This is a genomic window from Pseudoduganella rivuli (assembly GCF_009674485.1).
Lineage (GTDB): Bacteria > Pseudomonadota > Gammaproteobacteria > Burkholderiales > Burkholderiaceae_D > Rugamonas > Rugamonas rivuli_B.
Genome location: NZ_WKJJ01000003.1, coordinates 287,396 through 401,225 on the forward strand (window position 1 = coordinate 287,396; position 113,830 = coordinate 401,225).

Annotated in this window: 107 protein-coding genes and 2 tRNA genes (2 of these 109 cut by a window edge); 52 read left to right on the top strand and 57 right to left on the bottom strand. The window is 60.1% G+C overall.

Going from position 1 to position 113,830, the window contains the following annotated elements:
• Positions 1–199: the 3' end of an efflux transporter outer membrane subunit gene (locus tag GJ700_RS06125; RefSeq protein ID WP_154371769.1), read on the top strand. Its footprint begins 1,235 nt before the window's first position; 199 of the gene's 1,434 nt are visible here — the last part of the coding sequence; its start codon lies off the left edge, out of view; its stop codon occupies positions 197–199.
• Positions 200–313: 114 nt separating this feature from the next.
• Entirely contained in the window at positions 314–913 is a 600-nt protein-coding gene (locus GJ700_RS06130; protein WP_154371770.1) for a short chain dehydrogenase, read from the top strand.
• On the opposite strand, the gene GJ700_RS06135 is transcribed toward GJ700_RS06130, so the two are convergent.
• Positions 898–1,815, bottom strand: coding sequence for a LysR family transcriptional regulator (locus tag GJ700_RS06135; protein ID WP_154371771.1), 918 nt, complete (start codon positions 1,813–1,815; stop codon positions 898–900). The genes GJ700_RS06130 and GJ700_RS06135 overlap by 16 nt on opposite strands.
• Before the next feature lie 41 nt (positions 1,816–1,856).
• Between GJ700_RS06135 and GJ700_RS06140 the strand changes: the two genes are divergently transcribed.
• From GJ700_RS06140 to GJ700_RS06160, 5 genes are all read left to right on the top strand, one after another.
• Positions 1,857–2,528: a short chain dehydrogenase gene (locus GJ700_RS06140; protein WP_371867861.1), complete on the top strand. Its 672-nt coding sequence runs from the start codon at positions 1,857–1,859 to the stop codon at positions 2,526–2,528.
• A gap of 58 nt (positions 2,529–2,586) precedes the next feature.
• Positions 2,587–4,284, top strand: a complete 1,698-nt coding sequence (locus tag GJ700_RS06145; RefSeq protein WP_154371773.1) for a dipeptidyl-peptidase 3 family protein — start codon at positions 2,587–2,589, stop codon at positions 4,282–4,284.
• Positions 4,285–4,414: 130 nt separating this feature from the next.
• The gene (locus GJ700_RS06150) at positions 4,415–5,110 is read left to right on the top strand and encodes a hypothetical protein (RefSeq protein ID WP_154371774.1); all 696 of its coding nucleotides are present in this window, start codon (positions 4,415–4,417) and stop codon (positions 5,108–5,110) included.
• Positions 5,111–5,222: 112 nt separating this feature from the next.
• Positions 5,223–5,987: a BON domain-containing protein gene (locus GJ700_RS06155; protein ID WP_229506833.1), complete on the top strand. Its 765-nt coding sequence runs from the start codon at positions 5,223–5,225 to the stop codon at positions 5,985–5,987.
• Between the two features lie 110 nt (positions 5,988–6,097).
• Positions 6,098–7,399, top strand: a complete 1,302-nt coding sequence (locus tag GJ700_RS06160; protein ID WP_154371775.1) for an MFS transporter — start codon at positions 6,098–6,100, stop codon at positions 7,397–7,399.
• Here GJ700_RS06160 and GJ700_RS34930 read toward each other — a convergent pair.
• Complete coding sequence (locus GJ700_RS34930) at positions 7,396–7,680, bottom strand: hypothetical protein (protein ID WP_195763797.1); 285 nt, start codon at positions 7,678–7,680, stop codon at positions 7,396–7,398. The two genes, GJ700_RS06160 and GJ700_RS34930, sit on opposite strands and share 4 nt — an antisense overlap.
• Before the next feature lie 280 nt (positions 7,681–7,960).
• Here GJ700_RS34930 and GJ700_RS06170 point away from each other — a divergent pair, with 280 nt between their 5' ends.
• Positions 7,961–9,016 carry a lysozyme inhibitor LprI family protein gene (locus tag GJ700_RS06170; RefSeq protein ID WP_154371777.1) on the top strand — a complete coding sequence of 352 codons (1,056 nt, stop codon included), beginning with the start codon at positions 7,961–7,963 and terminating at the stop codon, positions 9,014–9,016.
• Between the two features lie 18 nt (positions 9,017–9,034).
• Here the strand turns inward: GJ700_RS06170 and GJ700_RS06175 are convergent, their stop codons facing one another.
• Positions 9,035–11,182, bottom strand: a complete 2,148-nt coding sequence (locus GJ700_RS06175) for an alpha/beta hydrolase family protein (RefSeq protein WP_154371778.1) — start codon at positions 11,180–11,182, stop codon at positions 9,035–9,037.
• Positions 11,183–11,351: 169 nt separating this feature from the next.
• Here GJ700_RS06175 and GJ700_RS06180 point away from each other — a divergent pair, with 169 nt between their 5' ends.
• Together GJ700_RS06180 and GJ700_RS06185 are read left to right on the top strand one after the other, a co-directional pair.
• Positions 11,352–12,128 carry a substrate-binding periplasmic protein gene (locus GJ700_RS06180; protein WP_154371779.1) on the top strand — a complete coding sequence of 259 codons (777 nt, stop codon included), beginning with the start codon at positions 11,352–11,354 and terminating at the stop codon, positions 12,126–12,128.
• Between the two features lie 102 nt (positions 12,129–12,230).
• Positions 12,231–12,536, top strand: a complete 306-nt coding sequence (locus GJ700_RS06185) for a hypothetical protein (RefSeq protein ID WP_154371780.1) — start codon at positions 12,231–12,233, stop codon at positions 12,534–12,536.
• On the opposite strand, the gene GJ700_RS06190 is transcribed toward GJ700_RS06185, so the two are convergent.
• Positions 12,517–13,734 (bottom strand): RNA-guided endonuclease InsQ/TnpB family protein, encoded by a 1,218-nt coding sequence (locus GJ700_RS06190; protein WP_154371781.1) that lies wholly within the window; start codon positions 13,732–13,734, stop codon positions 12,517–12,519. The genes GJ700_RS06185 and GJ700_RS06190 overlap by 20 nt on opposite strands.
• Positions 13,735–14,523: 789 nt before the next feature.
• Between GJ700_RS06190 and GJ700_RS06195 the strand changes: the two genes are divergently transcribed.
• Positions 14,524–15,690, top strand: a complete 1,167-nt coding sequence (locus tag GJ700_RS06195; RefSeq protein WP_195763798.1) for an AlbA family DNA-binding domain-containing protein — start codon at positions 14,524–14,526, stop codon at positions 15,688–15,690.
• 125 nt (positions 15,691–15,815) lie between these two features.
• On the opposite strand, the gene GJ700_RS06200 is transcribed toward GJ700_RS06195, so the two are convergent.
• From GJ700_RS06200 to GJ700_RS06215, 4 genes are all read right to left on the bottom strand, one after another.
• Positions 15,816–15,891, bottom strand: a tRNA-Lys gene (locus GJ700_RS06200).
• 63 nt (positions 15,892–15,954) lie between these two features.
• On the bottom strand, positions 15,955–17,724 hold the full coding sequence (gene tfpB / locus GJ700_RS06205) for a type IV pilus assembly ATPase TfpB (RefSeq protein WP_154371783.1): 1,770 nt from the start codon (positions 17,722–17,724) through the stop codon (positions 15,955–15,957).
• Positions 17,725–17,742: 18 nt separating this feature from the next.
• Positions 17,743–18,567: a spermine/spermidine synthase domain-containing protein gene (locus GJ700_RS06210; RefSeq protein ID WP_154371784.1), complete on the bottom strand. Its 825-nt coding sequence runs from the start codon at positions 18,565–18,567 to the stop codon at positions 17,743–17,745.
• 80 nt (positions 18,568–18,647) lie between these two features.
• On the bottom strand, positions 18,648–19,163 hold the full coding sequence (locus tag GJ700_RS06215; protein ID WP_154371785.1) for a glycine zipper 2TM domain-containing protein: 516 nt from the start codon (positions 19,161–19,163) through the stop codon (positions 18,648–18,650).
• A 280-nt stretch (positions 19,164–19,443) separates the two neighbouring features.
• Between GJ700_RS06215 and GJ700_RS06220 the strand changes: the two genes are divergently transcribed.
• From GJ700_RS06220 to GJ700_RS06245, 6 genes are all read left to right on the top strand, one after another.
• Entirely contained in the window at positions 19,444–19,842 is a 399-nt protein-coding gene (locus GJ700_RS06220) for a barstar family protein (protein ID WP_154371786.1), read from the top strand.
• A gap of 113 nt (positions 19,843–19,955) precedes the next feature.
• A complete protein-coding gene (gene purN / locus GJ700_RS06225; protein ID WP_154371787.1) occupies positions 19,956–20,567 on the top strand; it encodes a phosphoribosylglycinamide formyltransferase in 612 nt (203 codons plus the stop codon).
• A gap of 10 nt (positions 20,568–20,577) precedes the next feature.
• Positions 20,578–21,885 (top strand): RsmB/NOP family class I SAM-dependent RNA methyltransferase, encoded by a 1,308-nt coding sequence (locus tag GJ700_RS06230; protein ID WP_154371788.1) that lies wholly within the window; start codon positions 20,578–20,580, stop codon positions 21,883–21,885.
• A gap of 132 nt (positions 21,886–22,017) precedes the next feature.
• Positions 22,018–23,334 carry a mechanosensitive ion channel family protein gene (locus GJ700_RS06235; RefSeq protein WP_154371789.1) on the top strand — a complete coding sequence of 439 codons (1,317 nt, stop codon included), beginning with the start codon at positions 22,018–22,020 and terminating at the stop codon, positions 23,332–23,334.
• Between the two features lie 151 nt (positions 23,335–23,485).
• The gene (locus GJ700_RS06240; protein ID WP_154371790.1) at positions 23,486–24,685 is read left to right on the top strand and encodes a DesA family fatty acid desaturase; all 1,200 of its coding nucleotides are present in this window, start codon (positions 23,486–23,488) and stop codon (positions 24,683–24,685) included.
• Positions 24,686–24,924: 239 nt separating this feature from the next.
• A complete protein-coding gene (locus GJ700_RS06245; RefSeq protein WP_154371791.1) occupies positions 24,925–25,728 on the top strand; it encodes a prohibitin family protein in 804 nt (267 codons plus the stop codon).
• Between the two features lie 59 nt (positions 25,729–25,787).
• On the opposite strand, the gene rpmG is transcribed toward GJ700_RS06245, so the two are convergent.
• The 4 genes from rpmG to GJ700_RS06265 form a co-directional block, all read right to left on the bottom strand.
• Entirely contained in the window at positions 25,788–25,955 is a 168-nt protein-coding gene (rpmG, locus tag GJ700_RS06250) for a 50S ribosomal protein L33 (RefSeq protein ID WP_154371792.1), read from the bottom strand.
• Between the two features lie 14 nt (positions 25,956–25,969).
• Positions 25,970–26,206: a 50S ribosomal protein L28 gene (rpmB, locus tag GJ700_RS06255; RefSeq protein ID WP_093559101.1), complete on the bottom strand. Its 237-nt coding sequence runs from the start codon at positions 26,204–26,206 to the stop codon at positions 25,970–25,972.
• Between the two features lie 181 nt (positions 26,207–26,387).
• Positions 26,388–27,062 (bottom strand): RadC family protein, encoded by a 675-nt coding sequence (gene radC, locus GJ700_RS06260; protein ID WP_154371793.1) that lies wholly within the window; start codon positions 27,060–27,062, stop codon positions 26,388–26,390.
• A 67-nt stretch (positions 27,063–27,129) separates the two neighbouring features.
• Positions 27,130–28,098 carry a hypothetical protein gene (locus GJ700_RS06265; protein ID WP_154371794.1) on the bottom strand — a complete coding sequence of 323 codons (969 nt, stop codon included), beginning with the start codon at positions 28,096–28,098 and terminating at the stop codon, positions 27,130–27,132.
• Positions 28,099–28,221: 123 nt separating this feature from the next.
• Between GJ700_RS06265 and GJ700_RS06270 the strand changes: the two genes are divergently transcribed.
• From GJ700_RS06270 to GJ700_RS06305, 8 genes are all read left to right on the top strand, one after another.
• Positions 28,222–28,677 carry an FKBP-type peptidyl-prolyl cis-trans isomerase gene (locus GJ700_RS06270; protein ID WP_154371795.1) on the top strand — a complete coding sequence of 152 codons (456 nt, stop codon included), beginning with the start codon at positions 28,222–28,224 and terminating at the stop codon, positions 28,675–28,677.
• Between the two features lie 9 nt (positions 28,678–28,686).
• Complete coding sequence (gene ispH / locus GJ700_RS06275) at positions 28,687–29,646, top strand: 4-hydroxy-3-methylbut-2-enyl diphosphate reductase (protein WP_154371796.1); 960 nt, start codon at positions 28,687–28,689, stop codon at positions 29,644–29,646.
• Between the two features lie 324 nt (positions 29,647–29,970).
• Positions 29,971–30,900, top strand: coding sequence for a branched-chain amino acid ABC transporter permease (locus GJ700_RS06280; protein WP_154371797.1), 930 nt, complete (start codon positions 29,971–29,973; stop codon positions 30,898–30,900).
• Between the two features lie 10 nt (positions 30,901–30,910).
• Positions 30,911–32,128: an ABC transporter permease subunit gene (locus GJ700_RS06285; RefSeq protein ID WP_154371798.1), complete on the top strand. Its 1,218-nt coding sequence runs from the start codon at positions 30,911–30,913 to the stop codon at positions 32,126–32,128.
• A 10-nt stretch (positions 32,129–32,138) separates the two neighbouring features.
• Positions 32,139–32,909: an ABC transporter ATP-binding protein gene (locus GJ700_RS06290; protein WP_154371799.1), complete on the top strand. Its 771-nt coding sequence runs from the start codon at positions 32,139–32,141 to the stop codon at positions 32,907–32,909.
• Positions 32,909–33,631: an ABC transporter ATP-binding protein gene (locus GJ700_RS06295; protein ID WP_154371800.1), complete on the top strand. Its 723-nt coding sequence runs from the start codon at positions 32,909–32,911 to the stop codon at positions 33,629–33,631. The genes GJ700_RS06290 and GJ700_RS06295 overlap by 1 nt, the downstream gene beginning before the upstream one ends.
• A gap of 43 nt (positions 33,632–33,674) precedes the next feature.
• Positions 33,675–34,730, top strand: a complete 1,056-nt coding sequence (locus GJ700_RS06300; protein WP_154371801.1) for a M14 family zinc carboxypeptidase — start codon at positions 33,675–33,677, stop codon at positions 34,728–34,730.
• 50 nt (positions 34,731–34,780) lie between these two features.
• The gene (locus GJ700_RS06305) at positions 34,781–35,644 is read left to right on the top strand and encodes an alpha/beta fold hydrolase (protein WP_154371802.1); all 864 of its coding nucleotides are present in this window, start codon (positions 34,781–34,783) and stop codon (positions 35,642–35,644) included.
• 96 nt (positions 35,645–35,740) lie between these two features.
• Here the strand turns inward: GJ700_RS06305 and GJ700_RS06310 are convergent, their stop codons facing one another.
• Positions 35,741–36,298: a phasin family protein gene (locus GJ700_RS06310; protein ID WP_154371803.1), complete on the bottom strand. Its 558-nt coding sequence runs from the start codon at positions 36,296–36,298 to the stop codon at positions 35,741–35,743.
• 189 nt (positions 36,299–36,487) lie between these two features.
• Complete coding sequence (locus tag GJ700_RS06315; protein WP_154371804.1) at positions 36,488–36,631, bottom strand: hypothetical protein; 144 nt, start codon at positions 36,629–36,631, stop codon at positions 36,488–36,490.
• 66 nt (positions 36,632–36,697) lie between these two features.
• Here GJ700_RS06315 and GJ700_RS06320 point away from each other — a divergent pair, with 66 nt between their 5' ends.
• The 3 genes from GJ700_RS06320 to GJ700_RS06330 all read left to right on the top strand — a co-directional run bounded on the left by GJ700_RS06320 (position 36,698) and on the right by GJ700_RS06330 (position 39,502).
• Entirely contained in the window at positions 36,698–37,567 is an 870-nt protein-coding gene (locus GJ700_RS06320) for a DMT family transporter (protein ID WP_154371805.1), read from the top strand.
• A gap of 5 nt (positions 37,568–37,572) precedes the next feature.
• On the top strand, positions 37,573–38,268 hold the full coding sequence (locus GJ700_RS06325) for a nitroreductase (RefSeq protein ID WP_154371806.1): 696 nt from the start codon (positions 37,573–37,575) through the stop codon (positions 38,266–38,268).
• A gap of 118 nt (positions 38,269–38,386) precedes the next feature.
• The gene (locus GJ700_RS06330; protein WP_154371807.1) at positions 38,387–39,502 is read left to right on the top strand and encodes a serine hydrolase; all 1,116 of its coding nucleotides are present in this window, start codon (positions 38,387–38,389) and stop codon (positions 39,500–39,502) included.
• Between the two features lie 64 nt (positions 39,503–39,566).
• Here the strand turns inward: GJ700_RS06330 and GJ700_RS06335 are convergent, their stop codons facing one another.
• The gene (locus GJ700_RS06335) at positions 39,567–40,346 is read right to left on the bottom strand and encodes an IclR family transcriptional regulator (protein ID WP_154371808.1); all 780 of its coding nucleotides are present in this window, start codon (positions 40,344–40,346) and stop codon (positions 39,567–39,569) included.
• Positions 40,347–40,484: 138 nt separating this feature from the next.
• On the opposite strand from GJ700_RS06335, the gene GJ700_RS06340 reads away from it, so the two are divergent.
• From GJ700_RS06340 to GJ700_RS06380, 9 genes are all read left to right on the top strand, one after another.
• Positions 40,485–40,889 (top strand): diacylglycerol kinase, encoded by a 405-nt coding sequence (locus GJ700_RS06340; RefSeq protein ID WP_154371809.1) that lies wholly within the window; start codon positions 40,485–40,487, stop codon positions 40,887–40,889.
• Positions 40,890–40,998: 109 nt separating this feature from the next.
• Positions 40,999–42,003 (top strand): sulfate ABC transporter substrate-binding protein, encoded by a 1,005-nt coding sequence (locus GJ700_RS06345; RefSeq protein ID WP_154371810.1) that lies wholly within the window; start codon positions 40,999–41,001, stop codon positions 42,001–42,003.
• A 107-nt stretch (positions 42,004–42,110) separates the two neighbouring features.
• Complete coding sequence (locus GJ700_RS06350) at positions 42,111–42,749, top strand: peroxiredoxin (RefSeq protein WP_107980912.1); 639 nt, start codon at positions 42,111–42,113, stop codon at positions 42,747–42,749.
• Positions 42,750–42,904: 155 nt separating this feature from the next.
• Positions 42,905–43,678 carry a sulfite exporter TauE/SafE family protein gene (locus tag GJ700_RS06355; protein WP_154371811.1) on the top strand — a complete coding sequence of 258 codons (774 nt, stop codon included), beginning with the start codon at positions 42,905–42,907 and terminating at the stop codon, positions 43,676–43,678.
• Between the two features lie 319 nt (positions 43,679–43,997).
• Positions 43,998–44,810 (top strand): sulfate ABC transporter permease subunit CysT, encoded by an 813-nt coding sequence (gene cysT / locus GJ700_RS06360; RefSeq protein WP_371867862.1) that lies wholly within the window; start codon positions 43,998–44,000, stop codon positions 44,808–44,810.
• Between the two features lies 1 nt (position 44,811).
• Positions 44,812–45,711 (top strand): sulfate ABC transporter permease subunit CysW, encoded by a 900-nt coding sequence (cysW, locus tag GJ700_RS06365; protein WP_154371813.1) that lies wholly within the window; start codon positions 44,812–44,814, stop codon positions 45,709–45,711.
• 14 nt (positions 45,712–45,725) lie between these two features.
• Positions 45,726–46,799, top strand: a complete 1,074-nt coding sequence (locus GJ700_RS06370) for a sulfate/molybdate ABC transporter ATP-binding protein (protein WP_154371814.1) — start codon at positions 45,726–45,728, stop codon at positions 46,797–46,799.
• Positions 46,796–47,728 carry a CysB family HTH-type transcriptional regulator gene (locus GJ700_RS06375; RefSeq protein WP_154371815.1) on the top strand — a complete coding sequence of 311 codons (933 nt, stop codon included), beginning with the start codon at positions 46,796–46,798 and terminating at the stop codon, positions 47,726–47,728. Before GJ700_RS06370 ends, GJ700_RS06375 begins: the two co-directional genes overlap by 4 nt.
• A gap of 118 nt (positions 47,729–47,846) precedes the next feature.
• The gene (locus GJ700_RS06380) at positions 47,847–49,532 is read left to right on the top strand and encodes a methyl-accepting chemotaxis protein (RefSeq protein ID WP_154371816.1); all 1,686 of its coding nucleotides are present in this window, start codon (positions 47,847–47,849) and stop codon (positions 49,530–49,532) included.
• A 145-nt stretch (positions 49,533–49,677) separates the two neighbouring features.
• On the opposite strand, the gene GJ700_RS06385 is transcribed toward GJ700_RS06380, so the two are convergent.
• From GJ700_RS06385 to GJ700_RS06405, 5 genes are all read right to left on the bottom strand, one after another.
• The gene (locus GJ700_RS06385; protein WP_154371817.1) at positions 49,678–50,724 is read right to left on the bottom strand and encodes an aldo/keto reductase; all 1,047 of its coding nucleotides are present in this window, start codon (positions 50,722–50,724) and stop codon (positions 49,678–49,680) included.
• 2 nt (positions 50,725–50,726) lie between these two features.
• Entirely contained in the window at positions 50,727–51,770 is a 1,044-nt protein-coding gene (locus GJ700_RS06390; RefSeq protein ID WP_154371818.1) for a quinone-dependent dihydroorotate dehydrogenase, read from the bottom strand.
• 71 nt (positions 51,771–51,841) lie between these two features.
• Complete coding sequence (locus GJ700_RS06395) at positions 51,842–52,573, bottom strand: arginyltransferase (RefSeq protein WP_154371819.1); 732 nt, start codon at positions 52,571–52,573, stop codon at positions 51,842–51,844.
• 159 nt (positions 52,574–52,732) lie between these two features.
• The gene (gene aat / locus GJ700_RS06400) at positions 52,733–53,461 is read right to left on the bottom strand and encodes a leucyl/phenylalanyl-tRNA--protein transferase (protein ID WP_154371820.1); all 729 of its coding nucleotides are present in this window, start codon (positions 53,459–53,461) and stop codon (positions 52,733–52,735) included.
• Between the two features lie 4 nt (positions 53,462–53,465).
• On the bottom strand, positions 53,466–54,038 hold the full coding sequence (locus GJ700_RS06405) for an NUDIX hydrolase (RefSeq protein ID WP_154371821.1): 573 nt from the start codon (positions 54,036–54,038) through the stop codon (positions 53,466–53,468).
• A 174-nt stretch (positions 54,039–54,212) separates the two neighbouring features.
• Between GJ700_RS06405 and GJ700_RS06410 the strand changes: the two genes are divergently transcribed.
• The 4 genes from GJ700_RS06410 to GJ700_RS06425 all read left to right on the top strand — a co-directional run bounded on the left by GJ700_RS06410 (position 54,213) and on the right by GJ700_RS06425 (position 58,616).
• A tRNA-Met gene (locus tag GJ700_RS06410) sits at positions 54,213–54,289 on the top strand.
• Between the two features lie 155 nt (positions 54,290–54,444).
• Complete coding sequence (locus GJ700_RS34935; protein WP_195763804.1) at positions 54,445–55,527, top strand: DUF3466 family protein; 1,083 nt, start codon at positions 54,445–54,447, stop codon at positions 55,525–55,527.
• A 75-nt stretch (positions 55,528–55,602) separates the two neighbouring features.
• Positions 55,603–56,361: a hypothetical protein gene (locus GJ700_RS06420; protein ID WP_154371822.1), complete on the top strand. Its 759-nt coding sequence runs from the start codon at positions 55,603–55,605 to the stop codon at positions 56,359–56,361.
• Positions 56,358–58,616 carry a hypothetical protein gene (locus GJ700_RS06425; RefSeq protein WP_154371823.1) on the top strand — a complete coding sequence of 753 codons (2,259 nt, stop codon included), beginning with the start codon at positions 56,358–56,360 and terminating at the stop codon, positions 58,614–58,616. The genes GJ700_RS06420 and GJ700_RS06425 overlap by 4 nt, the downstream gene beginning before the upstream one ends.
• A gap of 16 nt (positions 58,617–58,632) precedes the next feature.
• Here GJ700_RS06425 and GJ700_RS06430 read toward each other — a convergent pair whose 3' ends face one another.
• The 19 genes from GJ700_RS06430 to GJ700_RS06520 form a co-directional block, all read right to left on the bottom strand.
• The gene (locus GJ700_RS06430; RefSeq protein ID WP_154372012.1) at positions 58,633–59,529 is read right to left on the bottom strand and encodes a DNA-3-methyladenine glycosylase family protein; all 897 of its coding nucleotides are present in this window, start codon (positions 59,527–59,529) and stop codon (positions 58,633–58,635) included.
• The gene (locus tag GJ700_RS06435) at positions 59,529–60,419 is read right to left on the bottom strand and encodes a DMT family transporter (RefSeq protein WP_154371824.1); all 891 of its coding nucleotides are present in this window, start codon (positions 60,417–60,419) and stop codon (positions 59,529–59,531) included. The genes GJ700_RS06430 and GJ700_RS06435 overlap by 1 nt, the downstream gene beginning before the upstream one ends.
• Before the next feature lie 88 nt (positions 60,420–60,507).
• The gene (locus GJ700_RS06440; protein WP_154371825.1) at positions 60,508–61,524 is read right to left on the bottom strand and encodes an XdhC family protein; all 1,017 of its coding nucleotides are present in this window, start codon (positions 61,522–61,524) and stop codon (positions 60,508–60,510) included.
• Positions 61,525–61,597: 73 nt separating this feature from the next.
• Entirely contained in the window at positions 61,598–63,577 is a 1,980-nt protein-coding gene (locus tag GJ700_RS36040; RefSeq protein ID WP_154371826.1) for a DUF4214 domain-containing protein, read from the bottom strand.
• Between the two features lie 177 nt (positions 63,578–63,754).
• Positions 63,755–64,177, bottom strand: coding sequence for a surface-adhesin E family protein (locus tag GJ700_RS06450; RefSeq protein ID WP_195763799.1), 423 nt, complete (start codon positions 64,175–64,177; stop codon positions 63,755–63,757).
• Positions 64,177–65,274 carry a M48 family metallopeptidase gene (locus GJ700_RS06455; RefSeq protein ID WP_229506834.1) on the bottom strand — a complete coding sequence of 366 codons (1,098 nt, stop codon included), beginning with the start codon at positions 65,272–65,274 and terminating at the stop codon, positions 64,177–64,179. Before GJ700_RS06455 ends, GJ700_RS06450 begins: the two co-directional genes overlap by 1 nt.
• Positions 65,275–65,289: 15 nt before the next feature.
• Positions 65,290–65,739, bottom strand: a complete 450-nt coding sequence (dut, locus tag GJ700_RS06460; protein ID WP_154371828.1) for a dUTP diphosphatase — start codon at positions 65,737–65,739, stop codon at positions 65,290–65,292.
• Between the two features lie 35 nt (positions 65,740–65,774).
• Positions 65,775–67,004, bottom strand: coding sequence for a bifunctional phosphopantothenoylcysteine decarboxylase/phosphopantothenate--cysteine ligase CoaBC (gene coaBC / locus GJ700_RS06465; protein ID WP_154371829.1), 1,230 nt, complete (start codon positions 67,002–67,004; stop codon positions 65,775–65,777).
• A 10-nt stretch (positions 67,005–67,014) separates the two neighbouring features.
• Positions 67,015–67,530: a signal peptidase II gene (lspA, locus tag GJ700_RS06470; RefSeq protein WP_154371830.1), complete on the bottom strand. Its 516-nt coding sequence runs from the start codon at positions 67,528–67,530 to the stop codon at positions 67,015–67,017.
• 68 nt (positions 67,531–67,598) lie between these two features.
• Positions 67,599–70,457, bottom strand: a complete 2,859-nt coding sequence (gene ileS / locus GJ700_RS06475) for an isoleucine--tRNA ligase (protein ID WP_154371831.1) — start codon at positions 70,455–70,457, stop codon at positions 67,599–67,601.
• 78 nt (positions 70,458–70,535) lie between these two features.
• Positions 70,536–71,507 carry a bifunctional riboflavin kinase/FAD synthetase gene (locus GJ700_RS06480; RefSeq protein ID WP_154371832.1) on the bottom strand — a complete coding sequence of 324 codons (972 nt, stop codon included), beginning with the start codon at positions 71,505–71,507 and terminating at the stop codon, positions 70,536–70,538.
• Between the two features lie 166 nt (positions 71,508–71,673).
• A complete protein-coding gene (locus GJ700_RS06485; protein ID WP_229506835.1) occupies positions 71,674–72,891 on the bottom strand; it encodes a tetratricopeptide repeat protein in 1,218 nt (405 codons plus the stop codon).
• Between the two features lie 65 nt (positions 72,892–72,956).
• On the bottom strand, positions 72,957–73,388 hold the full coding sequence (locus tag GJ700_RS06490) for an ExbD/TolR family protein (protein ID WP_195763800.1): 432 nt from the start codon (positions 73,386–73,388) through the stop codon (positions 72,957–72,959).
• Positions 73,389–73,444: 56 nt separating this feature from the next.
• Entirely contained in the window at positions 73,445–73,873 is a 429-nt protein-coding gene (locus GJ700_RS06495) for an ExbD/TolR family protein (protein ID WP_154371833.1), read from the bottom strand.
• Positions 73,874–73,879: 6 nt separating this feature from the next.
• Complete coding sequence (locus GJ700_RS06500; RefSeq protein WP_195763801.1) at positions 73,880–74,788, bottom strand: MotA/TolQ/ExbB proton channel family protein; 909 nt, start codon at positions 74,786–74,788, stop codon at positions 73,880–73,882.
• Between the two features lie 93 nt (positions 74,789–74,881).
• Positions 74,882–75,544, bottom strand: coding sequence for an energy transducer TonB (locus GJ700_RS06505; protein ID WP_154371834.1), 663 nt, complete (start codon positions 75,542–75,544; stop codon positions 74,882–74,884).
• A 567-nt stretch (positions 75,545–76,111) separates the two neighbouring features.
• Entirely contained in the window at positions 76,112–77,641 is a 1,530-nt protein-coding gene (locus tag GJ700_RS06510) for a SpoVR family protein (RefSeq protein WP_371867851.1), read from the bottom strand.
• A 32-nt stretch (positions 77,642–77,673) separates the two neighbouring features.
• A complete protein-coding gene (locus GJ700_RS06515) occupies positions 77,674–78,942 on the bottom strand; it encodes a YeaH/YhbH family protein (RefSeq protein ID WP_154371836.1) in 1,269 nt (422 codons plus the stop codon).
• A gap of 135 nt (positions 78,943–79,077) precedes the next feature.
• Positions 79,078–81,000 carry a PrkA family serine protein kinase gene (locus GJ700_RS06520; RefSeq protein WP_154371837.1) on the bottom strand — a complete coding sequence of 641 codons (1,923 nt, stop codon included), beginning with the start codon at positions 80,998–81,000 and terminating at the stop codon, positions 79,078–79,080.
• Between the two features lie 476 nt (positions 81,001–81,476).
• Between GJ700_RS06520 and GJ700_RS06525 the strand changes: the two genes are divergently transcribed.
• Both GJ700_RS06525 and GJ700_RS06530 read left to right on the top strand, forming a co-directional pair.
• Positions 81,477–82,490 (top strand): adenosine deaminase, encoded by a 1,014-nt coding sequence (locus GJ700_RS06525; RefSeq protein ID WP_154371838.1) that lies wholly within the window; start codon positions 81,477–81,479, stop codon positions 82,488–82,490.
• A 134-nt stretch (positions 82,491–82,624) separates the two neighbouring features.
• Entirely contained in the window at positions 82,625–85,147 is a 2,523-nt protein-coding gene (locus tag GJ700_RS06530; protein WP_154371839.1) for an ABC transporter permease, read from the top strand.
• A gap of 6 nt (positions 85,148–85,153) precedes the next feature.
• On the opposite strand, the gene GJ700_RS06535 is transcribed toward GJ700_RS06530, so the two are convergent.
• A complete protein-coding gene (locus GJ700_RS06535; protein WP_154371840.1) occupies positions 85,154–85,939 on the bottom strand; it encodes an NAD(P)H-dependent oxidoreductase in 786 nt (261 codons plus the stop codon).
• 101 nt (positions 85,940–86,040) lie between these two features.
• Between GJ700_RS06535 and GJ700_RS06540 the strand changes: the two genes are divergently transcribed.
• Genes GJ700_RS06540 through GJ700_RS06550 form a run of 3 tightly spaced genes read left to right on the top strand, consistent with a single transcriptional unit; the run spans position 86,041 to position 88,659 of the window.
• Positions 86,041–86,934, top strand: coding sequence for a LysR family transcriptional regulator (locus tag GJ700_RS06540; protein ID WP_229506851.1), 894 nt, complete (start codon positions 86,041–86,043; stop codon positions 86,932–86,934).
• 29 nt (positions 86,935–86,963) lie between these two features.
• Positions 86,964–87,350 carry a group II truncated hemoglobin gene (locus tag GJ700_RS06545; protein WP_229506836.1) on the top strand — a complete coding sequence of 129 codons (387 nt, stop codon included), beginning with the start codon at positions 86,964–86,966 and terminating at the stop codon, positions 87,348–87,350.
• 34 nt (positions 87,351–87,384) lie between these two features.
• Positions 87,385–88,659 carry a DNA recombination protein RmuC gene (locus GJ700_RS06550; RefSeq protein WP_154371843.1) on the top strand — a complete coding sequence of 425 codons (1,275 nt, stop codon included), beginning with the start codon at positions 87,385–87,387 and terminating at the stop codon, positions 88,657–88,659.
• Between the two features lie 107 nt (positions 88,660–88,766).
• On the opposite strand, the gene moeA is transcribed toward GJ700_RS06550, so the two are convergent.
• The 3 genes from moeA to GJ700_RS06565 form a co-directional block, all read right to left on the bottom strand.
• Positions 88,767–90,656 (bottom strand): molybdopterin molybdotransferase MoeA, encoded by a 1,890-nt coding sequence (moeA, locus tag GJ700_RS06555; RefSeq protein ID WP_229506837.1) that lies wholly within the window; start codon positions 90,654–90,656, stop codon positions 88,767–88,769.
• Positions 90,657–90,738: 82 nt separating this feature from the next.
• Positions 90,739–91,845, bottom strand: coding sequence for a GTP 3',8-cyclase MoaA (gene moaA / locus GJ700_RS06560; RefSeq protein ID WP_154372022.1), 1,107 nt, complete (start codon positions 91,843–91,845; stop codon positions 90,739–90,741).
• A gap of 152 nt (positions 91,846–91,997) precedes the next feature.
• Positions 91,998–95,246 (bottom strand): Rne/Rng family ribonuclease, encoded by a 3,249-nt coding sequence (locus GJ700_RS06565; protein ID WP_154371844.1) that lies wholly within the window; start codon positions 95,244–95,246, stop codon positions 91,998–92,000.
• Between the two features lie 586 nt (positions 95,247–95,832).
• Between GJ700_RS06565 and GJ700_RS06570 the strand changes: the two genes are divergently transcribed.
• The 4 genes from GJ700_RS06570 to GJ700_RS06585 are packed head-to-tail and all read left to right on the top strand — an operon-like array spanning position 95,833 to position 98,986.
• Positions 95,833–96,864 (top strand): RluA family pseudouridine synthase, encoded by a 1,032-nt coding sequence (locus GJ700_RS06570; RefSeq protein WP_154371845.1) that lies wholly within the window; start codon positions 95,833–95,835, stop codon positions 96,862–96,864.
• Between the two features lie 31 nt (positions 96,865–96,895).
• Positions 96,896–97,555, top strand: a complete 660-nt coding sequence (locus GJ700_RS06575) for an HAD-IIIA family hydrolase (protein WP_154371846.1) — start codon at positions 96,896–96,898, stop codon at positions 97,553–97,555.
• Entirely contained in the window at positions 97,555–97,926 is a 372-nt protein-coding gene (locus tag GJ700_RS06580) for a Rieske (2Fe-2S) protein (RefSeq protein ID WP_154372024.1), read from the top strand. Before GJ700_RS06575 ends, GJ700_RS06580 begins: the two co-directional genes overlap by 1 nt.
• A 10-nt stretch (positions 97,927–97,936) precedes the next feature.
• Positions 97,937–98,986 carry a S49 family peptidase gene (locus GJ700_RS06585; RefSeq protein ID WP_154371847.1) on the top strand — a complete coding sequence of 350 codons (1,050 nt, stop codon included), beginning with the start codon at positions 97,937–97,939 and terminating at the stop codon, positions 98,984–98,986.
• Between the two features lie 186 nt (positions 98,987–99,172).
• Here the strand turns inward: GJ700_RS06585 and GJ700_RS06590 are convergent, their stop codons facing one another.
• Positions 99,173–99,460: a hypothetical protein gene (locus GJ700_RS06590; RefSeq protein WP_154371848.1), complete on the bottom strand. Its 288-nt coding sequence runs from the start codon at positions 99,458–99,460 to the stop codon at positions 99,173–99,175.
• Between the two features lie 127 nt (positions 99,461–99,587).
• On the opposite strand from GJ700_RS06590, the gene GJ700_RS06595 reads away from it, so the two are divergent.
• A complete protein-coding gene (locus tag GJ700_RS06595; protein ID WP_154371849.1) occupies positions 99,588–100,304 on the top strand; it encodes a pseudouridine synthase in 717 nt (238 codons plus the stop codon).
• Between the two features lie 29 nt (positions 100,305–100,333).
• Here GJ700_RS06595 and GJ700_RS06600 read toward each other — a convergent pair whose 3' ends face one another.
• From GJ700_RS06600 to GJ700_RS06610, 3 genes are all read right to left on the bottom strand, one after another.
• Entirely contained in the window at positions 100,334–101,377 is a 1,044-nt protein-coding gene (locus GJ700_RS06600) for a phytanoyl-CoA dioxygenase family protein (protein WP_154371850.1), read from the bottom strand.
• 2 nt (positions 101,378–101,379) lie between these two features.
• The gene (locus tag GJ700_RS06605; RefSeq protein ID WP_154371851.1) at positions 101,380–102,423 is read right to left on the bottom strand and encodes a phytanoyl-CoA dioxygenase family protein; all 1,044 of its coding nucleotides are present in this window, start codon (positions 102,421–102,423) and stop codon (positions 101,380–101,382) included.
• Between the two features lie 80 nt (positions 102,424–102,503).
• Complete coding sequence (locus GJ700_RS06610; protein WP_154371852.1) at positions 102,504–103,880, bottom strand: FAD/NAD(P)-binding protein; 1,377 nt, start codon at positions 103,878–103,880, stop codon at positions 102,504–102,506.
• Positions 103,881–104,026: 146 nt separating this feature from the next.
• On the opposite strand from GJ700_RS06610, the gene cysC reads away from it, so the two are divergent.
• The gene (cysC, locus tag GJ700_RS06615; RefSeq protein WP_229506838.1) at positions 104,027–104,689 is read left to right on the top strand and encodes an adenylyl-sulfate kinase; all 663 of its coding nucleotides are present in this window, start codon (positions 104,027–104,029) and stop codon (positions 104,687–104,689) included.
• Positions 104,690–104,750: 61 nt separating this feature from the next.
• Here the strand turns inward: cysC and GJ700_RS35270 are convergent, their stop codons facing one another.
• The 10 genes from GJ700_RS35270 to GJ700_RS06665 all read right to left on the bottom strand — a co-directional run.
• Positions 104,751–105,296 (bottom strand): cupin domain-containing protein, encoded by a 546-nt coding sequence (locus GJ700_RS35270; RefSeq protein WP_154371853.1) that lies wholly within the window; start codon positions 105,294–105,296, stop codon positions 104,751–104,753.
• Positions 105,297–105,361: 65 nt separating this feature from the next.
• A complete protein-coding gene (locus tag GJ700_RS06625) occupies positions 105,362–106,456 on the bottom strand; it encodes a DegT/DnrJ/EryC1/StrS family aminotransferase (protein WP_154371854.1) in 1,095 nt (364 codons plus the stop codon).
• Positions 106,453–106,869, bottom strand: a complete 417-nt coding sequence (locus tag GJ700_RS06630) for a sugar 3,4-ketoisomerase (RefSeq protein WP_154371855.1) — start codon at positions 106,867–106,869, stop codon at positions 106,453–106,455. The genes GJ700_RS06625 and GJ700_RS06630 overlap by 4 nt, the downstream gene beginning before the upstream one ends.
• Positions 106,856–107,833, bottom strand: coding sequence for a GNAT family N-acetyltransferase (locus tag GJ700_RS06635; RefSeq protein ID WP_154371856.1), 978 nt, complete (start codon positions 107,831–107,833; stop codon positions 106,856–106,858). Before GJ700_RS06635 ends, GJ700_RS06630 begins: the two co-directional genes overlap by 14 nt.
• Entirely contained in the window at positions 107,830–108,756 is a 927-nt protein-coding gene (locus GJ700_RS06640) for a glycoside hydrolase family protein (RefSeq protein WP_154371857.1), read from the bottom strand. Before GJ700_RS06640 ends, GJ700_RS06635 begins: the two co-directional genes overlap by 4 nt.
• Before the next feature lie 5 nt (positions 108,757–108,761).
• Positions 108,762–109,439, bottom strand: a complete 678-nt coding sequence (locus tag GJ700_RS06645) for an acetyltransferase (protein WP_154371858.1) — start codon at positions 109,437–109,439, stop codon at positions 108,762–108,764.
• 2 nt (positions 109,440–109,441) lie between these two features.
• Positions 109,442–110,191 (bottom strand): class I SAM-dependent methyltransferase, encoded by a 750-nt coding sequence (locus tag GJ700_RS06650; protein ID WP_154371859.1) that lies wholly within the window; start codon positions 110,189–110,191, stop codon positions 109,442–109,444.
• 22 nt (positions 110,192–110,213) lie between these two features.
• A complete protein-coding gene (locus tag GJ700_RS06655) occupies positions 110,214–111,575 on the bottom strand; it encodes a GTPase Era family protein (RefSeq protein WP_154371860.1) in 1,362 nt (453 codons plus the stop codon).
• Positions 111,576–111,579: 4 nt separating this feature from the next.
• Positions 111,580–112,497, bottom strand: a complete 918-nt coding sequence (locus GJ700_RS06660; protein ID WP_154371861.1) for a sulfotransferase family protein — start codon at positions 112,495–112,497, stop codon at positions 111,580–111,582.
• Positions 112,498–112,509: 12 nt separating this feature from the next.
• On the bottom strand, positions 112,510–113,830 hold the 3' portion of the coding sequence (locus tag GJ700_RS06665; protein ID WP_154371862.1) for a glycosyltransferase family 61 protein. 602 nt of this gene lie beyond the right edge of the window; only the last 1,321 of its 1,923 coding nucleotides appear in the window; its start codon lies off the right edge, out of view; the stop codon is at positions 112,510–112,512.

A 113,830-nucleotide genomic window follows, 5' to 3' on the forward strand; every position in this document is an offset into this window, starting at 1 on the left:
CCGCGCCTATCTGGTGGCGCGCGCCCGCTATGAGCGCGGCCTGTCGACCTACCTGGACGTGACCGATGCCCAGCGCAGCGCGCTGGCCGCCGACCGCGCCGCCGCGCAAATCACGACGCAGCGCTTGCTGGCCACCGTGGCCGTGGCGCGTGCACTGGGCGCGGGCTGGCAGCCGTCGCCGGCGCTGGCGGCACAATGATTGCTAATTTTTGGTTGGGGATGTAGTTCCTGGCTGTGCATTTATTCCTTTGGTGTGGACGGCGATACTGGCTGCGCATTGCAACCTTATTCACTACGCATCAAAGGAATCCTCATGAAAATCATCGTTATCGGCGCTGCCGGCACCATCGGCACGGCCGTCGTGGAAGAACTGGGCCGCCGCCACGACATCGTCGCCGTAGGTAAGTCTCGCGGCCAATACCAGGCCGACATGACCGATTACGCGCAAGTGCAGGCGCTGTTCGGCAAGGTCGGCAAGGCCGATGCCGTGGTCGTGGCCGCGGGCATCATGGCGCTGGAACCGCTGGCCGGCATGACGCCGGAGCGTTTCCGCGTGGGCCTGAACAGCAAGCTGATGGGGCAGGTTCATGTCGCGCTGGCGGCCCAGCATGCGTTGAACGATGGCGGCTCGATCACGCTGACCAGTGGCATCGACGTGTACCACCCGATCCGTCATGCGGCCAACGCCGTCACGTCGAATGCCGCCGTGGAAGGTTTCGTGCGCGGCGCCGCCATTGAGCTGGCGCGCGGCATCCGCATCAACGCCGTCACGCCGGGATTGCTGACGGAATCGAAGGAAGCCTACGGCCACCTGTTCCCCGGCTTTGAAACCGTGCCGGCGCGCAGGGTGGCGCTGGCGTATGCGCGCAGCGTGGAGGGGGCGCAGACCGGGCAGATTTACAAGGTCTGGTAAGGCAACGGCACCTCCGGCCCGAAGCGCTCCAGCATGAACTCGATAAACGTCGCCAGCTTTGGCGTGGGTTGCCGGTCGCGCGGGTAAATCAGATGCATGGGGCGGGGCACCGGCAGGCAATCGGCCAGCACAGGCACCAACCGTCCGGCCGCGATATCCTGCGCCAGCAATAATTCCGCCTGCATCACGAGGCCGAAGCCATTGAGCGCGGCCATGCGCAATGCCTGGCCGCTGCTGGAGCGGAAGCGGCTTTCACGGGGCCGCGCCGCGCTGCGCTCGCCATTGGCTTCGCGCAGGCGCCAGCGCATTTGCGGCGTCCATTGCATGAAGTCCAGGCATTCGTGTTGCGCCAGGTCGGCCGGCGTACGGGGCACGCCGTGCTGTTCCAGGTACGCGGGCGACGCGCAAATCACCATCGCATAGGGGCGCAACGCCCGCGCCACCATCGCGGAATCCTCCAGGTCGCCGATGCGGATGGCCGCGTCATAGCCTTCGTCGACCAGGTCGACCACGCGGTCGTTCAAATTCAAGTCCAGGCTCACTTCCGGATGCGCGCGCAAATAATCCGTCATGGCGGGACTGACCCATTCGCTGCCGAACGACACGGGCGCCGTGATTTTCAGCTTACCCCGTGGCGCCGCCCGCATGGCTTCCGCGCCGGTTTCCGCCTGCCGGATTTGCGCCAGGATGGCGCGGCACTGGTCCGCGTACTGGCGGCCGATTTCCGTCAGGCTCTGGCGGCGCGTGGTGCGCGTCAGCAGCCGCGCGCCCAGCAGGGATTCCAGCGCCTTGATGTGCTTGCCCACCATGACGGGTGAAATGCGGAATGCTTCCGCCGCCTGCGTAAAACTGCCCGCGTCGACGGCCGCGACAAACACTTCCATGCTGCGCAATTTATCCATGATTACAAATCCATAGTTCGGAATGTTGTAAATCCTAACGCATTTATTCTTTTTGTGACGGAAGCGATACTGGCTGCACTTCACCCACACCTGAACACTTCAAGGAGAACAGCATGAAAGTCATCGTTATCGGCGCCACCGGCACCATCGGCAAAGCCGTCGTGGAACAACTGGGCAAGCGCCATGAAATCGTCACCGTGGGCAGCAACAGCGGCCAGTACCAGGCGGACATCAGCGATATCGGGCAAGTCCGCGCGCTGTTTGAGAAAATCGGCAAGGCCGACGCCGTGGTGGTGACGGCGGGTGCGCTGGCGTTCGCGCCGCTGGCCGACTTCACGCCGGAACAAATGCGGGTGGGGCTGGACAGCAAATTGATGGGCCAGGTCAACGTGGCGCTGGTGGCGCAGCATGCGTTGAACGATGGCGGCTCCATCACGCTGACCAGCGGCAGCGTATCGGAGCTGACGATCCGCAACGGCGCCAGCGCTTCGCTGGTCAATTCCGCGCTGGACGGTTTTGTGCGCGGCGCGGCCATCGAACTGCAGCGCGGCATCCGCATCAATGTCGTCAGCCCGACGCTGCTGACGGAGTCGCTTGAAGCGTATGGCGAATACTTTATCGGCTTTGAAACCGTGCCGGCCAGCCGCGTGGCGTTGGCATATAGCCGCAGTGTGGATGGCGCGCAGACCGGGCAAGCCTATAAGGTCTGGTAAGCGGCTGGACACAATGTCACAATTGGCGCCTTTCCACTTTCCACAAGAAAGGCGTTCAATGAAAAAACTGCTGCCCCTGCTGCTGGCCGCCATCGGTACTGCCGTTACAGCGGCCCCTGCGACTGTCGGCGAATTGCAAGCCATGACCAAACGTTTCGCGCCCGTGGCGCTGAAGGCGGATGCGTCGAAACTGTCGGCCGGCGACAAGAAAGCCATCGCCAAACTGATCGAAGCGGCCAAGGTCATCGACGTGCTGCAACTGCGCCAGCGCTGGGCCGGCAATGAAGCCCTGTGGGCGGCGCTGAAAAAGGACAAGACGCCGCTGGGCAAGGCGCGGCTGGACTACTTCTGGCTCAACAAGGGGCCATGGTCGATCATCGATGGCAACACGTCGTTCCTGCCGCAGCACGTCGGCGGCGTGACGGTGCCGGACAAGAAACCGGAAGGCGCGAATTTCTATCCGGAAGGCAGCACGAAAGAAGCGCTGGAAACGTGGATCAACGGCTTGCCCAAGTCGGACAAGGAACAGGCGCAGTGGTTCTTCACCACCATCCGCGCCGGCGCCGACATGAAGTTCAAGACCGTCAAGTATTCGGATGAATACAAGCCGGAACTGGACAAGCTGGCGAAACTCTTGAAGGAAGCGGCGGCCGCCACCGACAACGCGTCGCTGAAAAAATTCCTGGAATTGCGCGCCGACGCGTTCCTGTCGAACGATTACCTGGCGTCCGACTTTGCGTGGATGGACCTGGATTCGCCGGTCGACGTGACGATCGGCCCGTACGAAACGTATAACGATGAACTGTTCGGCTACAAGGCGGCGTTCGAAGCCTATGTCAGCATCCGTGACCAGAAGGAAACCGACAAGCTGAATTTCTTCGCGCAGCACATGCAGGAACTGGAAGACAACCTGCCGCTCGATGCGCAATACCGCAACCCGAAGGTGGGCGCGCTGGCGCCGATGGTGGTGGTCAACCAGGTGTATGGCGCGGGTGACGGCAACATGGGCGTGCAGACCGCCGCGTATAACCTGCCCAACGATGAGCGGGTGATCAGCCAGCGCGGTTCCAAGCGCGTCATGCTGAAGAACGTGCAGGAAGAAAAATTCAAGGCCACCCTGACGCCGATTTCCAAACTGGTGCTGCGTCCGCATGACCAGAAAGACCTGGACTTCGATTCCTTCTTCACGCACATCCTCGCGCATGAAATCATGCACGGGCTGGGGCCGCATGCCACCACCGTCAATGGTCAGCCGTCGACGCCGCGCCAGGATTTGAAGGAAGCGTATTCCACCATCGAAGAGGCGAAAGCCGACATCACGGGCCTGTATGCGCTGATGCACATGATGGACAAGGGGCAACTGAAAAACTCGCTGGGACAGGGCGAGGAAGCCGAACGCAAGCTGCACACGACGTTCCTGGCGTCGGCGTTCCGCACGCTGCACTTCGGGCTGACGGATTCGCATGCGCGCGGCATGGCGATTCAGGTCAATTACCTGCTGGACAAGGGCGGCTTCGTGTCGCACGGCGATGGCTTGTTCTCCGTGGATTTCAAGAAAATCAAGCAGGCCGTGCTGGACCTCGACCGTGAATTCCTCACCATCGAAGCCACCGGCGACTATGCGCGCGCGAAGGACATGATGACCAAATACGTGGTCATCCGTCCGGAAGTGCAAAAGGCGCTGGACAAGATGAAGACCGTGCCGAACGATATCCGTCCGTCATTCCCCACGGCGGAAGCGTTGTTGAAGCGGTAAGTTTGGGATGTAAGCTGTTGTCGCTTGTTCTATAAAGTATTGATTTTACAAGGAAATATTTTGTAACAGCTGCGGCAATCTGCTTACATCTTAACGATAGGCATGTATAGTTTCTTCGAGGAGAGACATCATGCTGAAACCCGCTACCTTGCTGTTGACTGCGTCATTTGCCTTGCCATCGGTGGCATCGGCCGCCCAATTGACGGACATGGAAACGCGCTGGCTGCAAGCCGGCGCCGCCGTGCTGGCCTATGCCAAGGGACAGTTGAAGTTGCCGGTCGATATCGTGGTGCAGCCGCAGGCGGCGCCCGGCGCGGTGCCGCTGGCCATGGGTTTCGATGGCGGGCGCTGCAAGCTGGTGTTTTCCATGCGCGGCAATGACACGGCAGAAGACGTGTTGAAAGGCGTGCCGGCGGAGCGCCAGGCGCTGATGATCGAAGCCATGACGGCGCATGAGATTGGCCACTGCTGGCGCCATGCGCAGGGCAACTGGCATGCCGTGCCGGCGGGTTTCCAGGAGCGCGCCGCCGAGCCCGCCGCATCGCCGGAAACCGTCCGGATGACGCGGCAATTGCGCGAGACGCGCCGCGAGGAAGGCTATGCCGACCTGGCTGCGCTGGCATGGATACAACAGCGCCGTCCCGCCGATTACCGCATCGTTTACCAATGGCTGCACCAGGTGCGCGAAGCGCAGCCCGACACCCATGTGTCGCACGACACCCAGGCCTGGTTGCAGCTGGCCACCGATGGCCATGTACTGGCTGGAAATTCACCGTTCGAACAGGCAAATTCCTTGTGGAATAAGGCGATGTTGTCCGCCGACTGAATCATTTTTATTGTTGTGCCAACGCTGCCGGACTATGTTGGGTAGCGTACAGAGCGCACTGCTTGTCAGGAGTTTAATGGTTGCGTACACCATCACTGAGGGAGGACGCACCATGAACAAATTTCTGATCCTGGCACTGGCTGGAGCTCTGAGCAATGCGTATGCGGCCGACAACGATAAGGCTGCCTACGATGCCGCGAAGGACAAGGCGACTGCCGATTACAAGGCCGCCAAGGCGCAATGCAAAAGCCTGAAAGGCAACGCTGAAGACATTTGCATCGAGGAAGCCAAAGTTGCCCGCGCCCGTGCCGAGGCCGATGCTGTGGCTCAGCATAAAACCGGCGATGTGAAGGACTTGCGCAAGGCCCGCGAAGACGTCGCGAAAGCTGAGTACGACCTGGCCAAGGAAAAATGCGACGACCAGTCCGGCAACGCGAAAAAGGCTTGCAAGCTTGATGCCAAGGCCGCCAAGGAATCGGCCATCGCCGACGCCAAGCGCGCAGATCCAACCCCGACCATCGGTGAACGCACGGCCGCCGCAGTCGACACCACCCGCGACCGCACCACTACCGCCGTCGACACCACCCGCGACCGCACTGCCACCGCCACCACCACCACTGCCACCGATGCAGCCCGTAACACCACCGCTGCCGCTGGCGACGTGATGAGCGACACCATGATCACCACCAAGGTCAAAGCCGACCTGGCTGCCGATCCAGCCGTGAAAGCCATGGATGTGCACGTGGAAACGGTGAAAGGCGTCGTCATGCTGAGCGGTTTCGTGCCATCGAAATCGGAAGCCGACAAGGCTGTGCAACTGGCGCGCGGCGTGAAAGGCGTGACGGAAGTGAAAAGCTCGATCCAGGTAAAAAAATAACGTGAAGTGATTTGACATTTTGCCCCGCCGCGTGCGGGGCAAAATTTTGGTTGTTTAAATTATGATCGTAATTTAAACTGCTCTGCATTCCCAAATGAATGGAGAGCGCCATGTTGTCTGCTGCCTTATCCGCCCGGCTGGAGCGCCGTGGTATCCACTATGCGTGGGTGATCGTTGCCGTGACGTTTATGACAGGCCTGGCGTCGTCGGCCGCGCTGGGGCTGCCGGGTGCGCTGCTGCAGCCGTTGTCCAAGGAGTTCGGTTGGAGCGTGGATGCGATATCTTCCGCGCTGGCCGTGCGCTTTGCGTTGTTTGGCTTGATGGGGCCGTTCGCGGCCATCCTGATGGAGCGGTTTGGCTTGCGCAACGTGGTGGCCACGGCGCTGGGGCTGATCGCCACCGGTTCGCTGCTGGCCACGCAAATGACGGCGTTCTGGCATCTGGTGGCGCTGTGGGGTGTGATGCTGGGCGTGGCGTCCGGCATGACAGCGCTGGTGCTGTCGGCCGTGGTGTCGAACCGCTGGTTTGAAACGCGGCGCGGCCTGGTGGTGGGCGTGTTGACGGCCAGCGCCGCCACCGGCCAGCTGGCGTTCCTGCCGGTGGGCGCGTGGCTGGTGCAGCAGTACGGCTGGCGCATGGCCGTGTGGCCCGTGTTTGTCGCCTGTGCACTGGTGGCGGTCGCCGCCTGGATGCTGATGCGCGACCGTCCTGCCGACGTGGGGCTGGCGCCATATGGCATGCCGGAGGGAGCGGCGTCCGCCGCGGCGGCGCCAGGGGCGGCGCGCATCACGTTTGGCACGCCGTTTGCCGTGCTCAAGGAAGCGGCCGCGCACCGCGCGTTCTGGCTGTTGTCCGGCACGTTCTTCATTTGCGGCCTCAGCACCAATGGCTTGATCCAGACCCACTTCATTTCACTGTGCGGCGATGCGGGGCTGGCCGCCGTGCCGGCCGCGTCGGTGCTGGCCATGATGGGCGTGTTTGATTTGTTCGGCACCATCCTGTCCGGCTGGCTGTCGGACCGCTATGACAACCGCAAGCTGCTGTTCTGGTACTACAGCTTGCGCGGCTTGTCGCTGCTATGGCTGCCGTATTCGGAATTCACGCTGTATGGCTTGTCGCTGTTCGCCATGTTCTATGGGCTGGACTGGATTGCCACCGTGCCGCCGACCGTGCGGCTGACGGCGGCCACGGTCGGGCGGGAAAAAGCGGGGATGGTGTTTGGCTGGATTTTCGCCAGCCATCAGCTGGGAGCGGCCGTGGCGGCGTTTGGCGCGGGCAAGGTGCGCGCCTTGCTGTTCACGTATGACCCGGCCTTGTTCGCGGCAGGCGCCGCGTGCCTGGTGGCGGCATTGCTGGCGCTGGCGGTACGCCGCACCCAGGTGGCAGCGGTGGCCCAGCGCAAGGCGGCTTAATTGACGCTGACGGCCATTTGCTGAACGGCGGTTTCATCGGGGCGGCGCGACACGGCGCGCGCATTGCCCCCTTTGGCCATCAGGTTTTCCCAGAAATCGCGCTCCACGCGGGCCGACGCGAGGCGGCCATAAGCCTGGCCATTGCTGTAGTGGATCGTTGCAGCCACCCACGCCTCATGCCGGGCTTTGACTTGCTGGTATTCGCGCGACGCGGCCAGCATGTCGTCCACATTCTGTTGTTGCCCCGCCGCAGCGCGGAAACAGGCGCGCCACGCTTTCAACGACTTCTCAACCCGGCGTACACTCTCGGTGGAAGTGGAGCGGGGTGGAAATTCCGGTTGCGGGCATTCCGCGTTTTGCCTGGGGTCGGTCTCAGCGCCCATCGCAAGGGCAGGGCTGCACAGGATGGCAGCGGATAACAAGACAGCAACCTGCTTCATCAGGACTCCCGCAGATAAGTGAGCGGCCATTTTAACTTGTCCGTACGGAAACTAAGTAATTTTTTTGTAACAGTAGCGTTCTTATATACTGTCGTCATTGTGTCGAATGGGGAGCGGCTGGATGAAGCGAGTATGGGTGAGCGCGGCCAGGGCGGCGGCGGTAGGCTGGGTGGCGATGTTGCCGGCAATGGCGCAGCCGCCCGAGTATCCGAACACGTCGGCGATGGGCAGTCTGGGCGACACCAATGCCGTGTGGTACCGCCAGTGCATGGCGGTCCAGCATGTCCAGCCGCCGGCGCGCGACTTGCCGGCCGCCAGCGCACTGCACGGCTTGCGCCATTGCGGCGCGCAAGACCGCTACTACGATACCCGCGAGCGCGTGGCCGCCAGTCCGCTGGCATGGGACCAGGTGCGCCATTGCGCCGTGGCCGAACATGATGCGGCGGTCCTGATGATGCTGTACGCGAATGGTTACGGCGTATCGCGCAACCACGAGCTGGCGCTGAAATATGCGTGCTCGATGCCGGCCGCGCCGGCGGAAATGGATGCGCGCGTGGCGCATTTGAAAGAGCGGACCGACCACCACGACCCGGCCGTTTTCGACCAGTGCGATGACGTCACCAGCAGCCATATGGGCACGTTTTGCGCGGCGATCCAGGAGCGCCTGGACAGCCGCGAACGCAATGGCAAGGTGGTTGCCATCATCAAGGCGTGGCCGCTGGCGCAGCAGGCGGTGGCGGCGAAATTGCAGGCCGCGCTGGATGTGTTCGCGGCCAGCCGCGCCGACCAGGAAACCGACATGAGCGGCGGCTTGCGCGCCGCGCTGGCGATCGAAGCGCGGGGTTTTGAACTGGACCAGTTTGCCCGCGATTTGCAGGAAGCGGAAAAAGGCCATTTGCCGCGCTACACGCCGCAGCAATACCAGCAGCTGGAACGCAAGCTGGGTGACGTATTCGAACGCTTGATGGAGCGCCGGGTAGGTCAACCTGGTTCGCATTTGGTGGGCCACGGCACCGTGACCAAGGATGGCGTGCGCATCACGCAGCAGGCGTGGCAGGCGTACCGCGACGCCTGGGTGGCGCTGGGGGCGGCGCGGTATCCGAACGTGGCGCCCCATGCATGGAAAGCGCTGCTGACGCAGCGCCGGATCGAACAGCTGGCGGAGTTCGAGTCCTGAACTCCGCCGTCGACGCCATCAGCGGCCGTCGTTCAGGTACTTGTTCAGCCAGCCGTGCACTTCGTTGTAGAAGTAGCGGCTGTTCTCACCTTTCAGGATCCAGTGGTTTTCATCGGGGAAGACCACCAGCTTGCTGGGCACATTGAGGCGCTGCTGGGTGGCGAAGTTCATCAGTGCATTGTTGACGGGCACACGGTAATCCAGTTCACCCACCGTGATCAGGATCGGCGTTTTAAAGCCGGTGCCCTTTTCATGGTTCCCCGCCTGCATTACCGGGCTTTGTTCGCGCCACACGGGCAGGTTGCTCCATACCGGGCCGCCCGCATTGACTTCGCGGCCATGGATGCTGTCGCTGGTGCCCCACTGCATGACGAGGTCCATCTCGCCCGCGTGCGACACGATGGCCTTGTAGCGCGTGGTGGTCGCCTGCAGCCAGTTGGCCAGGTGGCCGCCATAGCTGGCGCCGCCCGCGGCCAGTTTATTGGCGTCGATGAAGCTGTACTTCCTGATGGCTTCATCAACGGCCTGGTTGACTTCATCGCCCGGCCCCTTCAGCGGATCGAACTGGATCGAGCGGGCGAATTCCTCGCCATAGCCGGTGGAACCCTTGTAGTCCGTCAGCAGCACCACGTAGCCCGGCTTGGCCAGCAGGTGGTAATTCCAGCGCAGTACGAACTGGTCGCGCCACATGTTGGCGGCGCCGCCGTGGATCACGGCAAACAGCGGATACTTCTTGTTCGGGTCGAAGTTGGCCGGCTTGACCACCATGTTGTGGATCTGGCGGCCATCCGGCGTCTTGAACCAGAAGTGTTCCGGCGCCTGCCAGTCGATGGCGGCGGCCTTGTCCACGTTGAACGACGTCAGGCGCTTCGGACCCTGGGCCGTGAACGCATGCACTTCCGGCGGATTGACCGACGATTCCCAGACGCCAACCAGCGTCTTGCCGCCCACCGACAGCGAGTTGATGCTGCCCGTGGCGTGGTTCGCTTCGGTCTTCACATCGCCGCCCGCGTAATTCATCGAGTACAGCTGTTCCAGGCCCGCGTGCTCATACGTGAACAGAATGCGCTTGCCGTCGGCCGGCAGCACGTAGCGGGAAATCGAGCGGTCCAGCGACGCGGTCAGCACCTTGCGCTGCAGCGACGTGGCCGGCCACGCAAAACTGGCCAGGCGGTCCAGGTCGTACACCTTGCCCGGCGTTTCATCCTGCGTCAGCGCGAACAGCGTCTTGCCGTCCGGCGCGAATTGCAGCGCGCCGTAGCTGTGCGTGTCCTTGGTCAGTTGCAGCGCTTCGCCGCCGGCGGCCGGCGCCACGAAGATTTGCGTGAAAGCGGAGGCGCGCGCCAGTTCGTCGCGGTTGGTCGACGCGGCAAACACGATGGCTTTGCCATCCGGCGCCCAGATCGCGTTCAGCGACTGGCCTTCGTCGCCCTGGCCGCCGCCGAAGCCCGGCATGGCGGCCAGCCTGGAATTGGCCAGGATGTCGCGCGGCACGGCGCCCGGTTCGGCATCCATGACGAACAGGCGCACTTTTTTATCGTCCAGCCACTTGTCGAAGAAGCGGGGCGGGAATGATTCATAGGCGCGTGCGCTGTACTTGCGGTCCTTGCGCTCTTTCGCCGCCTTCTTGATGGCTTCCTCGTCCGTCGCGCCAGGGAAGACGTCGGACACGAACAGCAATTGCTTGCCATCCGGGCTGAAGCGGGGCGAACGGGCGCCCAGGGTCAGCGTGGTCAGGCGCTGCGCTTCGCCGCCGCCCGCGATGTCGATGCGGTAAATCTGGCCCGCGTCGTCGCCGTCGCGCTTGGCGACGAACACCAGCGATTTGCTGTCCGGCGCCCAGTTCACGCCCGATTCGCCGCCTTTCGAAAAGGTCAGGCGGCGCGGCGCGCTGTCATCAAGCAGCGACTTGATCCACAGGTCGGCCCACTGCTCCTTGCTGTCATAGGCCGGGTCCGTGACGGAAAACACGGCCCAGCGGCCATCCGGGCTGACGGAAGGGCCGCCGATGCGCTTCATCAGCCACACGTCTTCGTGGGTGATCGCGTGTTTCGCGATGGTGGCGGCAGCCGTTCCTGCGGCGGCGGGCGCGGTGGCGCCGTTGGCCATGGCGCCCGTGGCTGCGGTCAGCAGCAGGGCGGTGACGGAGAGGGGGATCAGTTTCATGGTGACCTGTGGATAGGATTAAGCGATAAAGCGAAGCGGACTATGGTCAGATAAAACCTTGCTCGATGTCAATCAGCCATATGTTATGCAAATGTATCAGCCGGGCACGACTGTGGAAGTTGTCGCTTGAACCATGATAGGCTCGGGTATTGGTTGATTTTTCTTCATCATGATGCGCGTGTTCCTGCTTTCGCTGTTGCTGGTTGCTACTGCTTTGCCGCGCATGGCGATGGCGGCCGACGTGCCGAAACAGGTGCGCGCCTGCGCCGATACCAATGATTTCCCGCCCTATACGTACCGGTCCCGCAAGGAGGCGAAAGACGTCATGGGCTATAACGCCGATTACCTGCGGCAGTTGCTGGCGCCGCAGGGGCGCACGCTGAGCATTACGCAATTGCCATGGAAGCGCTGCCTGGCCGATACCATGGCGGGGCTGTACGACGTGGTGCTGGACGCGGCGGGCACGCCGGAGCGCCAGCGCCAGTTTCATCTGGCCCGGTCGCATTATGCGGTGACGCCGATTATCCTGTTCGACCGGCGCCGTCCGCCGCCGCCGGTGGCCAATCCGAACGAACTGACCCAACTGACGCGTTGCGAAGTACTGGGCTGGGACTATTCCGGCGCCGGGGTGACGGCGGCCAGTGTCCCGGTTTCCGCGCCGACGACCGCAGCCAGCGCGCTCAACATGCTGCGCGCGGGACGCTGCCAGGTCATGCTGTACGACCTGGAATTGCTGCATGGCTTGCAGCTGGTTGGCGACGATGCGCTGGCGGAGGGGCTGGATTACCGGCCGGTGTCGTGGGTGCCGACTTACCGCATGCACGTGGGTGTCAGCCGCAAGGTGCCTTATGCGTGGGATTTGCTGCGCATGCTGGACCGGGGTGTCGAGCGCATGGAACAAGAGGGCGCCGGCGCGCGCATCCTCGCGCGTCATATTCCACATTGATCCGGGCTTTGTTGCATCGGCGTCATGGCGCCGGGCTTTTGGCTGCACCTTGGCGAGCCCAGGCGTACCATGGACCACTTACTGCCATGAGTGGAGTTGCCGATGCGCGGGATGCTGCCGGGGAAATCCATCGTTGCCGTTGCGCTCGGTGCGGGTGTTGCCGCGACTGGCGCACAAGGCGCCGGACCGCTGGAAGCGGGACCGGCCGCAGCGGCATCCGTGCCGGTCGTGGTGGTGAGCGCACGCAAGCGCGATGAAACCATTATCGACGCGCCGCTGGCCATCACGGTCTTCAGTGAACAGGCGCTGGCCGATTACGGCATCCGCAACTTCGCCGACTATGCCATTGACATCCGCCCCTCCATGAACGCAGGGGATTCCTTCGGCGCTACGCGGTCATTTGCGTAGTCGCTACGGTGGGTTCCTGCTTCATCGAGCAGCCCGACTGCGCCAACTCTCCACAGGCTAAAACGCGATGTCCTCGCGCTAAAACGTTGATCGCGCCGACCACATCGGCGTGATTTTTATAGCCGCAATCGACGCACAGGAATTGCGCCTGCGTCCGCCGATTGTCTGGCGAGACGTGGCCACATGCCGGACACGTCTGGCTGGTGTGGTGCGACGGCACGGCCAGCAGCATGCCACCGTTCCATGCCAGCTTGTAGCCAAGCTGGCGGCGGAGTTCGCCCCAGCCCTGATCCAGGATGGCACGATTCAGGCCGCTTTTCTGGCGCACCTTGCTGCCGGGCTGTTCGACCGTTCCCTTGGCAGACCTGGACATGTTTTTAACCTGCACATCTTCAATACAGACAAGCGCGTGGTTTTTGCTGATCGTCGTTGAGGTTTTGTGCAGGAAATCCTTGCGGGCGTTGGCGATGCGGGTGTGCATCTTCTGGACGCGAGCCTTCGCCTTTTTCCAATTGCTGCTGAACTTGACTTTGCGGCTCATGCGGCGCTGGTAGCGCGCCAGGCGCCGCTGGTGCTTTTTGAAGCTGTTGAGAGGCGCGATGAAAGCGCCATCGCTCATGGTGACGAACCGGGCGATACCAACATCGATGCCGATGGCCGTCGTCACCGTGGGCAACGGCTGTTCGACTTCGCATTGCGTCTGGACCGCCACGTACCATTTTCCGCCCGACCGGCTAACGGTCACGTTGCGCAGTTCGCCTTGTACGCGGCGGCTGTTGCGGTAGCGCAGCCAGCCAAGCTTGGGCAGGAAGATACGGTTGTTCGCTTCGTCAAGCCTGATTTGCTTCGGGTCCGGATAGCGGAAGCTGTCGCCGCAGCCTTTGCGCTTGAAGCATGGGAAGCCGGCCCGCTTCTCGAAGAAGTTTTTGTATGCCTTTTCCAAATCCTTCAAGGCATGTTGTAGTGCCTGGGATGGCGCTGCCTTGAGCCACTTCATGCCAGCTTCGCGCTTCCAGACCGGCAAATTTGCCGCCATCGCCACGTAGCCAATGAACTTGTTGCCTTGGGCGTGGTTGTCCTTCTGCATCGCTAGCGCCTTGTTGTAGACGAATCGGCACGACCCGGCGAAACGGCGCATGTCGCGTGCCTGCTCGCCGGTTGGCATTAGTTCGTATTTGAAGGCTTGGAGGCGAATCATACTGTAATTATATACAGCACTGCGCTCCAAGCAAACATGACGCAACTGGCAATGGGCGGCTGCGCCGTCCGCGCTTACATCACCGGCATGAAGGCCGATGTTTTACGCGCACCGGATAAAGTGCCCGGCCTGTCGTACGGCTAGGCACTCGGACGCTTCCGGTGCCGCCATAATGGAGACGCTCCGAGAAGGCTTTTCAAAAGCAGGCATCGTTAAGGACTGAGGAGTGCGCATATCCCTGCTCGAATCCAAACTCAAGAGGGCGGCACAAACGCAGCTAGGGTAACTTTCGCCCATCTGCATCGCGGCTTTGTGATATCTTTCCACAAGGTAATTCGTAGGGGCTTTTTCAGATGAGCGATTCCCAGGTAATGCAGTCCCCAACTGTCGTTGCCTTTCGTGGCTGGTGTTTGACGCCGGTCACGTCATCGAAGTAGGAACCGGCATGCGGGCGCAGCGTTTTCCCGCCGTATGCAAGAGCGATCTGGTGAGCATGCTGGCCATGTTCGACATCCTTCCGAAAGTGCAGGCCGCAATCGCCGGAGACCCTAACCCATTTGCGCGACCGGGAAAAGTTCTTCGCGGAGCGTCTACCGGCTTTCCAGAAAAAATATTCCACCTTGAGCTCGCTCAGCGTTGGGGCGACCGTCTAGCGCCATTGACGCTTTCTACTGGCAGCCCGTTAGCTCGGGAAGGTAGAGAGCCCCGTTGCATATTCCAATCTGAAAAGCTCAGGCCTCGCTGCGGTGGGTTACGATGCTGTCTTGCCACGACCACAGAAATTGCCCGATGATACCGAATGATTTCCAAGCTATTTCAGAACTGGATCTGCAACGCCTTGTCGATTCGGGGATTCCCGAAAACCTGACACTTGAATACAAGCGAGCGCTCCCATCTGGCCAAGGAGAGGAAAAGTACGACCTCCTAGCTGACTGGACTGCGATGGCTAATACCGAGGGGGGCGACATTCTGTACGGCGTTGCAGAGGACAAAGGCCTGCCTATCGAGTTGGTCGGTTTGGAAATACCTGATCCGGACCAGCTCAAGCAATCCTTGCTGAACAAGATTCGCGACGGGTCCGAGCCGCAGTTGGCCGGTATCCAGATCAGGTCTATCCCGCTGTCGTCAGGCAAGAGCATTCTTCTCGTGAGGATCGCAAGGAGTTGGAACGCACCGCACCGAGTTGTCCTCTCCAAACACGGCCACTTCTACGCGCGCAACGCGGCCGGAAACTATCAGTTGGACGTGGCAGGACTCAAATCCGCATTTGTCGCCTCCGAAAACATCGGGAATCGAGTGGCGGAGTTTGTGGCGGACCGGCTTGCGCGATTGGGGGCGAACCGTGGCCCCGTCCATATGGAGGACATTGGCCTCATGGTGCTGCACCTCGTACCGTTGTCGGCATTTTCGTTGCCAGGGCACGTGCGCTTAGGGCTAACGAAAACGAGCGTCGCGGAGTTCAGGATGTTTGGGACCGTGCTGGGACAGTCCAGATTCAATATTGATGGCGCAGTCGTGTCCGACGGCGCGCCTACCGGGAATTACTCGTACACGCAGGTTTTCCGGCACGGGGCCGTGGAATCCGTCATGGCATGTGTCAGCCCGCCCAATGAGCCAAAGACCTTGTACGGCAAGTACATGGTCAATGAAATCGTCAGCAGCGTCGGGAACTTCAAGAACTGCCTTGCACGGCTCAATGTTCAACCGCCATTCGTTGTATCCCTGGCGTTCCTAAACGTCAAAGGTTACCGCCTTTTGACGGGCTCGATGTATGACGCAATAAATAGAGACGTGCTCCCGGACGATTCCGTGCTGCTGCCGGATATCTTGATCCAAGCAGAGGATTTTGCGGCGCACACGGCTCTGAGACCATTGTTTGACGTGCTGTGGAATACCTTCGGCAAAGAAGCGTGCCCATACTATGCTGCCGACGGCACGCTCAACGCAAACGCTTGAACTTGGAGTGTGTAGGAATGCAGATGTGGAAAATATTACCCAAGTGGGTAATATTTTTCATATGAGGACGCAAAAAAGGGTTTCGCGCCGAAGCGGGAAACCCTGTTCTGTACTGCTAAATTCGGTGGTAGGCCGTGCGGGATTCGAACCTGCGACCAACGGATTAAAAGTCCGCTGCTCTACCAGCTGAGCTAACGACCCGAAAGAGGCCGTATTATATACAGGTCAAAACTGGGTTGCCAAGTGTTTTTTGTCACGTTGCCGTCATATCAGCGACGACGTGACTTTCAGCACTTCATCGGAACTGGTGGCGCCTTCGAGGATCTTGTGGGCGCCCGCGATACGCAGCGGCTTCATGCCGTCGGCGATGCTCTGGCGGCGCAGCGCCCCGATGTCGGTCTCTTCCTGTACCAGTTTGCTGAAGTTTTCCGTCACCGTCAGCAATTCATAAATGCCGGTGCGGCCACGGTAGCCGGTCTGGCGGCACTCGGGGCAGCCGACCGGGCGGTACACGGTGGCGGGCTTGGGCAAGTCCCAGCCGCCGACAATGGCTTGCCACACTTCGTCGCTGATGGCGCCATCGGGCGCCTTGCAGTCGGGGCACAGCGTGCGCACCAGGCGCTGCGCCATGATGCCGATCAGCGTGGCTTCCAGCAGGTAGTACGGCACACCGAGTTCCAGCAGGCGCATGACGGCCGATGGCGCGTCGTTGGTGTGCAGGGTCGACAGCACCAGGTGGCCCGTCAACGCGGCCTGGATCGCCATCTCCGCGGTCGCCAGGTCGCGGATCTCGCCCACCATGATGATGTCCGGGTCTTGCCGCATCAGCGCCCGCACGCCATCGGCAAACGACAGGTCGATGCCGGGCTGCACCTGCATCTGGTTGAACGACGCTTCCACCATCTCGATCGGGTCTTCCACCGTGCACACGTTGACTTCCGACGTGGCCAGCGCCTTCAGCGTGGTGTACAGCGTGGTGGTCTTGCCGGAACCGGTGGGACCCGTGACGAGGATGATGCCGTGCGGCCGCTTGGTCAGCAGGTCCCAGCGCGCCGCATCGTCATCCGGGAAGCCCAGTTCCGGCAGGGTTTTCACGACGACTTCCGGATCGAAGATCCGCATGACGAGCTTTTCGCCAAAGGCGGTCGGCAACGTCGACAGGCGCAATTCGATTTCCTGGCCGCCCGCCGTGCGGGTCTTGATGCGCCCATCCTGCGGGCGCCGTTTTTCAATCACGTCCATACGGCCCAGCAGCTTGATGCGCGCCGTCATGGCGATCATGACGACAGCTGGAACCTGGTACACCTGGTGCAGCACACCGTCGATGCGGAAACGGATGGTGCCCATGTCGCGCTTGGGTTCCAGGTGGATGTCCGAGGCGCGCTGCTCGAACGCGTATTGCCACAGCCAGTCGACGATATTGATGACGTGCTGGTCGTTGGCGTCGACCTGGCGGTTGGCCTTGCCCAGTTCCACCAGCTGTTCGAAATTGTTGCGCAGCGCGAGGTCTTGTCCGGTCGACTTGTTGGCCTTCTTGATGGATTTCGCGAGGCTGAAGAATTGCGACGTGTATTGCGCGATATCGAGCGGATTGGCAATCACGCGGCGAATGATACGCCGTGAAATCTTGGCGATTTCCGCTTCCCACTCGAGAGCAAAAGGATCGGCGGTGGCCACCACCAGCGTGTCCATCGTCATTTCCACCGGCAGGATATTGAAGCGCGCCGCATAGCTGGCGGACATCACGTCGGCCACTCGGGTGAAGTCGATCTTCAGCGGGTCGATCCGGTAGAACGGCAAGTGCACGTGGCCCGCCAGCCATTCCGTCAAATAGTCGAGCGTCAGGTGCTTGTGCGGCGGGGCGGTCGACACCAGCTTGCAGTGCGCGACAGCGCACAGCGGGTGCATGGCGCCGACCGTGTTGCGCAGGATACCTTGCGCCTGCGCGAAGTGGGCTTTGACATGGGCCTTGTCGACCAGGCCGTCCGCCAGCAGCCAGGTGAAAATTTGTTGCAGGTCGAGTGCTTTATTCATCTGGCGCTGGTCTCCTGGTCAGTCTTTTTTCAGGCTTTGCTCTATGCCTTTGACCCACGACTTGGCGGGCAGCTTGGTCTGCGCGACGATTTGCGCGGCACGCACCTTCAGTGCCGCCATGTCCAGCGCGCGCTTTTGCTTGAACGCGATCGCCACCACGTTGCCATCGTGGACCGGCGGCAGGCACAGCACCTGGCCGAATGCGAATTTCATGGCCTTGATGTTTTTCGCATAGCTGGGGTGATCGCCGAACAGGTTGACCGTCATGATGCCGTCATCGGTCAGGCATGCCGCGCACGACTCGTAAAACTCCGGCGTGTCGAGCACGGGGCCGCGCGCGGTGGCGTCATACAAATCCACTTGCAGCACGTCCAGCGATTCATAGTTGGCTTTGTCGTTGACGTAATCCATCGCGTCCATTTCCAGCACGTGCAGGCGCTCGTCGTCGGGCGGCAGCTTGAACATGGACTGGCAGATCGCGATCACGTGCGGGTTCAGTTCCACGGCCGTGACATCGGCTTGCGGAAACTGTTTATAACAAAATTTGGTCAAGGTGGCCGTGCCCAGGCCCAGTTGTGCGATGCGGTGCGGCTCGGCCAGCCACAGCAGCCACGCATTCATTTGCTGCGCATATTCCAGTTCCGGCCAGTCCGGTTTGCGGATGCGCATCGCGCCCTGCACCCATTCGGTACCGAAATGCAGGTAACGCACACCGTCCTGTTCCGACAACGTGACCGGGGCGAATTTCGGCTTGCGGGCTTTCGCCGGCGCCTTGGCGCCTGGTTTCGCCGACGCAGGGCGCGACGATTCGACTTTTTCGATGGATTTGCGTTTGATGAGCATGGGGGACGGCGAACAGGGATGATCGCCGTATTATCCCGCGCCGGCTTGCAGCATGGCAAGCCGACCGGGAAGGAGGCGGGTCAATTCAGGATCGGATCGACTTGCACGCGCAGGCGCACGCGCTGGCCCGGATCGTATGGCATGACGATGTTGTACGTACGGCCTCGGTAATCGTACGACACGTCGTAACCATTAGTACGTTCTTCGACGTGGTCGACCATGCGGCACTGTTTCACGGCCTGCTCGGTCACCCCGCCTGGCTGCACGTTCTGGTTGTCGACCCGGTCGCCCACCACGGCGCCGGCAATCGCGCCGGCGGCGGCGGCCGCCGTGCGGCCATTGCCGCGGCCCACCTGGCTGCCCAGCAGCGCGCCCGCGATACCGCCGACGATGGAACCGCCCGCGCTGCGTTCGGCCTGCTGCTGTACCTGGACATATTCAGTGCGGCACTCCTGGCGCGGGCGGTTGACTTGTTCGATCCGTGGTTGCACCCGCACTACGCGGCCGAAGTCCTCGAAGTCGGGACGTTGCGCCTGCGCCATGGGCAAGGCGCCCAGGCAGAGAAGGGAAGCGACGAGTTTGGTTTGCAGTTTCATGGTGTTACCTCTTGATCAAGTCGGACACGAGTTGTATTGAAGTATGGTAATCCTGCACCCGCTTAATAGTTGCAACTGATAGCAACAAAATGTAACCAAGGGCAGCGTTGATAGCGCCATCATGCGCGCATCCATTCCGAGGAAATGTTCTATTTCTAACAAAACAGCCGTGTGATACCACAATCGTGTTGATTAGAGACATACAACACGTTACCCTAACAAGTGTATGGAATTAGATTGACAGAGAGAAACGTTTACCGCCGCGGGCATCCAAAAATATATGAGTTTGTTGACCACTGTGCCGCCCAATCTTGTGCAGTCGATCCGGGCTTTCCGGGTACCGGAACTGCAAGACGAAGCAGTCCGCCTTGGGCAGCATTTCCTGTATGCCCATTGCAATGCGGGCTTCACCAAGCAGCAAGTGCTCGGCATCATTGCAGAATCCTTCCTCTTTCCCAAACCGTGCGGCAAGAATTTCGAGGCATTGCGGGTGTGCCTGACCGACACCATGCAGCAGGCCGGCCCGCAAACCGGGTTCCTGGCCGTGCTGGAACAATTGCCGAATACACAAAAGTTCGACCGCGAAGCGCGCGAAACCCTGCTGGACGTGTTCCGCGATGCGGCCGATTACTGGGCTGAAAAGAACGTCCCGTTCCGCGTATTTTACTCGTTCGAATAGCGCTTGCCGGCGATGGCGGCGGCCCCGCGGCGGCGGCGTCGTGGTTCGCCGGTGGTCTGATGCGGCCTTAACCGGTACAATAGAGGGTTTTTGATGTCCTCTTTAGTGACCCGATGAAAAACATCGTCATCCTCATTTCCGGCCGCGGCAGCAATATGGAAGCCGTGGTGCGCGCCGCCCAGTCCGAACAATGGCCTGCCCGTATCGCTGCCGTCATCAGCAACCGCGCCGATGCGGGCGGCCTGCAATTTGCCGCCAGCCATGGCATTGCCACCGCCGTGGTGTCGAACAAAGATTACCCGTCGCGTGAAGCCTTCGACGCGGCGCTGCAAGCGGAAATCGACCGGTTCGAACCTGACCTGGTGGTGCTGGCCGGCTTCATGCGCATCCTGACGCCGGGCTTCGTCGCTCACTATGAAGGCCGCATGCTCAACATCCACCCGTCGCTGCTGCCGCTGTTCCCGGGCTTGCATACGCATGAACAGGCACTGGCGTCCGGCGTGAAGGAACATGGCGCCACCGTGCACTTCGTGACGGCGCAACTGGATCACGGCCCGATGGTGGGCCAGGCGAAGGTCGAGGTGCTGGAAGGCGACACCCCCGAAACCCTGGCAGCCCGCGTGCTGGTGCAGGAACATCAGTTATATCCGCGCGCAATCCGCTGGTTTGTGGAAGACCGGCTGACGATTGCCGACGGCAAGGTCTTGATCGACCAGACTCAATAAAGGAACACCTATGCGATTGCCACCAATGGTTCTCGCCAGCACTGAAGAAGTGTTGCGCGAGATTTTGCGCTTTACCGCGCCGGCCGACACGACGTTGTCGCGCTATTTCAAAGACCACCCGCGCCTGGGCGGACGTGAGCGCGGCGCCATCGCCGAGTGCGTCTATGCCGTATTGCGCAACAAAGCCTTCTTCACGGATTTCTCGGCCTCGGGCAGCGGTCCTGACATGCGTCGCCTGGTGTTGCTGGGCATGATGGATGCCGTCGGCGTTGGCGCCCTGCCGAGCCTGACGCCGGAAGAAGCCGCCTGGCTGGAACGCGCAGCCAATATCGACCGCAAGCTGTTGCACAAATCGATGCGTTCGAACATGCCGAAATGGCTGTACGAAAAGCTGGTGGCCCAGTTCGGCGAAGAGGAAGCGCTGGCGCTGTCCGATGCGCTCAATACGCCGGCGCCGCTGGACTTGCGCGTCAATGCGCTGAAAGCCAACCGCGACGACGTGGTGGCGGAACTGGCGCAAGCGCCGATCGTGGCCGAGCCGACCCCGTTCGCGCCGCTGGGCCTGCGCGTGCTGAAGAAACCGGCGCTGCAAAACTTGCCGCTGTTCAAGAGCGGCGCGATTGAAGTGCAGGACGAGGGCAGCCAGGTGCTGGCCCAGATCCTGGGCGCCAAGCGCGGTGAAATGGTGGTGGACTTTTGCGCCGGCGCGGGCGGCAAGACGCTGGCGCTGGGCGCGCAAATGCGCAATACGGGCCGCCTGTATGCGTTCGACGTGTCGGAAAAGCGCTTGGCCAAGCTCAAGCCGCGCCTGGCGCGCAGCGGCCTGTCGAACGTGCACCCGGTCCTGATTGCGCACGAGCGCGACGCCAAGATCAAGCGCCTGGCCGGCAAGATCGACCGCGTGCTGGTCGATGCGCCTTGCTCCGGCATGGGCACGTTGCGCCGCAATCCGGACGTCAAATGGCGCCAGCAGGAAGGCGCGATTGCTGAGATGCATGACAAGCAACTGGCCATCCTGGATGGCGCGGCGCGCCTCGTCAAAGGGGGCGGTCGCCTGGTGTATGCGACGTGCAGTTTCCTGAACGAAGAAAACGACAACGTGGCGGCAGAATTCGTGGCCTCGCACCCGGACTTCGAACTGGTGCCGATGAGTAAAGTCCTGGCGGAACAGAAAATCGCGCTGGAAATGGACGATTACCTGAAGCTGTTGCCGCACAAGCATCAGACGGACGGTTTCTTTGCCGCCGTCTTCGAGCGTAAGAAAATGGCGAAACCTGCCAAGGCCGCCGAGACGGATGATGCGGACGACGCTGAATAAGCGCACCAAGCCGGCCTAGCGCCGGCTTTTTTTTATTTGCTCGACATTTCGGGGCCTGGCCCCAAAAGTGCTATGAATGATGCAAAATTCATAGCATATTTGGGGCCAGGCCCTGACAACCGATCATTGCTGATGAAACAAGAACCACTGAAAAACCTGATTTCCGATTTGTTGAACGATATGCGCGACCCGGGCCTGATGTGGCAATTGGGCGCGCTGGCGGCGGCTATCCTGCTGGGCTGGCTGATTTCCAGCCAGTTGCGTGCCCGCGTGGCGGCCCGGGTGACGGCCGCGGCGCCGGAAAGCGGCATCGCGCACTTTGGCGCCGAGAGTTTTTCCCGCGTGGTCGGACCGCTGGCCGTCGTGGCGGTGTTATTCGGTGCGCAGCTGATCCTCGGGCAATGGCAAAAAGTGCATTTGCTGAAGGTGGCGGTGCCGATCGTCATGTCGCTGGTGGTGATCCGCTTTACGTTTGTCTTGTTGCGCCGCATTTTTGCGCGCCAGGGGCAGATCGGCCAGACCATTTTGACGTTTGAAAAGATTTTCCAGTTGCTGGTGTGGGCCGGCATGGTGTTGTACATCACGGGGACCTGGGGCGACCTGTATCAATACCTGGACCAGACGCTGCTGCCGCTGGGTAAGCACAAGGTATCGATTGCCGACATGCTGGGCGCGGCCGTGTCCGTGGTGCTGATGCTGATGCTGGCGCTGTGGGCGGGCGCGGTATTGGAACAGCGCCTGATGAGCGTGGAATCGATGCACTCGAGCTTGCGCGTGGTGATGGCGCGCTTCGGCCGCGCCGTGCTGATTGTCGTGGCCGTGCTGCTAAGCTTGTCGGCAGTGGGCATCGACTTGACGGTGTTGTCCGTCTTTGGCGGTGCGCTGGGCGTGGGCCTGGGCCTGGGTTTGCAAAAGATCGCCAGCAATTACGTATCTGGTTTCATTATCCTGCTGGACCGCAGCCTGACGATTGGCGACATGATCACGGTGGATAAATACAGTGGGCGCGTGTTGCAGATCAACACCCGTTATACGGTGCTGCAGGGGCTCGATGGCGTGGAATCGATTGTGCCGAATGAAATGCTGGTGTCGGGCGCCGTGCAAAATTCCACGCTGACCAACAAGAGTGTGTTGCTTAGTGCCAAGGTCTCCGTGGCCTACGATACCGACCTGGACCTGGCGTTGCGTTTGCTGGAGGAAGCGGCCCTGTCGGTCGAGCGCGTGGTCAAGGAGAAGGCGCCGTCCGCCAACCTGGTGAGTTTCGGCGCCGATGGCCTGGACTTGCAAGTGAACTGGTGGATTGCCGATCCGGAAAATGGCAAAGGTGGCGTGATTTCCGACGTGAACCGGGCGATTTGGAAACTGTTGCAGGAACACCGTATTTCCGTGCCATTCCCGCAACGGGAAATGCGCATTATCGGTCCGGCAAGGTTGCCGGAAGGTCCATGAGGCCGCGCATGTCGCCTAAAAAATAATCAGTTCTGTCCGGCAATGCAACCGCAGGCAGGTGGATTCAGCGTACAATATCGCCCATCATGAGAAGTCGCGCCTGTTCAATTTGGACAGTTCGCGAACGATTTTCCCCCTACCTGGAGCAGTAATGATCCCTAGTTTACAAGCGGTACTGGCCTTCCTCGATACGGGCCTGATGGGCCTTTCTGGTTGGCAAGTTTTTGCCTATACCATGGTGGTGACGCATATCACCATCGCCAGCGTGACGATTTATTTGCACCGCCATCAGGCGCACCGCGCGCTCGAATTGCATGCGATTCCTTCCCACTTCTTCCGTTTCTGGCTGTGGCTGACGACCGGCCAGGTGACCAAGGAATGGGCGTCGATTCACCGCAAGCATCACGCGAAATGCGACACGGAAGAAGATCCACACAGCCCGGTTACCCGCGGCATTAAAAAAGTATTCTGGGAAGGCGCCGAACTGTATCGCGCTGAATCCAAAAATAAGGAAACGCTGGAGAAATATGGTCACGGCACGCCGAATGACTGGATCGAGCGCAACCTGTACACCAAATACAGCGCATTTGGCGTTGCCGCTTTGCTGGTGGTAAATGTCATGCTGTTCGGCGTGATCGGTATTACTGTGTGGGCCGTGCAAATGCTGTGGATTCCCGTGACGGCTGCCGGCATTATTAATGGTATCGGCCACTACTGGGGTTATCGCAATTACGATTGCGCCGATGCCGCCACCAATATCATTCCATTCGGCCTGATTATCGGCGGGGAAGAACTGCACAATAATCACCACACGTTTGCCACGTCGGCAAAATTGTCGTCGAAATGGTATGAGTTCGATATTGGCTGGTTCTATATCCGTGTATTGGAAACCCTGGGCCTGGCGAAAGTGAAGAAAGTCGCGCCGGAACCAAAATTCCAGAAAGGCAAAATGCAAGCCGACCTGGAAACGCTGCAATCCGTCATTGCCAACCGTTATGACGTGATGGCGAAATATGCGAAGTCGGTTAAAGCGGCATGGAAAGATGAAATGCAGCATTTGAACAAAGCCGAACTGGAAGCCCGCTTCCTGAAGTCGTCGCGTAAATTGCTGCAGCGTGAGCCCGCCAAACTGGAAGCGCCGCAAAAGCAGCAATTGGTGGAATTGTTCGAGCACAGCAAAGTACTGGAAACCATGCACAATATGCGCGTGGAACTGGGCGTCATTTGGGAACGTTCGCATTTCACCCGCGATCAATTGCTGGCCAAGCTGCAAGACTGGTGCGACCGCGCCGAAGCATCCGGCATTAAATCGCTGCAGGAATTCTCACTGCGCCTGCGCAGCTACGCATAAAGCGACTAGCGTCATTCAGTTGTACCCGAAACGGCCCGCAAGGGCCGTTTTTATTTTGTCCCGTTCTATCGCCCGTCCCCCCCCCCCGATGGGCAAATTCCGCCCTGTTTAAGCCAATACTTGGCGCGATCATGCTCATATCTTACTTAAACTACGGTTAAATGCCCCGCGTTTTACCATTGCCTAAGCGCATCGTTCTGCTACCATGAAGGCATTGCATTTTTGGAAATGGAGAAGATATGCAATTCAAGTGGATTAAAAAACTCGTGCTGGCGATAGTCGCCATCATCGTGTTATTCATGCTGACGCCATTCGCGATTGTCCCGGCCGGACATCGCGGTGTATTAACCACGTTTGGCAAACCGTCGGCACAGGTTTATGACGAGGGATTGCATTTCCGTTGGCCGCTGGCGCAAACCATGCATTTGGTGGGCGTGGCGATTGAAAAAGGCGAAGGCGAGGGCGATGCGGCATCGCGCGATTTACAGCGCGTGAAGACCCGGATTGCGATTAATTACCATGTGAAACCCGAAGCTGCCGTGACGGTGTATCGCGACCTGGGTAATCAGCCCGGCGACCGGATTATCGTACCGGCCGTGCAGGAAGCCGTTAAAGCCGTAACGGCCCGTTATACGGCGGAAGAATTGATTTCCAAGCGTGCCGTGGTGCGGGACGATATTGTGGCGGCATTGCGGGAACGGATGTCGCGCCATGGTTTAGTCATCGATGAATTCTCGATTATCAATTTCAACTTCAGTAAAACCTTTGACGAAGCGATTGAAGCCAAGACCACGGCGGAACAGTTGAAGATGAAAGCAGAACGGGATTTGCAGCGGATTGAAGTGGAAGCGCAGCAGAAAATCGCCCGCGCCAAAGCGGAAGCGGAAGCATTGTCTTTGCAGCGCCAGCAAGTCACGGCGGAATTGCTGCGTTTGCGTGAAATTGAAAACCAGGCGAAAGCCATCGAGAAGTGGGATGGTAATTTGCCGACGACGATGGCGGGTGGCGCCTTGCCATTTATTAATTTACCCACCAAGCAGTAAATGGTCAGCCAATAAAAAAGCCGCTCGATGAGCGGCTTTTTTCATAAAACAAGGATCAATTATTTGATCTTGGTTTCTTTGTACAGAACGTGCTTGCGAGCTTTAGGATCGAACTTCATGATCTCCATTTTAGCTGGCATGGTGCGCTTGTTCTTGTCGGTCGTGTAGAAGTGACCGGTACCTGCGGTCGATTCCAGTTTGATTTTGTCGCGGCCGGTTTTTGCCATGATCTAGCTCCCTATTAAACTTTCTCGCCACGAGCACGCATGTCGGCCAGGACGGCGTCGATGCCTACCTTGTCGATGGTGCGCAGACCGGCGTTCGAAAGACGCAGGGTTACGTAACGGTTTTCAGATTCTACGAAGATGCGGCGGTTCTGCAGGTTAGGCAGGAAACGACGCTTGGTTTTGTTGTTAGCGTGGGAAACATTGTTGCCGACCATCGGCTTCTTCCCAGTGACTTGGCAAACACGTGCCATGGCGCACTCCTTGAGTTACTTCCAAAATTGGAAAAACGAGAGTATAGCGAAAAAACTTAGGTTTTTCAACGACTTGCGAAAAACAACTGTGTCATGAAATTACAAAGAAATTTAACAATTGGAGAAACATTGCGCAAGCTCTTGTTTTTGCTAGGTAAACTGCCCAACGAACAGGCAAATTTCAAAGTTGGCCATGTTCGGCGAACGAATGCACCTGGTGTCCGGCCACGACAAAATGGTCGAGCACGCGCACATCGACCAGCGCCAGCGCTTGGCCCAGTGCCCGTGTCAGCAGCAAATCCGAATCGCTGGGTTCCGGCGCGCCGGACGGGTGGTTGTGCGCCAGCATCACGCTGGCGGCATTGCGCTGCAGCGCTTCCCGCACCACCTCACGGGGATAGACGCTGGTATGCGACAGTGTGCCCCTGAACAGTTCGCAGGCGTCGATCAGGCGGTTTTTCACGTCCAGGAACAGCACGTGGAACGATTCGTATGGCTGGCGCGACAGGGACAGACGCAGGTATTGTTTGACGGCGTGGGGAGAATTCAGGGCCACGCCGGCCTGCATTTGTTCGGCCAGCGCGCGGCGCGACAATTCCAGCACGGCTTGCAATTCTGCAAACCGGGCCGCGCCGAGGCCGTGGATGGCGGAAAAGTCGCGCACACCGGCGGACAGCAAGCCGTGCACGGAACCGAAATGGCCGACCGCATCGTAGGCCAGCGTGATGGCGTCCTTGCCGCGCACGCCGACCCGCAGGAACACGGCCAGCAATTCCGCATCGGATAAAGTATGGGCGCCTTCGCGGATCAGGCGTTCACGGGGACGCTGATGAAGTGGCCAGTTGGAAATGCCCATGCTGCACCTCGCGGAAGGGAAAATATCCCATTATGGCGAGCGGCCCCGCGTGCGGGCTTGCAGCACATCAGCGTTCCGGTAACTGCGGTTGCAGGAAACGGGGCACGGTGGCGGCGATGGCGAACGGAATCAGCATCGGGTACAGGCCCCAGATCACGCGCCCCTCGATGCGCACGCTGAGCGCCGCGTACAGCGGCGGCAAGATCATCAGGGCCAGCAAGCTTTTCAACGGCTGTAACTGGCGCGGCGCGCGCAACAGTCCAGCCAGCGCCATTGGCAACACCACGCCGGCGCACAGCGCCAGCGACACCAGCGAGCGCCAGTCGCCGCTCAGCGCGTGCATCAATTGCGCCACGCTGGGCTTCCAAACATATGACGGCAAGCCCGCCACGAACCACCAGCGCACGGCCAGCAGCCAGGCGCCGGCCAGCGCCAGCGCCAGCAGGCCGGCCCGCCATCCCACCTGGCGCGCCGCCAGCAGCCATACCAGCAGCAAAATATTCTCTTCCCGCACCGTCGTGCCCACGACGCCGGCCAGCGCGGCCAGCCAGGGCTGGCCCGATACCAGCGCCAGCACGAAGGCCGCGCGGGCGCAGATCGAACCGGGATCGACCAGCAAATACGGCGCATACCAATAGGTGGGGAACGCCAGCACCATCAAGGCGCCGGCCACATAGCCCAGGCGACGCGGATAACCGAGCCGCACCACGGTGAGGGCGGCCATGACGCCGGCCGCGCTGACCAGCAGCCAGTTCAGCAGCGCAAAACTGTTGCGCAACTCACCGGGCAGCACGGAGGCCACGGCCGGCACCAGCAAGCGGTAGGGGAAGGGCGCCTGCAAGGCGTCGAACGGCAATTCACCGCGCAGCCAGCGCGCCGTATTGAAATACGCCAGCGAATCTTCGATCGTACCGCCCCAGCGCTGCCACATCAGTGTCAACGCCAGTGCGGATAAGCCTGCCAGCAGCAACAACAATTGGGGGGGATTCAGGGTGCGTACCGTGGAGTAGCGGTAGGGAGAGGGGAACATTTGCATGGCGCGGATTATAAAGGGGCGCCGTGAAACATGCATTGATGGCAACAATTGCTCACATTTAGGGCGGCCATCGCAAGGTGGCTTACAATGTCGGATTCCCTCGCTATCCAACCTAGAAATATCATGTCTAACGAGCAACCCAACGTTGTCACGCCGTCGGCTTACCTGACCCTGCACTACCGCCTCGCCACTGTCGACGGTACCGATATCGTCACCACCTTCAACGGCACGCCTGCCACCCTGATGCTGGGCCAGGGCCAGTTGGCGCCGGTGCTGGAAGAATTGTTGCTGGGCTTGCCGGAAGGCACGCATAAAACCTTTGACCTGGAACCGGGCGTCGGTTTTGGCCCGCGCAATCCGGAATTGGTGCGCCCCGTGTCGCGCGCCACGCTGGAAGCCAATTCGCCGCCGGGCGAAGACTACAAGATCGGCGACCTGGTGGATTTCGCCGCGCCGGGCGGCGGCCGTTTTGCCGGCGTGCTGCGCGAACTGCGTGAAAACGATGCGATTTTCGACTTCAACCACCCGCTGGCCGGCCAGCCGGTGCAATTTGAAGTCAAGTTGATCTCGGTCCTGTAAGGAATGCGTATGGAAAAAGAACTGTTACTCGCGCAGCCGCGCGGCTTTTGCGCGGGCGTCGACCGCGCCATTGAAATCGTCGAGCGGGCGCTGGCCCAGTTCGGCGCGCCGATTTATGTGCGCCATGAAATCGTGCATAACGCCTACGTGGTCGATGATTTGCGCAACAAGGGCGCGATTTTCATTGAAGAACTGGACGACGTCCCGGCCGGCAATACGCTGGTGTTTTCCGCCCATGGCGTGTCGAAAGCCGTGCGCGCCGAGGCGGAAGCGCGCGGCCTGTCGATTTTTGACGCCACCTGCCCGCTGGTGACCAAGGTGCACGTGGAAGTGTCGAAGATGCGCAAGCAGGGTTGCGAGATCATCATGATCGGCCACGATGGCCATCCGGAAGTCGACGGCACGATGGGCCAGGCGGAAGAGGGCATGTACCTGGTGGAAACCGTGGACGATGTGAACAAGCTAAACGTCACGAACCCGGATGCGCTCGCCTATGTGACGCAAACCACGCTGTCGGTGGATGACACCACGGACATCATTGCGGCGCTGAAAGTGCGCTTCCCGAACATTATCGAACCGAAAAAAGGCGATATCTGCTACGCCACCACCAACCGCCAGGAAGCCGTGAAATTCATGGCGCCGCAAGTGGAAGTGGTGATCGTGGTGGGCAGCCCGAACAGCTCGAATTCCAACCGCCTGCGCGAAGTGGCGGAAAAGAAGGGGACGCCGGCCTACATGGTCGACAATGCCACGCAAATCGACCCGGCCTGGCTGGAAGGCCGCGTACGGGTGGGCGTGACGGCCGGCGCTTCGGCGCCGGAAGTGCTGGTGCAAGCCGTGATCGACCGCCTGAAGGAATTGGGCGTGAAAAGCGTGCGCGCATTGGACGGCGTGCAGGAAAGCGTGACGTTCCCGCTGCCGAAAGGGCTCGATAAGGGTCTGGATGGTGGTAAAAACGCAACAGCCTGACCTGGAATATTTGCCATGGCGTGGTTCGGGGTATGCGGATTTCCGCATGAAATCCAACGCCTTGGACCAGCAACTCGCCCATTTTCCAATTATTGAGTGAGTTTTTGCGCAATCGGCCTCTGGACTTAAATTAAATTCTGTGGACTTAATTTTTTTCCGATATTAGTTTTTGTTAAACATCGCTATCATTGCGGACGCTTGGCAACATGCATACGCAGTAGATAGACGCACAGCGTCTGATCAACGGCGGCACTGCGGGGAACCTTCCCCGGGTGCCGTTTTTGTTATGGTGGCTCATATAACGCGAACGAAGAGGCAATTCCGATGGATACATTTATCCAACAAATAATCAATGGGCTGGTGCTGGGCAGCATGTATGCGCTGGTCGCGCTGGGCTACACCATGGTCTATGGTGTGCTGAACCTGATCAACTTCGCCCACGGCGACGTGCTGATGATCGGCGCCATGGCGGGCCTGACGATCCTGAACCTGCTGAACCATGTGGCGCCGGACTTGCCGGGCTTCGTGAAACTGGCGATTGCCATCCTTGGCGCCATTCCGGTCTGCATGATCGTCAATGTGCTGATCGAGCGGGTCGCGTACCGCCGCCTGCGCAATGCGCCGCGTCTGGCGCCGCTGATCACGGCGATCGGCGTGTCGATCCTGCTGCAAACGTTCGCCATGATGATCTGGGGCCGCAACCCGCTGCCCTTCCCGCAAATGCTGTCGACCGACCCGATCATGGTGGGCGGCGCCGTGATTTCGCACACCCAGGTGCTGCTGCTGGTGCTGGCCGCCGCCGCCATGTTTGGCCTGGTGATGCTGGTGGAAAAAACCAAGATGGGCCGCGCCATGCGCGCCGTGGCGGAAAATCCCCGCGTGGCCGGCTTGATGGGCGTCGATTCGAACCGCGTGATCGTCGCCACCTTTGCCATCGGCGCCGGCCTGGCTGCCGTGGCCGGCGTGATGTGGGGCGCGAACTACGCGTCGATCCAATTTGCGATGGGCTTCGTGCCGGGCCTGAAAGCCTTCTCGGCCGCGGTGCTGGGCGGAATCGGCAATATTTATGGCGCCATGATCGGCGGCATCGTGCTGGGCATTATTGAAAGCCTGGGCGCCGGTTATATCGGCGACCTGACGGGCGGCTTCCTGGGCTCGCATTACCAGGACATCTTTGCCTTCGTGGTGCTGATCCTGGTGTTGACGGTGCGTCCGTCCGGCATCATGGGCGAGCGCGTGGCGGACCGCGCGTAAGGAGGACACCATGGCACTGTTGAATTTCGACGTACAAAAAGATCCGAAAAAAGCCTATACCAGCATGGCCATCGTGCTGGCGCTGCTGATCGTGTTCCCGTTCGCGGCCGCACCGTTCGGCAATTCGTGGGTGCGCATCGTCGACCTGGCGCTGCTGTACATCATGCTGGCGCTGGGCCTGAATATCGTGGTGGGCTTTGCCGGCCTGCTGGACCTGGGCTACATCGCGTTTTACGCGGTGGGCGCCTACATGACGGGCATGCTGGCGTCGCCGCAATTTGCCACGCTGCTGGAATCGGTCATCAACAACTATGAGCCGCTGGGCAACACGCTGGTGGCCCTGTTCGGCGAAGAAGTCCGCACCAATGGCATCCACTTGTCGGTCTGGGTGATCGTGCCGCTGGGCGCGGCGCTGGCGGGTTTGTTCGGCGCCATCCTGGGCGCGCCGACCCTGAAGCTGCGCGGCGACTACCTGGCCATCGTGACTTTGGGCTTCGGTGAAATCATCCGTATCTTCATGAACAACCTGAACGAGCCGATCAACTTCACCAACGGCCCGCAGGGGATCAACCTGATCGACCCGATCCGCGTGTTCGGCGTATCGCTGGCCGGTGAAGCGGGTTCGCGCGCCACCGTCTACATCGGCGGCTTCGGCATGCCGTCCGTGAACGCGTATTACTTCCTGTTCCTGCTGCTGACCATTGCCGTCGTGTTCGTGACGTCGCGCCTGCAGCATTCGCGCCTGGGCCGCGCCTGGGTGGCGATCCGCGAAGATGAAATCGCGGCGAAGGCCATGGGTATCAATACCCGTAACGTGAAATTGCTGGCGTTCTCGATGGGCGCATCGTTTGGCGGTATCGCCGGCGCGATGTTCGCCTCGTTCCAGGGCTTCGTGTCGCCGGAATCGTTCTCGCTGACGGAATCGATTGCCGTGCTGGCAATGGTGGTGCTGGGCGGTATCGGCCACATCCCGGGTGTCATCATGGGCGGCGCGCTGCTGGCGGCCTTGCCGGAAGTGCTGCGCCACGTGGTGGAACCGTTGCAGCAAAAGCTGTTCGGCCACGTGATCATTGAAGCGGAAGTGCTGCGCCAGCTGCTGTACGGCCTGGCCATGGTGGTGATCATGCTGACGCGCCCGGCCGGGTTGTGGCCGTCGCCCAAGCACGAAGACCGTCCTGACGGGGATACCGATACCAAACAGCAATCGTCCGGCGTGATGCCCGCTTGAGGAAGTGAACATGAGCGACCAAGTAATGTTGAATATCGCCGGCGTCAATAAGCGCTTTGGCGGCCTGCAGGCGCTGACCGATGTGGGCATCAAGATCATGCAGGGCCAGATTTATGGCTTGATCGGCCCGAACGGCGCCGGCAAGACCACGTTCTTTAACGTGATCACCGGCTTGTACCAGCCGGACACGGGCACCTTTGAACTGGCCGGCAAACCGTATTCGCCATCGGCGCCGCACGAAGTGGCGAAGGCGGGCATTGCCCGCACGTTCCAGAACATCCGCCTGTTCGGTGAAATGACGGCGCTGGAAAACGTCATGGTGGGGCGCCACGTGCGCTCGCACCAGGGCGTGTTTGGCGCGATCTTCCGCCACAAGGCTGCGCGTGAAGAGGAAGCTTCGATCCGTTCGCGCGCCCAGGAGCTGCTGGACTTCGTCGGCATCGGCGCGTTCGCCAACCGCACGTCGAAATTCCTGTCGTATGGCGACCAGCGCCGCCTGGAAATCGCCCGCGCGCTGGCCACCGATCCGCAATTGCTGGCGCTGGACGAACCGGCGGCCGGCATGAATGCGACGGAAAAGCTGGCGCTGAAGGAATTGCTGGTGAAGATCAAGGCCCAGGGCAAGACCGTGCTGCTGATCGAGCACGACGTCAAGATGATGATGAGCCTGTGCGACCGCATCACGGTGCTGGAGTACGGCAAGCGCATTGCGGAAGGCTTGCCGGCGGAAATACAAAGCAATCAGGCGGTGATCGACGCCTACCTGGGAGGATCGCACTGATGTCGGAAAATGTATTGAAGGTTTCAGGCCTGAAGGTGGCGTATGGCGGCATCAAGGCCGTCAAGGGCATCGACCTGGAAGTCAACAAGGGTGAATTGGTCACCTTGATTGGCGCCAATGGCGCCGGCAAGACCACCACGCTGAAAGCCATTACCGGTACTTTGCCGTCCTGCAAAGTCGAAGGCACCGTGTCGTACCTGGGCAAGTCGCTGAAGGGTTCGCAATCGTTCCACCTGGTCGAGCAAAAGCTGGCGATGGTGCCGGAAGGCCGCGGCGTGTTCACCCGCATGACCATCGTGGAAAACCTGATGATGGGCGCGTACACGCGCGATGATAAGGCCGGCATCGATGCCGATATCGCCAAGTGGTTCGACGTGTTCCCGCGCCTGAAAGAGCGCGCGGGGCAGCTGGCGGGGACCTTGTCCGGCGGCGAACAGCAAATGCTGGCGATGGCGCGCGCGCTGATGTGCCATCCGACCCTGCTGTTGCTGGACGAGCCTTCGATGGGCCTGTCGCCGATCATGGTCGACAAGATCTTCGAAGTGATCCGCAACGTGTCGAAAGAAGGCATCACGATCCTGCTGGTGGAGCAAAACGCCAAGCTGGCTTTGCAGGCGGCGCACCGTGGTTACGTGATGGAATCGGGCCTGGTGACGATGACGGGCAACGCGAAAGACATGCTGGACGATCCGCGCGTCAAAGCGGCTTATCTGGGCGAATAATCTTTTATACTGGCGCTTCCCCTTCCCTGGAGAAGCTCCGGCCATGCTCGTCAAATCCCTGCCTGAACTGGACTTGCTGGAACAGTTGATCGACGAGGGCAGGCAATGGCTGACGGTGGAAACCGCCTGCACGGTGGCCGCCGACAGCAAGCAGTTTCCCGTCCATGTGCTGACGCTCGGCAGCACCGATCCCAACGCGCCGGCACTGGGCCTGTTTGGCGGCATCCACGGCCTGGAGCGCATCGGCACCCAGGTCATCCTGTCTTTCCTGCAATCGCTGGTGGCGCGCCTGCGCTGGGACGAGGTATTGCAGCGCCAACTGTCGGAAATCAGGCTGGTGCTGATGCCGCTGGTAAACCCGGGCGGCATGTACCTGGCCACGCGCGCCAATCCGCAAGGCGTCGACTTGATGCGCAACTCGCCGGTGCAGGCCAGTGAGCGGGTGCCCATGTTATTGGGCGGGCAGCGCCTGTCGTCGCACTTGCCGTGGTACCGGGGCCGCTTTGGCGCACCGATGGAGGCCGAGAGCCGCGCCGTGTGCGCGGTGGTCGAGCGCGAATTGCTGCCGCGCCGCTTCAGCCTCACGCTCGATTGCCATTCCGGCTTTGGCTTGCGCGACCGCATCTGGTTTCCTCACGCCCATACGCGCACGCCGATTGCGCATTTGCCGGAAATCTCCGCGCTGGAAGAATTATTCACCGGCAGCTACCCGCACCATCCGTACACCTTCGAACCGCAAAGCCTGCAATACCGCACCCATGGCGACCTGTGGGATTACCTGTACCTGAGGGCGGCGCGCCAGGCGGACACGCTGTTCTTGCCGCTGACGCTGGAGATGGGATCGTGGCTGTGGGTGAAAAAAAATCCGCGCCAGCTGTTTTCCCGGCTGGGCGCGTTCAATCCCACCTTGCTGCACCGCCAGCAGCGGGTCTTGCGCAGCCACCTGATGTGGTTCGAGTTCCTGATGCGGGCGGTGGCGGCGCATGCGCGCTGGCTGCCGGACGACCGGGCGCGGCCGGTGCAGCGCAAGCGGGCACTAGCCAGGTGGTATGGCTTGGGGCCGCATGATGACGGCGCGCAGCGCCAGCGGGAGCAGTAACCGATGGGTGCAGGTGGGAACCTCATGATGGTATGGCAAGGGATAGCGTAATGGCGGCGCCAAATGCAACTGGAAATATCAGCCCAACGGAATTGGAGCGGTACAGCGCCGATGCGCCCGTATGGGTGCTGTTGCGCGGCTTGGTAAGGGAAAGCCGCCATTGGGGCAAGTTTCCCGCGCAATTGCAGGCAGCGCTGCCGGGTAGTGTGGTCATCACTCCGGATATGCCGGGCAATGGCAGCCGCTGCCACGAAACGAGTCCGCTGACAGTCGCCGGCATGGTTGCCGCGTTGCGCGCGGACTTGCGGGCGCGTGGCATTCATGGCCAAGTCAATGTGCTGGCGTTATCGCTGGGCGGCATGGTGGCGGCCCATTGGCGCGCCAGCTATCCGGACGAGATTGCCCGCTGCGTGCTGATCAACACCAGCATGCGTCCGTTCAATCCGTTTTATGAGCGGCTGCGTTGGCGCAATTACCGGACTATCTTGCGCGAGTTGGCGCTGGGCACACCGGCCAGCCGTGAAGCATTGATTTTGCAGTTGACCAGCGAATGCCATGGCAATGATGAAGCGTTGCAGCAGCAATGGACCGCATGGCAGCACGAATGCCCTGTTACGCGTCGCAATGCATTGCGCCAACTACTGGCGGCCAGCCTCTACCGCGCACCAGCGAAGAATGACGGCTGTCCGCTATTGATCGTGAATGGCGCCGGTGATCGCCTGGTGGACCCGCGCTGCTCGGAGCGGCTGGCGCAAGCGTGGCACGTGGCATTGAGCACGCACCCCTATGGTGGCCATGACTTGCCGTTGGACGACGGTGGCTGGGTTGCAGGGCAAGTTGTCGTCTGGTTGGATAGCGTCGCCAGAGCATTTATGCCGCGCAAAAAAAGAGCCCCGGACAAGCCGGGGCAGTGAAGGACATCCGCCAGAGAGGACACCACGGATGCCGAGGAGACCAGTTCAGCGGATCCGGCAACCTGCTGCAGGGGCAGGCGCCGGAAGCTTCATTCATTACTTCTTCGGGGTAACCTTGGCAGCTGCGGCAGCGAACTGGTTCACAGCGGCGTTCAGGTTGGTTTCGATGGCTTCAGCAGCTTGCTTGGCGGTCTTGGTGAACTGCTCGTAACCGGCGCTGGCGTTGCCCAGGGTCGATTTCAGCAGGGCGATCGCGTTTTCGGTGCCGGCTGGGGCGTTTTTGCTTACTTCGTCAACCAGCGAGATGACTTTGCGGTTGGTTTCAGCGATCTGGGTTTCAGCGGCTTTGCTGAATTCAGCCTGGGTGCCGGAAGCGATGGCTGCCAGGTGACGGCCGTAAGCGATGGCTTTTTCAGCGGTTGGCTGGGCTTGGGCAGCGGTCAGCGAGAAGAATTCCTGTGGGTCTTTGGCAGCCAGCAGTTGCTTGGCGGCGATCGACGATTCTTCCAGCGAAGCTTTGGCGGCGCTCAGGTTCAGGTCGACCAGTTTTTCCACGCCTTCGAAGGCTTTGTTGGTCAGCGACGAGAAGATCGCGAATTGGCTTTCGAAATTGGCTTTGGTGGCATTGGAAAATTGTTCAGGAATAGCAAACATGTAAATCTCCAGTTTTGAGTGGATCAAGCGTTTATACCTGTAGTCAACAACTTTAAGTCTGGTGATTCAGGCCGGATAGTGAATGGTGCATCGCAACAAGACCGATTTTACGGACTTCAATTTTTAAGTCAAGCGATTTTTGTGCGTTGCACAAAGGTATCAACTCCAAGGTGTGATGCGGTATCGCAGCTAGCCTGCTGCAAGCAATGGCGCAGGCCTGATGATTTCAGGTGTTGTCAAAAATAGATCGGTCATGCTGCACTTGCGATACGGAAATAGCGGCTGTTGCACAATCTCATCTGTTGCAGTGTTCCACGCCAATTTTTCTGCCATGCTAGACTCGTGGCTCCCGGCGTTGCCACTTCCGCAGCAGCGCGGATTTGAAACTATTGGTTGCAAATGTCCCGGCCTGCCTCGTTCCTGTCCCCCATTCCCATTTTCTTCGTGTTCCTGTGGAGCACCGGCTTCATCGTCGCCAAATTCGGCTTGCCGTATGCGCCGCCGCTGATGTTCCTGCTACTGCGCTTTACCGGCGTGCTGGCGCTGCTGCTGCCGGCCGTGCTGATCCTGAAAGCGCCATGGCCAACCGGTAAGATCAGGCACGTGGCGCTGGCCGGCATCTTGTTGCAGGCAGGTTATCTGTCCGGCGTGTGGGTGGCGATCAAGCTGGGCATGCCGGCCGGCGTGACGGCGCTGATCGTTGGCATGCAGCCGATTTTGACGGCTGTCTCGGCGCCGCTGATCGGCGAATCCGTGCGCCCCCGTCAATGGCTGGGGCTGGTGTTTGGCCTGGCCGGCGTGGCGCTGGTGGTGTATGCGAAGATCACCATGATCGGGCTGTCGTTCGCCGCGATTGCACTGTGCGTGTTTGCGCTGCTGTCGATCACGGCCGGCACCATGTATCAGCGCCGCTTTTGCCCGCAATTTGATTTACGCACCGGCACCATCATCCAGTTTGCCGCGTCGTTCATTGTCGTGTGGCCGTTCGCCGTGTACTTCGAGGAATTCTCTGACATACAATGGACGCTGCGCTTCCTGGGAGCGTTGGCCTGGGCCGTGCTGGCGCTGTCGATTGCCGCGATCTTCCTGCTGTTTGCACTGATCCGCCGCAGCGACGCCACCAAGGTGACCAGCTTGCTGTACCTGACCCCGCCGACCACCGCCGTGATGGCCTGGCTGATGTTTGGCGAAGCGTTCAGCGCCCTGGGCGTGGCCGGCATGGCGCTGGCGGTGACCGGGGTGATCTTCGTAGTGAAACAAACTAAATAAACATCATGATTTCCACACCCGACCAGCAAGCGGTGGATGCCGCCATCACGTCCCGCCGCTCGATCCGCGCGTTCCTGCCGACCCCGGTGGCGCGCGAAGACATTGAAAAAATCCTCGACGTGGCGGCGCGCGCGCCATCCGGCACCAATAGCCAGCCGTGGAAAGTGTACGTGCTGACAGGTGAGAAGAAGCGGGAACTGACGTCCCGCATCCTGGCCGTGCACGCGGACCCGGAACAGGCGAAGCAGCACACGGAAGAATATGCCTACTACCCCAGTGTCTGGCAGGCGCCGTATATCGACCGCCGCCGCAAGGTGGGGTGGGATTTGTACCAGTTGCTGGGACTGACCCGCGACAACAAGGCCGGCATGTCGGCCCAGCATGGCCGCAATTATGCGTTCTTCGATGCGCCGGTCGGCCTGATGTTCACCATCGACCGCGTGATGGAGCAGGGTTCGTGGCTGGACTACGGCATGTTCCTGCAAAACATCATGGTGGCGGCGCGCGGCCGGGGCCTGGATACCTGTCCGCAAGCAGCGTTCACGCAATACCACACTATCATTCGTGCGGTGCTGGATTTGCCGGATAATGAAATGGTCGTGTGTGGCATGTCGTTGGGCTACGCCGACCATAACAAGATTGAAAATACGCTGGTGACGGAGCGTGAGCCATTAGCCAACTTCGTGAAATTTGTGGACTAGACAACCTGTGGTTTAACGACCGCGCAGAGTAAAAAAATGCGCCCCAATACGCTTGCGGGCGGGCTTCGTTTTGCTACACTGCAACAGGAGTAGTCACACTGCATTTGTGGGGATTGGAATGAACAAGTTTGCCATTAGCGCGTTGTTATCGGCGTTGTGCGTCGCGTTGCCTGTGACTGCGGTCCAGGCCAAAGAGACCACACGCAAAACCTCAGTGAAGAAGGTCAAGGGGGAGGGGAAAGCCAAGGCGGCCAGGTTGCCGCTGCGCGTTGCCGCCGCGCCGGACACCGAGCGTCAAGTACGCCGCGTGATCACCGTCAATGGCAAGCGCAAAGTTGTCTACCAGCGCCTGCTGACCGCCGCTCCGGCGCTGGCGTCGCCCACCATGGGCGAACTGGCCGGACTGAACCTGACGCCGGACCCGCTGGCGCTGCAATCGAACGTGGCTTATGTGCTGGACCAGGCCAATTCCGAAGTGCTGTTTGAAAAGAATGCCAACGTGGCATTGCCGATCGCGTCGATCACCAAGATGATGACGGGCCTGGTCGTGGTGGAAGCCAACCAGGACATGGATGAAGTGCTGTCCATTACCGATGACGACATCGACCAGGAAAAACACACGGGTTCGCGCCTGAAGGTGGGAACGCACCTGACGCGCGCCGCGATGCTGCAACTGGCGCTGATGAGCTCGGAAAACCGCGCCGCGTCCGCCTTGGGCCGCAATTATCCGGGCGGCTTGCCCGCGTTTGTCGAAGCGATGAACGCCAAGGCCCGCGCGCTGGGTATGACCGATACGTATTATGTGGATTCCAGCGGCCTGTCCAAGCGCAACATGGCCAGCGCCCGCGACCTGGCCAAGCTGGCCATGGCCGCTTACCAGCACCCGGTGCTGCGCGAGTATTCGACGGCGCCGAAAGCCGTGGTGGAGGCCAATGGCCGTCCGATGCACTTTGGCACCACCAATCGCCTGATCGCCACGCCGGGCTGGGAAATCGGCCTGCAAAAGACCGGCTTCATCAATGAAGCAGGACGTTGCATGATGATGCAGGCGGTGATCCAGGGTCGCGCCGTCATCATGGTGCTGCTGGACGCGAAAGGTTCGGCGGCGCGCGCCGCCGATGCGGGCCGCGTGCGCAAATGGCTCGAAGCGATCCGGCCGTCCAGCATCGTTGGCGCGGCGACGTCCGTCGGCGCCGGCGCCACGGCGCCCCAGGCGTATTCGTCGGGCATGTAATTCAGCTCCGCGAACTAAAAAGGCCGGCGAAAAACGCCGGCCTTTTGCATTCAGGGCTGGTTCGTCACTCTTGGTGCGTATAACCCAGCGTCGCGGAAATCTGGTTTGCCGTATTCACCAGGTCTTCCAGCCACTCGTCCTGCAAGCGGTCGGCGGGTGCGGAAATCGACAGGCCGGCCACCAGCTTGCCGGAATCGTCGCGGATGCCGGCCGCCATGCAGCGCACGCCCAGTTCCAGTTCTTCATTGTCGCGCGCATAGCCGCGCGCGCGCACCAGGCTCAGTTCGCGCTCCAGCTTGGCCAGGTCCGTGATGGAATTCTTGTTGTGGCCCGCCAGTCCGGTGCGGGTGGCGTACGCGCGGATGGCTTTCGGATCGTCGACCGACAGGAACAGTTTGCCGGTGGACGTCAGGTGCAGCGGACCGCGGCCGCCAATGGCGCGCACCACCTGCATGCCGGAGCGTTCGGAAAACGCGCGGTCGATATAGACGATTTCATCGCCCTGGCGCACGGACAGGTTAATGGTCTGCTGTGTCTTCTTGTGCAAGGTGCGCATGAAGTCCAGCGCCGCTTCGCGGACGGACAGGCGGCTTTTCACCACGTTGCCCAATTCCAGCAGGCGCATGCCGAGGCGGTACGTACCCGGCTCGATACGGTCGACAAAGCGCGTGATCACCATGTCGTTGAGGATACGGTGCGCGGTGGATGGGTGCAGACCGGAGACTTTAGAGAGTTCCTTCAAACTCACGGGATCCGGGTACTTGGCCAGGGCGTCGAGCAGCGCCATCATGCGCTCGATGACCTGGATAGTCGTCTTTTGTTCTGGAACAGGTTCGATTTTCATGATGTGGTTGGTGCAATGCAGTATCAGATACCTGATTTATACCATGATGTGAAAAAAATGGGAATTCCAGCACGCGCGTACGCTATGAAGAAGGCATAATGGCGCACCGTGTCAGTGACTCTTCCACAAATCTGTGCTATGGCCCAACCTGATCAAACCAATCAACCCATCAGTGAATTCAAAAGCAAAAGCGGCTTCAAGCGGATTGTTTCCGCGCTGTTCTACTCGTTTGACGGTTTGAAGACGGCGCTGCAGACGGAGCATGCATTCCGCCAGGAATTGATGTTGCTGGCGGTGGCGGCGGTTGCGGCGTTTGCCTTGCCGGTATCGGCCTATGAGCGGCTGGCCATGCTGGGTTCCATCGTGCTGATGCTGATTGTCGAGCTGATCAATTCCGCCATCGAAGCCGTGGTGGACCGGGTTTCGCTGGAGCGGCATCCGCTGTCCAAGAATGCCAAGGATTTCGGCAGCGCCGCCGTGTTGCTGGCCGGTGGACTGGCGGCCGCTGTATGGGTTACCGTGCTGGTGCAACGGTTTGCATAAACTGTTTATGCTTTCAATGCATATGGATGCTTGAAATGCTTAGTTCTCAAGTATAAGCCGCCCCCGTAATCTAGAGCTTCCAAAGTTCAACCAAAACGGGGTTAATAAGATGCTGTACAAGAAACTTTTCGCTGCACTGGCTGTTTCCGCTGTCGCCATCGCGCCAGCAGTTGCCGCTGAATTCAATCTGCTGAACGTGTCGTACGACCCCACCCGGGAACTGTACCAGGACGTCAATTCCGCCTTCGCCAAGTATTACCAGGCCAAGACTGGCGACACCGTGAAGATCAAGCAATCGCACGGCGGCTCCGGCAAGCAGGGCCGCGCTGTCATCGACGGCCTGGAAGCGGACGTCGTGACCCTGGCGCTGGCCTATGACATCGATGCGATTGCCGAGCGCAACCTGCTGGCCAAGGACTGGCAAAAACGCCTGACGCACAACAGCACGCCGTACAGCTCGACCATCGTGTTCCTGGTCCGCAAAGGCAACCCGAAAGGCATCAAGGACTGGGGCGACCTGGTGAAACCGGGCGTGTCCGTCATCACCCCGAATCCGAAAACCTCCGGCGGCGCCCGCTGGAACCACCTGGCCGCTTACGGCTATGCGCTGCGCCTGCCGGGCGGCACCCCGGCTTCCGCCAAGGATTACCTGACCAAGCTGTACAAAAACGTTCCGGTACTGGATTCCGGCGCCCGCGGCGCCACCACCACCTTCGTCGAGCGCGGCATCGGCGACGTGCTGCTGGCATGGGAAAACGAAGCGCTGCTGGCCATCAAGGAACTGGGCCCGACCAAGTTCGACATCGTGGCGCCATCGGTCTCCATCCTGGCGGAACCGCCGGTGGCCGTGGTCGACAAGGTCGCCGACAAGCGCGGCACCCGCAAAGTCGCGGAAGCGTACCTGAACTACCTGTACACGGACGAAGCGCAGGAAATCATCGCGAAGAATTACTACCGCCCGACGGTGGAAAAGGAAGCGAAGAAATATGCGTCGCAATTCCCGAACGTGAAACTGTTCACGCTGGCGCAAGTGTCGGGCGACTGGGCCAAGGCGCATAACACGCACTTCGCTGACGGCGGCCTGTTCGACCAGATTTACCAGCCAGGCAAATAAGGATCGATAATCGATAGCGAAAGGGACATGTTGCCAATGCCGCCAGATCAGGCGCACAATGCGCATTCGGCAACATGACCATTGATTAAACTTTTCAGGAGACTCACATGACCCTGCGCCTGGGCGACACCGCCCCAGATTTCGAGCAGCAATCCTCCATCGGCCCCATCAAGTTCCACGAGTGGGCGGGCAATTCCTGGGTAGTCCTGTTCTCCCATCCAGCGGACTTCACGCCAGTCTGCACGACCGAACTGGGCCTGACCGCCAAGCTGAAACCGGAATTCGACAAGCGCAACGTGAAAGCCATCGCGCTGTCCGTTGACCCGGTGGAATCGCACACGGCGTGGATCAAGGATATCGAAGAAACCCAGAAAACCGTCGTGGGCTTCCCGATCATCGCTGACGCCGACAAGAAAGTCGCGAACCTGTACGATATGATCCACCCGGAACAGTCGGCCACCGCCACCGTGCGTACGCTGTTCGTGATTGACCCGAACAAGAAAATCCGCCTGTCCATCACCTACCCGATGAGCACCGGCCGCAACTTCGACGAAGTGCTGCGCGTGATCGACGCCCTGCAACTGACCGACGGCTACACCGTGGCCACGCCAGGCAACTGGAAAGACGGCGATGACGTGATCATCCCGCTGACCGTGCAGGATCCGGAAGTGCTGAAGCAGAAATACCCGAAAGGCTTCAAAGCCGAGCGCCCATACCTGCGCGTGACGCCACAGCCGAACAAGTAATCGCATTGGCAATCATGGGGCTTCGGCCCCATTTTTTTCGCCATTGTCGTTTTCCGCATATCCAAATACGCCACTTCCGCATAAGCAAATAAGCACTTTGTTGTTTGGCTCATATGCAACCTCCCGTACCCTTACGCATTCTTGGGGAGAATTGCATGGATATGTCGTTTGTCATTTCGGGTTTTGCGGTAGGTATCCTGGTCGGCATGACAGGGGTAGGCGGGGGCTCGCTGATGACGCCGCTGCTGACCTTGATGTTCGGCGTGTCGCCTTCCGTGGCCGTTGGCACCGACCTGGCATTCGCTTCCATCACGAAAACCGCCGGCACCGTGACACACCGCGTGCGGGGCACCGTGCGCTGGGATATCGTGCGCCTGCTGTGCTACGGCGCCTTGCCGGCCGCAGTGGTTGCCGCTATCGCATTGAAGCAATTTGGCGCGCTGGACAAGGAAATCGGCCAGATCATCCGTTATTCGATTGCCGGCTCCGTCATGCTGACGGTGGTGGCGCTGCTGTTCAAACGCAAAATGCTGGCCTGGATCACGGCCCATCCCGAGCGCCAGTTGCAGGGCCGCGCTCTGGATATCTCCACCGTGGTGGCGGGCGCCATACTGGGCACCCTGGTCACCGTGTCGTCGATCGGCGCCGGCGCCATTGGCGCGACCCTGCTGGTCATGATGTATCCACGCCTGAGCGCCGCTGAAGTGGCCGGCACCGATATCGCTTACGCGGTGCCGCTGACGGCCATCGCAGCCGTGGGCCACTGGTGGCTGGGTTCGATCGACTGGATGTTGCTGGTGACCTTGCTGGTGGGATCCGTGCCGGGCATCACCATTGGTTCGTGGTTTGCCCGCGCCGTGCCGGAGCGCATCCTGCGCGCCTTGCTGGCGATGACGTTGATGGGCGTTGCAGCCAAGCTGATCGCTTAATTCTATATATTCGTAATATCCATATATGCAGGGCGGCGGTGCTGAAAAGCACGCCGCCCTGTTGCTTTTCTGGTGCAAGCCGCGCTGTTACTGGGGAAGCGCGGCGGAAGCCTGCTTTATGGCAAATCTTATATAGCGTTAACGACTATGCAAATGATGAATCATTCGTTTGTTCTATGCGGATTGGATGCGAATATGGCGCCCTCATAGAAGGATTTGTAATAAGGGATGACCCATGTCTGCAACCTACGCGCAAGCGGCCTCGCCAACGGCCGCAGCGGTTCAGCTTCCGGCCAGGCGGCCGGCGCCGTACCGCGTGATGCCCGGCTTTAACCTGTCGCTGGGTTTCACCCTGCTGTACCTGACATTGATCGTGCTGATTCCGCTGTCGGCCGTGTTCCTGAAAACGTTCACGATGGACTGGGAACATTTCGTGCGCACCGTGACGTCCGAGCGCGTGATGGCGTCGTACCGCCTGACGTTTGGCGCCTCGCTGATCGGCGCCACCATCAACGCGTTCTTCGGCTTCATCGTGGCCTGGGTGCTGGTGCGCTACCAGTTCCCCGGCAAGCGCATCGTCGACGCGCTGGTGGACTTGCCGTTCGCGTTGCCGACCGCCGTGGCCGGCATCACGCTGACGGCGCTGTATTCGGCCAACGGCTGGTTCGGTTCCATCATCGAAGGCAAGTTCGGTTTGAAAATCGCGTTCACGCCGATCGGCGTCATGGTGGCGCTGACCTTCATCGGTTTGCCGTTCGTCGTGCGTACCGTGCAGCCGGTGCTGGAAGACGCCGAGCGCGAACTGGAAGAAGCGGCCGCCAGCCTGGGCGCCAGCGCGTGGCAAACCTTCAGCCGCGTGGTGTTCCCGACCGTGCTGCCGTCGCTGCTGACGGGCTTTGCGCTGGCCTTTGCCCGCGCCACGGGCGAATACGGTTCCGTCATCTTCATCGCCGGCAACATGCCGATGGTGTCGGAAATCACGCCGCTGTTCATCATCACCAAGCTGGAACAGTACGACTACACGGGCGCCACCGCCATTGCCGTGGTCATGCTGCTGATTTCGTTTGTGCTGTTGTTGGCGATCAACCTGTTGCAGGCGTGGGCCCGCGGCAAATCGGGCAAGGGGAAATAAGATGAGTGGAGCACCTGCAACTGTCGCCGCACCCGCCCAACGCCGTGGCGAACTGCCGCAGCAAACCAATGTGCTGGAACCGGCCTGGGTCAAAGCCGCGCTGATCGCCGTCGCGCTGTTGTTCCTGACGCTGTTCCTGTTCGTGCCGCTGGTGGCCGTGTTCACCGAAGCGCTGAAAAAAGGCTGGGAAACCTACCTGACCGCGATCTCCGAAGAGGATGCGCGCGCCGCCATCAAGCTGACCCTGATCACCGCATCGATTGCCGTGCCGCTGAACCTGGTCTTTGGCGTGGCCGCATCGTGGTGCATCGCCAAGTTTGAATTCAGGGGCAAGAGCCTGCTGCTGACGTTGATCGACTTGCCGTTTTCCGTGTCGCCCGTGATTTCCGGCCTGATTTACGTGCTGCTGTTTGGCGCCCAGGGCTGGTTCGGCCCGTGGCTGCAGGCACACGACATCAAGATCCTGTTTGCCGTGCCGGGCATCGTGCTGGCCACCATCTTCGTCACGTTCCCGTTCGTCGCGCGCGAACTGATCCCGCTGATGCAGGCGCAGGGCAGCGAAGAAGAGGAAGCGGCCATCGTGCTGGGCGCGTCCGGCTGGCAAACTTTCTTCCGCGTGACCCTGCCGAACATCAAGTGGGGCCTGCTGTACGGCGTGATTTTGTGTAACGCCCGCGCCATGGGCGAATTCGGCGCCGTGTCCGTGGTGTCCGGCCACATCCGCGGCGAAACCAATACGGTGCCGCTGCAGGTGGAAATTCTTTACAACGAATACAACTTCGCGGCCGCCTTTGCCGTCGCCTCGCTGCTGGCCTTGCTGGCGCTGGTGACGCTGGCCCTGAAATCCTTTATCGCATGGCGTCTTCATGAAGACTACGCCGGCGCTGACAACGAACACTGAGCCGGAGAACACTGATGACTATCGCAGTCAAGAACATCAACAAGCGTTTCGGCGATTTCGTCGCCCTGAACAATGTGTCGCTGGACTTCCCGACCGGCGAACTGACCGCGCTGCTGGGCCCGTCCGGCTGCGGCAAGACCACGCTGCTGCGCTGCATCGCGGGCCTGGAACATCCGGATTCCGGCCAGGTGCTGCTCGATGGCAGCGACGCGTCGGACCGCCACGTGCGCGAGCGCCAGGTGGGTTTCGTGTTCCAGCACTATGCGCTGTTCAAGCACATGACCGTGTTTGAAAACGTGGCCTTCGGCCTGCGCGTGAAATCGCGCGCCGAGCGCCCGTCGGAAACGCAGATCCGCAAGAAAGTCATGGATTTGCTGGGCCTGGTGCAGCTGGACTGGCTGGCCGACCGCTATCCGCCGCAACTGTCCGGCGGCCAGCGCCAGCGTATCGCGCTGGCCCGCGCGCTGGCCGTGGAGCCGCGCGTGCTGTTGCTGGACGAGCCGTTCGGCGCGCTGGATGCGAAAGTGCGCAAGGAATTGCGCCGCTGGCTGCGCCGCCTGCACGATGAATTGCACGTGACGTCGATTTTCGTCACGCACGACCAGGAAGAAGCGCTGGAAGTGGCGGACCAGGTGGTGTTGATGAACAAGGGCAAAGTCGAACAACTGGGTGCGCCGGACGAAGTGTATAACCATCCGGCTTCGCCGTTCGTGTATGGCTTCCTCGGCAACGTCAACGTGTTCCATGGCCGCGTGCACGAAGGCGTCATCACCAGCGGCGATATCGCGCTGGATGTGCCGTCCCACGGCGCCGTGCAGGACAGCAAAGGCACGGCGTACATTCGCCCGCACGACCTGGACGTGGAGCGCTACACGCCGGATGCGGAAGGCATCGTCGTGAAACTGCGCCGCGCCCACGCGATCGGCCCGCTGGCGCAGCTGGACCTGGAGCGTGCCGATACCGCCGAGCTGATCGAAGCAGTGATTCCCAACGACCGCTACCGCCAGCTGGGCCTGAAAGATGGCGAAACCCTGGTGGTGCGCCCGAAACGTTTGCATGTGTTTGTCGATGAAGGTACCTCCATATGAACTTCCAGCAATTACGCTCGATCCGCGAAGCGGCCCGCCGCAATTACAACCTGACGGAAGTCGCCAACGCGCTGTACACGTCGCAGCCTGGCGTATCGCGCCAGATCCGCGAACTGGAAGATGAACTGGGCGTCATCATCTTCGAACGCAATGGCAAGCGCCTGACCGGCTTGACGGAGCCGGGCAAGGGCATCCTGAAGATCGTCGAACGCTTGCTGGTGGAAGCGGAAAACCTGCAGCAGGCCAGCCTCGAATATGCGGGCCAGAGCAGCGGCACGCTGACCATCGCCGCCACCCACACGCAAGCCCGCTATGCGCTGCCGAAAGTCGTGCAGAGCTTCCGCGCATCGTTCCCCGATGTGCGCATCGCGCTGCAGCAAAGCTCGCCGGAACACATCGCGGAATGGGTATTGTCCGGCAAGGCCGACATCGGCATTGCGACCGAAGGCTTGTCGCAATTCCCCGATCTGGTGTCATTCCCGTGCTACCGCTGGAGCCACCTGATCGTGGTGCCGGACAACCATCCGCTGCTGGCCCGTTCGCCGATCCACCTGGAAGACCTGGCGGAATTCCCGCTGATTACCTATGACGTGGGTTTCACGGGCCGTGGCCACCTGGATGCCGCGTTCGAGCGTGCCGGGCTGCGCCCGGACATCGTGCTGACGGCGATGGATTCCGACGTCATCAAGCAATACGTGGCGATGGGGCTGGGTGTGGGCATCGTGGCGTCGATGGCATTCGACCATGGCCGCGACAAGGGTTTGCGCGCGGTGGAAGCGTCGCACCTGTTTGCCGCCAACACCACGCGGCTGGCCGTGCGCCGCGGCGCCTACCTGCGCACCTATGCGCAGGAATTCATCCAGCAATTTGCGCCGGAACTGAGCCGGCGTGAAATTGAACGGACGCTGGGGGGCGAGGAGGCTGCGTAAACAACATTGTTTACGACAACTGTGGCGGAAATGCTATTCGGCCACAATTTCCTGAAGACATTGCCGATTCGCCATATACTGAATTCCACCATGTAACCTTCATTGAAGGAGCGTCAAAATGGGAATCAGCAACTGGAAAATCGGCGCCCGCCTGGCCGCCGGTTTAGGTCTGTCACTGGCGTTCATGATCGGCATGTCCGTGATTGGCATTACCAACCTGGGCAAGGTTGACGACGCCACCGGTGACCTCGATGCCGACAAGGTCCCCAAGGTCATCGAAGCCTATGAGGCGATCGGCGGCGTCAACGACATCGCCCGCGCCATGCGCAATGCCATGCTGTCCACCGATCCCGACACCGTGAAGAAGGAATTGAAGCGGGTCGACGACAAGAAGGTGGAAATCGCCAGCCACCTCGACAAGCTGGGCAAGCTGATTGCCGACGACGAAGACCAGGAAAGCAAGGCCAAACTCAAAGCCGTGCAAGAGGCGAATCAGCGCTACCTGGCGGTGCAGTCCACGTTTATCACCAAATCCGCCGACCACGACAAGCGCGATGAAAACGTCGTGTATCTGCTGACCACGGTGCGCAAAGAGCAGACCGCTTACCTGAACAGCTTGCAGGAACTGGTGAAATACCAGATCAGCGCGGTCGACAAGGCCGCCACCGATGCCCACGCCGCCTACGTGTCGGTGCGGAACATGATGATTGCGCTGACCGTGCTTGCGGCCGTGCTGGCGTCGCTGGTGCTGTACTGGATCACGCGCAGTATCACGGAGCCGCTGAACCGCGCTGTCGGCGTGGCCGAAGCCGTGGCGGGCGGCGACCTCACCATGCACATCGAATCCGATACGCGGGACGAGACGGGCCAGTTGCTGCGGGCCTTGCGCAACATGAATGACAGCCTGGTCAACACGGTCGGCCGTGTGCGTTCCGGTTCCGACACGATTACCACCGCCACCAATGAAATCGCGACCGGCAACATGGATTTGTCGAGCCGGACTGAAACCCAGGCATCCAGCCTGGAGGAAACCGCGTCGTCGATCGAGGAATTGACGTCGACCGTCACGCAGAATGCGGAAAACGCGCGCCAGGCCACGGCGCTGGTGGTGGCGGCGTCGGACTTCGCCAGCAAGGGCGGCAAGGTGGTGGGCGAAGTGGTGTCGACCATGGGCGCCATCAAGGAAAGCTCCAGCAAGATCGTCGACATCATTGCCGTCATCGACGGCATCGCGTTCCAGACCAATATCCTGGCATTGAACGCGGCGGTGGAAGCGGCGCGCGCCGGCGAGCAGGGCAGGGGCTTCGCCGTGGTGGCGTCGGAGGTGCGGGGCCTGGCGCAGCGTTCGGCCGCGGCGGCCAAGGAAATCAAGGAATTGATCAACCGCTCGGTGGAAACCGTCGATACCGGCGCCCGCCTGGTCGATGAAGCGGGCGCCACGATGGATGGCATCGTCACGGCGGTCAAGCAGGTGGCCGACATCATGACGGAAATTTCCGCCGCCAGCCAGGAACAGAGTTCCGGCATTGCGCAAGTCAACGAAGCCATCGTGCAGATCGACGACGCCACGCAGCAAAACGCCGCGCTGGTGGAAGAGGCGGCAGCCGCCGCGCAATCGCTGCGCGACCAGGCGCAATTGCTGTCGGAAGCGGTCAGCGTGTTCCGCATTGCGGGGCAGCAGTATCAGGTGCCGCAGAGCGTGGCGCCGGTGTTGAAAAAGCCGGTCCAGGCGCTGGTCAAAGTGGAACCGAAGGCCAAACGCCCGGTACCGGTAACGCAGGACGATGGGTGGGAGGAATTCTGACGCTGGCGTTGTAGGGCGGATTGGCTCCATCAAGCCGCCATGCGTGCGTTGCCGCCGCGGCATGCGCTGGTGGTTGCGCACGCATGGCGGCTTTGCTGACGCAAAACCGCCCTATGGATTTTGGGTCCCAGACCGAGGGGCCGATTTACTGGCCCGGATTCGGCCCCTGCGCATGCACCGCATCGATGGCCGCCACCAAATCCGGTGGCAGCACCGTGCCATACGCATCGATGTTTTCCTTCAACTGCTCGATGGTGGTGGCGCCGATGATGGTGGAGGCGACGAACCAGCGCGTATAGCACCAGGCGAGCGCCATGCGCGCCGGTGTCATGCCGGCCGCGCGCGCCAGTTGGGCATAGCGTGCGGCCGCTGCGTACACGCCCGGCCGCACGTAGCGGGGACTCCAGTTGACCGGGAGGACCGTCAGGCGGCCATGGGCTTTCGGATTGTCCACGTATTTGCCGGACAACTGGCCGAACGCCAGCGGGCTGTAGGCCATCAGGCTGACGTTTTCCCGGTAACAGGTCTCATCCAGCAGCGACGTCTCGTAATGGCGCGCCGTCAGGTTGTACAGGTTCTGGATCGTCGCGATGCGCGGCAAGCCTTGTAATTCAGCCTGTTTGACGAATTCGCTGACACCCCACGACGTTTCATTCGATACGCCGACGTGGCCGATCTTGCCTTCGTCGACCAGTTTGCCCAGCGCCGCCAGCGTGTCTTCGATGGCGACGGACGCGCGCTCTTTTGCCGGGTCGAACACGGACGCGCCGAAGATCGGCACGTTGCGGCTGGGCCAGTGCAATTGGTATAAATCGATATGGTCGGTTTGCAGCCGCTTCAGGCTGGCCTCGACCGCGGCGCGCAAATTCGCTTCATCGAAGTTTTGTTTGCCGCCGCGTATCCACACCATGTTGGGATTCGGCCCGGCCGCTTTGGTCGCCAGCACCACGCGCGCGCGATTGCCTGGTTTCTTCAGCCAGGTGCCGATGTAGCGCTCCGTGTCGCCCTGCGTATGCGGGCCCGGCATCACGGGGTACATCTCCGCCGTGTCGATGAAATTGATGCCACGCCCGAGCGCATAATCGAGCTGGCGGTGCGCATCCGCTTCGCTGTTTTGCTCGCCGAAGGTCATGGTGCCGAGGCACACTTTGCTGACCTTCAGACCGCTGGTTCCGAGCGTGGTGTATTCCATGCTTATCCTTTGCGGATGGCGTCCGCGCAGTCGCGCACGAGCGCCGGGCCGGCATAAATCAGGCCGCTGTACAGCTGCACCAGCTGCGCGCCCGCGTCCATTTTGACCTTGGCGTCGGCCCCCTTCATGATGCCGCCCACGCCGATGATCGGCAGCGCATCGCCCAGTTCCGCTTTCAGCAGACGGATCACCTTGTTCGACAATTCAAACACGGGCGCGCCGGACAGGCCGCCCGCTTCCGCGCCATGCTGCATGCCTTCCACGGCCGCACGCGACAGCGTGGTGTTGGTGGCGATCACGCCATCGATGCGATGACGGACCAGGGCATCGGCAATGTTCTTGACCTGGTCGCCATCCATGTCCGGTGCGATCTTCAGGGCCAGCGGCACGTAGCGCTTGTGCTTGTCGGCCAGGCGCTGCTGCGCTTCCTTCAATTGCGACAGCAAGCCATCGAGTTCCGAACCGCCCTGCAACTGGCGCAGGTTTTTCGTGTTGGGCGACGAAATGTTGACCGTCACATAGCTGGCGTACGGGTACACCTTTTCCAGACAGTGCAGGTAATCGTCGGACGCGCGCTCGATCGGCGTATCGGCATTCTTGCCGATGTTCAGGCCCAGGATGCCTTCCTTGTTCTGGTAAAAGCGCGACGACTGCACGTTGGCGACAAACGCATCGACGCCGCCGTTATTGAACCCCATGCGGTTGATGATGCCTTGCGCGGCAGGCAGGCGGAACATGCGCGGCTTGGGATTGCCCGGCTGGGCGCGCGGCGTCACGGTGCCCACTTCGATCGAGCCGAAACCCAGGTCGGCCAGCGCATCGATATAAGCGCCATCCTTGTCCAGGCCCGCAGCCAGGCCCACCGGGTTCTTGAAGGTCAGGCCCATGACGGTGCGCGGATCGTCTTTCGGCTGGCACACGAAGGCGCGCGTCAGGCCCAGCGAGGCTGCGCGTTTCAGCGCCGGCAGGGTGAAATGGTGGGCGTCTTCCGCGTCCATGGAAAACAGCACGGGACGGGCGAGGGAATACAGGAATTTGTTGGACATGGAGGAGGCGGGAAAAATACGGGGAATAAAATTTGCCCGTATTTTACCCTGCGCCGCAACACCTACGCCGGCTACGTCCGTGGCATCACGTTCCAGTTACCTTTGATGCGCGCTTCCAGCGGCTGGAAGTTGATTTTGTAAGACATCTTCTGGCTGTCGTTGATCCAGTAACCCAGGTACACATACGGCAGTCCCAGTTCCTGGGCTTGTGTAATTTGCCACATGATGTTGTAGGTGCCGTATGACGCGCCCTGCACGTCCGGATCGAAGAACGTGTACACGGACGACAGGCCATCCGATAACACATCGATAATGGAAATCATGCGCAAGGTGCCATCCGGTTCGCGGAATTCCACCAGCCGCGTATTGACGCGGCTTTGCAACAGGAATTGCGCATACTGGTCTCGGCTGTCCTGGTCCATGCCGCCGCCCGCGTGGCGCGTGCTCTGGTAGCGCAAATACAGTTCGTAATGCTCGTCCGAGAATGACAACGTGGCCACGCCCGCCTGCAGGTTCCCGTGCTTCATCCACGCGCGGCGCTGGCCCCGCGTCGGCACGAATTGGCCGGCCACCACGCGCACGGGGATGCAAGCCTGGCAACCGTCGCAATAGGGGCGGTACGTGAAGATGCCGCTGCGGCGGAAGCCGTTGCGAACCAGTTCGGAATACACATCCGCATTGATCAGGTGAGACGGGGTGGCAACCTGCGAGCGGGCCTGGCGGTCATCCAGGTAGCTGCAAGGATAAGGCGCTGTCGTGTAAAACTGCAGCGTCGCAAAAGGCAGGTCATTCAAGTGGGTCATGCACGTATCCCATCATTGCCAGGTTCCGGGGGCCGGGCCTTCAGGCCGGGCAACCACATGTCAGTGAGTGGTCCTATCATAACGCGGCTTGATGGAATATGTGAAATGACATGAAGCATACTGTGGTGCAGCTAACGTTTCGCTTGTGCCCAGGTCAGCTCAGGCTGCGGGCGGATACGGCGGCAACGGTTGCCAGTCGCGAATGGCCGGCTGCGTGATGGCGTGGCGCAGGTGGGCAATGAAGTCGCTGCGCGGAATCGGGGCGGCGCCCAGCGATTTCAAATGGCTGGTCTCTTGCTGGCAATCGACCATTTCCACCCCGTTGGTCCGCAGGAAGTGCACCAGGTAAGCCAGCGCGATCTTGGACGCGTCCGGCACCCGCGCAAACATGGATTCGCCATAAAACATGCGGCCGATGCAGACGCCATAGGCGCCGCCCACCAGCTCACCGTCATGCCACAATTCGGACGAATGCGCGTAACCGAGGCGGTGCAAGCCGCTGTAGCCGGCAATGATGTCGTCGGAAATCCACGTGCCGGGCCCATCGCGCCGTGGCGCGGCACAACCGCGCATCACGTCTTCAAATGCACTGTCGAAGCGCACTTGCCACGGGCCGTGCTCGATCATGCTGCGCTGCACCTTGCGGATGGATTTTTTCAGGCTGTCGGAAACCTTGAAGCGGCTGGTCAGCAACACCATGCGCGGATCGGTGCTCCACCACAGGATGGGCTGGCCTTCGGAAAACCAGGGGAAGATGCCGCGCTGGTAAGCGGCCAGCAGCCGTGGCGGCGACAAGTCCGCGCCGGCCGCCAGCAGGCCGGGCGCGTCGGCCGTCAGCGCTTGGGAGACGTCAGGGAAGGGGGTGTGAGCATCCAGCCAGGGGATCATGTACTCAGCTGCCGCGCATCGGCTTGGAAATATCCATGGTGTGGAAGCCGTACGTGCCGCCGCTGGCGCGCATGCGGGCGCGGTCGGCAAAGAACAGTTCCAGGGTCGAGCGGATGGTGGGGAAGGCCAGGTCTTCCCAGGGAATCTGGTCTTCCGTGAACATTTGCACCTCCAGGCTTTCCTCGCCCGGCGCGAAATCCAGGTCGCGCAGCGTGGCCAGGTAAAACATGTGGACCTGGTGCACGCGCGCCACGTTCATCAGGGTGAACAGTGGACCCAGTTCGATATTCGCACCGGCCTCTTCGGACGTTTCTCGCAGGGCCGCTTCGGCCGTCGTTTCATTGTTTTCCATGAAACCGGCCGGCAAGGTCCAGTAGCCATAGCGCGGCTCGATGGCGCGCTTGCACAGCAACACTTGCAGTTGGCCATCCTGTTCCCATACCGGAATCGACCCCAGCACCATTTTGGGGTTCTGGTAATGAATGGTGGTGCACGACGTGCACACGTAGCGCGGCCGGTTATCGCCGGCTGGAATCATCAGCTCGACAGGGTGGGCGCATTCGGAACAGAATTTCATGGGTGGCGGAATTGATCAGGAACGTGAACTGTACTTTACACCCAATGTATGGGTGGCGCGAAGCGCGCGTCAGCGTTATGCACTTACCGTGCCAGATATATAAGTTCTATTGTTGGGCTTTTTGAGATTAATATTGCCTAAACCCTCCGGCTGGCCTATAATACATGCATCAGACGCGGGGTGGAGCAGTCTGGCAGCTCGTCGGGCTCATAACCCGAAGGTCACAGGTTCAAATCCTGTCCCCGCAACCAAATTCTAAAAGCCGCTGAATCGCAAGGTTCAGCGGCTTTTTCCATTTTGCGGCGCTACACCCATAAAAGTGCTTTTAAGGCAATCGTGCATATTTGTTAACAATGTACACTGAACTCCCGGGCTGCATCGGGCAGCCCTCTTCCAGGAGTTTCCCATGTCTCTACGCGTACGCCTGCCGGCACTGTTGCTGGCAATAATCTCTTCTGCCGCGGCCCATGCTGCCCCTCTGTATAAAGTCACCAGGCTGAGCGAGGCAGCCAGTTCCGCGTATGTCACGGACTTGAATAACGCCGGCCAGGCAATCGGCGCCGCCGGCGCCGGCCGCTACCTGTGGACGTCTACCGGTGCGACACGCCTGGATGACAATTTCAGTGCGTCAGGTATCAACCGGCATGGCGTGGTGGCCGGCACCCTGTTCGATACCAGCGGCTGGAATTATGAGGGGGTGACCTACCAGAACGGCACGTATACCCGGTTGGGGACCTTGACCCAGGAACCGCCGCAAAGCGCCGCAACCGCCATCAATGACAACGGTGTGGTTGTCGGCTGGTCCCGCTATGAAGACATGTTCAGCGGGCAGACCGTGCGTTTTGGTGCGAACGGACCCGTTTCCCTGCATTTGCCGCTTGATGCAGACTCGCCCACGGGCATCAACGCATCCGGCACCATCGTTGGCAAATACAACTATGAAGATCCGTTCGAGGCCATCTTCGTCCAGCGCACGTACCTGTACCAGAACGGGAAGCTGACCTCGCTGCCGCTGCTGGGGAATGATGATGTGATCGGCTCGGCCATCAACGATGCCAATACCGTGGTGGGCGCGATCACTTATTACGCTGGTGGATGGGCGCCATTCCTTTACGCGAACGGTGTCGTCACCCCGCTGGCCACCCCGGGCGGTGCATACGGCTGGGCCGACGACATCAACAATGCCGGCCAGGTAGTCGGCCGCTTTGGCGACACCTCCAATCTCGGGCATGCGTTCCTGTTCGACGGCGGCGCTTCCTATGACATCGACACCCTGCTGGCGCCGGGATCGGGGCTGACGATCAAGTCGGCCTCCGCCATCAATGACCTGGGGCAGATTGGCGGCGAGGGCTGCGATACGGCGGGCAACTGCTACGCTGTGCTGCTGAGCCCTGTCCCCGAACCAACTACCTGGGGCATGTGGCTGGCCGGTGTCGGGGTGATCGGTTGCCTGGCGCGGCGCAGGCATGCCGCCGGCTTGTCGGGCTGAACCAGTGGCGCGGATCAGACGCCTCCATGGCATGGCAAGTTGGCAACTTTTGCCGCCTTCCATTATGCTGGGGCCATGATCCGCCTCCTGTTCTTGTTCATGGCAGTAGTTGGCGCCGGCATGGCGCTGTCCGGCGACGACGCTTTGCCGGGCAGCCATCCCGCGCTGGCGCGGTTGCCTGCGCGCATGGTGTGGGCATGGGAGCGCCCGGAAGATTTGCGGTGGCTGCCGCCCGATATTGGCGTCGCTTATGTGGCGTCGTCCATCATGCTGCAGGGCGACGAGGCGCTGGTGCGGCCCCGCACGGCCGCGCTGCTGGTGCCGGACTATGCGGCCGTGGTGCCCGTGCTGCACGTGGATGTTTCGTGGCGCAAGCCGCCCAAGCTGACCGCCGCGCAGCAGGAACGGATCGTGCGCGAATTGTTGCGTGTGGCGCAGCGGGGCAACCGCCGCGTGGTGCAACTGGATTTCGAAGTGCGCCGCTCGCAGCGCCCTTTCCTTGGCCAGGTCATGGCCGATATCCGGCGCCGGCTGCCGCCCAATTTTGCGCTGTCGATGACGGCGCTGGCGTCGTGGTGCCTGGACGACCACTGGATGCCCGCCAGCCATGCCGATGAAGTGGTGCCGATGGCGTTCCGCATGGGCGACGGCGGCCAGGCGCTGCGTGCGCGCCTCGACGGTCACGGTTTTGCGCGGCCATACTGCCGCGCGGCGATGGGGCACGCCACCGACGAACCGGTGGTGCGCTCGTATGCGCCCCGCAATTACTATTTCTCCCCCAAACCGTGGACGGCGGAGCGCTGGCTGGCTGTCCAATCCAGGAGTCCTTCATGAAACGATTGTGGAAACGATCACTGATGGCCGGCCTGCTGGCCGTGATGGTTGCCTTGCCGCCTGTCGCCGGCGCCAGCGGCGGCGACGGTTTCAGCGCCAACCGCTTTGCGTCCGAATACCAGGTCGCGCCTGCGTTCCTGCAGCAATACGCGGGCGGCAACCTGGGCGTGGTGCCGGGCAGTTATTGGCGCGTGTTCCACTACATGGCGTACCAGGCCGCCAAGGGCAAGCCGCTGACGCCGCAGCAACTGGCCGCGCTGGAACTGAATGAATGGCGCATCGGCAAAGGCAGTACGTGGGATTACGCGTATGAAGCGGATTTGAACGGCAGCGGCACGTGGCTGAAGGAGCGCGCCGCGTATGCGAAGCAGTGGGGACTGCCGGTCGACATGAAGCTGGACGTGATGGGCGAGACGGACAATGCCAGTTACGTCAATTGCCACATCGATGCATTCAAGCAGGCGGCCGTGACGCTGAAAGCGCGCGCCACGCTGGGCGCGGGCGGCAAGCCGGACGCGTGGCACAAGGCATGGCTGCAAGGGCAGGATGCCGTGTTCGCCAATTGCGCGGAACCGCCGCACGAATATGGCAAGCCGTTGCCGAAGCGCGTCACGCAATTGCCGCCGGCGCCGCCGGCCAATGCGCCCGATTGGCTGAAGGCCGACTATGCGTACCAGTCCGGCGCCGCGCATTTTTATGCGCGCAATTTCGAGCAGGCGCGCAAGCAATTCCAGGCGGTCGCGCAAGATGGCAAGTCGCCCTGGAAAACCCTGGGTGCTTACCTCGCCGCGCGATGCCTGATCCGCAGCGCCACGCTCGATGACGATGCCAAGGGCAAGGTGGCCAAGCTGCAGCAGGCCCGCAAGGAACTGGAAGGGCTGGCGCCCGCGTTTGCACCGGCGCGCCACTTGCTGCCGCTGGTCGATGCCCGCATCGATCCACTGGCGCGCATTGCCACGTTGGCGCGGCAGCTGGACAGCGAGCCCTTCAATGCCGAGACGCCGCGCCTGCTCAGCGATTACCTGGTGTTGATGGACAAGCAGCCGCGCAGCGTCCTGCTGGCGGCAAAGGAACCGCTGACGGCGTGGATTGCCACCATGCAAGCCAATGTGCCGGCGGACGTGTACGAAGATCCGCACAGCAGCGAGGTGCGCGAACAGCGCAGGCATGCCCTCGATGGCTTGCACCAGCGCTGGCTGAAGGGCGGCGCCGGGGATCCGTTATGGCTGGCGCCACTGGTGTCGCTGGCCGCGCCGGGGGAATTGAGCGAGGCGGAGCGCAAGGCCGCGCAAGCCGTGCCGGCCAAACACCCGCTGTACCTGACGGTGCAATACCACCTGGCGCGCCTGGCGCTGGCGGAAAAGCAGGGCGCGCAGGCCGACAAGGATATCGACCGCTTGCTGGCCAGCCATGGCAAGGGCATGTCGATCGCCACGCACAACCGCTTCCTCGGCTTGAAAATGGCGTCGGCCGGTACGCTCGACGAATTCGTCAAGGCGGCGCAGCGCAAACCCGATGGCGTCGACAATGGCGAAGCCATCGATGCCAAGGCGGCCGAAGGCGATACGGATGAAGATTTTCCCCTGGCCGTGTTCCGGTACCTGGCGCTGCCTGAATTGAAAACGCTGCATGCGCATCCGCGCCTGCCGGCGCGGTGGAAAGCGCCATTGCAGGAAACCATGCTGGCGCGCGCGCTGATCCTCGGCGATGAAGCGACGGCGTTGCCGCTGATGGATGTCGTGGCCAAGGGCCGCAAGACCACCGAACATTTATACGCGCGCTACCGCAGCGCCAAGCCCGGTGAAGAGCGCAAGCTGGCCGGTGCATTGCTGCTGGTGAATACGCCGGAACTCAATCCGAAAGTGGTTGACGGCTTCGGTACCAGCCGCGACTGGGGTTGCGCCTATGGCGCGAAAAAGGATGAAGCGCCGCCGCCGGCCCAGCCGCCGCGCTACCTGAGCGCCGAACAGCTGGCGGCCGCCGCGCAGGAACAGCAGGCGCTATTGAAACTGCCGCTGCGCAGCGAATTCATGGCGCCGCCATTGCTGGCGTGGGCGAAAGGCAAGCCGGCCGATGACGAAGCGCCGAAAGCGCTGCATTTCCTGGTCGCGTCCACGCGCATGGAATGCCCGTATGGCACGGACAAGGAAGAAAAGGAGCAATTGCGCGGCCGCTATTCGAACGAAGCATTCCAGTTGCTGCACAAGAACTGGCCCGGCAACAAATGGGCGAAGGCGACCAAGTACCATTTCTGACGCCGCCATCCGCCGCTCAGCCGTTGCCGTCCCCCTTCGGCGACAGGCTGGCCCACAGGTGCGCCGCCGCCATGGTCCGGTGCGGCGCATAGCGTTGCAGGAATTGCTCGGTGCGGCGCATGTCCGGCTTGCTGTCTTCGCCCAGCAGCGCTTGCAGCGCGGCGCGGATCGCCACGTCGCCGTGCAGCGAGCAATCCGCATGACCGTAGCCGCGCAACAAGCCGTAATTGACGGTCCACGGGCCGATCCCTTTGACGGCCAGCAGCGCGTCGCTGATGGCGCCGATGGGATTGCGTTCGGAGACGACCAGGTCGAGTTCGCCGCCGTCGGCCATGCGGGCAAAGCGCAGCAGGGTTTCCGCCTTGGCGCGCGAAAATTTACGGGCCAGCAGCGCTTCCACGTCGAGCCGCGCGGCCGCGGCGGCATCGGGATAACACCACAAGCCGCTGCTGTGCCGGATATCGGCCAGCTGGATGAACGTGCGGCGCAGCGCGATGGCAAACGCCAGGTTGATTTGCTGGCCGATGATGGCCCACGTCAGCGCTTCGAATACCGTGGCCGACTGCACGATGCGCAAGCCGGGCTGGCGCTGTGCCAATGGACCCATGACGTCATCGCCCGCGGCCAGGTCCATGAATGGTTGCGGATCGATGCGCAAGCCCAGCACGTTGAGCAGGGCGTCCTCCACCGCGGCCTGGACCGCTGGTGTCATGCCGCCGTCGGCCTGCGCCATGCAGCGGGCCGACTGGCCGTCGAAGGCAATGTCCAGCAGCACCGGCGTGTTCGCCAGCACCACGGCCTTGCGCAAGCGCTGCGGCGTGACCTGTTCGGCAATCGCTTCCTGGTCGCGGCGGTGGAAGGTCAGGACATCACCCAGCCGGTAGCCGGCCGGCAGTGCAATGCGCCGCTCCATCACGCCGACTCCGCGCGGCGCGGCCAGCCGACATTCGGCTTGAAGCCCGTCACCAGCGCCGTGCCGGCAATCACGATGGCCGAACCGCCCAGCGTATGCCAGCCCACCGTCTCCCCGAGGAACAGCACGCCCCAGAGGATGCCGAACAGCGGACTGAGGAAAGTCACCGTCAGGGCCGACGTGGCGCCCACGTCGCGGATCAGCTTGTAGTAGATCAGGTACGCGATGCCGCTGCACAGCACGCCGAGCGCAAACGCGGCCGCCATGATGCCGGGCGTCGGCGTGCCGGGCGCCGGCATCAGCGGGACCAGCGGCAATGTCAGCAGCGCCGCTGCCCACATGCTGCCGTGCGCATTGGCGAACGGTTCGACCGCCTGCGCGGTTTTCGCATAGGTGCTGGCGATGCCATAGTTGAACGACGCCAGCAGCGCGGCGGCGATCGCCAGGCCGGCGCCGGCGCGTGCGGTCGTGTGATCCAGTCCCACCAGCAGCGCCACGCCACACGTGCCCAGCACCAGTCCCGCCAGCACGCGGCCGGATACCATCTGGCGCTGCCACACGGCGCCGATCAGCGCGCCCCACATGGGCGCGGTGGCGTTCAGCACCGACAGCACGGACGCCGGCAGGGTGCGCGCCGCGTACGCGAACAGCACGAAGGGAATGGCGGAATTGAACAGGCCGAGGATGAAGTAATGCTGCCAGTGCGTGCGCCAGCCCAGCGGCTTTTTCATGGCGAAGCCGACCACGGCCAGGAAGCCGGCCGCAAACACCAGCCGGTATTCGATCAGCACGGCCGGCCCGAGCACGGGGGCGGCGATGCGCATGAACAGGAAAGAGCCGCCCCAGATCGAGGCCAGCAGGATAAGACGCAGCAGGTTAGCGGTGCTCATGACGGGGTCCGGTATAGACAAGACCCCTATTGTGGCCGAGGCTGGAAATCTCTGCCAGCTCGCTTCTTGCTTTTAAACTTACGTGGCCTTAGCGCACCATGCACGTGCTGCCATTGTCGGACGGCGGCTGCGGGGCGGCGGCGTGGTTCACCTGCATGCTGGACGGGACGCCGTTTTTCACGGCCGTCATTTCCGCCAGGATGGAAATTGCGATTTCCGCCGGGGTCTTGCTGCCGATGTACAGGCCGATCGGACCGTGCAGGCGGTCCATCTGTTCCGGTGTGACGTCGAATTGCAGCAGGCGTTCGCGGCGCTTGGTATTGTTCAGGCGCGAACCGATCGCGCCCACATAAAACGCGTCGGACTTCAGCGCTTCCATCAGCGCCAGGTCGTCCAGCTTGGGATCGTGCGTCAGCGCCACCACGGCGCTGCGGTGGTCCAGTTTCATTTCCAGCACCAGGTCGTCCGGCATCGCGTGCACCAGTTGCACATTGTCGACATGCCAACCTTGCCGGTATTCTTCGCGCGGGTCGCACACCGTCACGTGGTATTCCATGGCGGTGGCGATTTGCGCCAGGAAGCGCGACAACTGCCCCGCGCCAATGATCAGCAGGCGCCAGCGCGGGCCATGCTGCGTCACCAGTTCATTGCCGACCCGCTCCAGGATATTGCCCGCCACGGCCGGCGCCAGCGTGACGGCGCCCGTGTCGAGATTCAAACGCCGCTCGACCAGGCGGCGCTGTTCCAGCATGTCCAGCAATTCCGCGATACGGCTGTGCGCGCCCAGCGGTTCCAGCGCCAGTTCGATGGTGCCGCCGCAGGGCAGGCCGAAGCGGTGCGCTTCGTCGGCCGTGATGCCATAGCTGACCACTTCCGGCTTGTCGCGCGTGATGCCATGGTCGCGTACGCGGGCAATCAAGTCGTCTTCGATGCAGCCGCCGGACACCGAACCCACCACCGTGCCATCGTCGCAAATGGCCAGGGTCGCACCGATCGGACGGGGGCTGGAGCCCCACGTTTTCATCACGGTGACGAGTTCGGCCTTGTGGCCGGCAGCGATCCAGGCGGCGCTGGTTTTCAGTACTTCGAGGTCTATGCTGTCCATCGCGAAACTATACACCGGCGCAGGAAGCCTTGCGCCGGTGCTTGCATATACCGGTCATCGGGCGGCCAACCCGTCACCACTGCGGCACCGAGGCCAGGTAGTCGAACGATGAACCGATGATGGTGGCGGCCAGCGTGTGGTGTTCCTCGCTGCCGGCCATCGATACCAGCAAGCCGGCGGCATCGATGGCTTTGCTGTCCAGCAGGCCGCTCCAGTATTGCAGCCCGGCCGCATCCGGTTCACGGTGCAGCGCCGTGCGGTACAGCGACGTGACCAGCGCGGCGCTGCCGGGTTGCTGGCCATGCTGGTCCTGGAATTCGCGGGATGCGACGATGTTGTGCGCCAGTTGCAATAGCGGCACCCCGTGGTCCGCATCCTTCAGCATCAGGCCCAGGACTGCCCTGTCGATATCGGTGGCCGGCGCCGAGCCCACCGCGGCCAGATACAGGCGGAACACATCGCCGCCGGTGCCTTCGACATCGTAGGCGATCCCGGTGGCGTTGCGGTGGTCCTGGGTAAATACGATGCGTTCGACACCGTCCAGTTTGTCGAGGTCGGCAGGATTCCGGCGGTCCATGACATAGAGGCTCCCGTCAACGCCGAACAGGACCGTATAGGGATTGTCATTGTCAAAGTCATAGCGGGCCGTGTCGGTGCCGGCGCCGCCATGCAGCGTGTCGGCGCCATAGCCGCCCTTGAATTCATCGTTGCCATCGCCACCGTACAGCACGTCGTTGCCGTTGAATCCTGCCATGTGGTCATGGTCCGAAGAGCCCCACAGGATGTCGTCAGCCAGTGTGCCGTCCAGGTGGCCCTCGCTGTTGTCGGTGATGCCTGCGCGGCCGCCGTCGGGCGACAGGTAGTTAAAGTTGGCGGCGGTCAACGCCGTGCGCTGCACCCCCTGCAGGATCATGACGTTATCGTAGCCGGCTGGGCCGGACGCGCCGTCCCGGTCGATTTGCAGCAGGGTATCCGCTCCCTGTTGTACCAGGCGCAATACGCCGTCCGCACCGAAGGGGTTACCTGCCGTGTAATCCGGCGGCATCATGCCACGTACGTCGATCGTATCGGCCGTGGCGCGGTCTGCGCCGGCAGTGAAGTCCGTAATGATCACTTGCGTCGGCAGGTATTCCGACTCAAAGAACAGCGGGGTGGCATAGGTGTCCCTGCCGGCGCCGCCCCGTACAGTCACGCCACCGGCGTCCGGGCGTCCCTGCACCTGGATGTAGTCATCTCCATCCCCGCCGTCGGCCAGCGCGGGGATGGACTCAGCCAGGGAGTGGCTGCCGAGGATGGTGATGAAATCGCTGCCGCTGCCGCCATACAATGTGCCGCCGCCGCCATACAGGTACAGATTGTCGTAGCCGTCATCGCCATGCAGGATGTCGTGTATCCCGCCGGCCGTTGTCAGCGTATCGTTGCCGTTGCCACCATGCAGTTCGTCATCCCCGGCATTGCCGTCGAGCGCGTCATTGCCGTCACCGCCATCGAGATAATCGTCGCCATTGCCCCCATACAGGGTGTCGGCGCCATCCTGGCCGAACAGGGCATCATCGCCGTCCATGCCATACAGCGTGTCGCCACGCGGCCCGCTGGCGCCGCCCAGCAAGACATCGTTGCCGGCATGGCCGTACAGCGCATCGTCGCCATCGCCCCCTTGCAGTAAATCCACACCGGTGCTGCCATGGATCGTGTCCGGACCGGCCGCGCCCGTCCACTGGATCTGCGCAGGCGCAGGCCGTTCTTCGACTTCGAAGAACGAGACGTACCTGCCGCCAGCGGGCAGGCCGGTATCTTCCTTCACGACGTCGCGGTCCAGTACCAGGTCGAAACGCGCACCGTAGTCCAGTGTCGCCGGCAAAGTCAGCGACAGCGTGGTGTCGCCAAAGATCAGGCTGGCGCTGTTGAAGGCGTATAGCAGCGTATTGCCGGGAGCCTGGCTGTAGATTTTGACCAGGCCTGTCCCCGGCGTAATGTGCTGGCCAAAGTCAAAGGTGATCACGCTGCCGTGGGCAATACCGCCTGGTTGCGGCACGGAAAGGAAATTGGGCATTGCGGCTCCATGCGATGGATGAAGCGCAATTATTGCTGATATTGCAATGCTGAGTTAGCGGCTGCGCCGGCCGTGGCAGCCGGCAAGGTGGCGATGCAATAATTTGAGGAAAAACAAGACGTTGTCACCAGCCAGTGTGCCGTCCGCTGGCTGCCGGATCGCAAGGCAACCCTGGCGTCAGCGGCGCACTTTGCGCAACTTTTTGCGGCACACGCGCCTGGACACGCTGTCCATTGCGCTGCCGGCCGCGATTTTTTCCGCGTCATATTGCTCGTATTTGAAATTGCCGATGGCTTCACCCTTGCCCATGGCGTCCGGATAAAACGCCTGCGCCTGCAAAGTGGCCGTGTGGTCCTGGCATGCGTACAAGTGCTGCACGCGCATCGAGCGGTAGGGTTTGCCGTCCGGCGCCGTTTGCTCCTTGCGGAAATTGCGCATGACCCAGGCGCTGCGGCCATTGTTTTCTTCCTTGATGGAAGCCAGGTCGACATAGACTTCGGGATTGGCGCCGCGCCCCACGCGGGTCCATTCCGCAGCGTGCGCGGCGGGCAGGGCGGTGGCGGACACCGCCAGCAGCAGCGCCGAAGACAGGGCGCGCATCACGGCACCAGCGGTTTTTTTGCGGCCAGCTTGGCCTTGACGTCGGTGACGGCCCGGTCCAGCGCTGCCATGCGCACGGCAATGGCGGGATGGGCCGCCGTGTACCCATTCAGTACGGTGGCCGGATACTGGCTCGACAGTTTTTGCCAGAACGGTTTGGCGCGGTCGATGTTATAGCCGGCCCGTTGCAGCATGTAGATGGCCAGCGTATCGGCCGCCGCATCCAGGTCTTGCGGCACCGGCTTGATGCCGCCTCCGCCAATCAGCAGCGACGTGTCCGGCTTGGCGCGCACCAGGTTGTCGATCATGCTGCCTTGCGTGCCGGTCTGGCGCATGGCGCCCGCGTGGCCAAGCACGTTGTGGGCGATATCGCGCGCCAGCACGTAGGCGATGGCTTCATCACTCTGCGCGAAGTTCATCATGCCGCGCGTGATGGCGACGCGCTGGCCATCCGCGTAGGAATTGATGTTGTCGGCGTTGCCCAGCTGGATGCGGATCGCGCAGGCCCGCGTGACGGGTACGTTCAGGGTTTGCGACAGGCCGCTGCGGCCGATGGTGAGGTTCAGCGCGGCGCGGTTGCCGACCAGCGGGCCCAGCACTTCGGCCGCCTGCGCTTCCGCATCGGGGCCGCCGTGCAGGGCCTTGTCTTCGACGGCGATCAGGCTGTCGCCCTTGCGCAAGCCGGCGCGGGCGGCGCCACTGCCGGCCAGTACGGAACTGATTTGCAGGCGGTCGCCATAACCGAGCACGGCGGCCGCCGCTTCACTGTATTCGCCCGGATAGGAATAACGGTTTTGCGCCGTGAAGCCGAGCAGGTTGCGCGCCTGGTTGCGGCACAGGTCGGCATTGTTGATTAACAGGGGAGCGGAAACCCGCGACAGGCGGTCTTGCAGCGCCACCATGTTCTTCAGGCTTTCCTGCGCCGCCACGGCGCGCGCGGACAAGCCATGCTGCGCTTCCTGCGCCGGTGGCGTGTAGGGGGCGGGGCCGTCGGCCGGGGCCGGCTGCCCGGGCCAGAGGGTGGAACAGCCTGCCAGCAAGGTCGCGGCGCCTGCCGCTGTGAGATATACCGCTAAACGCTGAACCTTGCCTGCCATTGCCATGTCCTCTTCTTAATGTTTGCCGGTGCTCCCGAAACCGCCTTCGCCGCGTTCGGAATTGCCGAATTCTTCCACCACGTTGAAGCCCACTTGCAGCACCGGCACAATGATCAACTGCGCCAGCCGTTCCATCGGGTTCAGCGTAAACGTATTGTGTCCCCGGTTCCAGGTGGAAACCATTAGTTGTCCCTGGTAATCCGAGTCAATCAAGCCTACCAGATTACCCAGCACGATGCCGTTCTTGTGGCCCATGCCGCTGCGCGGCAGGATCATGGCGGCATAGCCCGGATCGGCGATGTGAATCGCCAGGCCGGTCGGCACCAGCACGGTCTGGCCGGGCTCGATCACCAGCGGCGCGTCGATACAGGCGCGCAGGTCCAGGCCGGCGCTGCCCGGGGTTGCATAGGCCGGCAGCTGTTCTTTCATGCGCGGGTCGAGGATTTTGACGTCTACGGTTTTCATGTGCTTACGACTTTTACGAAGGTGTTACGGGTTGATTACGATTGCGGCGAGAACAGCGAGTGCTTGTCGATGCGCTTGGAAATTTCCGAGATCAGCGCGCGCGCCAGCGTCAGCTTGTCGGCGCGCGGCAGGATCGTGTGGCCGTTTTCATCGAACAGGATGATGGTGTTGTCGTCCTGGCCGAACGTGTGGTGGCCGATGTTACCGACCAGCAGCGGGATGCCTTTCTTTTCGCGCTTGGCGGCGCCGTATTCCAGCAGGTTTTCCGATTCCGCGGCAAAGCCCACGCAATACGGATAGCCGGCCAGGCTGGTGCGCTGGGCCACGGTGGCGAGGATGTCCGGATTCTGTTCGAACTTCAGGTCCGGCACGGTGCCGTCGCCGGTCTTTTTCATCTTTTGCGTGCTGGGGTTGGCCACGCGCCAGTCCGCCACGGCGGCGACGGAAACGAACACGTGCTGGCCGTGCACGGCGCGCATGACTTCGTCGTACATTTGCTGCGCGCTTTGCACGTTGATGCGCTGCACGCCGAACGGCGTCGGCAGCGCGGTGGGACCGGAAATCAGCACCACTTCGGCGCCTGCTTCACGGGCGGCGCGCGCCACCGCGTAGCCCATCTTGCCGGACGACAGGTTGGTAATGCCGCGCACCGGGTCGATGGCTTCAAAGGTCGGACCGGCCGTGACGAGGATGCGCTTGCCTGCCAGGACTTTCGGCTGGAAGGCCGCCACCAGTTCGGCCAGCAATTGTTCCGCTTCCAGCATGCGGCCCAGGCCCACTTCGCCGCATGCCTGTTCGCCGGCGGCCGGACCGAAGATGACGATGCCATCCTCTTTCAGTTGCTGCACGTTGCGCTGCGTGGCGGGGTTCTGCCACATTTCCACGTTCATCGCGGGCGCCACCAGCAGCGGCACATGGCGCGGACGGGCCACGCACATGGTCGACAGCAAATCGTCGCAGGCGCCGTGCGCCAGCTTGAACATGAAATCGGCCGAGCAGGGCGCCACCAGTATCGCGTCCGCATTGCGGGTCACGTCGATGTGTGCCATGTTGTTGGCCACGCGCGGGTCCCACTGGCTGCTGTAGACCTGCTTGCCGGACAGCGCCTGCATGGTCACGGGCGTAATGAAATGCTCGGCCGCGTCGGTCATCACCACTTGCACGGACGCGCCTTCGCGCGTCAGCGCGCGGCACAGTTCCGCGGCCTTGTAGCAGGCGACGCCGCCCGACAGGCCCAGGACGATTTTTTTGCCCTCGAGTTCCATGATGGTTCCTTTATTTGTTCACGCGGCGCAGTTCATCGAGGATGAACAAGCCCGCGCCGATGCAGATCGCCGTGTCCGCGATGTTAAACGCGGGGAAGTGGCCCAGCGATGGCCAGTGGAAGTCCAGGAAGTCCACCACGTGGCCATACAGCAGCCGGTCGATCACGTTGCCGATGGCGCCGCCCATGATGAGCGCCAGCGCCCAGCAAAACATGCGCTGTCCCGCGTGGCGTTTCAGCAGGTAGACGATGTACAGCGCGGCGGCAATGCCGATCCCCGTGAACAAATAGCGCTGCCAGCCGCCCGCGTTGCCGAGGAAGCTGAAGGCCGCGCCCTTGTTGTAGGCCAGCGTGAGGTTGAAGAACGACGTCACCAGCAAGTCTTCGCCATAGCGGAAGGTCTTGTTGATGGTGATCTTGGTGATCTGGTCCAGCAGGATGATGATGGCGGCAATGCCCAGCCAGGGCGCGAGTCCGCCGCCGCCGGAAGAGGATACTTTTACTGCGATTGGTTTCGATTTAGCCATGAGCGCCAATAAGAGGGAATGCGGCGGGTTGGTAAAACCCGCCGTATGGTGTGACGACGCGTGATCGCTTATGCGAACTTGCGCTTCTCGCCCGCGCCAAACAGGTTGCTGTGGCAGCGGCCGCACAGGCCCGGGTGATCGGCATGGGTGCCCACGTCGGCGCGGTAGTGCCAGCAGCGCTCGCACTTGGCCGCTTCCGACGCTTTCACTTCCACCGCTTCATCCGCTTCCGACGCCACTTGCGCCACCTGCGCCTGCGACGTGATGAAGACGAACTTCAGGTCCTCATCCAGGCTGGCCAGCAGCGCGTATTTGTCGCCGGACGCCTTGATCAGCAATTCCGCCTGCAGCGACGAACCGATCGCGCCGGACGTGCGCACTTCTTCCAGCTGTTTGGTGACGTCGGCACGGACAGCGCGCAGCGCCGCATACTTGGCCAGCAGCGCCTCGGCATCGGCAACGGCCGGGAATTCCCAGTACGTTTGCGTGAAGATGGTTTCGTCGCTGGCGGCGAACGCTTCCTTGCCGGCGAAGACTGCCCACGCTTCTTCCGCCGTGAACGACAGCATTGGCGCCATCACGCGCAGCAAGCTTTGCGTGATGTGCCACAGGGCCGTCTGGGCCGAGCGGCGCGCATGCGAATCCACGGCGGACGTGTACAGGCGGTCCTTCAGGATGTCGAGGTAGAAGCCGCCCAGGTCTTCCGAGCAGAAGTTCTGCAGCTTCGACACCACCGGGTGGAATTCATAGTTGTCGTAGTGCGCGGCGATTTCCTTTTGCAGCGCAGCGGTGGCGGCCATCGCATAGCGGTCGATTTCCAGCAATTCTGCAACCGGCACCGCGTTCTTCGCGTTGTCGAAGTCGGACGTGTTGGCCAGCAGGAAGCGCAGCGTATTGCGGATGCGGCGGTACGATTCCGTTACGCGCTTGAGGATCTCGTCCGAGATCGACAGCTCGCCCGTGTAATCGGTGGCGGCCACCCACAGGCGCAGGATGTCGGCGCCCAGCTTGTTCGACACGTCTTGCGGAGACACGGTGTTGCCGACCGACTTCGACATTTTCTTGCCTTCGCCATCGACCACGAAGCCGTGCGTCAGCAGCGCCTTGTAGGGCGCCGAGCCGTTCAGCATGGCCGACGTCAGCAGCGACGAGTGGAACCAGCCGCGGTGCTGGTCCGAACCTTCCAGGTACAGGTCGGCCGGGAAGTGCGACTGGTCCGGGTGCGAACCGCGCAATACCGTCTGGTGCGTGGTGCCGGAATCGAACCAGACGTCCAGCGTGTCCTTGTTCTTTTCGTAGTGGGCCGCGTCGTCGCCCAGCAACGTGGCCGGGTCCAGCGCCTGCCACGCATCGATGCCGCTCTTGGCGATCAGTTGCGCGACCTGTTCCAGCAATTCCGGGGTGCGCGGGTGCAGTTCGCCGGTTTCCTTGTGGATGAAGAAGGCCATCGGCACGCCCCACTGGCGCTGGCGCGACAGGGTCCAGTCCGGACGGTTGGCGATCATGCCGTGCAGGCGCGCCTGGCCCCAGTCCGGGAAGAAGCGGGTGGCGTCGACGCCTTTCAGCGCGGCCTGGCGCAAGGTCGGGCCGCCATCTTTCGGGTGCGCGTCCATGCCGGCAAACCACTGCGACGTGGCGCGGTAGACGATCGGGGTTTTATGGCGCCAGCAGTGCATGTAGCTGTGGTCGAACATTTTCAGTTCGAACAGCGCGCCCGCTTCGCGCAGCGCGTCGCAGATCGGCTTCGATGCTTCCCAGATCGTCATGCCGCCAAACAGCGGCAGGGTCGACACGTATTTGCCGTCGCCCATCACCGGCTTCAGGATTTCGTCATCCTTCATGCCGTGCGCCTTGCACGAGATGAAGTCGTCCAGGCCGTACGCGGGCGCCGAGTGCACCACGCCGGTACCGCTTTCCGTGGTCACGTATTCAGCCAGGTACATCGGCGAGTAGCGGTCGAAGAACGCGTCGCGCGCATGCAGCGGGTGTTTGAAACGGATGCCGGCCAGCGCGGCGCCGGTCGCGGTGCCGATCGTCGTGCCTTCCAGCTTGTAGCGCGACAGGCACGATTCCACCAGGTCTTGCGCCAGGATCAGCAGCAGCGGCTGGCCGTCGCGATTGGTTTCCACCAGCGCGTATTTGACCTCCGGGTGCACGTTCAGCGCCTGGTTGGACGGGATGGTCCAGGGCGTGGTGGTCCAGATCACGATGAAGCCGTTTTCCGTCGGCAGCTTCGGCAAGTCGAAGGCGGCGGCCAGCTTGTCGTGTTCGGCAAACGCAAAGCCCACGTCGATGGCCGGGTCGCGCTTGTCCTTGTATTCCACTTCCGCTTCGGCCAGCGCGGAACCGCAATCGAAGCACCAGTTCACCGGTTTCAGGCCGCGGTAGACATAGCCTTTTTCCAGCATCTTGCCCAGCGCGCGCAACTCGTCCGCCTCATTGCCATAGTTCATGGTGAGGTAAGGGTTTTCCCACTCGCCCAGCACGCCCAGGCGGATGAAGTCTTTCTTCTGGCGTTCGATCTGCTCGTGCGCATAGGCGCGCGCCTTGGTCAGCACTTCCGCGGTCGGCAGGTTCTTGCCGTACTGTTTTTCGATCTGGATTTCGATCGGCATGCCGTGGCAATCCCAGCCCGGTACATAAGGGGCGTCAAAGCCGGACATGGTGCGCGACTTCACCACCATATCCTTGAGGATCTTGTTGACGGCGTGGCCGATGTGGATATCGCCGTTGGCGTACGGCGGACCATCGTGCAGCACGAATTTCGGACGGCCCTTGGCCGCCTTGCGGATACGCTGGTAGATCTTCTTGTCCTGCCATTCCTTGACCCAGTTCGGTTCGCGCTTGGCGAGGTCGCCGCGCATCGGGAATGGGGTTTCGGTCATATTGACCGGGTACTTGCTGGGAGCCTTCTTGTTGTCAGACATGGATCGTTCTTTAATGTTGGAGATTCGGCAGGCGCCGGCCGGGGCCGGGCGCCGTGATTGTGGTGAGCGGCGTGGCGCTCAAATTCGGTCGGTGGCGGTGACGGCGCCGCTGCGCTGGGCAAACCACGCGCGGGCTTCACGGGCGTCCTGTTCGATTGCCGCCGTCAACGTCGGCAAATCGATGAATTTTTCTTCGTCGCGTATTTTCTTGAGGAATTCAACCCGCACGTTTTCGCCATAGCAGGGGCGGTTGAAGTCAAAGATATGCACTTCCAGCAGCACGCGGCCGGCGTCTTCCACCGTCGGACGCACGCCCAGGCTGGCGACCGCCGGCAGCGGACCGTCCGCCAGGCCATGCACCTGCACGATGAAGATGCCGCCCAGGGCAGGGCGGTGCGGCACGCGCAGGTTCAGCGTGGGGAAGCCGATGGTGCGGCCCAATTTGGCGCCGTGGATCACGTGGCCGGAAATCGAATACGGGTGGCCCAGCAATTGTTCCGCGTGTTCAAAGTCGCCGTTGTGCAACGCGACACGCACGGCGGAACTGGAAATGCGGTGGTCGCCATTCATGACGGTTGGCAGGATGTCGACTTCAAAGCCATATTTGCGGCCGGCTTCCATCAGCATGTCGACGTTGCCGGCGCGCCGCGCGCCATAGCAAAAGTCGCCGCCGACCATCAGCCATTTCACGTGCAAACCGTCGACCAGCACGTTTTCCGTGAATTCCTGCGGCGTGAGCGAGGCGAACGGGGTGCTGAAGTGTTCGACGATGACGCGGTCGATGCCATTGTTCGACAGCGATTGCAGCTTGTCGCGCAAATTCGCGATGCGGGCAGGGGCTTTCGACAGGTCGCCGGACTTTTGGGCAAAGAATTCGCGCGGGTGCGGTTCGAAGGTCATCACGGCCGCTTCCAGGCCCAGCCGGTCGGCGGCAGCCCGTACGCGCGCCAGCAACGCCTGGTGGCCACGGTGGACACCGTCGAAGTTGCCGATAGTCAATGCGCAGGGCGCGCGCGCTGCAGCATTGGGAAGTCCGCGAAATACCTTCATAGGATTTTTGCGCTAAAAAACAGGCTTAAATGGGGGATTATAAGGGCTGGGAAGCAATTTGACCTAAGTTAAGGATGGCGGCGAAGGATCGCATGCGCGGCGCTGTTTGGTCCGGCCATAAAAAAACGCTGCCCGAAGGCAGCGTTTTCATCGGAGCTGAAACGAATCAGCCGCGGTTTTGCAGCACGAAGTAGCGTGCCACGTCGGCTTCGCCATTGGTGCCCTTGACGGTTTTCAGCGTTGCCACGCCGGCAGCTTTCTTGCCCGCGTTGATTTGGCCGATGCCGTAGTGCAGCTTCATTTCTTCAGGACGCTTGGCGGTGCCCAGCTTGATCGCCTGATCCATCAGTTTCAGGCCCTGGTCGCCCTTGCCGGCGGAAACCAGTGCAAAGCCCAGGTTGAACAGGGCGTCGGCGTCCTTGTTCTTCTCGGCTTCGGCCTGGGTGGCGGCTTGCTTGGCGGCGAATTCGGCTTCCGTTTTCAGCGCCAGGTCTTTCAGGCGCTTGTGACGGTCGGCGTCGGCACCCTGGCCCAGGGCGTTTTTCTTGTAGCCCTCGTCGATGATTTTCAACGCTTCAGCCGGATTGCCGGTTTGCAGCGACAACTGGCCCATTTCCATGAATTCCGCCGGCTTGTTCAGCAGGCCCAGCGCCAGTTTCAGGCGCAGGATATCCAGGTTCAGCGTGCTGGAGAAGCCAGGCTTGGTCACCACGCGCTGCAGCAGGTCGGCCCAGTAGCTGTTTTTAGGATAGTTGCCAGCCAGTTTTTCCAGCGTCTGCACGTAGCCGGCCTTGTCATTTTGCTTCAGCTGGATGTTGGCCAGCATTTGCAACTGCGATTCGGAAGCGCGGCCGTTGGCTTGCAATTCCTTGGCGGCTTCAGCGTACTTACCCGACACGTAGTAAGTCTGGGTCAGCAGCTCTTGCAGCTGAGCATTGCCTGGATTGTCTTTCAGCGCGCGCTGGATCCAGGTAATGGCTTTTGGGTAATCCTTGGCCTGGTAGTACAGGCTGGCCAGGGATTGCGTGAATTTTGGTGCTTCCGAGGCGGACAGCTTGCCGGAATTGATCACGGCTTCAAAGGCGCGGGCAGCGGTTTCGTGGTCGCCGGCTGCTGCCGCTGCCGAGGCGCGGGTGCGCTCGATCAGGTATTTCTCGTGTTCGGACTTGCCGCCGACTGCGTCGGCTTCCTTCAGCTTGGCCAGCGCATCCTTGTTCTTGCCTGCCGCCGCCAGTTTCTGTGCTTCTTGCAGTGGTTTGCCGACTTCTGGGCGGACAGCATCCGCAGCGTAGGCAACCGACGTCATGCCGACCATGGGGGCAGCGGCGTTGAAGCCGATGGCGGCCATCACCAGGCCGAGATGCGCGAGACGAAACTTGGTCATAAGGAAGTGTTCTTTCTTAAAAAACAATAGGCAGGAATGACCTGCCTATTGTACATACGTACGGATTACTGGAACTGCTCGTTACCGACCAGGCCAATCTTGGTGACGCCCAGGCGCTGAGCCGCAGCCATCACGCCTGCAACCGCGTCATACTGAACCAGCTTGTTCGGACGCAAGTGAACTTCAGGCTGGTCGGCTTGCGCCGCCACGTTCATCAGCTTGGCTTCCAGCGTGGAACGGTCTGGAACGACCTGGTTATCCCAGAGAATCGTGCCGTCGAAGTCCACGTCGATCGTCACCACCACTGGTTCCTTGGTTGGCGGCGGCGGGGTGCCGACCGGCATGTTCAAGTTCACAGAGTGGTTAGCTTTTGGAATCGTGATAATCAGCATAATGATCAGCACCAACATGACGTCGATCAGCGGCGTCATGTTCATTTCCATCATTGGTTCCGGATCGGCGCTAGGAGCCTTGCCGCCACCGACATTCATACCCATGAGTTATTCCTTTCTTGAAATCCGTCCGGAGGGAAACCATCCGGACGGCGAGTGCATCAGCCCCGGTCAGGCGGCTCGGTAATGAAGCCGACCTTCTGGATGCCTGCACGCTGGGTGGTGTAGATCACCTTGCCGACGGATTCATAACGGGCATCTTTGTCGCCACGTACATGAACTTCCGGCTGAGGAATTTTCACCGCCTGTTCTTTCAGAAAATCGAACAACTCATTCGTGTCCGCCATCTTTTTCTGATTCCAGTAAATGTCGCCATCCTTGTTAACAACGATGTTGACGTTTTCCGGTTTCGCCTGGATCGGCTGGTTCAGCTCTTTCGGCAGTTCAATCTTCTGCAGTTTGAGCACGACCGGGCTGGTTACCAGGAAGATAATCAGCAGAACCAGCATCACGTCCACGAGGGGCGTGGTGTTGATCTCTGACAGGACGGCGTCGTCATCTCCGCTATCGGAGCCTACAGACATACCCATGATTAATTAACCAATCTTTTTAGCAGCAGCAGCGCCAGCCTGGGAGGTCGACATTGCGCCGGAAATCAGCACGGAGTGCACGTCAGCGGAGAACGAACGAACGTCTTCCATTGCGGTCTTGTTGCGGCGAACCAGCCAGTTGTAGCCCAGAACGGCAGGAACTGCAACCAGCAGACCCAGCGCGGTCATGATCAGTGCTTCACCCACTGGACCTGCAACTTTGTCGATCGATGCGTTACCGGTCATACCGATGTTGGTCAGCGCGCCGTAAATACCCCAAACGGTACCGAACAGACCGATGAACGGGGAGGTCGAACCAACGGTTGCCAGGAACGACAGGCCATCAGCCAGGCGGGACTGTACTTTGTCAACAGCGCGCTGGATCGACATGGTCACCCAGGTCGACAGGTCGATTTGTTCCAGCAGGGCGCCGTCGTGGTGCGAGGTTGCCTTGGTGCCGGTTTCAGCGATGAAGCGGAATGGCGAACCTTCGGTCAGCTGCGACGAACCGGCAGCGATCGAGGAAGCTTTCCAGAACTTGGCCGAAGTTTCTTTCGACTGTTTGAAGATTTTTTGCTGGTCGATCAGTTTGGTGATGATGATGTACCAGGAACCCATCGACATCAGGGCCAGAATGATCAGGGTAGCGCGTGGCACGAAACCACCGGCCCACACGGCAGCGAAGCCGAATGGATTTTCCACTTCTTCTTTACCGCCGTGTGCAGCAGCAGGAGCTGGTGCAGCAGCGTCAGCAGCTGGAGCAGCTGGTGCGTCCGCCGGAGCCGCTGCCGGTGCCGATGCGGCAGCCGATGCAGGCGCGTCAGCCATTGCCGGGGCGCTCACCAGAGCGGTGGCTGCGGTCACCGAGAACAGCACTGCGGCCAGTACAGCGGACAAACGGGTATTCTTAAACATGCTTCCTCCAAATTAATAAAATAATCAGTTCGCTGGATGTGTTTCAGCGACTGCTACTGCTAGAGAGACGATTTTTTAATTAGTCTCGGTTTTTTATTCCAGCGTCCAGACGTACTGTACTTTGGTCCACTCTTGCACCGGATGGCCATCCGCGGTGGCAGGCTTGAATTGGCACTTGCTCAGGCCAACTTGCGCTGCTTTATCCAGGTCACGGAAGCCACTGGATTTTTCAACCTTTGCTTCCAGAACCCGGCCGTCAACGCCAACCAGGAACGCCACCGTCACAGTACCGGTTTCTTCGTTACGCAACGACGATTTTGGCCATTCTGGTTTGCATTTTTCCAGGTCACCCCGTGGCAGGGTTGCAGCCACTTTCGCAGGAGGCGCTGGCGGTGCCGGCGTTCCGGCAGCTGGCGGGGCCTTCTGGATTTCCGTCGTCGCAGGCTTCACGTTAGTCGCATTGGAAATAACGTTTTGCGCTGGCGGCGGGGTCTGCACGTTCACCTCAACCGGCGGAATGAATGGCGGTGGTGGAGCCTTCATTTCTGGCGGTGGTGGTGGTGGCGGCAGTTCTTTTGGCGGTGGTGGTGCAACTTCCTCGATGATCTTGGTTTCAACCGGCTCGATCATTTTGGCGACCAACCGCTTGCCCAAGCCCGTCACGATCCCGTAGCCAATCAGGATGTGCAACAGGACCACGATGGTAATACCTGTGTAGTTCTTCCCGGTATCTTTCTCGTTATGCGTGAAATTCATGCCTGCTTTCTCCAATACCAACTCTCTTTGTACTACTTGAACCCCGTCAAGACGGACAACGAAAGCTCCATGGCCGCATCCGGGACGTCGCGGAATTATACATACGAATTCTCAGAATTACATAGAAATTTGGCTCCTAAAACCGGTTAAATTTCATGTGCTTAGCCCCTTTCGGGACCGTGGGCCTGCACCTTTCTGGTTCAAAAAGCAAGCTTTTCGCGCACTTTTTCAGTGGCTGAACAGGTCATGCTTGATGAAGTTTTCTTTGCCGCGAAAAAACGGAATTTCATTTCAACGGATGCGGCATTTTCATCGCAAAAGTTTTGCGTTTGCCGTTGCTGCTATGCAACTGCAAGCCTCTTGCCATATAAGCAGTATAGAAGAATTTCGCAGACAGAGACCCGCAAGTCAGGGCTGAATTTTCTTCTAATGTTATGCAACCGGCATGTTTTCGGCGGGTTCCAGAGCCCGTCCTACGGTCGCGGAAAGTATGTTCATAACAGGCGGGTCTGGACCCGCCCTGGCGCCTCTATATAGAGAGCGGATTTCGGCCCGCTCTGCGCAGCATCAAATGCTGCGATTACGCTTTTCGCGCTTCACTTCCAACTGGTTGATGACATTGCCATGCGGGTCGACGGTCTCCAGGTGGACATCGAAGCCCCACAGGCGCGCCACGTGTTTCAATACTTCATTGGCTTGCTGGTTCAATGGCCGCCGGTTGAATTGCGTATGCCGCAAGGTCAGCGCCCGGTCGTCGCGGGTATTGACGGACCAGACCTGGATATTCGGTTCGCGGTTGCCCAGGTTGTACTGTTCCGCCAGTTGCTGGCGCAGGTAGCGGTAGCCCAGTTCATCATGGATGGCGGACACCGCCAGCTTTTCATTCTTGTCGTCGTCCAGCACGGCAAAGAAGTGGAACTCACGGATCAGCTTGGGCGACAGGTATTGGGCGATAAAGCTCTCGTCCTTGAAATTGCGCATGGCAAAGTCCAGGGTCTTGCGCCAGTCGCTGCCCGCGATGTCGGGGAACCACTCCTTGTCTTCCTGCGTGGGGTTTTCACAGATGCGGCGGATGTCCTGCATCATCGCGAAGCCCAGCGCATACGGATTGATGCCGTTGTAATAAGGGCTGTGCACGGGCGGCTGGAACACGACGTTGGTATGGCTCTTCAGGAATTCCATCATGAAGCCGTCGCCCACTATGCCTTCGTCGTACAGCTGGTTCAGGATCGTGTAGTGCCAGAACGTGGCCCAGCCTTCGTTCATGACCTGGGTCTGCCGCTGCGGGTAGAAGTATTGGCTGATCTTGCGCACGATGCGCACCATTTCGCGCTGCCATGGTTCCAGCAGCGGCGCGTACTTCTCTATAAAGTACAGCAGGTTTTCTTCCGGCTCCGGCGGGAAGCGGGGCGGCGGGCGGTCGATTTCCTCTTCATCGCGGCGTGGCAGGGTGCGCCACAATTCATTGATTTGCGACTGCAGGTATTCTTCCCGTTCCTTTTGCTTTTGCTGTTCCTGCGCCAGCGACAGCTTGGCGGGACGCTTGTAGCGGTCCACGCCATAGTTCTGGATCGCGTGGCACGAGTCCAGCAACAGTTCCACCGCATCGATGCCGTGCCGCTGCTCGCACTCGGCAATGTAATTCTTGGCGAACACCATGTAATCGATGATGGCTTCCGCATCGGTCCACGTGCGGAACAGGTAATTCCCCTTGAAGAACGAGTTGTGGCCATAGGCCGCGTGGGCAATCACCAGCGCCTGCATGGTCAGGCTGTTCTCCTCCATTAAATAGGCGATGCAGGGATTCGAATTGATGACGATTTCATAAGCCAGGCCCATCTGGCCCCGCTTATAGCCTTTTTCCGTGCTGAGGAAGTGTTTGCCGAACGTCCAGTGGTTGTAGGAGACCGGCATGCCGACCGACGTGTAAGCGTCGATCATTTGCTCGGCCGTGATGATTTCCAGCTGGTTGGGGTACGTGTCCAGGCCGAAACCTTCGGCCACCCGGCGGATTTCTTCGTGCGCCTGCTCGATCAGCTCGAACGTCCATTCGGACTGTTCGGGCAGGGCGCGCGGATGTGGAACGCGTTTCGTCATTTGGTTCATAACAGGCACTCTCTCCAGGCGGCCTACTTGGGCTGCTTTTTGAACAGTTCGCGGAATACCGGATAAATGTCGGCCGGCGTCACGATCTTTTGCATCGCAAAGTGCGGGTGGTGGTCGGGCACCATCGTATATTGCTCCCACAGGTTTTGCGGCGGACCGTCGGTGATTTCCACATACGTGTAGTACTGCACTTTCGGCATGATGCTGTTGACCAGCAATTGCTTGCACAGTACCGAATCGTTATCCCAGTTGTCGCCGTCCGATGCCTGCGCCACGTAGGCATTCCACGAACCGCCGCCGTAGCGCTCGTCGATGATCTTGTTCAGCAGGTGCAGCGCCGACGAGACGACGGTGCCGCCCGACTCGCGCGAGTGGAAGAATTCGTTTTCATCGACTTCCGCGGCGGCCGTATGGTGGCGGATGAACACCACTTCGATCTTTTCGTAGACGCGCTTCAGGAACAGGTACAGCAGGATGAAGAAACGCTTGGCGGTATCCTTGCGGCTCTCATCCATGGAGCCGGACACGTCCATGATGCAAAACATCACGGCTTGCGTCATCGGCTTGGGCACCTTGATGCGGTTGCTGTAGCGCAGGTCGAACGGGTCGATAAACGGGATCGCCAGCAAGCGCGTGTGCAAGTGGTGGATCAGTTTTTTCAGTTCCAGCACATAGGGATCGTCCAGTGGCGCGCCCGCTTCCAGCAGTGCCGACAATTCATGTTCCGCTTCCGTCAGGCGCTTGCGGGAACTGCCGCCCACGGCTATGCGGCGGCCCAGGGCGCCGCGCAGCGAACGCAGGACGTGGATGTTGGAAGGGGTGCCGGACACGGTATAGCCGGCACGCTGGTTCTTGAATTCCGTGGTGGCCGTCAACTGGGTTTTCACCATGTGCGGCAATTCCAGGTCTTCGAAGAAGTAATTCATGAATTCTTCGCGCGACAGTTCGAAGATGAAGTCGTCTTCGGAGATCTGGTCGCTGTTGCCGGCCTTGCCGCGGCCGGAGCCGCCGCCGCTCTTGGGACGGTTGATCTGGTCGCCCTTGAGGTATTCCTGGTTGCCGGGATTGATGACTTCCCACACGCCGCCATGGGCGTGGCCAAACGTGGGTTCGTTCACGTCCTTGACGGGAATTGAAACTTTTTCGCCATTCTCGACGTCGGTGATGGAGCGCCCTTTGATGGCGCGTCCTACCGCATCCTTGATCTGGCCCTTGTATCGCCGCAGGAACCGTTCGCGGTTGACCGCGGACTTGTTCTTGCCCTGCAAACGACGGTCGATGAGGTGAGTCAAAGTGCCTCCTGCTTCTATTCCGGCGTTATTGCCGCGCACGGCGCCGGGTTTCGCGGGGCGGTTTCACCGGTGGTGAAACCGCCCCGCGCCTTGCCTCGCTATACGAGGTCATTATGCACCTCTTACGACGACTTCTTACGAAGACTTCCTCACGCGCAGATACCATTCGCACAGAAGACGAACTTGTTTCGCCGTATAGCCTTTTTCCACCATGCGCGCAACGAAATCCGCGTGCTTGTTGGCGTCTTCGGCCGAGGCTTTCGCATTGAACGAAATCACCGGCAGCAGCTCTTCCGTATTCGAGAACATTTTCTTCTCGATCACCGTGCGGAACTTCTCATAGCTGGTCCACGCCGGATTTTTGCCGCCGTTGTTGGCGCGGGCGCGCAAGCCGAAGTTGACGATCTCGTTACGGAAATCTTTCGGATTGCTGATGCCGGCCGGTTTTTCAATTTTCTCCAGCTCGTTGTTCAGCGATTCGCGGTCGAACGATTCGCCCGTGTCCGGATCGCGGTATTCCTGGTCCTGGATCCAGAAGTCCGCGAACGTCACATAACGGTCGAAGATGTTCTGGCCATACTCGGAATAGCTTTCCAGGTACGCTGTCTGGATTTCCTTGCCGATGAACTCGACATAGCGCTGCGCCAGGTGTTCCTTGATGTAGGACAGGTATTTCTGTTCCGTCTCCGGCGGGAACTGTTCGCGCTCGACCTGCTGCTCCAGTACATAGAGCAGGTGGACCGGGTTGGCGGCCACTTCCGTATTGTCGAAGTTGAAGACCTTGGACAGGATCTTGAACGCAAAGCGCGTCGACAGCCCGTTCATGCCTTCATCCACGCCCGCGTAATCGACGTATTCGTGGATGGACTTGGCTTTCGGGTCCGTGTCCTTGAGGTTCTCGCCATCGTAGACCAGCATCTTGGAGAACAGCGACGAGTTTTCCGGATCTTTCAGCCGCGACAGGATTGCGAACTGCGCCATCATGCGCAGGGTGCCGGGCGCGCACGGCGCTTTTTCCAGCGACGAATTGGCCAGCAGCTTGTCGTAAATCTTGATCTCGTCCGTCACGCGCAGGCAATACGGCACTTTGACGATGTAGATCCGGTCCAGGAATGCTTCGTTGTTGCGGTTGTTCTTGAAGGCTTTCCATTCCGATTCATTCGAGTGCGCCAGGATGATGCCGTCGAACGGGATCGCGCCGAAGCCCTCGGTGCCCTTGTAGTTGCCTTCCTGCGTGGCCGTCAGCAGCGGGTGCAGCACTTTGATCGGAGCCTTGAACATCTCGACGAATTCCATCAAGCCCTGGTTGGCCAGGCACAGGCCGCCGGAATAGCTGTAGGCGTCCGGATCGTCCTGCGCATAGTCTTCCAGCTTGCGGATATCGACCTTGCCGACCAGCGACGAAATGTCCTGGTTGTTTTCATCGCCCGGCTCGGTTTTCGAGATGGCGACCTGTTTCAGGATCGATGGATAGCGGCGCACCACGCGGAACTGGTTGATGTCGCCATTGAATTCGTGCAGGCGCTTGACCGCCCAAGGGCTCGGGATGTTGCGCAGGTAGCGGCGGGGGATGCCGTAATCCTCTTCGAGGATGGTGCCGTCTTCCTGTTCGTTGAACAGGCCCAGCGGCGATTCATTGACGGGCGAGCCTTTCAGGCAATAGAACGGCACTTGCTCCATCAACGATTTGAGCTTTTCAGCGATGGATGATTTACCGCCACCAACCGGGCCCAGCAGATACAGGATCTGCTTGCGCTCTTCCAGGCCTTGCGCGGCATGACGGAAGAACGACACCACTTGTTCAATCACTTCCTCGGTGCCATAAAACTCGCGGAATGCCGGATAGATCTTGATGACCTTGTTGGCGAAGATGCGGGACAGGCGCGTATCGTTGCGCGTATCGACCAGCGTCGGTTCGCCAATGGCAGCCAGCATGCGTTCCGCGGCGGAAGCGTACGTGAGCCGATCCTTCTTGCAAAGCGCCAGGTATTCGGACATGGACATTTCCTCTTCCCTGGTGCGTTCATACCGTGCTGCGTAGTTGTCAAAAATGGTCATTTGAATGTCCTTTATTGAATAAACCTGCTAGTCACTTGGTCGGCAGTGATGCCTGCTGGCCTTTGCTGTGGTGAGTGTGTTTCTCCCTATCTTTTTGTAGTTATTGTTGTGTGCTTCCAGCGACCTGCGGAGGCACGGATTGCCCGTGCCGCGGTGCTGTGTTGTTGGGCCGTGCGGAGGATGGTTGCCGGCATAGTTTTGCGCTCTATGTAACGCATCTTACGTTGATGAAATTAATTATTGCTCCACTGCTTCAGGAAGTCAAAACATATGTCGCAATATCGTTAATAGGTTTCCGTAAGGCGTTGAATTTAAATTGGAAAATGATTGTTTATCATGTATTTTCCTATGCTTTTCAACACCGTTCCGGTGCCTTTTCGCCACATTATCATGGCTGAGGCGCTCATGCCTGCACGCATGGAATTTCCGTGCTGCGATAAACTGCGTGCATCCCTTCCAACAATGAGAGAACAGCCATGACGAACAATCAGTTGCGCACCGTGGTGCAAGCCATGCCGAAAGCGGAATTGCACATCCATATCGAAGGGTCGCTGGAACCCGAACTGATCTTCGCGCTGGCCGAACGCAATGGCGTGCAACTGACGTATCCCTCCGTTGAAGCGCTGCGCCAGGCCTATGCATTCAAGGACTTGCAATCGTTCCTCGACATTTACTATGCGGGCGCCAGCGTGCTGTTGAAGGAGCAGGACTTCTATGACATGACGGCCGCCTACCTGAAAAAAGCAGCGGCCGACAATGTGCGCCACACGGAGATTTTCTTCGATCCGCAAACGCATACGGCGCGCGGCGTGCCGATGGAAACCGTGGTCAACGGCATCTACAAGGCGTGCCAGGATAGTCCCGTATCCGCAACACTGATCCTGTGCTTCCTGCGCCACTTGTCCGAAGAAGACGCACTGGAAACCCTGGAACAGGCGCTGCCGTTCCGCGACAAGTTCATCGGTGTCGGCCTGGATTCGTCCGAAGTCGGCCATCCGCCGGAAAAATTTGCCCGCGTGTTTGCCCGTTGCCGCGACCTGGGCTTGCACCTGGTCGCGCATGCGGGCGAAGAAGGCCCGCCGGCCTACATCCAGTCCGCGCTGGACGTGCTGAAAGTCGAGCGCATCGACCATGGCGTGCGCATCCTGGAAGACCGGGCGCTGACGGAACGGGTGGCGCGCGAAGGCATCGCACTGACGGTCTGCCCGCTGTCGAACACCAAGCTGCGCGTGTTCGACCAGATGCAAGACCACAACCTGGTGCAACTGCTGGACGCCGGGCTGGTGGCCACCGTGAATTCGGATGACCCGGCCTATTTCGGCGGCTACATGAACGACAACTTCCTGGCCGTGTTTGACTCGCTGCCGCTGGGCCTGTCGCACGCGCAGCGGCTGGCGCGCAACAGCTTTGTTGCTGCGTTCTTGCCGGCCGAACAAAAGCAGGCGTTCCTGGATGAAGTCGACGCCTATTTCGCCGCGTTACCCGTGTAAAAGAACGGGGCGCACGCTCCGTAGGGCGGTTTGGCACAGCCAAGCCGCCATGCATGCCATTCAACCATTAAGGCACGCTTAACAAATCCCCTTCATGCTTTGACCTTGGTCAACTTTGTCCACCAGGGAACCCGATGTTTGCTCAAGCAATCCGCATGACTTTGCGCGACTGGCGCGCCGGCCAGTTGCGTTTCCTGCTGGTGGCGCTGGTGGTGGCGGTGGCGGCCTTGTCCGCGTCCGGCTTTTTCATCGACCGCCTGCGCGCCGCGCTGGAGCGCGATGCGCACCAGTTGCTGGGCGCCGACATGGTGGTCACGGCCGACCAGCCCGCGCCGCAGGCGTGGCGCGATGAGGCCACGCGACGGGGCTTGCAGCAAGCCTACACGGCGGTGTTCCCCAGCATGGCGCAATCGGGCGAGGGCGAAGCGTCGCTGTCGCAACTGGCCTCGATCAAGGCCGTCACCAGCGGCTACCCGCTGCGCGGCCGCGTGCGTGTGGCGGCGGCGCCGGACCAGGCCAATGACGGCTTGGGCGATCCCGCCGCCGATATTCCCGAGGCCGGCACCGTGTGGGCCGATGCGGGCTTGCTGCCGGCGCTGGATACAAAAGTGGGCGGCGCCATCCGCCTGGGCGACAAGACTTTCACCATTGCGCGCCTGATCGCGGCCGAGCCGGACCGGGGCGCATCGTTCATGAATTTTGCTCCCCGCGTGATGCTGAACGCCGCCGATTTGCCGGCGACGGGCCTGGAACAGCCGGGCGCGCGCATCACGTACCGCATGCTGGTGGCCGGCAAGGACATGCAAGCCGTGCAGGCGTTCGACGACTGGCTGCAGGCAACAATCAAGGCCGATAATGTGCGCAACGTACGGCTGGAATCGCTGGAGGCGGGCCGCCCTGAAATGCGCGCCACGCTGGACCGGGCCGACCGCTTCCTGTCGCTGGTGGGATTGCTGTCGGCCATGCTGGCGGCCGTGGCGGTGGCCATGGCGGCGCGCCGCTTCATGGCGCGCAACCTCGATGCCTGCGCCATGCTGCGCTGCCTGGGCTTGACGCAAAACCAGGTCACGTTGCTGTACCTGATTGAATTCGCGCTGGTGGGCTTGCTGGGCTCGCTGCTGGGCGTGGCGTTGGGCTACGTCAGCCATTTCGTTCTGCTGAAATCGCTGGGTGCGCTGATGGTGGCGGATTTGCCGCCCGCCACGCTGATCCCTGCGCTGCAAGGCATGGCGGTCGGCATGCTGTTGCTGGCCGGCTTTGCGTTGCCGCCCGTGCTGCAATTGCGCAATGTGCCGCACAACCGCGTGATCCGCCGCGAAGCGGCCGCGCCGCAGCCGATGGCGCTGGCCACCTATGGCCTGGGCCTGGCGAGTTTCTTTGCGTTGCTGCTGTGGCAGGCGCGCGATGTGAAACTGGCATCGCTGACGGGGCTGGGTTTCCTGGCCGCGTTCGGCCTGTTTGCCCTGGCCGGCTGGCTGGGATTGAAGGTGTTGAAACCGCTGCGCGGCGCCGTCAACAACCAGGCGTGGCGCTTTGCCGTGACGTCGCTGCAGCGCCGCCCCGGCGCCACCGTGGTGCAAGTGGTGTCGCTGGCGCTGGGCTTGATGGCCTTGCTGTTGCTGACGGTGGTGCGGGGCGACTTGATGACGGCATGGCGCAACGCCACGCCGCCCGATGCGCCCAACCGTTTCATCATCAATATCCAGCCCGACCAGAAAGATCCGATCACCGCGAAGCTGGGCGCCGCCGGTGTCGCGAACGTGCCGATGTATCCGATGATCCGCGGCCGCCTGACCGCCATCAATGACAAGCCCGTCACGGCCACCACGTATACGGACGAGAGGGCCAAGGGGCTGGCGGAACGGGAATTCAACCTGTCGACGATGGCGGACATCCCGGCGGAAAACAAGATCGTGGTCGGCCGGTGGTATGCGGACCAGGAAGGCAAGCCGGAAGCGTCGGTGGAAGAGGGCATCGCGAAAACCCTGGGCCTGAAACTGGGCGACCGCATGCGCTTCGATATCGCGGGCTCGCCGGTGGAAGCCACGATCACCAGCTTGCGCAAGCTGGAATGGGGCTCGATGCGCGTGAATTTCTTTGTCGTCATCAACCCGAAAGCCATGGCGGACACGCCGCAAACGTGGATCACGGCCTTCCACTTGCCGAAGCAGCATGCCGCCATGGGCAATACGCTGGCGCGCGAATATCCGAATTTGACGGTGGTCGACGTGGGCGCCGTGCTGCGCCAGGTGCAGGCGGTGCTGGACCAGGTGATCGTGGCGGTGGAATTCCTGTTTGGATTTACGCTGATTTCCGGCGTGCTGGTGCTGTACGCGGCGCTGATGGGGTCGCAGGATGAGCGTACCCGCGAAGCGGGCCTGTTGCGCGCGCTGGGCGCCACGCGGCAGCAATTGTCGCGTGCGCAATTGATCGAGTTCCTGCTGGTGGGCGCGCTGGCCGGCCTGCTGGCCGCCACGGGCGCCGCCGCCATGGGATGGGGGCTGGCAACCTACCAGTTCAAGTTCGAGTGGGTATTCAATCCGGGCGTGTGGGGCGCCGGCCTGGCCGCCGGGGCGCTGTGCGCGATTGTCGGCGGCTACTTTGGCTTGCGCAGCGTGTTGAAGCACCCGCCGTTGCAGACGTTGCGTAACGCGTGATTTGCGTTATTGCGACGCGTCCAGGTGGACGGCGTAACCGCTCTGGCCCGGCGCGATCTCGTCGCGCAACGTCAGCGCGGGGATCATGTAATCGCCCATGTTTTGCTTGCGGTACGGGATCGGCGCCGTGGTGGCCAATGTATCGAGGCGCTGCCCCAGTGCCGACCGCACGTCCGCGAAGCGCGCTTCATCCATGCGGCTGGTGCGGTACACAACAAAGGGTGGCAGTACGTCGAATCCCGGGTAGTGCAATACGCCATGCTGGATCGGGAACAATACGTCGTCGATCGGGCCATTGATGCCGCGCGGGCTGTAATGGGATTCCCAGCCGCCGGTGGTGACCACCAGCATGGCGCGCTTGCCGGACATGGCGCCCTGGCCATAGCGTTCGCCCCACCGTTGATCCGAATGTTCGCCCACGCCATAGGCAAAACCATAGGCATAGACCCGGTCGATCCATCCCTTGAGGATGGCCGGCATGGAAAACCACCATAGCGGGAATTGCAGGATCACGGTATCGGCCCAGCGCAGCTTGTCCTGCTCCCGTGCGATGTCCGGGCTTTGCACACCGTTCGCATAAGCGTGCTTCGAGTCGAGCGATGGATGGAAGTGCGGGCCGACGGGCGCGGCCAGGCTGTCGGTCGCGTCGATCGGCGCTTTCCAATCCATCGCATACAGGTCCGACACTTGCACCGTATGGCCCTGCGCTTGCAGGTGTTGCACGGAAAAGTCCTTGAGGGCGCCATTCAGTGAATGGGGTTCCGGGTGGGCGTAGACGATCAGGATATTCATGGTGTGGCTCAAAAGAAGTGGTGGAGCCGTCAGGATAGGCATTGCTGCGGTATAGTTGAAATGAATAGTTGAAATTGCAGGTATATTGAAAGTTAATGTCCATGAATGATCTGCGCCGGCTGGACCTGAACCTGCTCGTGACGCTGGACGTGTTGCTGGCCGAGCGCAACGTCACGCGCGCCGCGCAGCGGCTGCATTTTTCGCAGCCATCGGTCAGCGTGCACCTGGCCAAGTTGCGCGACATCTTTGGCGACCCGCTGTTGTTGCCCGGCCCGCGCGGCATGCAGCCGACAGCGCGCGCGGAAGAGTTAAGGACGCCGCTGCGGCAGGCGCTGGAAGCGCTGTCCCAGGCCGTGCAGCCGGGCAAACCGTTCGACCCCGCCACGGCGGACAACACGTGGCGCGTGGCGGCGGCCGATTATGGCGAAACCGCCGTGCTGTTACCTGCGTTGGCCGGTTTGAGAAAGGCCGCGCCGGGCACGCGGCTGGCGGTCGTGCAACTGGAGCCGGCCCGCATCGCCAAACTGGCGGAGCAGGGCGATATCGACCTGGCGCTGCATACGGCGGAAGGCGCGCCGCAACATTTGCACCGGCAAACCTTGTTCAGCGAACAATATGTGCTGGCGGGGCGCAGCGGCCATCCGCATTTGAAACGGGCGCCGACCTTGGCGCAGTTTTGCAAGCTGGAACACGTGATTGTGTCGACCGCCGGCGGCGCCTTTTACGGCGTCACCGATGACGCGCTGGCGCAGCGGGGCTTACAGCGCAAGGTGGTGCTGTCGGTGCCCCACTTCCTGTTCGTACGCGCCGCGCTGCTGTCGACCGACCTGGTGGCCATGCTGCCGTCGCGGCTGGTGCGCGGGATGCCCGGCTTGCGCGTGGTGGCGCCGCCGGTGGACGTGCGCGGTTATGACATGGTGATGGTGTGGCATGAACGCAGCCACCGCGATCCTGCCCACCAGTGGCTGCGCAGCCATATCGCGGCCTCGGTGTAGACCCTCAAGGTGGTATCATGACAGTCACCATGACTGAACAAACGATATACGAAGCCATCGGCGGCGAACTGAAGTTGCGCGAGATGGTGGACCGCTTTTATGACTTGATGGAACTGGAGCCGGAATTCGCGGTCATCCGCGCCCTGCATCCCCCCACCACCGAAGGTTCGCGCGACAAGCTGTTCTGGTTCCTGTCCGGCTGGATGGGCGGGCCGGATGCGTTTGTCGAACGCTTTGGCCACCCGCGCCTGCGGGCGCGCCATCTGCCATTCCCGATCGGCACCACCGAGCGCGACCAGTGGTTGCGCGCCATGGCCTGGGCCATGGAAGACGTGGGTATCCATGAAGAATTGCGCGTACGGCTGATGCAATCGTTTTACCAGACGGCCGACTGGATGCGTAATCACCCGCATTAATACGGTTCCTGCTGTAGGGCGGATTTGGACTGTGATGAGCAACGTGGAATTGCTGGCTATATTGGCGCTGGGCGCCGTGATCGTGGCGTTGCAAGTGGTGACGCTGTTGCGCACCCGCGCCCCGCAGCAGGACAAGGGCGTGGCCGAGCTGGCAACGGGACTGGAGCGCCTCGAGCGCGAAGTGCGCCTGCAGTTGCAGGCCACGGCGCAGGCGTCGCGCCAGGAAACCGCGCAAATCCTCGCGCAATCCCATGCCGCCACCGTGCAGCAGCTGGACGTGATGCGGCGCCAGATCGAAGCGCTGACGGAATCGAGCGCGCGCCGCCTGCTGGAAGTGCGCGCCACCCTGGAAGTCAAAATGCGCGAGCTGCAAGCCGACAACGGCGCCCGGCTGGAAGAGATGCGCAAGACGGTCGATGAAAAACTGCACGCGACGCTGGAAGAACGGCTGTCGGCATCGTTCAGGCAAGTGTCGGAGCGGCTCGAGCGCGTTCACCAGGGCCTGGGTGAAATGCAGCAACTGGCGCTGGGCGTGGGGGACTTGAAACGCGTGCTGACCAACGTGAAAACCCGCGGCACGTGGGGCGAAGTCCAGTTGGAAATGCTGCTGGAACAAGTGCTGACGCCGGACCAGTATGCGAAAAACGTGGAAACCGTGGCCGGCTCGAATGCGCGCGTGGAATTCGCGCTGAAATTGCCGGGCAAGCGCGATGGCGAAGCGCCCGTGTGGATGCCGATCGACGCCAAATTCCCGAAAGAACAATACGAACGCCTGATCGATGCCGCCGAGCGGGCCGACGCGGATGGCGTGGCGCTGGCCGGGCGCGAGCTGGAACGCGCCGTGCGCAACGAAGCGAAAACCATTGCCGACAAATACCTGGCGCCGCCGGCGACCACCGACTTCGCGATCCTGTTCCTGCCGACGGAAGGTCTGTATGCGGAAGTCATGCGCCGCCCGGGACTGGCCGATGAATTGCAGAGAACTAATCGCATCAGCATTGCGGGGCCGTCGACATTGATGGCGTTGCTGAACAGCTTGCAGATGGGCTTCCGCTCGCTCGCGCTGGAAAAGCGCTCGTCGGAAGTGTGGCAAGTGCTGGGCGCCGTGAAGACGGAGTTCGCCAAGTTTGGCGACGTGCTGGCCACTACGCGGCTCACGCTGGAAAAGGCGGCGCGCAATATTGAAACGGCGGAAGTGCGCAGCCGGCAAATGGCGCGCAAATTGAAGTCGGTGGAGGCGCTGCCGGATGCCGCGGCGCAGCAGTTGCTGGGGCAGGGCGAAAGCACGGACGACACTGACGCGGCCTGATGCCGCCATGCATGCGTCCCAGTGGCAGCGAACGTACCGACGTGCATGCATGGCGGCTTTCGCGTTGCGAAAACCGCCCTACGGAGCGACCGTAGTTGGCGCTGGAATCAGATCAGCCCTTCAAACATCACCACTTCGACCAGTTCTCCCGCCGCCACGTCGCCCTGCTCGTGTGGCAACACCACCATGCAATTGGCTTCCGACATCGAGCGCAGGATGCCGGAGCCCTGCGATCCGGTAATCCGCACTTCGCGCTCGCCATTGGGCGCAATGTAAATGATGCCGCGTTGATATTCCGTGCGTCCCGGTTTCTTGCGCAGCGTCACCGCGCTGCGGGCGCGCACCGTGAAGTGGCTGGCCGTGGTGCCCATCATTTTCATCAGGCCGGGCCGGACGAAGAAATAAAACGCCACCATGGCCGCGACCGGATTGCCGGGCAAGCCGAACAGCCAGGACTGCCGGCCTTCGGAGGCAATGCGGCCAAACGCCATCGGGCGGCCGGGACGCATGTCCAGGTTCCAGAAGCCGACGTCGCCCAGTTCCGTCATGATGGATTTGATGTAATCGGCCGCCCCGGCCGACACGCCGCCGCTGGTGATGACCGCGTCGGCGCTGGTGCAGGCCGTGCGCAGCGCTTCTTCCAGCGCGGCGCGGTCGTCGCGCACGGCGCCCATGTCGATCACGTCGCAGCCCAGTCGCGTCAGCATGCCGTACAAGGTGTAGCGGTTGCTGTCATAGATGCAGCCCGGCTCCAAGGCTTCGCCGATCGAACGCAATTCATCGCCGGTGGAAAAGAAGGCCACGCGCAGGCGGCGCCGCACCGGCACTTCGGCCATCCCCAGCGACGCCAGCAGGCCGAGGTCGGCCGGCGTGACGATCTTGCCCTGGTGCAGAGCGGGTTTGCCGATGGCCAGGTCTTCGCCCTTGAAACGGCGGTTGGCGCCGGTCTTGATGGTGCCGGGGGCGATGGTGACGCTGTCAGGCGTGATGGCGGCAGCCAATTCCTGCGGCAGCACGGTATCGAGGCCGTCCGGCATGACGCCGCCCGTCATGATGCGGGCGCACTCGCCGGTCGGGATGTGGACGCCGGACGGGCGGCCGGCCAGCACGGTGGCCGCCACGCGCAAGGTGGTGGGCGCATCGGCCGACAGGTCGGCGCCACGGAAGGCATAGCCGTCCATGGCGGAATTGTCGTGCGCGGGGACGTCGATGGGGGAAATGACATCGGTGGCCAGGACGCGCTCCAGCGCCTGGCGCAGCGCGACTTTTTCCACGGCGGTGACCGGCGTGATGGCATCGCGGATGATGCGCTGCGCTTCGCCGGCCGACAGCGACGCCTTGCGGCCAAAACCGCTGGCGGCGGGTTCGGCCAGCTTTTCCATGTCTTTCAGGTCGGCCAGCGTATTGATGTTGCGAAATGCGCCGGCTTCCTGGAACAGCACCTGCGTGACCTTGATCGCGCCATACCAGCCATCCATGCGGCGTCCGCCGGTTTCCAGGTAGGCATCGAGTTTGGGCAGCACGGATTTTTTCATCAGCGCGAACACGGGGTGCACGCGGCGGTAAGCGTCGCCGCTTTCATCGGCATCCATGGTCACGGCCACGGCCAGGTCGGCATCGTCGCGCAGCAGCGCTTCGGCCAGGCGGACACCCAGGTCGTCCGGCAGGAATGGCGAGTCGCAGGGGGCGGTCAAGAGCCAGTCCGTCTCGCAGCGGCGCAAACCGGTCTGCAAGCCGGCCAGCGGCCCTTCGAACCCGGTGAGGTCATCCTGCCAGACGGGCGCGTCCGAATTGGCGGCGACGGCGATCGATGCATAGGCGGCCTGGTTGCGGTTGGCGTTGATGGCCAGTTGCGCCACCTGCGGCGCCAGCCGTTGCAGCACGTGGGCGGCCAGCGGACCGCCGCGGAATGGCTGCAATCCCTTGTCGACGCGTCCCATGCGGGTGCCGCGGCCGCCGGCCAGGATCATGCCGGTCATCTTGTGCTTGAAAGTCAAACCATCCCCCGAGAGTAGCCGTTGAGTTGCATGCGGGTGCATCTACGGCAGTCTAACGGGCGATGCCGGACTTGGAAAGAATTCAACCGCCGATATAGGACATTTCCACCTTGCGGGCGGAAGCGGGCAGGGCGGTCTGGCTGGTGCGCAACTCGGAATAACGGTCGCCCCGCGCCTGCCACAGGTGGCTGACGGCGCCGCTGATTTCCGCATCGGACGCGCCATTGCGCAGCAGCGCGCGCAAATCGTGGCCGCGGGTGGCGAACAGGCAGGTATACAGCTTGCCTTCGGTGGACAGGCGCGCCCGCGAACAATCCTTGCAGAATGCCTGGGTGACGCTGGAAATCAGGCCGATTTCACCGCCGCCATCGGTATAGCGCCACCGTTCGGCGGTTTCACCCGTGTAATTGGCGGCAATCGGTTCGATCGGCATTTCCGCATTGATGCGCCGCGCGACTTCCGCTGACGGCACCACTTCATCGAGTTTCCAGCCATTCGATGCGCCCACGTCCATGTATTCGATAAAGCGCAGGATGAAGGGGCTGCCCTTGAAATAGCGCGCCATGGGCAGGATTTCCTGGTCATTCATGCCGCCTTTGACCACCATGTTGACCTTGATGGGCCCCAGTCCCACCTTGTGGGCGACATCGAGGCCGTCCAGCACGTCGCCCACGGCGAAATCCACGTCATTCATGCGCTTGAACACGGCATCGTCCATCGCGTCCAGCGACACGGTGACGCGTTGCAAACCCGCATCTTTCAGCGCTTGCGCCTTGCGGGCCAGCAGCGAACCGTTGGTGGTCAAGGTCAGGTCGAGCGGTTTGCCGTGCACGGTCTTTAACTGCGCCAGCATCTCGATGAGCTTTTCTATATTCTTGCGCAACAGCGGTTCGCCGCCCGTCAGGCGCAGCTTTTCCACGCCGTGTTCAATGAAAATCTGCGCGATACGCGTGATTTCCTCGAAGCTCAGCAGCGAAGAGTGGGGCAGGTAGTTGTAATCCTTGTCGAACACTTCCTTGGGCATGCAATACACGCAACGGAAGTTGCAGCGGTCCGTGACGGAAATGCGCAAGTCGTGCAAGGGGCGGGCGAGCTGGTCGCGCAGGCTGCCGGTGGGCGCCTGCAACACGTCGGGCACGAAGGCAGACTGGGCCCGCTGGTCGGTAAAAACAATAATTTTCTCGGACATACAGTAACGATAGCACGACGCCAGCGACCCCGTCGGCAGCGGCGTGGATTTCACCTGTACGCCGCCGCGCATATCCGTGCCTGCCCCCATCGGCAGGACGAAAAAAAGGGAGGCGCACAGGCCTCCCTTTCTTGTCTACCGCTTAAGCAAGCTTAGCGGCGGGTGCTGACCTGGACCAGCGGTTCGTTCGACTGCGGCGGCAGCGGCTTGCGCTCGCGCGGCACGCGCACGGGCGGGGCCACCTGGGCGGCAGCTTCCTGCGCGGCGCGCAGCTTGGCCGGGTCGGTCGATGCCAGGGTCAGGCCGGCGGCTTCCAGGATCGCGTTCATGTCGCTTTGCGGTTTCGCTGCTGGCGCTGGTGCAGGAGCAGCAACAACTGGCGCGGCTTCCACGACTGGCGCGGGAGCGGCCACTGGCGCAGCTTCCACCACTGGCGCAGCTTCAATGGCCGGGGCGGCGGCTTCCACCACAGCTGGTGCGGCAACTGGCTCCGCTGCCGGAGCAGCAGGCGCAGCTTCCGCCGCCGGCGCCGTGTAGGCGTACTCGGCAACTGGAGCAGGTTCCGGCACGACCGGTGCAGCTTGTGCAGCAGCAACTGCTTGCTCGATCAGCGAAGCAGGCGCTTCCTCAGCAGGCGCGGCAACCGGTGCGGCAACCTCGGCAACCGGCGCTACGTCAGCCACCGGCGCGGCAACTTCCACTGCGGCGGCAGGCGTGACCACGGGAGCAACCTCAACCGCAGTGGTTTCCGCCACGGCAGCGGGCGCTGCCTCAGCAACCGGCGCAGCTTCGGCAACAACCGCCGGCGCCACGTCGGCAACAGGCGCGGCAGGCACTGGCGCAACTTCAGCAACCGGAGCAGCCGGAGCTGCAACTTCAGCAGCAGGCGCCGCAGTTACCGGAGCAGTCTCGGCAACCGGAGTCGCAGGCGCTGGCGCAGTCTCGGCAACCGTTGCAGCCACGGCAGGCGCTGCTTCCGCACCTTCTTCCGGCGCCACGGTGAAGCTGATCACCGGGCTGCGTTCCGCGCCGTCCGCACCCTCAACACCCTCGGCGCCTTCGCGCTCGCGGCGGTTACGGTTGCGGCCGCCACGACGGCGGCGGCGGCGCGGCTCGTCGCCGCCTTCCGCGCCTTCGTCATCGCCTTCCGGACCAGCGTTGGCCGCCAGTTTCTGTGGCGCTTCCACCACAGGCGCCTGGGCAGCAACACCCGGTACACCCGGTGCAACGGCCGTCAGCGCCACGGCGCCCGCAGCCAATACTGCCGCTTCGTCGGTTTTCACTTCAACGGCTTTGTCGGCACGCGGTTCACGCGGCGGGCGTTGTGGACGCTCGCCACGTTCAGGACGCTCACCACGTTCGGCGCGTTCACCACGCTCGGCACGCTGGCCCTGCGCTTCGGCTGGTGCGCCTTCGCGGGCTTCACGCGGTTCGCGCGGCGGACGCGGCGGGCGGGCTGGGCGGACCTGCGCATCGGCGGCCGGCTTGGCGCCTTCCTCACCGGCGGCACGGGCGCCCGGTTCGCGCTCTTCGCGGCCCGGCTTGCCATTGCGTTCATTGCGATTGCGGCCACGCTGGCCACGGGCGTTGCGTTCCTGGCGGTCACCCGCCGGCTTGGTCGTGACGATGGTTGGTGCAACCGGCGCCACTGGCGCTGGTTCTTCCTCTTTGCCGGAGAAGAACGAGAACAGGCGGGCAAAGAAACCCTTTTCCGCAGGGGCCGGCGCCGGTGCGGCGACAGGTGCTGCGGCCGGCTTCGCGGCTTCGGCGGCCTTGCGGTCCACCATCGGCGCCGGCTGTTCCGGCGTGATGGTTTTCACCACGGCTTCCTGGCGCGGCTTGGCTTCTTCCTTCTGGCGTTTCGCGTAAGCCATATCGGTTTCGGCCGACTCCGCCAGCGTGTAGCTGGCAGCGTGGTCTTCCAGGCGCGGATCGTCGTGCTTGATGCGTTCCAGCTTGTAGTGCGGCGTGTCCAGGTGCTTGTTCGGAATCAGGATCACGGTGATGCGGTGACGGTTCTCGATCTTCAGCACTTCGCCGCGTTTTTCGTTCAGCAGGAAGGCTGCCACGTCCACCGGCACTTGCACGTGGATGGTGGCCGAGTTTTCCTTCATCGCCTCTTCCTGGATGATGCGCAGCACCTGCAGGGCGGACGATTCGGTATCGCGGATGTGGCCGGTGCCGGAGCAGCGCGGGCACGTCACGTGCGAACCTTCGGACAGCGACGGACGCAGGCGCTGGCGCGACAGTTCCATCAGGCCGAAGCGGGAAATCTTGCCCATTTGTACACGGGCACGGTCGTGGTGCAGGGCGTCTTTCAGGCGCTGCTCCACTTCGCGCTGGTTCTTCGACACTTCCATGTCGATGAAGTCAATCACGATCAGGCCGCCCAGGTCGCGCAGGCGCAACTGACGGGCCACTTCTTCGGCCGCTTCCAGGTTGGTGTTGAAGGCGGTGGTCTCGATGTCGGAACCGCGGGTGGCGCGGGCCGAGTTGACGTCGACGGACACCAGTGCTTCGGTGTGGTCGATCACGATGGCGCCGCCCGATGGCAGCGGCACGGTACGGGAATACGCGGTTTCGATCTGGTGTTCGATCTGGAAACGGGAGAACAGCGGCACGTCGTCGCTGTAGCGTTTCACGCGGTGCACCATGTCCGGCATCACGTGGCTCATGAACTGGTGAGCCTGTTCGTAGATGTCGTCCGTATCGATCAGGATTTCGCCGATGTCCGGCTGGAAATAATCGCGGATGGCGCGGATCACCAGCGACGATTCCTGGTAAATCAGGAACGCGCCGGAAGCCGCTTTCGACGCGCCTTCGATCGCGCGCCACAGTTGCATCAGGTAATTCAAGTCCCACTGCAGTTCTTCGACCGTGCGGCCGATGCCTGCGGTGCGGGCAATCACGGACATGCCTTGTGGCAAGTCCAGTTTGTCCATGGTTTCGCGCAATTCCTGGCGCTCTTCCCCTTCGACACGGCGCGATACGCCGCCGCCGCGCGGATTGTTCGGCATCAGGACCAGGTAACGGCCGGCCAGCGAGATGAAGGAGGTGAGGGCGGCGCCTTTATTGCCGCGCTCTTCCTTTTCCACCTGCACCATGATTTCCTGGCCTTCGCGCAGCGCTTCCTTGACGGACGCGTTGCGGACATCGACGCCTTCGCGGAAGTAGCTGCGCGCCACTTCCTTGAAGGGCAGGAAACCGTGACGGTCTTCGCCGTAGCTGACGAAGCAGGCTTCCAGCGATGGTTCGATACGGGTGATGACGCCTTTATAGATGTTGGATTTGCGCTGCTCGCGGCCGGCGGTTTCGATGTCGATATCGATCAGTTTCTGACCATCGACAATCGCTACCCGCAGTTCCTCTTGCTGCGTAGCATTAAACAACATGCGTTTCATTTTTTTAAACTCCGCGGCCCCATAGGCCTCTCAAGCCGCTCCCTCGCGGGAACGGCGTAGTACATGGGATATACGCGGGAGAAAGGAGGCTGCGGAAAATGCCTCGTCATGCGGCGCAGCAGGGGGGCGCGGTTGCCCGCAGTTACCCCAGCCCGCCGCAAAGGGCGCATGAAGCCAATCGTCATGCCGAGTGCGCGCACTGCCTGTAAGCTCATCTGCGCGGCCCTTATTGATAGATAAGGGGGGCGGAGCACAACAGCAGGCGTGCGCAAATCGTCGAGCCAGCGCAACCGCGCCTGGCGAAAACGGCAGCGTTATCAACTTCATCAAACCGGCGAGCAACGACTATGGGCTTGCTCGCCAGACTCATCCTAACTATCCAGCCAATCTAATCCCAGCACCCGTGCCCTCTACCCGATGACAACAGCGGTTGCCACCCTGATATGCGCACGAGTGTGCGTATACGTTTTTTTTCCACCGAATTTGCAATCTGGCGAGGCCAGTGGATACGCCCCTGTGTAGAATGTGCTTTTAATTCTTACACTTGCAGCAGGGTTAACCGCAGCAAAACAATTATATATTCAAAATGAAGGACTTAGAGAGATTTTCTGGGAAGATAGGCAATAAGGGTACGAAAATACCGCCTGAAAAGGCACCCCAAGCTTCCCCAACACAGGTCCTGCCGCAAGCACAATTCCTGACGATCACCGAAGAAGAAGCCGGACAACGGATAGATAACTACCTGTTGCGGATCTGCAAAGGTGTGCCGAAAAGCCATGTCTACCGCATCCTGCGCTCCGGTGAAGTGCGCGTCAATAAAGGCCGCATCGACCAGTTATACCGCCTGGTGGAAGGCGATATCGTGCGCGTGCCGCCGATCCGCCTGGCTGAAAAAGCCGAAGCGGTGGTGCCGGCGTGTGAATTCGATATTATTTTCGAGGACAGCCATTTACTGGTGATCGATAAACCGGCCGGCGTCGCCGTGCATGGCGGTTCCGGTGTGTCGTTCGGCGTCATCGAGCAATTGCGTGCGTCCCGTCCCGACGCGAAATTCCTGGAACTGGTGCACCGGCTGGACCGCGACACGTCCGGTTTGCTGTTGCTGGCCAAGAAACGCTCGGCGCTGACCAACCTGCACGAACAAATGCGCGACGGGCATACGGATAAGCGATACCTGACCCTGGCCGTGGGCGACTGGAAGAACGCTCGTCAGCATGTTAAATTGCCATTGCGTAAATATTCCACGCCGGATGGCGAGCGGCGTGTGTCGGTGTCGGAAGATGGCTTGCCGTCGCACACGGTATTTACACTGTTGAAGAAGTTTGCGGGCTTTGCGTTGCTGGAAGCCGAACTGAAGACGGGGCGTACGCACCAGATCCGCGTGCACCTGGCATCGTCGGGCTTTCCTATCGCAGGTGATGATAAATATGGCGATTTTGCATTGAACAAGGCGCTTCAAAAAGCCGACGCCACGCGTGGCGCGCTGAAGCGGATGTTCCTGCATGCACACCAGATTACGTTTACCCATCCGGAAACGGGCAAGGTCATGACCTTGAACGCGCCATTGGCCGCCGAATGCGAGCGATTCTTGGTAAGCTTGGGCAAACCATTGAACTAACAGAGGAGCCGGCGCGGGCGCGCCGGATGTCATGCCAAGAAAGCAATATGATCTGATTGTCTTCGACTGGGACGGGACGTTGATGGATAGCACATCGACGATCGTCAAGTGTATTCAAGCTTCAGCACGTGACCTGGGCTTGCCGGTACCGGGGGAAGACGCCGCGTCGCACGTTATCGGCCTGGGCTTGTATGAAGCCATGCAAGCCGTGTTGCCGAACGTCGATCCCAAATATTATCCGCGCATGGTGGAGCGCTATCGCTACCATTTCCTGTCAAAAGACCACGAATTGACGTTATTTGACGGCGTGGCCGACATGCTGCAAGAGCTGTCAGCGAGCGCTTACTTCCTCGGCGTGGCGACCGGCAAGAGCCGGGTCGGCCTGAACCGCGCGCTGGCGGAAGCAGGCTTGCTGTCGATGTTCGACGCCACCCGCTGTGCCGATGAAACGTTTTCCAAGCCCCATCCAGCCATGCTGCAGGAATTGACGCGCGAACTGGGCCAGGACATGAAGCGCACCGTCATGATCGGCGACACCAGCCACGACATCCTGATGGCGAACAATGCGGGCGCGGCCGGCATCGCTGTCGAATACGGCGCGCATCCGGCTGACCAGCTGCATGCCTGCAACCCCATCTACTCGGCCAAAACCGTGCAGGAATTGCACCAGTGGCTGACCGAGAACGCTTGATGGAAGTCCAGGAAGTCTTGATTTGTCCGGCGGCCGACGTGGAAGAAGGCGGCAGGGGCGTGCGCTTTCCCGTCACGGCGTTTGGCGAAGACGCGACCGGGTTTGTCGTGCGCCACGGCGGCGTGGCCTACGCGTACCTGAACCGCTGCGCCCACGTGCCGATCGAACTGGACTGGGTGCAAGGCGAGTTTTTCGAATCCAGCAAACTCTATATCATGTGTTCCACCCACGGGGCGTTGTACGTGCCGGACAGCGGCTTTTGTGCCGGCGGCCCCTGCCGTGGCGGCCGGCTGCGCCCGATTAAAGTGGTGGAACGCGACCAGCAACTCTATTGGCAGCCTGACGAGTTCATCCGTCCGGCGCGCGCCTGACTGAATAATAATGAGCGAAAACACTAGCGATAGCGCGCCCGGCGCGGACCTTCCGCCCACTCCCGCACCGACGCCGGCCCCTACTTCGGCGCCGACGGCGCCACCACGGGAAGTCGGCGGCCTGAACTGGGAGCGGGAAGTACTGGAAAAACTGGTGCTGTCCACCGTGCGCGAGCGCCGTGCGCACCGGCGCTGGGGCATCTTTTTCAAATTCCTGACCCTGCTGTTGATCCTGTTTGCGGTGGCGACGTATTTCGATATTTCCTGGCCCGGCGCCGATGGTGAAGCGCTGGGACGCCATACGGCGCTGATTGAAATCGACGGCAATATCGAGACGGAAGGCAGCGGCTCGGCCGCCGTCGTGATTCCCGCGCTCAATAAAGCGTTTGCCGACAGTGGCTCGGTGGCCGTGGTGCTGCACATTAACAGCCCCGGTGGCAGTCCCGTGCAGGCCGGCATGATCGTCGACGAAATCCACCGCTTGCGCAAAGGGTACCCAAGCAAGCAACTGTATGTGGTGGTCAATGAGATTTGCGCATCCGGCGGCTATTACATTGCCGCCGCTGCTGACCAGATCTATGTCAACAAGGCCAGCGTGGTGGGTTCCATCGGCGTGCTGATGGAAGGGTTCGGCTTCACGGGCATCATGAGCAAGGCAGGCGTCGAGCGCCGTTTGCTGACCGCAGGGGAAAACAAGGGCTTCATGGATCCCTTCCTGCCGCTGTCGGACAAGCACCGCCAGCATGCGCAAACCATGCTCAATGAAATCCACCAGCAATTCATCGGTGTGGTGCGCGCCGGACGGGGCAAGCGCCTGAAGGAGACGCCGGAAACGTTCTCCGGCCTGTTCTGGACCGGCGAGCGCGCCATCACCATGGGCCTGGCCGATGGCCTGGGCACGGTCGATACCGTGGCGCGCGATGTGATCCACGCGGAAGACATTGTGGACTACACGCAACATGAGGGCTTGCCGGAGCGGGTGCTGAAGAAGTTTGGCGCGGCGATGGGCGAGGGTGTCGTGAAGGCAACCGTTCGCAATGCGGGACGGGAAATCCGCTGAGCAAACGGAGCGGTAAACGTATAGTTGAGCTGATGCGCATCAGTGCGGTTATGCACAGATCGATGTTAGCATTTATGCCTTTTTGACCCTTGAAATCCCCCGAGTGTGGGCTATATTGGTGGTGTAGTTCATTCCAAGGGAGGCCGCAAAACAACCTAACTCGTTGTCTGCACTGTCAGAAACGAACTACTCAACCGCATCACGAATGCGGACTCGAGTGAATTTCAGTTCCTCGCATTGAGTCCCGGGATGGGACTGGAGAACGGCGGCAGAAGTGCCGCTGTTTTCATTTGCGCTTCGCGCATGGATTTCTTCTGCTTCCGAGTGGAAGCCGCCAGACCCCAGCCAGTCCAGGAATTGCCTCTGCGCCTCCCGGCGCCATGCCGCCTGTTCTGTATTGCTGTCGCCTTTTGCCTGGATGAGGATCAACTCGCCAGTGTGTTGCGCCATAAAGTGGAAGACAGACTGGGGCATACGCCCTCCTGATTCTTACAGCGGTTAGGTGGATTCCTACGGTAAATTCAGTGTAATCCTGGGAGCAGCATCAACCTTGATCTATGTCAATTAGCCTGTCGAAGATGCATCTGGTAAAGTCTCGCGAATGAGTAAATTATCTTTAGACCGCATCCTGCAATCGCAGGGCTTTGGCACCCGCAAGTATTGCCGTGCCCTTATCGAAGATGGCGAAGTCAGCATTGCTGGCGAAGTCCATGACAATTACAAGGAAACCCTGGAAACCGACGGCCTGGTGCTGTCCGTGTTCGATGAAGAGTGGGTCGTCCGCGAGCACGTTTATCTTGCGCTGTATAAACCCGCCAATTACGAATGTTCACGCAAGCCCAGCCATCATCCGGGCGTGTTGACGTTGTTGCCGGAACAGTTCACCTGGCGCGACGTGCAGCCGGTTGGCCGTCTCGACCATGACACCACGGGGCTGTTGTTGATGTCCGATGATGGCCCGTTCATTCATGCGCAATCCTCGCCGAAGCGCCACGTGCCCAAGGTATACCAAGCCACCACGGCCGAACCGGTGACGCCGGAGCTGGTGGCCCAGCTACTGTCCGGTGTGCAATTGCATGACGAACCGGCGCCGCTGGCGGCGCTGGTGTGCGAGCAAAAGGGCGAGCATTTGCTGGAGATCGTGCTGGAGCAGGGCAAATACCACCAGGTCAAGCGCATGCTGGCCGCCGCCGGCAACCATTGCAGCGCACTGCACCGCTCGGCGATCGGCGGGCTGGAGCTGGCGTCGCTGGGACTGCAGGAAGGGGAGTGGTGTTATTTGAATGAGGAACAGTTGGCGCTGCTGGCGCCGGTATAAATCGGTCCCGGCGTGCCATGCGTGGTGGGTCACGGCCGCAACTTGCGTCCTTCCCGCCGCCCATGCAACCAGTAATGCTCCATCGCCCCAATCCCTGACGCAGCCACATCGGGATTGGCCGCCAGGTAAAGCGCCCCGTCAAAATCCGCCATCCATCGCATGTTCGGCGGCACGCTGCTTTCCAGGAATGATGCAGGAACCGCCCGTCCGGCATACCGGTGCGGCATCGGTTCGCCGGTGGCGATGTCAGTCAGGTGGCGGAACGCGATACTGCCGTAAAACGGATCCGACATCATCGGGACGTAATACGCACAGTCATCGAAGAAATAATGGGTGACTTGCGACCACCGGGTACGCATCGCGTCGAGCTGCGGCGCACCGCCATGCAACAGGTTGGCGGCCCAGATCAGCGCCTGCCCCTTTTTCGCATGGAAGATTTGCGGCTGTACGCCGTGCTCCTCCACCAATGCACGCCACATGGGTTCATATAACGCCTGGGTCGGCAAATCTTCGCGGTCCGCCGAACATTGGCCGATATGCTCGTTCGTATAGACGGGCCAGCGGTGGCTGCCGGGGTAGTACATCAGCGGCCCATTGTTTTCGTCGACATCGTCCATGGCCACCCACACGCCGCACATGAAGCGCTCGGGGTTGGAGTGAAAGTGCACGGTGTCCGAATGGACGTGTTGCTGCGTGCCGACCGGGAAATTCAAGGTCTGGAATGGCCGTGCGCGCCGGCCGTACAGTTGGCCCAGCAAGGCCAGGATGGCGGGGTTACCGGCGATATTACGCACATCCTGGTTGAACTGCCATGCATCGCGTACCCGCAAGCTGACCCCTTCGCGATGCCCGTGGGCGCGCCAGGCGTCGAAATCGAAACGGTTGCCGAGCGCCGCCTTCACCGACTCCGCCTTGCGGCTGAAATCGGCGTCAGGGAATTCGATCAGCGCGAAACCCTGCGTGGCAAGGCTGTGCGCGACGCTGCGCACGGTGGGATGAATCGCCGGATCGTCGAATATCCGACGGAAGAATGGCGACTCCACCAGCGGAACGCCGGGCAGCAAGTGCTCCATGGTCACGGACGCAGGCGGCGCTTCTCTTTGCGGCCGTACTTCAGATAATGCTCGGCGGGGTTCCAGCCACCATCCGCTACATCGGGGTTGGCGGCAAGGTACAGCTCGCCATCGAAATCATCCCATTGGTGGCCGCCCTGGCCCGAGCACGTTTCGACGAACCCTTGCGGCACCGGGTGACCGGCATAGTGATGGCGCTTTTCTTCGCCCGTGCCGATGTCGACCAGTTTGCGGAAGTCAATCTTGCCGTAAAACGGGTCCGATGCCATCGGCGTGTAATATGAACAATCGTCGAAATAGTAATGCGTCACTTGCGACCAGCGGGTACGCGCCGGATCGACCTGGCGTGATCCGCCATGCATCAGGTTGGCGGCCCAGATCAACGCCTGGCCCTTCCTGGCATGGAAATACTCGGGTTGTGCGCCATGCGACTCTACCAGCGCGCGCCACATTTCTTCATACAGGCCCTGCGTCGGCGTTCCTTCCATCAGCGCCACGCAGCGGCCGATGTGTTCATTTGTATAGATCGGCCAGCGGTGACTGCCAGGGTAATACACCAGCGGGCCGTTTTCGTCGTTAATGTCTTCCATCGCTACCCACACGCCGCACATGAAGCGTTCCGGGCTGGAGCTGAAGTGGATGGAATCCGTATGGATATGTTGTTGCGTGCCGACAGGGAAGTTCAGAGTCTGGAATGGCCAGGCCTTGCGGCCGTACAGTTTGCTCAGCAAGTCCAGGATCTGCGGGTTGCATGCAATACTTTTGACATGGTCATTGAATTCCCATGCATCCTGGACGCGCAAACTGATGCCTTGTTGGTGACCACTTTGTTGCCAGCCTTCCAGGTCATAGTGCGGGCGCAAGTCGGTCTTGATCGCTTCGGCCTTGCCATCGAATTCCGGATCGGGGAAATCGAGGACTGCATAGCCCTTGATTGCCAGTTCCAGCGCTATGCGGCGGGTGTCGTCATCGATAGCCGGATCGCTGAAGATTTGCTGGAAGAAAGGGGACTCGACGTGAGGGACGCCGGGCAGGAGATTCTTCATGGAGAGGCGTAGTAAATCATTAATCGTTCTGTATTGTAACTGTGTTCGGCGACTCTTCGCGAGAGGTGTTTTCTACTGGATTATTCAGGCGCCAGGAGCCGGTTTCCCAATGCGCTGGCGAAGCGGCGCAGGTCGGGAACTGCCGTGGCTTCCCAGTAATTGGCTTTCAGCCATGGACCTATATAAAAAATAACATCCGAAGCCTGATTTTGCTTGTTGATCACAGCGCAGTCAGGTCCTATTTCCAATCCCAGTCCAAGTTTGTCCGCGCGGATATGGCCGTCTTCAAGCAATTGATTCACCAGTGTATTGCCAGTGCCATGGGGATTTGCACACGGACCAGTACAGTTGATGACCCATGCGGTACGCAGGTTGGTGTTTTCCGCGGCACCGCGTAGCTGGACAGTGGCGGTGATGCCACTGTTGCTTTCATCGAAACCGCGCAAGCGGGCAGCCAGAGTGCGGATCACACCTGTTTTTCTTGCACTGTCAAAGCGCTCGAAGACTGCTGGCGCCAACCGGTGGCGGTGCGTATCCCAATACGGTTGTACGTGGCGCAGGAAGCGCCTGCGTTCCTTTTCCGTGTAAGTGAGCCAGATGTCCGCAGTGACGGGGCGCAGCAGCGCCATTGCTTCACGCCAGTCACGCTGTTCCAGGGCGAGTTGTTTGCTGTAATGGCGAAAGCCGCGGAATTGTTCCCTTACAGTTGAAGCATTGCCCCAGATCGTCGACGGCATTTGATTTGCGATGGGCGGATGGGCGCCGTGCCGGTGATGTTGTGGCAACAGCCCGCGCCGCGACACCGCTGTGACCGGGCGCTTGGGATTGCGATGTAACAAGGTCATGGCAATGTCCACCGCGGTAAGCCCGGTTCCCAGCAACAAGACTGGGTCGTCCGGGGCAATGTTTTCCAGCCTTACCGTATCCCACGGATCGCGGATATAGCGCGAGCTGCCGTAGAAAGTCATGTCGGCGATGCGGGGATTGGCAGAAGGAAAGTGTCCGAGCGCAAGCACAACTTTGTCGACCTGCATCGTTTCTCCACATTCCAGTGTCACCATGGCGGACGAGCCATTGGGGACAATCCGGTTCACATGCTGATACAGGCGCTCCAGTTTGGTGCCGGGTTGCGCCTGTCGTTCCGCCTGTTCCAGCAGCCACTCGAGGTAGTCGCCGTAAATACTGCGCGAGACAAAGCTGCCGGCGTGGATGCCGGGATCGCGCATACGTGCGAAGTCCAGGAAATGGTTGGGAAGGTCATCAAAGGCGCTCATATTGCCGGCAGGGACGTTCAGCGTGTGGTCAGGGCTCTGGGTGCCGTATGCCATGCCCCGTGCGACGCGGCCGCTGCCATTTGCGAGGAGAATGCGTAGTGAACCGTTTTGCTGTTGCTGCAGCAACCGGGCGGCGGTGACTGCGCCGGAAAACCCGGCACCGACAATGAGAACGGTTTTCATTATGCCCTTTGTGAATATGCTTATTACTTTTTCGAATTATATTATGACAGCCCCTTGCACGAAGTGGATGGATAGCCTGAAGATTAGTTGTTTTTAATATAGGTGAAACACTTATCTTCTAGTGGGAAATAAACAACTATGTCATCATGATTGATCGTAATTCTTACTCTCATGATCTGCGTACCCAACATATGAAATCCAGCAACACTATATGGCACCATGCGACTGTCACCCGCGCACGACGCGAAAAGCTCAATGGACATAAGGGCGCGCTTGTCTGGTTTACCGGGTTATCTGGCTCAGGCAAGTCCACTTTGGCACACGCTGTCGAAGAGCGCTTGCACCAGGAAAACTGTAGGACGTTTGTGCTGGACGGCGATAACGTCCGCCACGGTTTGTGCGCAGACCTGGGGTTTTCCGATGAGGCACGTTCAGAGAACATCCGGCGTGTCGGGGAAGCCGCCAAACTGTTTGTCGAAGCGGGAATTGTGGTATTGACTGCATTCATTTCCCCTTTCGAAGACGACCGCGACCGCGTGCGCAATCTGGTTGGGGCAGGTGACTTTATTGAAATCTACTGCCAATGTCCGCTGGAAGTGTGTGAGGAACGGGATGTCAAAGGATTATACAAGCGCGCGCGAGCGGGAGAAATTGCACATTTCACCGGTATTTCGTCGCCGTATGAGCCACCGCGTTCGTCCTGCCTCGTGGTGGAAACTTCCGTACTCTCGCTCGAGGAATCCGTTGATGTTGTGGTGGCGTTGTTGCAGGCACGCGGCATTGTGAGCCTGGCGGAGCCAGTACAATGAAGGTACTCCGGGAAATGCCCTGCAATATGTCCTGAGAACGTGATGGGCAAGGAGTGCTTGTTCAGCATTCCACTGAATTTTCCCCGCCTGAAGTTTCTTGTAAATGAGCTTGCTCTTGCTTAGCGTGCAATTCTTCGCAACGTTCGGCGAATGGCTGATTTCCTTCTACGATAGCTAACAAAATGCCTGCGGTTTTACCTTCATCGGCTGCGATATTGATAAATTGCCTGACGACGCCTTCCGGGAAACTCATCGTGTCATATTTGTTCAATATGGTATGATCGACGCCAGACTCTCCGTCCCAGAGGACTTTCCACGTTCCCTCCAAAATAATGAAGGTTTCTGTGGAGTCATGGTTATGCATCGCACAGCCGCTGCCCGGGACACATTCAACAAAATAAACAAAAAAACCGGCCGCCTGCACAATGGCAGGTATCTCGTTCTGCTTCTCGGCAGATATCCATTTCTCATCTTCTGATTCCAGGAAACCCAGCACCGGCTTCGCGACATTGATTCCGTCAGGGCGCGTAGCGCCTCGAATAGTCTGGTATCGTGCGATGTAACTGTTTATCTGTTGGCGCGTCGGTTTGAATGCGGGGAGCGGCACAGCAATGATCCTTTTAGAAAAGTACTGCAGGAAAGTATTGCATGAAGTGCCGCCCGCGCAATCAGTTATCGCAATACTGCACGAACGGAATCAATCACAAAAGCGACCTGTTCATCAGACATCGTCGGTGACATAGGCAAGCTTAGCAACTCGGCAGCCATGCTTTCAGCGATTGGCATATTATAATGCGAGAAAGCTTCATAGCATTTTTGGCGATGCGGGGGGATAGGATAGTGCACCATGGTGCCAATACCTCGCTCAGCCAGTTTTTGCTGGAGCTGATCACGATTGGCGCAGCGTATTACGTACAAGTGCCATACAGGCAACGCCCACTCGGGAACTTCCGGTAACGTGATCGGCAAATTGGCCAAGCCATGGTTATAGGCTGCTGCGATTTCCCGGCGCCGCGCGTTATAGCTGTCCAGTTTGGATAACTTAATTCGAAGAAACGCCGCTTGCAATTCATCCAGTCGAGAGTTGCAACCGATTTCATCATGTTGGTATTTGACCTCCGAGCCGTAGTTGCGCAGACGCTTTATCTTGGCCGCAATTTCCGGGTCGTTAGTCAATACAGCACCGCCATCTCCAAGCGCCCCCAAATTTTTTCCTGGATAGAAGCTGGTTGCAGCGCCGTGAGCCAAGCCGCCGGCACGTCTCCCTCGATATTCAGCTCCTTGGGCCTGTGCTGCATCTTCAATAACAATTAACCCATGCTCGCGCGCGATTTCATTAATAGGGTCCATATCTGCGACTTGCCCATACAAGTGCACAGGCATAATCGCCCGGGTCTTCGTGGTTATCGCAGCTTTGATGGCTGCCGGGTTAATATTATATGTTCCGTCCAGTGGTTCCACAGGTACTGGTGTGGCGCCGCAGCGACTGACAGCGAGCCAGGTGGCGATGAAGGTATTTGACGGAACAAGAACCTCATCTGCAGGCCCTATTCCATAGGCTTGCAATAATAAAAACAAGGCATCGAGCCCATTCGCGACGCCAATGCAATGTTTGACACCGCATGATTCCGCAAATTCTTTCTCGAAGCTGGATAATTCTTGCCCTGCAATTAACCAGCCTGAATGAATTACTCGTTGCAACGCGGCACTTAATTCATCTTGGATTTCCAGATGCGTTGTCGTTAAATCTAAAAAAGGCACCTTCATAGATTTCCTTTGTTTGCAGCCTTCAAAAAGGCGTCGTAATCCCGGAAGTAATCATTTTCGCAGTAGTAATCCGAAGCCAATACCATGCATACCGCGCCGGAAGAGAAATTATCCAAATCTCGCCACATCATGGGCGGAATATAGAGGCCATAATAAGAGCGATTCATGTGATACGTTCTTTTCTCTTTGCCATCATCCAGACGCACGTCGAAACTTCCAGACATCGCGATCATCAATTGGTGCAACTCTTTATGGCCATGAGCTGCCCTGGTTGCGCCTCCTGGAACATCGTAGAGGTAATAAACCCGTTTCAGGTCAAATGGAATATGACGCCCACCTTCCACGAAGGTCAAGTTCCCGCGCTGGTCAGGAATGCGGGGAAGTTCGATGATTTTGCAGTCACTCAATGCCATGATGAGCCTCTCTCAGGTTTATATTGAAAAATTCATGAACGGTACTGCCGGCACCAAATTCTGATTTGAAACAAAACAGTCCCTCATTTAATATGTTGCCATTGCTTTCAGTACTGATGCCGAAATCAAAATAACGCTTCCCTGACGATTGGGCCAATTCAATGCAGTGGGAAAAGATAAGGTCCAGACTATTTAATTCATAACCCTGTTCGCTAGACGCAATATACTGGGCATGCCACGTGGTCTTTGATATGAACAAAACCACCCCGGCAACCACCTGGTTATCGGCCAATGCGCAGCAAATACGAATATTGTCCGGACAGCGGTCGATAAGCCATTCGATCTCGGCAAGGGCATGCACAGGTTTTGTGCCGTGCTTGCGCGCCAAGTTGTCCGCCAAGACCGCCCATAACGCCGGCAGGTGGCATAGTTCAGCGCTCAGCGTCAGGTTATTGCTAATAGCCTTTTTTAAACTTCGATGGCGACGACTGCTGATGGGCAGTCTGGAGGTCAACTCGATCGTGCTACTGATATCGCAACGAGAGCGGCTAACATTCAAGCGATGGAAAGCATAAAGGTCGTCTTGCGCCGGAACCGAATGATAAAAGGTCGGCACAGCCTTGTAGGAAAAATTCGAGTAACCAGCATCTCGATAATATTGGATGATGGCGCGCAACGCCATCAGCATCCGTTCGCCTCGCAATGCGCCTTGGTGAACAATGCCGCCATAGGTGCTGCCCGGGTGGCTGACCACGGTTGTTCGGTCAGACGGATGGCGGGCGGCAGGCAGCAAACCCAAGCATTTTCCATCTTCTTCAATTATCAGTGACTGGTCCTCGAAACGCGTGCCATGATATGAAAGAAATTTTCTAGTGTGCAAAAACGTGGCTTGCAGGGAGTTGTCGCAGAACAAGTCCCATGCAGCCGCATCGCCGTCAGAAAAAGGGCGAATGGAATAACTCATTCGTGCTCCAATACGGCAACGGCGAAACCGGCTTTCCCAAAATCGTTCCCATTATAAAAAACGTACAATTTATCTGAAATTTGGATGGGAGCAGCATACATAATGGCGTCCGAATCAAATCCCTCGGCGCTCACATCCAAATTCATTTGGTCATCCATTCGAACCCAGTTTTTCCCGTCCGAGGACTCAGCATAACCCAAGCGATATGCAGCGAACGAACGCCGACGTACCGAGTAAAACATGCGATAGCCGCCACCCGGTTTGGTAATGACGCACGGCCGACCGAAACCGTGTTCATCCGGTTCTGTGATACTGAGTTGCACTTCGCCGGCAGGGCCGAAAACTTTACCGTCTGGTGACTCAATATAACGAATATCGTACACCGGCATTGATTTGCCGTTCAGATCAATCCATTCACTGCCACCGACATACCACATCCTGACCATGTCGCCTTCTGCCATACCGTACGGTCCACCGCGAATAAACAACTCACCATCGGACCGTTCAAGAACCGGCACCTCGGCATGGCGCCGGAAACTACGGCCGCCATCAGTACTAATGGCAAGCCCAGTAAGCAAGCGATATCGGATCTTGGTACCGAGCTCAAAGCCAGCATAGTACATATAGAGCTGATTACCCGGCATCGGTACCACGGAGCAGCAAAGTACGCCATTCTCGTCAAAGGTGCCGGGTCTCCCGATATCCATCAGAGGCTGCGAGGAAACTTCCAAAACTTTGGTTGGATCGGCCGTAGATACGTCGACGTAACCGGGCCGGCCGATCCCCTGCGCGTCACAGAACGTCGTGAAAATCCGAATGACGTCATCATTTAACTGGATGGGAGTCGGTATCATTGCATGGGAGCTTGCCCAAGGCACACTCCCATCAGGAGAGTAAACCACTCCTAACTTCTTCCATTCCATGAAGCCTACTCCTCCTTAATGCGCAGGAAGCGATAAGTATTTACAGAGGCAGGTTCGTGCTTCGCCGGCTTGAAGAAAGCCGCCACATCAGTATTGTGCGTAATGGTGACAGCCGGGCCGATCCAATTGTCCTTCGCGATCTCGATGTTATTGATAATCGTGCAGTTAACGCCAAGGAAACTATTTTCACCAATGTCACAAAAACCGGAAATTACCACGTGGGACGAAATAAAGCAGTTATCCTTGATTTTTGAATGATGGCCGATGTGATTCCCGCTCCACATCACGACATTATTGCCGACTTTGACAAAAGGCTGGACCGTGTTGTCTTCAAAAATAAAGCAATGCTCACCTAATTCCACATTGCGCCAAATGAACGCTCTTGGGCTAATATACGAAGCAAGTGCGTAACCCTTTTCTTTGGACGCGGCAGCCAGCCTGGCACGTAATCTGTTCAGTTGAGTGTAAGTTGCCGCTACGAAAACAGAATGCTCCTGTGGAGCAAAGCGCTGGTGCATCGTTTCGAAGGCCACAACCGGCAAGCCGTTCAACGTGTCAGTTTTTAAAAACTCTTCCTCTACTGCATAAGCGACGACTTCGTATTCGGTGTCTGCATCAAAATATTCATGAGCGATTTCCGCGAAACCAGAGGCGCCAACTATAATGAGTTTTTTTGTTTTCATGATTATGGCTTTCTAATTAAGATATCTTCACGCCTATTTCCCATCGGCAAGTCCAAACTTTGTGGCAATACCCATGCATGAAAACCTTGCGACCGGGCCCGTGCCAACATGGACAATACTACCGTATCGTCCATTTGGCCGGGCTCGAGTTGGTTAAATACCACGGTTGGCAATTGATCGGTTCCGGTGTAAGCTTGGTGGCACGCGATTCCTGCTGCGCTGGAAAAGAACCGTTTTCGCATCGTGATATTTGGCACGTCGCCAAAGAATATTTCTCCGCCGTCGCGGAGTAAATTCATGGACTGATCCATGAAGTCCCACAAATTCCCTTCCGCAAATACGTACTGAATGACGCTGTAGGCGATGATTACGTCGACCTTGCCGGTATAGCTTTCGAACAGGGATGGAACCTGCGGGTAACGTCCGGGAATTTTCTTGATGTGAGGGCCGTCCGGCAGCAAGGCCAGCATCTCGGTACTGTCCACAAACAGCACTTCATGTTGCCGCTCCTGGCACAGGTCGGCAAGCATCGCAGGCAGCCGGCTGCATCCGGGCCCGATTTCCAGAATCGTCTTTCCTTTTCCTTCGAGCGAGGTCAGTTTCTTAACCATATCGGCGAAGATGAGGGGTTCCTTATCTTCTCGATAGGAGTTGGGAAAGCCAACCTTTTCATGAGCGCTCAAGTCGTCATTGAGAGCAAGCTCACGAAATTTTTCAAAGTTGAGCTTGTCGAAATCAATCTTTTCAGCCATGGTGTCCTCGTATAACAGCTATTCAGGAGTTGCGAGCAAAGTGAAGGAAAGCACCAATGTCAGGTCGGTACGGTTTTAGCGGTGGAATATCTACAGCGTTGATGTCGAGACCAGCGCGTTCCAGTTGTTCCGAGAACATTTTATTGTTATGGAAGCGTTCGAAGTATGCACGACTTGCCTTGGACTGCTGCTGCCAATAACGCTCGTCAAACTGATCGAGAATGGCATTCATTTCTTTCAGGTCGCGCCAAGTCGGTGCTTCGGGATAAACCAGGTCGATGCTGCCCCAGATACGGTCCCGCGCATGCTGATGTAATAAAATTGGGACGCCAGCAGCCATAGCGTCAACCAAGGCCTTGCCACCAGATAGCGGCATCGTAGGAATGTAAAGGTCGACATCCAGCGTGCTCAATATTGTGGCCAGTCCTGGTGCTTCACCAAGGTAGCAAAACTGATTTTCTTCGATGCCATGCATTTCAAGCAAATTTGCCATTCCGCTCAGGAAGTCGCCTGGCAAATATCCGATATGATAGTGGATGCCTTTTTTGTTTTTTAATACTTGGACAATCTGGTCTTTATATGACAGGTGATAATCCATATTTTGCAACTTATGAATACTGCCACAAGTTGCGGAAGTGAAGACCGGCTTCGAGAAATTTGTCCTCTTGGGCTTGATGTCTTCGCCAGCGGACGTTAAGCACAAATAGCGATTATTCGTTAAGTTATGCTCGTGGCGGCAACGGCTGAAGCCGATATTATGCAAATCCAAATGCTCGACGCCAACGAGATGACTTCCCAGGCAAGGGGTATGGTCACAATGGTGCAGGAAAAGTGCCTTTTTGGCAATTGATGGCGTAATCGCTGCGATCGCGACCGAGTCGTATGGATGCGACAGCAGATATACGCGATGGACTTTCGGGTGATTAATGACACTTTGCGTCAAGCGCAGTTTCTCAAGCAGGCGATTATCTTCAATAAGAACGGTCTCGGAAAAGTCGCACTCCTCAGAAATCGTTCGCAGAATAGGATCTTTTTTATTGTGAATATTAGTCACCAGCAAAATTACCGGGAGCTTGCTGTTGCGAAGAATATCTTTGATGATTTCCACGTGACCGCCTTGTACTGTCAATTCGGTAACGAGTATGACATTGTAGGGCACGTCTTCGGCGGGTTGGAATTGCTGATATAGCTCGAATGCCGAGGTTTGCCCTGCTGCCTGGCAGAGTTCATCAAATATGCCGGAGTTAATTTGTTTGCCGCGCAGTTGCGGAGCATTGCTCAGTTCAAGGAATAAGCGAAACATGCGTTCGAGAAATTCCTCAATATTATCTCGGCGCAGTAAGTTCTGCTGCTCGGAAATGATTTCAGTGATGTTGTCAAACATGATGTTATCCTTGCTTCATTGCAACTAATGGGAAGTCGTTCGGGTAGGCCAGTTCGGACACCGATGACTGCAGTTGCTGATTAATCCAAGTTGCCTCTTCCAGAGTGAATCGAATCGCATTCTCATCATCGGGTTTGGACTCATTGTATTTCTTCATTGCATCCCCAACACCGACAATAGCCTCATCCGTGAAAGGATTTAATCCGAGGTCAAACGCCAATCCCTGCAATGTGTCCGCTAACGCGCATTCCAAGCTTTCGAGGTGAATTTCGATATAGTTGGGCAGTTCTTGAAGTTTGCGACGCTGCGCTACCAGCGCATCTGCCATATCCCGGAATTGTGGGACCGAGATTTTCAGGTCACGAGGTAGCCAATTCTTTTCCAGCAGCGATAAAAAGATAAGTCGCGGATCGCGGATAAGATGAACAAAATAGGAATCTGGAAAAAGCTCGCGTAAGAAATCGATTCGCCAAAGATTCGCCGGCGTTTTTTCGACCCAGCCAGTTTTTTCGGCTTGCAATGCCAGATCATCAAAAGTGATCTCGACGAAGCGCCGCATAGGGATCAGCAGTTCTTCCCGATCGAAACGAACGCGCGAAACAAAATTGGAACAAAGCTCCTGTACGGCTGTTTCATAATGCGGGAAAAAGTTCGGCGCCAAGTCATGCATTTCGCTAAATGGCGAAGGCTCCTTTCCTGTAACCAGGTTAAGCATGAGATTCTTAAAACGTTCGATCGCCAGCGGGGCGACGGCGGTCGAAAAGTTTGAAGTCAGCGCATTGGCCAGTTCAGAAAAGCCGTCCGCCTCTACGAGAAACTTTGTTTCAATAGGAACGGCAGCCAGCTCACCGTGGCGATATAACGCGTTCAGCGTAATGGTCGTGCCTGAGCGACCCATACCGCCAATAAAAACTCGTTTCATAAATTTCTCTTATTACTTGATGGCTACGGGTAATGTGATAACTTTTTTCTGGGATAAGTTATTCTTTTTTGTTTTTTTCCTGGTGTCTGAAACTGCCACCGCTTTTAGATGGCCAATGGCGGTATCCGCTTGACGCGTTTTCTCAGCCATAATTTCGGCTAATTTCTCTTCCAGTAACCCGACATGAACCAGCATATCGTCATGGACGCCCAAGGCATGCGTTCCAACAAGCCTGAGGCATTCAAAGAAGACCAGATTGATGCCAAGCGCATCAGCCATCTCGACAATGTAGTAGTAATTGCTGTTCTTGTACCCGTTGACCAGCACACAAATAGTACTGTTTGGTTGGCAAAATACCATGTTCGCCAATGCGGCACCTGCTTCGGCAATTACGATTTTTGCATTTGAGAACACCCGTACCTGGTTTTCAAACGTGGCGGAGCCTGGATCGAAGCCCCAATAGCCATTGTTTGCCAACATCGTCCGCATCACGTTCCGGTTGGACAAACGACGGAATTCGACGTTGTGACGCACTATGTGCAGTTTCTCGAACTTGCTGATGCCGCTGACATTGAAGGGCTGCCCAACCTCCCTGAGCAATTCAATTGCCGTTGGAGAAATTAGGATGTCAGACTTCAATGGCAAATCCAGCGTGTGGACGGTGTTCACGGACAAGTCCGTCACGCAGTGCAGGCGGCCAACACGTATTGAAGAATTACGCGGCACTTTGACGAGTTTGACGTCTTTCCCGGCAACCTGGAGCAGTACATCTTCCTGCAAGCGGCCAATTTGCTCATCAATCAATAGCGTGACGTCTTTGGCTAATCCATTGCGACGGGCTAACAAATATCGAGGCAAGACCTCAATCATCCAGTGGAAGTAATTGTGGCCATGGTCGTGAAGTAGCGAAAAGGCCTCCTGGACATAAATGTCGGTAGGGCAATACTTTATGCTGCAACTGTCGTTGCTGACATGCAGCAAACTCGGACCTTTGAATTCGGACTGGCGCTCGGTGTCGGCATCAATATAGTCGTAAATGAAATCGTGTGGCCCGGCAATAATAATGCTGTTCCCGCCAATGACGTTGACATCTTGAAGGACGGTATAGATCGGACGAGGAAGTTCGTGAACTTCCGGCGTTGCGGGAGGATTTTTCCTGTTTAAGAATACCGGGTCGTTGACCGTGACCGTACGCGCAGTGGCCAATTGCCGGGTCGGAATGGCATTTTGCTTTGTGTACTCGGCAAGGGTGCGGCGCTTTCCGGCGATATATATGCCATTGCTGTAATTGCCCAGCAATGGCATCGGCAAGAAATAGTTGAAGAAATAGTTG

Excerpts from the sequence above, each read along its gene's own strand:
- GJ700_RS06130 (WP_154371770.1), top strand. The coding sequence starts at position 314 with ATGAAAATCATCGTTATCGGCGCTGCCGGCACCATCGGCACGGCCGTC.
- GJ700_RS06135 (WP_154371771.1), bottom strand. The coding sequence starts at position 1,815 with ATGGATAAATTGCGCAGCATGGAAGTGTTTGTCGCGGCCGTCGACGCG.
- GJ700_RS06145 (WP_154371773.1), top strand. The coding sequence starts at position 2,587 with ATGAAAAAACTGCTGCCCCTGCTGCTGGCCGCCATCGGTACTGCCGTT.
- GJ700_RS06150 (WP_154371774.1), top strand. The coding sequence starts at position 4,415 with ATGCTGAAACCCGCTACCTTGCTGTTGACTGCGTCATTTGCCTTGCCA.
- GJ700_RS06155 (WP_229506833.1), top strand. The coding sequence starts at position 5,223 with ATGAACAAATTTCTGATCCTGGCACTGGCTGGAGCTCTGAGCAATGCG.
- GJ700_RS06160 (WP_154371775.1), top strand. The coding sequence starts at position 6,098 with ATGTTGTCTGCTGCCTTATCCGCCCGGCTGGAGCGCCGTGGTATCCAC.
- GJ700_RS06170 (WP_154371777.1), top strand. The coding sequence starts at position 7,961 with ATGAAGCGAGTATGGGTGAGCGCGGCCAGGGCGGCGGCGGTAGGCTGG.
- GJ700_RS06175 (WP_154371778.1), bottom strand. The coding sequence starts at position 11,182 with ATGAAACTGATCCCCCTCTCCGTCACCGCCCTGCTGCTGACCGCAGCC.
- GJ700_RS06180 (WP_154371779.1), top strand. The coding sequence starts at position 11,352 with ATGATGCGCGTGTTCCTGCTTTCGCTGTTGCTGGTTGCTACTGCTTTG.
- GJ700_RS06185 (WP_154371780.1), top strand. The coding sequence starts at position 12,231 with ATGCGCGGGATGCTGCCGGGGAAATCCATCGTTGCCGTTGCGCTCGGT.
- GJ700_RS06190 (WP_154371781.1), bottom strand. The coding sequence starts at position 13,734 with ATGATTCGCCTCCAAGCCTTCAAATACGAACTAATGCCAACCGGCGAG.
- GJ700_RS06195 (WP_195763798.1), top strand. The coding sequence starts at position 14,524 with ATGATACCGAATGATTTCCAAGCTATTTCAGAACTGGATCTGCAACGC.
- tfpB (WP_154371783.1), bottom strand. The coding sequence starts at position 17,724 with ATGAATAAAGCACTCGACCTGCAACAAATTTTCACCTGGCTGCTGGCG.
- GJ700_RS06210 (WP_154371784.1), bottom strand. The coding sequence starts at position 18,567 with ATGCTCATCAAACGCAAATCCATCGAAAAAGTCGAATCGTCGCGCCCT.
- GJ700_RS06215 (WP_154371785.1), bottom strand. The coding sequence starts at position 19,163 with ATGAAACTGCAAACCAAACTCGTCGCTTCCCTTCTCTGCCTGGGCGCC.
- GJ700_RS06220 (WP_154371786.1), top strand. The coding sequence starts at position 19,444 with ATGAGTTTGTTGACCACTGTGCCGCCCAATCTTGTGCAGTCGATCCGG.
- purN (WP_154371787.1), top strand. The coding sequence starts at position 19,956 with ATGAAAAACATCGTCATCCTCATTTCCGGCCGCGGCAGCAATATGGAA.
- GJ700_RS06230 (WP_154371788.1), top strand. The coding sequence starts at position 20,578 with ATGCGATTGCCACCAATGGTTCTCGCCAGCACTGAAGAAGTGTTGCGC.
- GJ700_RS06235 (WP_154371789.1), top strand. The coding sequence starts at position 22,018 with ATGAAACAAGAACCACTGAAAAACCTGATTTCCGATTTGTTGAACGAT.
- GJ700_RS06240 (WP_154371790.1), top strand. The coding sequence starts at position 23,486 with ATGATCCCTAGTTTACAAGCGGTACTGGCCTTCCTCGATACGGGCCTG.
- GJ700_RS06245 (WP_154371791.1), top strand. The coding sequence starts at position 24,925 with ATGCAATTCAAGTGGATTAAAAAACTCGTGCTGGCGATAGTCGCCATC.
- rpmG (WP_154371792.1), bottom strand. The coding sequence starts at position 25,955 with ATGGCAAAAACCGGCCGCGACAAAATCAAACTGGAATCGACCGCAGGT.
- rpmB (WP_093559101.1), bottom strand. The coding sequence starts at position 26,206 with ATGGCACGTGTTTGCCAAGTCACTGGGAAGAAGCCGATGGTCGGCAAC.
- radC (WP_154371793.1), bottom strand. The coding sequence starts at position 27,062 with ATGGGCATTTCCAACTGGCCACTTCATCAGCGTCCCCGTGAACGCCTG.
- GJ700_RS06265 (WP_154371794.1), bottom strand. The coding sequence starts at position 28,098 with ATGCAAATGTTCCCCTCTCCCTACCGCTACTCCACGGTACGCACCCTG.
- GJ700_RS06270 (WP_154371795.1), top strand. The coding sequence starts at position 28,222 with ATGTCTAACGAGCAACCCAACGTTGTCACGCCGTCGGCTTACCTGACC.
- ispH (WP_154371796.1), top strand. The coding sequence starts at position 28,687 with ATGGAAAAAGAACTGTTACTCGCGCAGCCGCGCGGCTTTTGCGCGGGC.
- GJ700_RS06280 (WP_154371797.1), top strand. The coding sequence starts at position 29,971 with ATGGATACATTTATCCAACAAATAATCAATGGGCTGGTGCTGGGCAGC.
- GJ700_RS06285 (WP_154371798.1), top strand. The coding sequence starts at position 30,911 with ATGGCACTGTTGAATTTCGACGTACAAAAAGATCCGAAAAAAGCCTAT.
- GJ700_RS06290 (WP_154371799.1), top strand. The coding sequence starts at position 32,139 with ATGAGCGACCAAGTAATGTTGAATATCGCCGGCGTCAATAAGCGCTTT.
- GJ700_RS06295 (WP_154371800.1), top strand. The coding sequence starts at position 32,909 with ATGTCGGAAAATGTATTGAAGGTTTCAGGCCTGAAGGTGGCGTATGGC.
- GJ700_RS06300 (WP_154371801.1), top strand. The coding sequence starts at position 33,675 with ATGCTCGTCAAATCCCTGCCTGAACTGGACTTGCTGGAACAGTTGATC.
- GJ700_RS06305 (WP_154371802.1), top strand. The coding sequence starts at position 34,781 with ATGGCGGCGCCAAATGCAACTGGAAATATCAGCCCAACGGAATTGGAG.
- GJ700_RS06310 (WP_154371803.1), bottom strand. The coding sequence starts at position 36,298 with ATGTTTGCTATTCCTGAACAATTTTCCAATGCCACCAAAGCCAATTTC.
- GJ700_RS06315 (WP_154371804.1), bottom strand. The coding sequence starts at position 36,631 with ATGGCAGAAAAATTGGCGTGGAACACTGCAACAGATGAGATTGTGCAA.
- GJ700_RS06320 (WP_154371805.1), top strand. The coding sequence starts at position 36,698 with ATGTCCCGGCCTGCCTCGTTCCTGTCCCCCATTCCCATTTTCTTCGTG.
- GJ700_RS06325 (WP_154371806.1), top strand. The coding sequence starts at position 37,573 with ATGATTTCCACACCCGACCAGCAAGCGGTGGATGCCGCCATCACGTCC.
- GJ700_RS06330 (WP_154371807.1), top strand. The coding sequence starts at position 38,387 with ATGAACAAGTTTGCCATTAGCGCGTTGTTATCGGCGTTGTGCGTCGCG.
- GJ700_RS06335 (WP_154371808.1), bottom strand. The coding sequence starts at position 40,346 with ATGAAAATCGAACCTGTTCCAGAACAAAAGACGACTATCCAGGTCATC.
- GJ700_RS06340 (WP_154371809.1), top strand. The coding sequence starts at position 40,485 with ATGGCCCAACCTGATCAAACCAATCAACCCATCAGTGAATTCAAAAGC.
- GJ700_RS06345 (WP_154371810.1), top strand. The coding sequence starts at position 40,999 with ATGCTGTACAAGAAACTTTTCGCTGCACTGGCTGTTTCCGCTGTCGCC.
- GJ700_RS06350 (WP_107980912.1), top strand. The coding sequence starts at position 42,111 with ATGACCCTGCGCCTGGGCGACACCGCCCCAGATTTCGAGCAGCAATCC.
- GJ700_RS06355 (WP_154371811.1), top strand. The coding sequence starts at position 42,905 with ATGGATATGTCGTTTGTCATTTCGGGTTTTGCGGTAGGTATCCTGGTC.
- cysT (WP_371867862.1), top strand. The coding sequence starts at position 43,998 with ATGCCCGGCTTTAACCTGTCGCTGGGTTTCACCCTGCTGTACCTGACA.
- cysW (WP_154371813.1), top strand. The coding sequence starts at position 44,812 with ATGAGTGGAGCACCTGCAACTGTCGCCGCACCCGCCCAACGCCGTGGC.
- GJ700_RS06370 (WP_154371814.1), top strand. The coding sequence starts at position 45,726 with ATGACTATCGCAGTCAAGAACATCAACAAGCGTTTCGGCGATTTCGTC.
- GJ700_RS06375 (WP_154371815.1), top strand. The coding sequence starts at position 46,796 with ATGAACTTCCAGCAATTACGCTCGATCCGCGAAGCGGCCCGCCGCAAT.
- GJ700_RS06380 (WP_154371816.1), top strand. The coding sequence starts at position 47,847 with ATGGGAATCAGCAACTGGAAAATCGGCGCCCGCCTGGCCGCCGGTTTA.
- GJ700_RS06385 (WP_154371817.1), bottom strand. The coding sequence starts at position 50,724 with ATGGAATACACCACGCTCGGAACCAGCGGTCTGAAGGTCAGCAAAGTG.
- GJ700_RS06390 (WP_154371818.1), bottom strand. The coding sequence starts at position 51,770 with ATGTCCAACAAATTCCTGTATTCCCTCGCCCGTCCCGTGCTGTTTTCC.
- GJ700_RS06395 (WP_154371819.1), bottom strand. The coding sequence starts at position 52,573 with ATGACCCACTTGAATGACCTGCCTTTTGCGACGCTGCAGTTTTACACG.
- aat (WP_154371820.1), bottom strand. The coding sequence starts at position 53,461 with ATGATCCCCTGGCTGGATGCTCACACCCCCTTCCCTGACGTCTCCCAA.
- GJ700_RS06405 (WP_154371821.1), bottom strand. The coding sequence starts at position 54,038 with ATGAAATTCTGTTCCGAATGCGCCCACCCTGTCGAGCTGATGATTCCA.
- GJ700_RS34935 (WP_195763804.1), top strand. The coding sequence starts at position 54,445 with ATGTCTCTACGCGTACGCCTGCCGGCACTGTTGCTGGCAATAATCTCT.
- GJ700_RS06420 (WP_154371822.1), top strand. The coding sequence starts at position 55,603 with ATGATCCGCCTCCTGTTCTTGTTCATGGCAGTAGTTGGCGCCGGCATG.
- GJ700_RS06425 (WP_154371823.1), top strand. The coding sequence starts at position 56,358 with ATGAAACGATTGTGGAAACGATCACTGATGGCCGGCCTGCTGGCCGTG.
- GJ700_RS06430 (WP_154372012.1), bottom strand. The coding sequence starts at position 59,529 with ATGGAGCGGCGCATTGCACTGCCGGCCGGCTACCGGCTGGGTGATGTC.
- GJ700_RS06435 (WP_154371824.1), bottom strand. The coding sequence starts at position 60,419 with ATGAGCACCGCTAACCTGCTGCGTCTTATCCTGCTGGCCTCGATCTGG.
- GJ700_RS06440 (WP_154371825.1), bottom strand. The coding sequence starts at position 61,524 with ATGGACAGCATAGACCTCGAAGTACTGAAAACCAGCGCCGCCTGGATC.
- GJ700_RS36040 (WP_154371826.1), bottom strand. The coding sequence starts at position 63,577 with ATGCCCAATTTCCTTTCCGTGCCGCAACCAGGCGGTATTGCCCACGGC.
- GJ700_RS06450 (WP_195763799.1), bottom strand. The coding sequence starts at position 64,177 with ATGCGCGCCCTGTCTTCGGCGCTGCTGCTGGCGGTGTCCGCCACCGCC.
- GJ700_RS06455 (WP_229506834.1), bottom strand. The coding sequence starts at position 65,274 with ATGGCAGGCAAGGTTCAGCGTTTAGCGGTATATCTCACAGCGGCAGGC.
- dut (WP_154371828.1), bottom strand. The coding sequence starts at position 65,739 with ATGAAAACCGTAGACGTCAAAATCCTCGACCCGCGCATGAAAGAACAG.
- coaBC (WP_154371829.1), bottom strand. The coding sequence starts at position 67,004 with ATGGAACTCGAGGGCAAAAAAATCGTCCTGGGCCTGTCGGGCGGCGTC.
- lspA (WP_154371830.1), bottom strand. The coding sequence starts at position 67,530 with ATGGCTAAATCGAAACCAATCGCAGTAAAAGTATCCTCTTCCGGCGGC.
- ileS (WP_154371831.1), bottom strand. The coding sequence starts at position 70,457 with ATGTCTGACAACAAGAAGGCTCCCAGCAAGTACCCGGTCAATATGACC.
- GJ700_RS06480 (WP_154371832.1), bottom strand. The coding sequence starts at position 71,507 with ATGAAGGTATTTCGCGGACTTCCCAATGCTGCAGCGCGCGCGCCCTGC.
- GJ700_RS06485 (WP_229506835.1), bottom strand. The coding sequence starts at position 72,891 with ATGACCAAGTTTCGTCTCGCGCATCTCGGCCTGGTGATGGCCGCCATC.
- GJ700_RS06490 (WP_195763800.1), bottom strand. The coding sequence starts at position 73,388 with ATGGGTATGAATGTCGGTGGCGGCAAGGCTCCTAGCGCCGATCCGGAA.
- GJ700_RS06495 (WP_154371833.1), bottom strand. The coding sequence starts at position 73,873 with ATGGGTATGTCTGTAGGCTCCGATAGCGGAGATGACGACGCCGTCCTG.
- GJ700_RS06500 (WP_195763801.1), bottom strand. The coding sequence starts at position 74,788 with ATGTTTAAGAATACCCGTTTGTCCGCTGTACTGGCCGCAGTGCTGTTC.
- GJ700_RS06505 (WP_154371834.1), bottom strand. The coding sequence starts at position 75,544 with ATGAATTTCACGCATAACGAGAAAGATACCGGGAAGAACTACACAGGT.
- GJ700_RS06510 (WP_371867851.1), bottom strand. The coding sequence starts at position 77,641 with ATGACGAAACGCGTTCCACATCCGCGCGCCCTGCCCGAACAGTCCGAA.
- GJ700_RS06520 (WP_154371837.1), bottom strand. The coding sequence starts at position 81,000 with ATGACCATTTTTGACAACTACGCAGCACGGTATGAACGCACCAGGGAA.
- GJ700_RS06525 (WP_154371838.1), top strand. The coding sequence starts at position 81,477 with ATGACGAACAATCAGTTGCGCACCGTGGTGCAAGCCATGCCGAAAGCG.
- GJ700_RS06530 (WP_154371839.1), top strand. The coding sequence starts at position 82,625 with ATGTTTGCTCAAGCAATCCGCATGACTTTGCGCGACTGGCGCGCCGGC.
- GJ700_RS06535 (WP_154371840.1), bottom strand. The coding sequence starts at position 85,939 with ATGAATATCCTGATCGTCTACGCCCACCCGGAACCCCATTCACTGAAT.
- GJ700_RS06540 (WP_229506851.1), top strand. The coding sequence starts at position 86,041 with ATGAATGATCTGCGCCGGCTGGACCTGAACCTGCTCGTGACGCTGGAC.
- GJ700_RS06545 (WP_229506836.1), top strand. The coding sequence starts at position 86,964 with ATGACTGAACAAACGATATACGAAGCCATCGGCGGCGAACTGAAGTTG.
- GJ700_RS06550 (WP_154371843.1), top strand. The coding sequence starts at position 87,385 with ATGAGCAACGTGGAATTGCTGGCTATATTGGCGCTGGGCGCCGTGATC.
- moaA (WP_154372022.1), bottom strand. The coding sequence starts at position 91,845 with ATGTCCGAGAAAATTATTGTTTTTACCGACCAGCGGGCCCAGTCTGCC.
- GJ700_RS06565 (WP_154371844.1), bottom strand. The coding sequence starts at position 95,246 with ATGAAACGCATGTTGTTTAATGCTACGCAGCAAGAGGAACTGCGGGTA.
- GJ700_RS06570 (WP_154371845.1), top strand. The coding sequence starts at position 95,833 with ATGAAGGACTTAGAGAGATTTTCTGGGAAGATAGGCAATAAGGGTACG.
- GJ700_RS06575 (WP_154371846.1), top strand. The coding sequence starts at position 96,896 with ATGCCAAGAAAGCAATATGATCTGATTGTCTTCGACTGGGACGGGACG.
- GJ700_RS06580 (WP_154372024.1), top strand. The coding sequence starts at position 97,555 with ATGGAAGTCCAGGAAGTCTTGATTTGTCCGGCGGCCGACGTGGAAGAA.
- GJ700_RS06585 (WP_154371847.1), top strand. The coding sequence starts at position 97,937 with ATGAGCGAAAACACTAGCGATAGCGCGCCCGGCGCGGACCTTCCGCCC.
- GJ700_RS06590 (WP_154371848.1), bottom strand. The coding sequence starts at position 99,460 with ATGCCCCAGTCTGTCTTCCACTTTATGGCGCAACACACTGGCGAGTTG.
- GJ700_RS06595 (WP_154371849.1), top strand. The coding sequence starts at position 99,588 with ATGAGTAAATTATCTTTAGACCGCATCCTGCAATCGCAGGGCTTTGGC.
- GJ700_RS06600 (WP_154371850.1), bottom strand. The coding sequence starts at position 101,377 with ATGGAGCACTTGCTGCCCGGCGTTCCGCTGGTGGAGTCGCCATTCTTC.
- GJ700_RS06605 (WP_154371851.1), bottom strand. The coding sequence starts at position 102,423 with ATGAAGAATCTCCTGCCCGGCGTCCCTCACGTCGAGTCCCCTTTCTTC.
- GJ700_RS06610 (WP_154371852.1), bottom strand. The coding sequence starts at position 103,880 with ATGAAAACCGTTCTCATTGTCGGTGCCGGGTTTTCCGGCGCAGTCACC.
- cysC (WP_229506838.1), top strand. The coding sequence starts at position 104,027 with ATGATTGATCGTAATTCTTACTCTCATGATCTGCGTACCCAACATATG.
- GJ700_RS06625 (WP_154371854.1), bottom strand. The coding sequence starts at position 106,456 with ATGAAGGTGCCTTTTTTAGATTTAACGACAACGCATCTGGAAATCCAA.
- GJ700_RS06630 (WP_154371855.1), bottom strand. The coding sequence starts at position 106,869 with ATGGCATTGAGTGACTGCAAAATCATCGAACTTCCCCGCATTCCTGAC.
- GJ700_RS06635 (WP_154371856.1), bottom strand. The coding sequence starts at position 107,833 with ATGAGTTATTCCATTCGCCCTTTTTCTGACGGCGATGCGGCTGCATGG.
- GJ700_RS06640 (WP_154371857.1), bottom strand. The coding sequence starts at position 108,756 with ATGGAATGGAAGAAGTTAGGAGTGGTTTACTCTCCTGATGGGAGTGTG.
- GJ700_RS06645 (WP_154371858.1), bottom strand. The coding sequence starts at position 109,439 with ATGAAAACAAAAAAACTCATTATAGTTGGCGCCTCTGGTTTCGCGGAA.
- GJ700_RS06650 (WP_154371859.1), bottom strand. The coding sequence starts at position 110,191 with ATGGCTGAAAAGATTGATTTCGACAAGCTCAACTTTGAAAAATTTCGT.
- GJ700_RS06655 (WP_154371860.1), bottom strand. The coding sequence starts at position 111,575 with ATGTTTGACAACATCACTGAAATCATTTCCGAGCAGCAGAACTTACTG.
- GJ700_RS06660 (WP_154371861.1), bottom strand. The coding sequence starts at position 112,497 with ATGAAACGAGTTTTTATTGGCGGTATGGGTCGCTCAGGCACGACCATT.